At 52.6% G+C, this 113759-nt stretch carries 118 protein-coding genes, 3 tRNA genes, 4 pseudogenes and 1 riboswitch (2 of these 126 only partly in view); of the genes and pseudogenes, 43 read left to right on the top strand and 82 right to left on the bottom strand.

The annotated features are described in order from the left end of the window. On the top strand, positions 1–31 hold the 3' portion of the coding sequence (locus VCU37_RS01145) for a TrkH family potassium uptake protein (RefSeq protein ID WP_336248798.1). 1517 nt of this gene lie to the left of the window's left edge; the window shows 31 of its 1548 coding nt (coding positions 1518–1548); its start codon lies off the left edge, out of view; the stop codon is at positions 29–31. A gap of 18 nt (positions 32–49) precedes the next feature. After that, the gene (locus VCU37_RS01150) at positions 50–1546 is read left to right on the top strand and encodes a TrkH family potassium uptake protein (protein WP_336248799.1); all 1497 of its coding nucleotides are present in this window, start codon (positions 50–52) and stop codon (positions 1544–1546) included. Positions 1547–1586: 40 nt separating this feature from the next. Here VCU37_RS01150 and nth read toward each other — a convergent pair whose 3' ends face one another. Genes nth through VCU37_RS01170 form a run of 4 tightly spaced genes read right to left on the bottom strand, consistent with a single transcriptional unit; the run spans position 1587 to position 4928 of the window. Further along, the gene (gene nth, locus VCU37_RS01155; protein ID WP_336248800.1) at positions 1587–2336 is read right to left on the bottom strand and encodes an endonuclease III; all 750 of its coding nucleotides are present in this window, start codon (positions 2334–2336) and stop codon (positions 1587–1589) included. Beyond that, entirely contained in the window at positions 2333–3349 is a 1017-nt protein-coding gene (locus tag VCU37_RS01160) for a sensor histidine kinase (protein WP_336248801.1), read from the bottom strand. Before VCU37_RS01160 ends, nth begins: the two co-directional genes overlap by 4 nt. Before the next feature lie 26 nt (positions 3350–3375). Next, positions 3376–4116, bottom strand: a complete 741-nt coding sequence (locus tag VCU37_RS01165; protein WP_336248802.1) for a response regulator transcription factor — start codon at positions 4114–4116, stop codon at positions 3376–3378. 8 nt (positions 4117–4124) lie between these two features. Then, positions 4125–4928 carry a phosphate signaling complex PhoU family protein gene (locus VCU37_RS01170; protein ID WP_336248803.1) on the bottom strand — a complete coding sequence of 268 codons (804 nt, stop codon included), beginning with the start codon at positions 4926–4928 and terminating at the stop codon, positions 4125–4127. Between the two features lie 187 nt (positions 4929–5115). On the opposite strand from VCU37_RS01170, the gene ppk1 reads away from it, so the two are divergent. Then, positions 5116–7182 carry a polyphosphate kinase 1 gene (ppk1, locus tag VCU37_RS01175; RefSeq protein WP_336248804.1) on the top strand — a complete coding sequence of 689 codons (2067 nt, stop codon included), beginning with the start codon at positions 5116–5118 and terminating at the stop codon, positions 7180–7182. 40 nt (positions 7183–7222) lie between these two features. On the opposite strand, the gene VCU37_RS01180 is transcribed toward ppk1, so the two are convergent. Together VCU37_RS01180 and uppS are read right to left on the bottom strand one after the other, a co-directional pair. Beyond that, positions 7223–7786 (bottom strand): dTDP-4-dehydrorhamnose 3,5-epimerase family protein, encoded by a 564-nt coding sequence (locus tag VCU37_RS01180; RefSeq protein WP_336248805.1) that lies wholly within the window; start codon positions 7784–7786, stop codon positions 7223–7225. Positions 7787–7874: 88 nt separating this feature from the next. Then, positions 7875–8648, bottom strand: a complete 774-nt coding sequence (gene uppS, locus VCU37_RS01185; protein WP_336248806.1) for a polyprenyl diphosphate synthase — start codon at positions 8646–8648, stop codon at positions 7875–7877. A 107-nt stretch (positions 8649–8755) separates the two neighbouring features. Here uppS and pfkA point away from each other — a divergent pair, with 107 nt between their 5' ends. The 5 genes and pseudogenes from pfkA to VCU37_RS01210 all read left to right on the top strand — a co-directional run bounded on the left by pfkA (position 8756) and on the right by VCU37_RS01210 (position 12143). Next, positions 8756–9745, top strand: a complete 990-nt coding sequence (gene pfkA / locus VCU37_RS01190; protein WP_336248807.1) for a 6-phosphofructokinase — start codon at positions 8756–8758, stop codon at positions 9743–9745. A gap of 24 nt (positions 9746–9769) precedes the next feature. Further along, positions 9770–10234 carry a transcription elongation factor GreA gene (greA, locus tag VCU37_RS01195; protein ID WP_336248808.1) on the top strand — a complete coding sequence of 155 codons (465 nt, stop codon included), beginning with the start codon at positions 9770–9772 and terminating at the stop codon, positions 10232–10234. 715 nt (positions 10235–10949) lie between these two features. Further along, positions 10950–11108 carry a hypothetical protein gene (locus VCU37_RS01200; RefSeq protein WP_336248809.1) on the top strand — a complete coding sequence of 53 codons (159 nt, stop codon included), beginning with the start codon at positions 10950–10952 and terminating at the stop codon, positions 11106–11108. 193 nt (positions 11109–11301) lie between these two features. Next, a pseudogene (locus VCU37_RS01205) lies at positions 11302–11499 on the top strand (6-phosphofructokinase); the annotation flags it as partial. Positions 11500–11984: 485 nt separating this feature from the next. Then, positions 11985–12143 (top strand): hypothetical protein, encoded by a 159-nt coding sequence (locus tag VCU37_RS01210; protein ID WP_336248809.1) that lies wholly within the window; start codon positions 11985–11987, stop codon positions 12141–12143. Positions 12144–12222: 79 nt separating this feature from the next. Here VCU37_RS01210 and VCU37_RS01215 read toward each other — a convergent pair whose 3' ends face one another. The 4 genes from VCU37_RS01215 to tpx all read right to left on the bottom strand — a co-directional run bounded on the left by VCU37_RS01215 (position 12223) and on the right by tpx (position 16204). Further along, positions 12223–13395 (bottom strand): ABC transporter substrate-binding protein, encoded by a 1173-nt coding sequence (locus VCU37_RS01215; protein ID WP_336248810.1) that lies wholly within the window; start codon positions 13393–13395, stop codon positions 12223–12225. Positions 13396–13405: 10 nt separating this feature from the next. Next, a complete protein-coding gene (locus tag VCU37_RS01220) occupies positions 13406–14203 on the bottom strand; it encodes an ABC transporter ATP-binding protein (RefSeq protein WP_336248811.1) in 798 nt (265 codons plus the stop codon). Then, positions 14200–15189 (bottom strand): FecCD family ABC transporter permease, encoded by a 990-nt coding sequence (locus VCU37_RS01225; protein WP_336249534.1) that lies wholly within the window; start codon positions 15187–15189, stop codon positions 14200–14202. The genes VCU37_RS01220 and VCU37_RS01225 overlap by 4 nt, the downstream gene beginning before the upstream one ends. A 116-nt stretch (positions 15190–15305) precedes the next feature. Beyond that, a riboswitch (cobalamin riboswitch) is annotated at positions 15306–15482 on the bottom strand. 224 nt (positions 15483–15706) lie between these two features. Continuing rightward, positions 15707–16204, bottom strand: a complete 498-nt coding sequence (tpx, locus tag VCU37_RS01230; RefSeq protein WP_336248812.1) for a thiol peroxidase — start codon at positions 16202–16204, stop codon at positions 15707–15709. Positions 16205–16359: 155 nt separating this feature from the next. On the opposite strand from tpx, the gene VCU37_RS01235 reads away from it, so the two are divergent. Continuing rightward, entirely contained in the window at positions 16360–18510 is a 2151-nt protein-coding gene (locus VCU37_RS01235) for an RNB domain-containing ribonuclease (RefSeq protein ID WP_336248813.1), read from the top strand. 49 nt (positions 18511–18559) lie between these two features. Here the strand turns inward: VCU37_RS01235 and VCU37_RS01240 are convergent, their stop codons facing one another. Both VCU37_RS01240 and VCU37_RS01245 read right to left on the bottom strand, forming a co-directional pair. Then, entirely contained in the window at positions 18560–19102 is a 543-nt protein-coding gene (locus VCU37_RS01240) for a hypothetical protein (protein ID WP_336248814.1), read from the bottom strand. Positions 19103–19913: 811 nt separating this feature from the next. Beyond that, complete coding sequence (locus VCU37_RS01245; RefSeq protein WP_336248815.1) at positions 19914–21314, bottom strand: class II fumarate hydratase; 1401 nt, start codon at positions 21312–21314, stop codon at positions 19914–19916. Positions 21315–21485: 171 nt separating this feature from the next. Between VCU37_RS01245 and VCU37_RS01250 the strand changes: the two genes are divergently transcribed. Beyond that, on the top strand, positions 21486–22250 hold the full coding sequence (locus VCU37_RS01250; RefSeq protein ID WP_336248816.1) for a trimeric intracellular cation channel family protein: 765 nt from the start codon (positions 21486–21488) through the stop codon (positions 22248–22250). Positions 22251–22279: 29 nt separating this feature from the next. Beyond that, positions 22280–22915: a trimeric intracellular cation channel family protein gene (locus VCU37_RS01255; protein WP_336248817.1), complete on the top strand. Its 636-nt coding sequence runs from the start codon at positions 22280–22282 to the stop codon at positions 22913–22915. Between the two features lie 36 nt (positions 22916–22951). Here the strand turns inward: VCU37_RS01255 and VCU37_RS01260 are convergent, their stop codons facing one another. Then, positions 22952–23656: a hypothetical protein gene (locus VCU37_RS01260; RefSeq protein WP_336248818.1), complete on the bottom strand. Its 705-nt coding sequence runs from the start codon at positions 23654–23656 to the stop codon at positions 22952–22954. A gap of 248 nt (positions 23657–23904) precedes the next feature. Here VCU37_RS01260 and VCU37_RS01265 point away from each other — a divergent pair, with 248 nt between their 5' ends. Continuing rightward, positions 23905–24147 (top strand): hypothetical protein, encoded by a 243-nt coding sequence (locus VCU37_RS01265; protein WP_336248819.1) that lies wholly within the window; start codon positions 23905–23907, stop codon positions 24145–24147. 130 nt (positions 24148–24277) lie between these two features. Further along, on the top strand, positions 24278–25468 hold the full coding sequence (locus tag VCU37_RS01270; protein WP_336248820.1) for an ABC transporter substrate-binding protein: 1191 nt from the start codon (positions 24278–24280) through the stop codon (positions 25466–25468). Between the two features lie 22 nt (positions 25469–25490). Here VCU37_RS01270 and VCU37_RS01275 read toward each other — a convergent pair whose 3' ends face one another. Continuing rightward, positions 25491–26063 carry a hypothetical protein gene (locus VCU37_RS01275; protein WP_336248821.1) on the bottom strand — a complete coding sequence of 191 codons (573 nt, stop codon included), beginning with the start codon at positions 26061–26063 and terminating at the stop codon, positions 25491–25493. A 187-nt stretch (positions 26064–26250) separates the two neighbouring features. On the opposite strand from VCU37_RS01275, the gene VCU37_RS01280 reads away from it, so the two are divergent. Beyond that, positions 26251–27075 carry an exodeoxyribonuclease III gene (locus VCU37_RS01280; protein WP_336248822.1) on the top strand — a complete coding sequence of 275 codons (825 nt, stop codon included), beginning with the start codon at positions 26251–26253 and terminating at the stop codon, positions 27073–27075. A gap of 92 nt (positions 27076–27167) precedes the next feature. On the opposite strand, the gene VCU37_RS01285 is transcribed toward VCU37_RS01280, so the two are convergent. From VCU37_RS01285 to ftsH, 4 genes are read right to left on the bottom strand one after another with little or no spacing between them, the layout of a single operon-like run. Beyond that, positions 27168–28328, bottom strand: coding sequence for a cell wall-binding repeat-containing protein (locus VCU37_RS01285; RefSeq protein WP_336248823.1), 1161 nt, complete (start codon positions 28326–28328; stop codon positions 27168–27170). Between the two features lie 40 nt (positions 28329–28368). Further along, positions 28369–29127, bottom strand: a complete 759-nt coding sequence (locus tag VCU37_RS01290; RefSeq protein WP_336248824.1) for a response regulator transcription factor — start codon at positions 29125–29127, stop codon at positions 28369–28371. After that, positions 29124–30245 (bottom strand): NYN domain-containing protein, encoded by a 1122-nt coding sequence (locus tag VCU37_RS01295; RefSeq protein WP_336249535.1) that lies wholly within the window; start codon positions 30243–30245, stop codon positions 29124–29126. The genes VCU37_RS01290 and VCU37_RS01295 overlap by 4 nt, the downstream gene beginning before the upstream one ends. Continuing rightward, positions 30245–32389 carry an ATP-dependent zinc metalloprotease FtsH gene (gene ftsH, locus VCU37_RS01300; protein WP_336248825.1) on the bottom strand — a complete coding sequence of 715 codons (2145 nt, stop codon included), beginning with the start codon at positions 32387–32389 and terminating at the stop codon, positions 30245–30247. Before ftsH ends, VCU37_RS01295 begins: the two co-directional genes overlap by 1 nt. Positions 32390–32535: 146 nt before the next feature. Here ftsH and VCU37_RS01305 point away from each other — a divergent pair. Continuing rightward, positions 32536–32617, top strand: a tRNA-Leu gene (locus tag VCU37_RS01305). A gap of 55 nt (positions 32618–32672) precedes the next feature. On the opposite strand, the gene VCU37_RS01310 is transcribed toward VCU37_RS01305, so the two are convergent. The 11 genes from VCU37_RS01310 to VCU37_RS01360 form a co-directional block, all read right to left on the bottom strand. After that, complete coding sequence (locus VCU37_RS01310; protein ID WP_336248826.1) at positions 32673–33221, bottom strand: DUF1707 SHOCT-like domain-containing protein; 549 nt, start codon at positions 33219–33221, stop codon at positions 32673–32675. A 121-nt stretch (positions 33222–33342) separates the two neighbouring features. After that, on the bottom strand, positions 33343–33858 hold the full coding sequence (locus tag VCU37_RS01315; protein WP_336248827.1) for a DUF1707 SHOCT-like domain-containing protein: 516 nt from the start codon (positions 33856–33858) through the stop codon (positions 33343–33345). An 83-nt stretch (positions 33859–33941) separates the two neighbouring features. Further along, the gene (locus VCU37_RS01320; RefSeq protein WP_336248828.1) at positions 33942–34460 is read right to left on the bottom strand and encodes a DUF1707 SHOCT-like domain-containing protein; all 519 of its coding nucleotides are present in this window, start codon (positions 34458–34460) and stop codon (positions 33942–33944) included. Between the two features lie 81 nt (positions 34461–34541). Then, positions 34542–35039: a DUF1707 domain-containing protein gene (locus VCU37_RS01325; protein ID WP_336248829.1), complete on the bottom strand. Its 498-nt coding sequence runs from the start codon at positions 35037–35039 to the stop codon at positions 34542–34544. Between the two features lie 133 nt (positions 35040–35172). After that, positions 35173–37392, bottom strand: a complete 2220-nt coding sequence (locus VCU37_RS01330) for an NADP-dependent isocitrate dehydrogenase (protein WP_336248830.1) — start codon at positions 37390–37392, stop codon at positions 35173–35175. 74 nt (positions 37393–37466) lie between these two features. Further along, positions 37467–38429: a Ppx/GppA phosphatase family protein gene (locus VCU37_RS01335; RefSeq protein ID WP_336248831.1), complete on the bottom strand. Its 963-nt coding sequence runs from the start codon at positions 38427–38429 to the stop codon at positions 37467–37469. A 44-nt stretch (positions 38430–38473) separates the two neighbouring features. Next, positions 38474–39082: a DUF501 domain-containing protein gene (locus tag VCU37_RS01340; RefSeq protein ID WP_336248832.1), complete on the bottom strand. Its 609-nt coding sequence runs from the start codon at positions 39080–39082 to the stop codon at positions 38474–38476. Then, positions 39075–39479 carry an FtsB family cell division protein gene (locus tag VCU37_RS01345; RefSeq protein WP_336248833.1) on the bottom strand — a complete coding sequence of 135 codons (405 nt, stop codon included), beginning with the start codon at positions 39477–39479 and terminating at the stop codon, positions 39075–39077. Before VCU37_RS01345 ends, VCU37_RS01340 begins: the two co-directional genes overlap by 8 nt. Positions 39480–39568: 89 nt before the next feature. Next, positions 39569–40849 (bottom strand): phosphopyruvate hydratase, encoded by a 1281-nt coding sequence (eno, locus tag VCU37_RS01350; protein WP_336248834.1) that lies wholly within the window; start codon positions 40847–40849, stop codon positions 39569–39571. Positions 40850–40924: 75 nt separating this feature from the next. Next, a complete protein-coding gene (locus VCU37_RS01355) occupies positions 40925–41605 on the bottom strand; it encodes a MazG family protein (protein WP_336248835.1) in 681 nt (226 codons plus the stop codon). A gap of 17 nt (positions 41606–41622) precedes the next feature. Beyond that, a complete protein-coding gene (locus tag VCU37_RS01360; protein ID WP_336248836.1) occupies positions 41623–42447 on the bottom strand; it encodes a SurA N-terminal domain-containing protein in 825 nt (274 codons plus the stop codon). Positions 42448–42652: 205 nt separating this feature from the next. Here VCU37_RS01360 and mmsA point away from each other — a divergent pair, with 205 nt between their 5' ends. The 4 genes from mmsA to rarD all read left to right on the top strand — a co-directional run bounded on the left by mmsA (position 42653) and on the right by rarD (position 47721). After that, the gene (mmsA, locus tag VCU37_RS01365; protein ID WP_336249536.1) at positions 42653–44167 is read left to right on the top strand and encodes a multiple monosaccharide ABC transporter ATP-binding protein; all 1515 of its coding nucleotides are present in this window, start codon (positions 42653–42655) and stop codon (positions 44165–44167) included. Positions 44168–44192: 25 nt separating this feature from the next. Then, positions 44193–45446, top strand: a complete 1254-nt coding sequence (locus VCU37_RS01370; protein WP_336248837.1) for an ABC transporter permease subunit — start codon at positions 44193–44195, stop codon at positions 45444–45446. After that, the gene (locus VCU37_RS01375) at positions 45447–46571 is read left to right on the top strand and encodes a sugar-binding protein (protein WP_336248838.1); all 1125 of its coding nucleotides are present in this window, start codon (positions 45447–45449) and stop codon (positions 46569–46571) included. Between the two features lie 184 nt (positions 46572–46755). Beyond that, positions 46756–47721 carry an EamA family transporter RarD gene (gene rarD / locus VCU37_RS01380; protein ID WP_336248839.1) on the top strand — a complete coding sequence of 322 codons (966 nt, stop codon included), beginning with the start codon at positions 46756–46758 and terminating at the stop codon, positions 47719–47721. A 41-nt stretch (positions 47722–47762) separates the two neighbouring features. Here rarD and mfd read toward each other — a convergent pair whose 3' ends face one another. Then, complete coding sequence (gene mfd, locus VCU37_RS01385; protein WP_336248840.1) at positions 47763–51233, bottom strand: transcription-repair coupling factor; 3471 nt, start codon at positions 51231–51233, stop codon at positions 47763–47765. Positions 51234–51426: 193 nt separating this feature from the next. On the opposite strand from mfd, the gene VCU37_RS01390 reads away from it, so the two are divergent. Further along, complete coding sequence (locus VCU37_RS01390; protein WP_336248841.1) at positions 51427–52476, top strand: ABC transporter ATP-binding protein; 1050 nt, start codon at positions 51427–51429, stop codon at positions 52474–52476. A 9-nt stretch (positions 52477–52485) separates the two neighbouring features. Then, positions 52486–54975, top strand: a complete 2490-nt coding sequence (locus VCU37_RS01395; RefSeq protein WP_336248842.1) for an ABC transporter permease — start codon at positions 52486–52488, stop codon at positions 54973–54975. An 87-nt stretch (positions 54976–55062) separates the two neighbouring features. Here the strand turns inward: VCU37_RS01395 and VCU37_RS01400 are convergent, their stop codons facing one another. The 10 genes from VCU37_RS01400 to VCU37_RS01445 all read right to left on the bottom strand — a co-directional run bounded on the left by VCU37_RS01400 (position 55063) and on the right by VCU37_RS01445 (position 64438). Then, the gene (locus VCU37_RS01400; RefSeq protein ID WP_336248843.1) at positions 55063–56328 is read right to left on the bottom strand and encodes a DUF445 domain-containing protein; all 1266 of its coding nucleotides are present in this window, start codon (positions 56326–56328) and stop codon (positions 55063–55065) included. Positions 56329–56380: 52 nt separating this feature from the next. Then, the gene (locus VCU37_RS01405; RefSeq protein ID WP_336248844.1) at positions 56381–57622 is read right to left on the bottom strand and encodes an EAL and HDOD domain-containing protein; all 1242 of its coding nucleotides are present in this window, start codon (positions 57620–57622) and stop codon (positions 56381–56383) included. 25 nt (positions 57623–57647) lie between these two features. Further along, complete coding sequence (gene pth, locus VCU37_RS01410; RefSeq protein WP_336248845.1) at positions 57648–58223, bottom strand: aminoacyl-tRNA hydrolase; 576 nt, start codon at positions 58221–58223, stop codon at positions 57648–57650. Between the two features lie 125 nt (positions 58224–58348). Beyond that, positions 58349–59002 (bottom strand): 50S ribosomal protein L25, encoded by a 654-nt coding sequence (locus tag VCU37_RS01415; RefSeq protein ID WP_336248846.1) that lies wholly within the window; start codon positions 59000–59002, stop codon positions 58349–58351. An 89-nt stretch (positions 59003–59091) separates the two neighbouring features. Next, on the bottom strand, positions 59092–60045 hold the full coding sequence (locus tag VCU37_RS01420; protein ID WP_418896432.1) for a ribose-phosphate diphosphokinase: 954 nt from the start codon (positions 60043–60045) through the stop codon (positions 59092–59094). A gap of 95 nt (positions 60046–60140) precedes the next feature. After that, complete coding sequence (glmU, locus tag VCU37_RS01425) at positions 60141–61589, bottom strand: bifunctional UDP-N-acetylglucosamine diphosphorylase/glucosamine-1-phosphate N-acetyltransferase GlmU (RefSeq protein WP_336248848.1); 1449 nt, start codon at positions 61587–61589, stop codon at positions 60141–60143. Beyond that, positions 61560–61633, bottom strand: a tRNA-Gln gene (locus tag VCU37_RS01430). Before VCU37_RS01430 ends, glmU begins: the two co-directional genes overlap by 30 nt. Positions 61634–61654: 21 nt before the next feature. Next, the gene (locus VCU37_RS01435) at positions 61655–62629 is read right to left on the bottom strand and encodes a 4-(cytidine 5'-diphospho)-2-C-methyl-D-erythritol kinase (RefSeq protein ID WP_336248849.1); all 975 of its coding nucleotides are present in this window, start codon (positions 62627–62629) and stop codon (positions 61655–61657) included. After that, positions 62623–63582, bottom strand: coding sequence for a 16S rRNA (adenine(1518)-N(6)/adenine(1519)-N(6))-dimethyltransferase RsmA (gene rsmA, locus VCU37_RS01440; protein ID WP_336248850.1), 960 nt, complete (start codon positions 63580–63582; stop codon positions 62623–62625). The genes VCU37_RS01435 and rsmA overlap by 7 nt, the downstream gene beginning before the upstream one ends. Then, on the bottom strand, positions 63575–64438 hold the full coding sequence (locus VCU37_RS01445; protein ID WP_336248851.1) for a TatD family hydrolase: 864 nt from the start codon (positions 64436–64438) through the stop codon (positions 63575–63577). Before VCU37_RS01445 ends, rsmA begins: the two co-directional genes overlap by 8 nt. Positions 64439–64606: 168 nt before the next feature. Here VCU37_RS01445 and VCU37_RS01450 point away from each other — a divergent pair, with 168 nt between their 5' ends. Continuing rightward, positions 64607–66430: a cell wall-binding repeat-containing protein gene (locus VCU37_RS01450; RefSeq protein ID WP_336248852.1), complete on the top strand. Its 1824-nt coding sequence runs from the start codon at positions 64607–64609 to the stop codon at positions 66428–66430. 42 nt (positions 66431–66472) lie between these two features. Here VCU37_RS01450 and VCU37_RS01455 read toward each other — a convergent pair whose 3' ends face one another. Both VCU37_RS01455 and VCU37_RS01460 read right to left on the bottom strand, forming a co-directional pair. Next, positions 66473–67291 carry a putative RNA methyltransferase gene (locus tag VCU37_RS01455; RefSeq protein WP_336248853.1) on the bottom strand — a complete coding sequence of 273 codons (819 nt, stop codon included), beginning with the start codon at positions 67289–67291 and terminating at the stop codon, positions 66473–66475. 21 nt (positions 67292–67312) lie between these two features. Next, on the bottom strand, positions 67313–68134 hold the full coding sequence (locus VCU37_RS01460) for a Bax inhibitor-1/YccA family protein (RefSeq protein WP_336248854.1): 822 nt from the start codon (positions 68132–68134) through the stop codon (positions 67313–67315). A gap of 62 nt (positions 68135–68196) precedes the next feature. On the opposite strand from VCU37_RS01460, the gene metG reads away from it, so the two are divergent. Beyond that, positions 68197–69921: a methionine--tRNA ligase gene (gene metG, locus VCU37_RS01465; protein WP_336248855.1), complete on the top strand. Its 1725-nt coding sequence runs from the start codon at positions 68197–68199 to the stop codon at positions 69919–69921. A 42-nt stretch (positions 69922–69963) separates the two neighbouring features. On the opposite strand, the gene rsmI is transcribed toward metG, so the two are convergent. Next, the gene (gene rsmI / locus VCU37_RS01470; protein WP_336248856.1) at positions 69964–70896 is read right to left on the bottom strand and encodes a 16S rRNA (cytidine(1402)-2'-O)-methyltransferase; all 933 of its coding nucleotides are present in this window, start codon (positions 70894–70896) and stop codon (positions 69964–69966) included. Positions 70897–70925: 29 nt separating this feature from the next. Here rsmI and VCU37_RS01475 point away from each other — a divergent pair, with 29 nt between their 5' ends. Beyond that, positions 70926–72503 carry a phospholipid carrier-dependent glycosyltransferase gene (locus tag VCU37_RS01475; RefSeq protein ID WP_336248857.1) on the top strand — a complete coding sequence of 526 codons (1578 nt, stop codon included), beginning with the start codon at positions 70926–70928 and terminating at the stop codon, positions 72501–72503. 81 nt (positions 72504–72584) lie between these two features. Here the strand turns inward: VCU37_RS01475 and VCU37_RS01480 are convergent, their stop codons facing one another. Then, the gene (locus VCU37_RS01480; RefSeq protein WP_336248858.1) at positions 72585–73391 is read right to left on the bottom strand and encodes an HAD family hydrolase; all 807 of its coding nucleotides are present in this window, start codon (positions 73389–73391) and stop codon (positions 72585–72587) included. 175 nt (positions 73392–73566) lie between these two features. On the opposite strand from VCU37_RS01480, the gene VCU37_RS01485 reads away from it, so the two are divergent. From VCU37_RS01485 to VCU37_RS01505, 5 genes are all read left to right on the top strand, one after another. Beyond that, positions 73567–73965, top strand: a complete 399-nt coding sequence (locus VCU37_RS01485; RefSeq protein WP_336248859.1) for a YccF domain-containing protein — start codon at positions 73567–73569, stop codon at positions 73963–73965. 53 nt (positions 73966–74018) lie between these two features. Next, the gene (locus tag VCU37_RS01490) at positions 74019–75554 is read left to right on the top strand and encodes a sialidase family protein (protein ID WP_336248860.1); all 1536 of its coding nucleotides are present in this window, start codon (positions 74019–74021) and stop codon (positions 75552–75554) included. Positions 75555–75573: 19 nt separating this feature from the next. Next, on the top strand, positions 75574–76788 hold the full coding sequence (locus tag VCU37_RS01495) for an MFS transporter (RefSeq protein ID WP_336248861.1): 1215 nt from the start codon (positions 75574–75576) through the stop codon (positions 76786–76788). Positions 76789–76852: 64 nt separating this feature from the next. Further along, on the top strand, positions 76853–77887 hold the full coding sequence (locus VCU37_RS01500) for a YeiH family protein (protein ID WP_336248862.1): 1035 nt from the start codon (positions 76853–76855) through the stop codon (positions 77885–77887). Positions 77888–78151: 264 nt separating this feature from the next. Then, on the top strand, positions 78152–78682 hold the full coding sequence (locus VCU37_RS01505; RefSeq protein ID WP_336248863.1) for a hypothetical protein: 531 nt from the start codon (positions 78152–78154) through the stop codon (positions 78680–78682). Between the two features lie 78 nt (positions 78683–78760). Here VCU37_RS01505 and VCU37_RS01510 read toward each other — a convergent pair whose 3' ends face one another. Beyond that, positions 78761–79195, bottom strand: a complete 435-nt coding sequence (locus VCU37_RS01510; protein WP_336248864.1) for a pyrimidine dimer DNA glycosylase/endonuclease V — start codon at positions 79193–79195, stop codon at positions 78761–78763. 193 nt (positions 79196–79388) lie between these two features. Beyond that, positions 79389–79922 carry a DUF1697 domain-containing protein gene (locus VCU37_RS01515; protein WP_336248865.1) on the bottom strand — a complete coding sequence of 178 codons (534 nt, stop codon included), beginning with the start codon at positions 79920–79922 and terminating at the stop codon, positions 79389–79391. Positions 79923–80205: 283 nt separating this feature from the next. Between VCU37_RS01515 and VCU37_RS01520 the strand changes: the two genes are divergently transcribed. The 10 genes and pseudogenes from VCU37_RS01520 to VCU37_RS01555 all read left to right on the top strand — a co-directional run. Next, a complete protein-coding gene (locus VCU37_RS01520) occupies positions 80206–80517 on the top strand; it encodes a hypothetical protein (RefSeq protein ID WP_336248866.1) in 312 nt (103 codons plus the stop codon). An 85-nt stretch (positions 80518–80602) separates the two neighbouring features. After that, complete coding sequence (locus tag VCU37_RS01525; RefSeq protein WP_336248867.1) at positions 80603–80752, top strand: hypothetical protein; 150 nt, start codon at positions 80603–80605, stop codon at positions 80750–80752. Positions 80753–81170: 418 nt separating this feature from the next. Further along, positions 81171–82052, top strand: a complete 882-nt coding sequence (locus tag VCU37_RS01530; protein ID WP_336248868.1) for an ABC transporter ATP-binding protein — start codon at positions 81171–81173, stop codon at positions 82050–82052. A 3-nt stretch (positions 82053–82055) separates the two neighbouring features. Continuing rightward, complete coding sequence (locus tag VCU37_RS01535; protein WP_336248869.1) at positions 82056–82814, top strand: ABC transporter permease; 759 nt, start codon at positions 82056–82058, stop codon at positions 82812–82814. A 434-nt stretch (positions 82815–83248) separates the two neighbouring features. Beyond that, positions 83249–83458 (top strand): annotated as a pseudogene (locus tag VCU37_RS09325) (hypothetical protein); the annotation flags it as partial. Positions 83459–83582: 124 nt separating this feature from the next. Next, positions 83583–84026, top strand: coding sequence for a hypothetical protein (locus VCU37_RS01540; protein ID WP_336248870.1), 444 nt, complete (start codon positions 83583–83585; stop codon positions 84024–84026). 695 nt (positions 84027–84721) lie between these two features. After that, entirely contained in the window at positions 84722–85615 is an 894-nt protein-coding gene (locus tag VCU37_RS01545) for an alpha/beta fold hydrolase (RefSeq protein WP_336248871.1), read from the top strand. Continuing rightward, positions 85616–85843: pseudogene (locus VCU37_RS09330) on the top strand (KilA-N domain-containing protein); the annotation flags it as partial. A gap of 165 nt (positions 85844–86008) precedes the next feature. After that, on the top strand, positions 86009–86551 hold the full coding sequence (locus tag VCU37_RS01550) for a ClbS/DfsB family four-helix bundle protein (protein ID WP_336249537.1): 543 nt from the start codon (positions 86009–86011) through the stop codon (positions 86549–86551). A gap of 15 nt (positions 86552–86566) precedes the next feature. After that, positions 86567–87038 (top strand): annotated as a pseudogene (locus VCU37_RS01555) (type I restriction enzyme endonuclease domain-containing protein); the annotation flags it as partial. A gap of 143 nt (positions 87039–87181) precedes the next feature. Here the strand turns inward: VCU37_RS01555 and VCU37_RS01560 are convergent. Then, positions 87182–87254 (bottom strand) — tRNA-Ala (locus VCU37_RS01560). 15 nt (positions 87255–87269) lie between these two features. Continuing rightward, a complete protein-coding gene (galU, locus tag VCU37_RS01565) occupies positions 87270–88160 on the bottom strand; it encodes a UTP--glucose-1-phosphate uridylyltransferase GalU (RefSeq protein WP_336248872.1) in 891 nt (296 codons plus the stop codon). A 52-nt stretch (positions 88161–88212) separates the two neighbouring features. On the opposite strand from galU, the gene VCU37_RS01570 reads away from it, so the two are divergent. The 3 genes from VCU37_RS01570 (at position 88213) to VCU37_RS01580 (ending at position 90161) form a co-directional block, all read left to right on the top strand. After that, the gene (locus tag VCU37_RS01570) at positions 88213–88812 is read left to right on the top strand and encodes a 5-formyltetrahydrofolate cyclo-ligase (protein ID WP_336248873.1); all 600 of its coding nucleotides are present in this window, start codon (positions 88213–88215) and stop codon (positions 88810–88812) included. A 51-nt stretch (positions 88813–88863) separates the two neighbouring features. Next, positions 88864–89130 (top strand): FmdB family zinc ribbon protein, encoded by a 267-nt coding sequence (locus tag VCU37_RS01575; RefSeq protein WP_336248874.1) that lies wholly within the window; start codon positions 88864–88866, stop codon positions 89128–89130. Positions 89131–89297: 167 nt separating this feature from the next. Further along, positions 89298–90161 (top strand): CpaB family protein, encoded by an 864-nt coding sequence (locus VCU37_RS01580; protein WP_336248875.1) that lies wholly within the window; start codon positions 89298–89300, stop codon positions 90159–90161. Here VCU37_RS01580 and glpX read toward each other — a convergent pair. The 16 genes from glpX to rpsM all read right to left on the bottom strand — a co-directional run bounded on the left by glpX (position 90158) and on the right by rpsM (position 102880). Further along, complete coding sequence (glpX, locus tag VCU37_RS01585) at positions 90158–91138, bottom strand: class II fructose-bisphosphatase (protein ID WP_336248876.1); 981 nt, start codon at positions 91136–91138, stop codon at positions 90158–90160. The genes VCU37_RS01580 and glpX overlap by 4 nt on opposite strands. A gap of 182 nt (positions 91139–91320) precedes the next feature. Beyond that, positions 91321–91566 (bottom strand): hypothetical protein, encoded by a 246-nt coding sequence (locus VCU37_RS01590; protein ID WP_336248877.1) that lies wholly within the window; start codon positions 91564–91566, stop codon positions 91321–91323. Positions 91567–91982: 416 nt separating this feature from the next. Beyond that, complete coding sequence (locus VCU37_RS01595) at positions 91983–94583, bottom strand: cell wall-binding repeat-containing protein (protein WP_336248878.1); 2601 nt, start codon at positions 94581–94583, stop codon at positions 91983–91985. Between the two features lie 216 nt (positions 94584–94799). Continuing rightward, positions 94800–95279: a 30S ribosomal protein S9 gene (rpsI, locus tag VCU37_RS01600; protein ID WP_336248879.1), complete on the bottom strand. Its 480-nt coding sequence runs from the start codon at positions 95277–95279 to the stop codon at positions 94800–94802. An 8-nt stretch (positions 95280–95287) separates the two neighbouring features. After that, complete coding sequence (gene rplM / locus VCU37_RS01605) at positions 95288–95719, bottom strand: 50S ribosomal protein L13 (RefSeq protein ID WP_336248880.1); 432 nt, start codon at positions 95717–95719, stop codon at positions 95288–95290. A gap of 305 nt (positions 95720–96024) precedes the next feature. Next, positions 96025–96513, bottom strand: a complete 489-nt coding sequence (locus VCU37_RS01610) for a GNAT family N-acetyltransferase (RefSeq protein WP_336248881.1) — start codon at positions 96511–96513, stop codon at positions 96025–96027. A gap of 76 nt (positions 96514–96589) precedes the next feature. Then, the gene (locus tag VCU37_RS01615) at positions 96590–96760 is read right to left on the bottom strand and encodes a hypothetical protein (RefSeq protein ID WP_336248882.1); all 171 of its coding nucleotides are present in this window, start codon (positions 96758–96760) and stop codon (positions 96590–96592) included. A 137-nt stretch (positions 96761–96897) separates the two neighbouring features. After that, on the bottom strand, positions 96898–97614 hold the full coding sequence (locus VCU37_RS01620; protein WP_336248883.1) for a hypothetical protein: 717 nt from the start codon (positions 97612–97614) through the stop codon (positions 96898–96900). A gap of 36 nt (positions 97615–97650) precedes the next feature. Continuing rightward, the gene (locus tag VCU37_RS01625) at positions 97651–97884 is read right to left on the bottom strand and encodes a hypothetical protein (RefSeq protein ID WP_336248884.1); all 234 of its coding nucleotides are present in this window, start codon (positions 97882–97884) and stop codon (positions 97651–97653) included. Next, positions 97881–98081, bottom strand: a complete 201-nt coding sequence (locus VCU37_RS01630; protein ID WP_336248885.1) for a hypothetical protein — start codon at positions 98079–98081, stop codon at positions 97881–97883. The genes VCU37_RS01625 and VCU37_RS01630 overlap by 4 nt, the downstream gene beginning before the upstream one ends. Before the next feature lie 845 nt (positions 98082–98926). Continuing rightward, on the bottom strand, positions 98927–99790 hold the full coding sequence (gene truA, locus VCU37_RS01635; protein WP_336248886.1) for a tRNA pseudouridine(38-40) synthase TruA: 864 nt from the start codon (positions 99788–99790) through the stop codon (positions 98927–98929). Beyond that, positions 99791–100324: a 50S ribosomal protein L17 gene (gene rplQ / locus VCU37_RS01640; RefSeq protein ID WP_336248887.1), complete on the bottom strand. Its 534-nt coding sequence runs from the start codon at positions 100322–100324 to the stop codon at positions 99791–99793. Between the two features lie 22 nt (positions 100325–100346). After that, the gene (locus tag VCU37_RS01645; RefSeq protein ID WP_336248888.1) at positions 100347–101309 is read right to left on the bottom strand and encodes a DNA-directed RNA polymerase subunit alpha; all 963 of its coding nucleotides are present in this window, start codon (positions 101307–101309) and stop codon (positions 100347–100349) included. A gap of 20 nt (positions 101310–101329) precedes the next feature. Next, on the bottom strand, positions 101330–101944 hold the full coding sequence (rpsD, locus tag VCU37_RS01650) for a 30S ribosomal protein S4 (RefSeq protein ID WP_336248889.1): 615 nt from the start codon (positions 101942–101944) through the stop codon (positions 101330–101332). Between the two features lie 33 nt (positions 101945–101977). Next, positions 101978–102376, bottom strand: coding sequence for a 30S ribosomal protein S11 (rpsK, locus tag VCU37_RS01655; RefSeq protein WP_336249538.1), 399 nt, complete (start codon positions 102374–102376; stop codon positions 101978–101980). A gap of 132 nt (positions 102377–102508) precedes the next feature. Continuing rightward, positions 102509–102880 carry a 30S ribosomal protein S13 gene (gene rpsM, locus VCU37_RS01660; protein ID WP_336248890.1) on the bottom strand — a complete coding sequence of 124 codons (372 nt, stop codon included), beginning with the start codon at positions 102878–102880 and terminating at the stop codon, positions 102509–102511. Positions 102881–103097: 217 nt separating this feature from the next. Between rpsM and VCU37_RS01665 the strand changes: the two genes are divergently transcribed. Then, positions 103098–103604 (top strand): hypothetical protein, encoded by a 507-nt coding sequence (locus VCU37_RS01665; protein ID WP_336248891.1) that lies wholly within the window; start codon positions 103098–103100, stop codon positions 103602–103604. Between the two features lie 65 nt (positions 103605–103669). On the opposite strand, the gene map is transcribed toward VCU37_RS01665, so the two are convergent. The 18 genes from map to rplV form a co-directional block, all read right to left on the bottom strand. Beyond that, positions 103670–104506 (bottom strand): type I methionyl aminopeptidase, encoded by an 837-nt coding sequence (map, locus tag VCU37_RS01670; RefSeq protein ID WP_336248892.1) that lies wholly within the window; start codon positions 104504–104506, stop codon positions 103670–103672. Between the two features lie 21 nt (positions 104507–104527). After that, complete coding sequence (locus VCU37_RS01675) at positions 104528–105097, bottom strand: adenylate kinase (RefSeq protein WP_336248893.1); 570 nt, start codon at positions 105095–105097, stop codon at positions 104528–104530. Between the two features lies 1 nt (position 105098). Next, positions 105099–106400 (bottom strand): preprotein translocase subunit SecY, encoded by a 1302-nt coding sequence (gene secY / locus VCU37_RS01680; protein ID WP_336248894.1) that lies wholly within the window; start codon positions 106398–106400, stop codon positions 105099–105101. 433 nt (positions 106401–106833) lie between these two features. Then, positions 106834–107424 carry a hypothetical protein gene (locus tag VCU37_RS01685; protein ID WP_336248895.1) on the bottom strand — a complete coding sequence of 197 codons (591 nt, stop codon included), beginning with the start codon at positions 107422–107424 and terminating at the stop codon, positions 106834–106836. Between the two features lie 204 nt (positions 107425–107628). Continuing rightward, positions 107629–108069, bottom strand: coding sequence for a 50S ribosomal protein L15 (rplO, locus tag VCU37_RS01690; RefSeq protein ID WP_336248896.1), 441 nt, complete (start codon positions 108067–108069; stop codon positions 107629–107631). Positions 108070–108077: 8 nt separating this feature from the next. Next, positions 108078–108287: a 50S ribosomal protein L30 gene (gene rpmD / locus VCU37_RS01695; RefSeq protein WP_336248897.1), complete on the bottom strand. Its 210-nt coding sequence runs from the start codon at positions 108285–108287 to the stop codon at positions 108078–108080. A 2-nt stretch (positions 108288–108289) separates the two neighbouring features. Further along, the gene (gene rpsE / locus VCU37_RS01700) at positions 108290–108919 is read right to left on the bottom strand and encodes a 30S ribosomal protein S5 (RefSeq protein WP_336248898.1); all 630 of its coding nucleotides are present in this window, start codon (positions 108917–108919) and stop codon (positions 108290–108292) included. 9 nt (positions 108920–108928) lie between these two features. Continuing rightward, on the bottom strand, positions 108929–109291 hold the full coding sequence (gene rplR / locus VCU37_RS01705) for a 50S ribosomal protein L18 (protein ID WP_336248899.1): 363 nt from the start codon (positions 109289–109291) through the stop codon (positions 108929–108931). Positions 109292–109294: 3 nt separating this feature from the next. After that, on the bottom strand, positions 109295–109831 hold the full coding sequence (gene rplF, locus VCU37_RS01710) for a 50S ribosomal protein L6 (protein WP_336248900.1): 537 nt from the start codon (positions 109829–109831) through the stop codon (positions 109295–109297). Positions 109832–109839: 8 nt separating this feature from the next. After that, entirely contained in the window at positions 109840–110238 is a 399-nt protein-coding gene (rpsH, locus tag VCU37_RS01715; RefSeq protein WP_336248901.1) for a 30S ribosomal protein S8, read from the bottom strand. Between the two features lie 129 nt (positions 110239–110367). Further along, positions 110368–110982, bottom strand: a complete 615-nt coding sequence (rplE, locus tag VCU37_RS01720) for a 50S ribosomal protein L5 (RefSeq protein WP_336248902.1) — start codon at positions 110980–110982, stop codon at positions 110368–110370. Further along, a complete protein-coding gene (gene rplX / locus VCU37_RS01725) occupies positions 110982–111290 on the bottom strand; it encodes a 50S ribosomal protein L24 (protein ID WP_336248903.1) in 309 nt (102 codons plus the stop codon). Before rplX ends, rplE begins: the two co-directional genes overlap by 1 nt. Positions 111291–111292: 2 nt before the next feature. After that, complete coding sequence (gene rplN / locus VCU37_RS01730; protein WP_336248904.1) at positions 111293–111661, bottom strand: 50S ribosomal protein L14; 369 nt, start codon at positions 111659–111661, stop codon at positions 111293–111295. Positions 111662–111675: 14 nt separating this feature from the next. Then, on the bottom strand, positions 111676–111954 hold the full coding sequence (gene rpsQ, locus VCU37_RS01735) for a 30S ribosomal protein S17 (protein WP_336248905.1): 279 nt from the start codon (positions 111952–111954) through the stop codon (positions 111676–111678). Next, the gene (rpmC, locus tag VCU37_RS01740; protein ID WP_336248906.1) at positions 111954–112157 is read right to left on the bottom strand and encodes a 50S ribosomal protein L29; all 204 of its coding nucleotides are present in this window, start codon (positions 112155–112157) and stop codon (positions 111954–111956) included. The genes rpsQ and rpmC overlap by 1 nt, the downstream gene beginning before the upstream one ends. Before the next feature lie 3 nt (positions 112158–112160). Further along, entirely contained in the window at positions 112161–112574 is a 414-nt protein-coding gene (gene rplP, locus VCU37_RS01745) for a 50S ribosomal protein L16 (protein ID WP_336248907.1), read from the bottom strand. Between the two features lie 2 nt (positions 112575–112576). Continuing rightward, the gene (rpsC, locus tag VCU37_RS01750; RefSeq protein ID WP_336248908.1) at positions 112577–113446 is read right to left on the bottom strand and encodes a 30S ribosomal protein S3; all 870 of its coding nucleotides are present in this window, start codon (positions 113444–113446) and stop codon (positions 112577–112579) included. 3 nt (positions 113447–113449) lie between these two features. Beyond that, on the bottom strand, positions 113450–113759 hold the 3' portion of the coding sequence (gene rplV / locus VCU37_RS01755) for a 50S ribosomal protein L22 (RefSeq protein ID WP_336248909.1). Its footprint extends 92 nt past the window's final position; only the last 310 of its 402 coding nucleotides appear in the window; the start codon falls outside the window, past its right edge; it ends in the stop codon at positions 113450–113452.

Here is a 113759-nt window from a genome sequence, read left to right on the forward strand (position 1 = left end):
CGCCAGCCCCTTTTCATCAAATATGCGCTAATCTCTGTCCCACTCTTCTATGAAACGTCGTCTCCCACTTCTTGCTGGACTCCTCATTGGATGGTCCTCAGCAGTTACCTCGACTTCACTTGCCATCGCGAGTGCCCTTGAGTTTCTCACCCATGGACCCCACGGCGTACCCCTCGTGATTTCAACGTTCATCATGGTCGCGGTAGCTGCACTAGGTATATACGGATGTGCTGCCCCTGCACATATTCATCGCCGTCACGTCTATACCGCAGTAACCATTACCTGGATCGTTATTACGCTACTGGGTGCCATTCCCTACGTGCTTACCGGGGTGATTAGCAACCCCCTTCAGGCATGGTTTGAATCAACGAGTGGGTTCACAACCGTTGGTTCATCAACGCTTTCTGGTGAGTATCTAGATCACATCGGCTATGGCGTTGGGTTCTGGCGGGCATCAACGCAATGGATTGGCGGTATTGGTGTCGTTGTCCTTGCGGTGATGGCCTTGCCGGTACTAGGCGTTGGTGGTCTTGAACTGGTTGGTGCAGAAGCACCGGGACCAACGACGGATAAGTTCACCCCGCGGGCCAATACAAATGCGTGGCGTCTCGCTGGGGTTTATTTAACGCTAACCGTGTGCTGCGCCTTGTTTTTGTATAGCCGTGGTTTAACCCCGTTTGAAGCCGTCACGAGTTCCTTTACGACGGTAGCAACTGGGGGGTTCTCCGTTAAGTCCACAAGCTTTGCAACCTTCAGTAATGACCCCATATTGCTGATTGGACTCACTTTCTTTATGGCGTTTGGGGCAACGGATATGGGCGTCTTTTGGCGGGCCTGGCGCGGGCAATGGCCGTCCATATGGGTGCACGGGGAACTTCGGGCCTATCTCGGTTGGATCGCAGTTGCGTGCGCCATTGTGGCTGGTGCAAACGCCTTTGCTGGAGTTGCCGACCCCATTAACTCGATCTTCACAACCGTTTCCTTCCTTACCACAACAGGGTTTGCGTCAGTGTCGTGGGATGATTGGCCAGCCATCAGCCTCTTCATATTGCTCGTTACGATGTTTACGGGCGGGATGACCGGGTCAACAACGGGCGGTCTTAAAATCCTGCGCTGTCAAATTTCATGGCAAGTCATGAAAAATGAACTGATGCTTGAACAGCGAGAGCACCAGATTGTGGCTGTCCGCATTGGGCCTGGCCAAGCGCGTATTCCTCGTAATGTGGTGCGCAGTGTATTGGCCTTCCATATTGCCTTTATCGTGCTCTGGCTCTTTAGCGTAGTAGGAACCACGATGTATGGATTTGACCCGTGGACATCTATTGCAGCGGTCACCTGTTCAATGAGCACCATCGGTATCACCCTGGGTGGACTCAGTCACGGTGACTGGAGTGTGTTGCCTCCAGGTGCCCAGTTCATTCACATTATTGACATGCTGGCTGGACGCCTTGAAATCCTCCCGATGGCCGTAACAATCCGAACCCTTGCTGAGTGGATTCGTTATCGATCAATGGGTTGGAATACGAGCTACTTTGCCGATGCCTAAGCCGATAGCGATGACAACTCCTCGGGTTTGGGCGTCATACCTACTCCCCCATACCGCGAGCCTGCCGTGCTTTATCTGTTCGACCCGCAGCCAAACTTGATGGGCAAAGCGTTTCAACGGGGCATCGGTAACAAGCAGGTTTCAGGGCATCACAGCAACGCCGACCATGCAAAATCGTTACTAATGAGGCATTTGACCACTGGTCTCGCGGATACATGCGTTTGAGGTCTTGTTCGATTTTCACGGCATCACTATGCCGGGTATAGCCCAAGCGTTTACTCAATCGAATGACGTGGGTATCAACCGCAATTCCTGCGTCTGGGTCAGTAGCCATAGCCTCAGGGAAGGCACCCGATTGGACTACATTGGCTGTTTTTCTCGCAACCCCTGGCAACGTAATCAGCTCAGCAATCGTTTGCGGGACGTCACCGTCAAAGCGTTCGAGAATCCCTGCGCACAGACCACGAATACTCTTGGCTTTTTGCCGGTAGAACCCCGAGGACTTAATGTCTTGTTCTAATTCCTCTTGGGGAACAGCTAGGTAGTCTTCCGGCTCGTGGTATTTCTGAAAGAGTGACGCCGTGATCTTGTTAACCATCACATCAGTTGACTGAGCACTGAGTACGGTGGCAATCAATAACTCCAGCGGGGTTGTCCAGTTCAATTCAATAACCCCGTCACCATACGTTTCAACAAGGCGTTGATGAATAATCGGTAGCCGTAGGGTTTTACCACTATCACGATCAATCGGTCGTCCAGATGGCCCAGTCAAAACAGGCGGTGCGGTCATACATCATTCCCTTCTACGGGGATATGCACACTAAACCTGGTCCCCTGCCCCAGCGCTGATTCCACGGTAATCGTTCCACCCATCTGTTCAACGGCGTGACGGACAATGCTCAGCCCTAATCCGGTTCCTCCTGCTTCACGACTTCGTGCCTGGTCAACGCGATAAAAACGTTCAAAGATACGATCTAGATGTTCCTCGGCAATCCCTAGCCCTGTGTCACGTACCACGATTTCGATGCGGGTCGGCTGACGGCACGCTGTAATCACAACTTCCCCGCCAGGCTTATTGTATTTCACGGCATTTGTCAGCAAATTGCTCACAATGGTCTTCATATTCTCGCGGCTGCCTACGACGATGATTGGATCAGGAATATCCGCACGAACCGTCACGTGCAAACTCTCTGCTAGTGTTCCGATGCGGGCTACTTGGTCTAGGCAGATAAACCGCAGATCAAACCCCTCACCTTCGCGACGTTCCCCTTCCTCTATTCGGTTGAGGTCAAGGAGTTCACGAACAAGCTGAGATAACCGAACCGCTTCCTTTCGAATGCGGTGGACCATCTGTTTGGCACGAACAGGGTCACGTTCCATCGCAAGTTCTAGGCTTTCGGCCAACGCCAAGATGCCAGTAACCGGCGTTTTTAATTCATGGCTGGCATTTGCCACAAAGTCACGGCGCATAGCCTGGACACGTTCAACACTTGTAATATCCGTCGCCACGAGTGTTACAACGGCCTTACCTGGCACTTGGCTTGTAGCACATTGGACCACGCTATCGTGCACCTCCACGGTTACTTCTTGGAGCGTGCCTGTGGTTGTGGTTGTTTCAAGCGCATGAACCAATGCGGCATTGCCAAGCGCAGCGACAGGATTATCGGGATCCCAGCGGTCAAGTGAAAAGAGGCGCCGAGCCGCTTGGTTTGCATACACCAGGGAACCGTGGTCAAACTCAATAACCGCTGTCGGAATCGTATCTAAGATGGACCCCAGGCTAGGCACATTCGCGCTGTTCATTGCCTCCCCCTACCCGATATAGATCGTTAGTCGATGAACTTATAACCAACACCACGAATCGTTTGAATGAGCTCTGGCTGTTTGGGGTCCCGTTCTATACGCGCACGAATCCGTTTGATATGGACGTCGAGGGTTTTGGTGTCCCCGACATAATCTGCCCCCCAAATATGTTCAATAATCATGTCCCGTCCCAGGACATGCCCGGCATGACGGACCAATAATTCCAATAGGGCAAATTCCTTCGGACGCAGGTCTACCGATTTGCCACGCACCTGCACCTCATGGCGTTGTGTATCAATGTGCACATTATGCATAGACAGACTTACCGCAGAGTCTTCGTGCCCTTGGTCCCCTACCCGACGAAGAACAGCACGTACCCGTGCAATCAGTTCCCGCATTGAAAATGGTTTCGTTATGTAATCGTCCGCGCCAATCTCAAGCCCTACAACCTTGTCAATCTCTGAGTCTTTTGCACTGAGCATGATGACTGGAACGGTTGACTGTGCACGGATCATCCGGCAAATATCGGTACCTGAACGACCGGGGAGCATCACATCAAGAATAACTAAATCCGGCCTATCCTGTTCAAAGGCAGCCCAGCCAGACACACCATCAAAGGTTGTAACAACGTCAAACCCTTCGGCTTCTAGCCCGAACGCCAATGCTTCATTAATGGCGGCTTCGTCCTCAACGATGAGGATGCGTTGAGTGGGGTCCTGACCTGGCAAACCACCTCCTGGATGAAGGCGATGCGCACTGCCTGCCATTGCTCTCGTTATCCCTGTTCATGACCAGAAGATGGTGTGTCCTCTGGTGGTTGTTGGGATGATGTTTCGTCGGATACCGGCCTTCCTGGTCCAGCATTACCAAGTCCACGACCTTCAGCATGACGGCCAGTAACGACATAGGCGACCTGCTTTGCCAGGTCAACGCCATGGTCACCGATGCGCTCGTAATAGCGCGCAATAAGGGCAAGACTCACACTTTCTTCAACGCTTTGAGAGCCGGTATACAGCTCAGTAAGTAACACCTTGTGTAAGAGGTCTACCTGGTCATCACGGTCTTCAAGATTCTCAGCGGCGTTGGCATCACGTTCTTCCCACGCTTTAATACCCCCGAGATAAATCTGCTGCGAGACTTCAGCCAACTGGGCAATCGTTTCACGAAGCTTTTCAGACATGGATGGGGGATGGACCCAGGCCAACGACTCACCAACGTGGCGTAAGAGGGCCCATGACCGTTCAAGACTTGACGTTACCCGCAACGTGGCGACCACACGACGGAGATCTCCAGCTACTGGCGCCTGTAAGGCTAGCAATCTGATAATGGCATCTTCAAGATTGGCACACTCGGCACTCACTGTGGCGTCAAAGCCGCAGAGTTCATCTGCGGCGGGAGCGTCACCGTCTAAGAATGCTTCTGTCATGGGGTGCACGAGGTTGCCTATCTGTGAGCCGATGGTCACCACGGCTTCTTCGGCAGCGCGCAACTCCATTTCAAAGCCACGGCGGTGCCGTGTTGGGCGGTTTTGATGCAAGAGCAACATACGCTTTACGGGATTTGGTTCTAAGCTGCTCACATCAGGTCCTTTCATCCGGATGGGAACGAGGGTGAAGGCAACCGGCCTCACATCCATATTCACCATATCCGAGGGGCATTCAGGGGTACAGGTACGCTCATGTACGAGAAATACTGCATGTTCTGCTCAAAATACTACTGGTCGACATACCCTATCCCTTCGAAGATATACGCAAGATCGGAAGGTTATGATCAACCCACTCGCTCCATTTCCAGGAGCACCAACCGATGCCCGCTACGGGGACCGTGAATTCTCGCAGCTCAGTTTTAATGCGCGTTTACTGTGTAATGCCCTTGATGAACGTGAACCCCTACTAGAGCGGGTGAAATACCTCGCTATTTTTGCGAGCAATACAGATGAGTGGGTCCAAAAACGCCTTGAACGGTTGGCTACTAGCCCGGACCATGTCACCGACACGCCCAAGTGGATGCGCCATGATCGCCACTTGAGCATTATCCATCATTTGCTCCAGCAAAATGCGACCGATTTAGCCAATATTTTTCACACTATTTTGATTCCGCGTTTACGTGATGAAGGAATCATCATTTCCAATTATGGAGATTTAACTGCAGAGCAACGCGCCGAAATTAAACAAGTTTTCGGTGACACGATGTTCCCCTTGCTCACCCCTTTGGCTATTGACCCTGGTCGGCCATTCCCGCACATCAGCACCCTGAGCACCAATATTGCCATTGAGGTTGAGCCAACCCCAGGGCAACGAGCCCGAGCACGGTTGAAAGTACCGGGTAATTTGCCTCGGTTTGTGGCGGTGAAACCAACAAACCCGGATATAACTGCCGTCTTCGTGCCTATTGAACAGGTCATTATTGCCCACCTGAACTTGCTCTTTCCCAATGTGCCAGTGTTACGCACCGCAGTCTTTCGGGTTACCCGTCATGCCCTGGGTGAATTTGATGAGGGGAGGTCAACAGACCTCCTTGAAACGATTGAGAGTGGCATCTTGCAACGGCGATTTGGTCGAGTCGTCCGAATCGAAATTGAAGATAATCCCGAAGACGAAGCCATGCTTGCTCCATTCTTTGATGACCTTGGTGGTGATGAACACACCGTCATTCGGGTACCGGGGTTACTTGACCTGAGTGGATTATGGCAAATCGTTGGACTCCGCCGTCAAGATCTCAAACATCCTGACTGGACACCGATACGTTCCCGGGCTATTGGTGGACGTGAAGAAATGTGGTCACGCATGCGCGCCGGCGACGTGCTGGTGCACCATCCCTATGAGGACTTTGACTCATCGACACTCCAGTTCATCGAACAGGCTGCGCGTGACCCGAAGGTTGTGGCGATCAAACTAACGATCTATCGCACTACGGCTAAGAATAGTCCGATCGTCAATGCGCTTATTGATGCGGCTGAGGCTGGCAAACAGGTTGTGGCACTGGTGGAGCTGAAGGCTCGGTTTGATGAAGAGGCAAATATTCGTCGTGCCAGGGACCTGGAATCAGCTGGTGTGCACGTGGTCTATGGGTTAATTGGCCTCAAGACGCATACGAAGACGACCCTTGTTGTGCGTGAAGAAAAAGGCATCTTGCGCCGTTATGTGCATATTGGCACAGGGAATTACAACCCCTCAACGGCGGGCATCTATGAGGACCTCGGTATTTTCACGACACGTCCTGACGTGTGCAGCGACCTTTCCCAGCTATTCAATAAATTAACCGGCTATGTGGCAGAAGATACCTATAAAGCCCTGCTTGTTGCGCCAAACCGTATGCGCGATGAGATCGTGGAACGCATCCGTGCCCAAGCAAGTCTGGGTACCAGTGGCCACATCATCATGAAGTGCAACAACTTCGTTGATACCCAGCTCATCAATGAACTCTATGCCGCTAGCCAACAAGGGGTGACCGTACAACTCATCGTACGCACAATGTGTGCAATATTGCCTGGCCGACCTGGCCTGAGCGACAACATTACGGTGCGGTCCATTATTGGACGGTTCTTGGAGCACAGCCGCATCTTCCGGTTTGGTACCCCAGAGACGGGTATGGAATATCTCATGGGGTCTGCCGATATGATGACCCGCAACTTGGATCGCCGAGTTGAGGCAATTATCCCTGTAGTTGATGCGGTAAATCGTGCCCGTTTACAAGAAATCCTTGATGTGGTGCTCCAGCCAGACGTCAAAGCCTGGACGATGGATCCCGACGGATTGTGGCGTGCTCCTACCCCGGATATGACCGAAGATGCCCATGAAATCTTCCAGCGCCTCGCGTTAGCGCGCGCCTAGGACAAATCCTTTACCGTCACCCCATCGGGGCAGATGGGGTTCACGATGAGAACGATGGGTGGTCACCAATCAATTCCCGCAAGGTGGGGTTAGCTTGGTCCTTTTCACTGAGGATTGGGTTCTGCAATGGCCAGTCCACGGCTAAGTCAGGGTCATCCCATGCCACTGCGGGCTGGACAACACCGGCCTGGTAATAGTCAGTTACGTCATAGAGGTAGTCAACATTTTTTACGCCGAGGGTTAGAAAGCTGTTGGCTAATCCCTTGGAGATATACAAGCGGATACGCTCACCATTTGGTTCTTCACCCAGCATGAAGGTTTCAACCTTGCCGAAGGTGGGCGAGTCTGGTCGGATATCGGCGATAGCTGCGAAGGCATAGCCACTGACGACATACACACATTTATCCCACGGTTCAGCGTGGAAACCCCGCAATACTCCAGGCACTGAATGGCTATGGTTTCCCTGCTTGAATTTCACCTCACGCCCAAGGGCTTCTTCTAATTCCTTGACTTGATAGGTCTGGCGAAAAAACCCACGATCATCGCCGAAGGTGTCCCACCGGACGACGAATAACCCGTCAATAGCTGTTGCTTCAACACTCATAGCCTTGGCCCTCTCATTTGTACCGCCACGTTACTGATATTGGAAATAATTGTATTACTTTGTATTTAATTGGATTATGTAAGCTAGATTAGCGCCCAAACCGGCGATTACGTTGTCCGAATTCACGGAGGGCACGCAGGAAGTCAATCCGTCTGAACTCCGGCCAGTAGGGGTCACAAAAATAGAATTCTGAGTGCACACTCTGCCAAAGTAAGAATCCAGACAGGCGAATTTCTCCTGAGGTCCGGATAATTAAATCGGGGTCTGGACTCGTGGCCGTCCAAACATGTTTGCCAATCATCTCTGGTGTTAAATCGGCAATAACATCATCAATGGAATCGCCTTGTTCGGCTCGCTCACGCAATAAGCGACGGAAGGCTTCCGTAATTTCCTCACGACCGCCATAGCCCACAGCTACTTGGAGATGCATACCAGATTCATGTTTGGGCATTGCTGCGACGCGTTGCAATGTTGACCGGAGCGGATCTGGCAAATCCATCTCTGCACCAATGGAGTCAATAGACAAATCTGGCCAACGTTCAGGAGCCTGGTCACAAATACCGTTTACCGCTTCGTCAATAATAGAAACGAGGGCTGACAGTTCTTTAGGATCTCGGTTCAAATTATCGGTACTTAATAGCCACAATGTGACCCATTCAATCCCGAGGTCTTGGCACCAATCGAGAAACTCAAAGATTTTCTCAGCTCCCATCCGGTGCCCCGCTTCTGCACTAGCTAATCCGCGTTCTTGGGCAAATCGACGGTTGCCGTCCAAAATGACGGCCACGTGGCGAGGAAGTACTCCGGCCGTGACTTCTTGTTCTAACTTTCGTGCGTACAACCGGTACAAGAAGCTTGACATATTCCACAGTTTATTAAGCTGTTGGCATAAACGTAATGTTGTTGGCGCCGATTAAGGCTCCAACCTTTATTGTTTAGGTACATACACGCGGATAAGGAAGGCTTCTAATGTCAGATATTTCTCGGATCGCACTGCTTACCAGCGGTGGCGATGCCCCTGGTATGAACGCAGCGGTTCGAGCGGTCGTTCGTTCCGCGGATGCCAAAGGTATTGAGACGATTGCCGTGTCAAACGGCTACCAAGGCATGATTGAAAACAATATGCGACTGATGGATGCCCGAGAAGTATCGGGCATTCTCCATCTCGGCGGCACGATACTTGGAACGGCACGTTCTGATGCGTTCCGAACACCCGAAGGACGAGCCAAAGCAGCCGACAATCTTAACGCACAAGGGGTTGACGGTATCGTCATTATCGGTGGCGATGGCTCACTGACCGGTGGGCAGAAATTAGCCGAAGAACACAACTTCCACGTCATCGGTATTCCGGGCACCATCGACAACGATTTGTCAGGCACTGACTTCACCATTGGATTTGACACTGCGGTCAATACCGCGATGGAGGCGATTGATAAAATCCGCGACACTGCATCTAGCCACCATCGCACCTTCTTTGTTGAGGTCATGGGGCGCCACGCAGGATGGTTGGCCCTGTATGCGGGGATTTCAACCGGCGCAACTGCCGCACTGATTCCTGAGCGAGAAGACGATATTGCTCATATCCGAGAGCGTATCTTTGAGAGTTTCAAACTCAATAAACGCTTTAGCATTATTGTGGTGGCTGAGGGTGAAAACCTCGGTGGAGCAGAAGCCATTGCGGAGATGGTTAAAAACGGCGAAGGCACCGAGAACCTTGACATACGTGTTGCCAATCTTGGGCATATGCAACGCGGTGGGAGCCCATCCATGCGCGACCGTGTACTTGGTGCCCGACTCGGTGACGCTGCCGTTCAGGCTCTGGTTGATGGTAAAACCGGTGTGATGGTCGGTGAGCGCTATCACCAAATCGTCCATACCCCCTTTACCCGATTAAAGACAACCGAGCGGAATGCAGACATGTTTGACCTTGTCGAGATGATGGACCGACTCGCCCGCTAATCTGGCTGACGAACGGAGGATGTTATGGAACAAATGACCCAAGAAACCTTTGACCGTCTTACAGCCGAGTTGGAGGAACTTACCACAACGGTTCGTGATGAAATCACCGAACGTATTGAAATAGCGCGTGACCATGGCGACTTAAAAGAAAACGCTGAGTACCATGCCGCCAAAGATGAGCAGGGTATGAACGAAGACCGTATTCGTGTCATCCAGGCTCGCTTGGATAACGCTGAAATCGTTGAAGACTCAGCCGATACCAGCCTTGCGCGCGTTGGTATGGCCGTCACGATCAAGGAAGATGGTGAAACCTACGACATCTTCCTCGGTTCGCTCGAAGATGCGGCTGATACTGACCTCGAAATCGTCAGTGTAACCAGCCCGATGGGGCGCGCCATCAATGGTTCAAAAGAGGGTGCCAAGGTGACATGGGCTGGCCCCACGGGAACCAAATTTGAAGCTGAGGTTATGAGCTTCCGACAGGTCTAACCCACGCTCAAACGATCTCCACACAGGCTCGCAATGGCGAGCCTGTTATGTTGCTATGACCGCTAGCTAGCAGCCTGTGAACGCGTTGAGCCAATCCGGTTTAGGTCCAAAGCAAAGGACAAGCCTCGGTGAATACACCATCTCATCGGCAATACGTTACCCTGGGGTAGTAGATTTAAGCACAGGCATACTTTATATTGCACATTATTTAGATAATGCCGTAGGAACTGTAAAGAAACGCTATTCAGTGTTTTTATATTCTTCTTTATACGAACTCATCAAAAGTTATCTATATCTTGAGATGATTTAGCGTCCTGTTCTCCCAGGTGGTTTAATTCAACCAGGCAACAGTCAGGAGTTAACATTGTCACACACTAATCACCAGCCCCCCCCTGAAAAGACTAAGATACTGAACCTTAAGACACTGAACCTTAAGACACTGTTTGGAGAGCTCTTCTTTCTTATCCCAATGGGGATGGGACTGTTTGCTTGCAAGGTGTTCAGTTTGTATTTATCTGAATTCAACATTTACAGCTGGCCAGGGAGATATATCTGCCCGTGGTAACGACTACCTGGATTTGTGCATGCATATTTTCTTCAAACGACTTGTACCACGCACGATTGCCGCAATTATTGATGGGGCTTTACTTTATGTGATCGTTCCACATCTTTTGGATTGGTTTCTTAACCCCATCTTCTACTGGACGTGTCACCCATGAACAAGAACAGGTTTCAACATGTAACCAAAGAACGCATCATCGGTTTGGTTATCGCTATCGTTGTCCTGCTGATCATTATCTGGTTCATTGTCCCCCGAGGTGGTCCTGTCCCAGATATTCTCCCCCCGAGCGATCCCGTCCCAGCGTCCTCATAACACCAGAGTGCAACAACAACGGACCAACCGATTGGTTGGTCCGTATTTGATTCACCTTTGTGGCAAGTGAATAGGCAACTTACTTCTTGGGCAGCTTATCCAGGCCCGGCATATCAGCAGGCATATCGAGCTGCGTTTACACATCCGATGCGGGAGCCAAGTTGTATCGCTCCAATGCTTTGCGAACGCACAAGGGGTTGAGGGCATCGTCATTATCGGTGGTGATGGCTCACAGACCGGTGGGCAGAAATTAGCCGAAGAACACAACTTCCACGTCATCGGTATTCCGGGCACCATCGACAACGATTTGTCAGGCACTGACTTCACTATTGGATTTGACACTGCGGTCAATACCGCGATGGAGGCGATCAATACAATCCGCGACTTTTCTTTGCCATCAAAAGTTAGCCCTACCCTTAAACCGTTTGACGCTCCTGCGATACGAGTGGCTTAATAGTGCTGTTTCTGTTTGATGCAGGTTGATGAGTGCATCATGAAGTCACATTTCTCATTACGTTGAACGACCGTTAGGAACGAGCGTTGTCACACACTAATCACCAGCCCCCCCCCGAAAAGACTAAGATACTGAACCTTAAGGCACTGTTTGGAGAGCTCTTCTTTCTTATCCCAATGGGGATGGGACTGTTTGCTTGCAAGGTGTTCAGTTCGCATTTGCTTGAATTCAACATTTACACCTGGCCAGGGAGATTTATCTGCCCGTCGTAATGACTACCTGGGTTTGCGCATGCATATTTTCTTCAAACGACTTGTACCACGCACGATTGCCGCAATTGTTGATGGGGCTTTACTTTATGTAATCGTTCCACATCTTTTGGATTGGTTTCTTAACCCCATCTTCTTCTGGATGTGTTACCCATGAACAAGAACAGGTTTCAACATGTAACCAAAGAACGCATCATCGGTTTGGTTATCGCTATCGTTGTCCTGCTGATCATTATCTGGTTCATTGTCCCCCGAGGTGGTCCTGTCCCAGATATTCTCCCCCCGAGCGATCCCGTCCCAGCGTCCTCATAACACCAGAGTGCAACAACAACGGACCAACCGATTGGTTGGTCCGTTATTGATTCACCTTTGTGGCAAGTGAATAGGCAACTTACTTCTTGGGCAGCTTATCCAGGCCCGGCATATCAGCAGGCATATCAAGTTGAGGCGTAATATCCGATGCGGGTGCCAAGTTGTATTGCTCCAATGCTTTGCGCAGGTATTCAGCCGCATCGATATTCATTGGACTTTCCGTCCATAGGGCATAGGGCAGGTTAACAAACCGTTCTTCCTTTACCGCGGCCATATCCTTGGTAATCGGGTGCGTCTTGAGAATCTGGATTTTTTCGTCGTAGGTCTGGCCCGGGTATTCAACGAATGCAAAAACATCAGGCTCATTCGCGGCCAGCTTTTCCCAGGTCACCGTTGTCCAGGTGTCCTCAACATCCTCAGTCGCATTAACACCACCAGCCGTCTTGATAATGGCATTGGGTGCGCCAAAGGAACCACTCGAAAAGATCGTGTCTTTGGCTGAGTCAAAGAGGAATACCACGGGGGTTTTTTCAGGCTTTGCGGCATCATCAAGTTTCTTGAGCCGCATATCTAAATCGTCAACCACCGTCTTAGCGGTATCGCTATGGCCCGTGATCGTACCCAAGTTATTCAAGTCAACACGAACCGCTTCCCACGGGTCGATAATACCCCGCTTGGTGGTGCCTTCTTGACGGCAAGATTCGGTGAGGATATAGGACGGGATGTCTTTCTCCTTGAGAATATCGGGCGTTAAGTTATTCCCCTCTGAGAAGCCATAATTCCACCCAGCAACCATCAGGTCAGGATCGGCGGCAATAATGGATTCCAGCGTCGGGTATTTCTCGGCTACCACGTTAAGCCCGTCGACGACATCGCCAAACTTTTGCTTCAATACGGCCTTATCACGTTGGAGGCTACTCACTGCAGTGATTTCATCGGCAGCCCCTACCGCTAGTGCCAACGAGATGATGTTGCCATCATTGACATACATCTTTGTCGCCTGTTTTGGCAACATCAGTTCCTCACCACAGTTGGTAACCGTAACCGGACCATCGCTCTGTGATGCGTTGGCGACATCGGTTGACGCTGAAGGTGAAGCGTCGTCCGCTGCAGCCGTTGATTCAGCGGCACTGGCCGTAGATGAGGTATCAGCTGGTGCAGATGGTGAGTCGGACGGGGTAGTACAAGCACTCAAGGCCAGTACTGACATGCTCAGCAAGGCAGCGACCTTAATAGATGGCGAGGTAATCATTGTTTTTCCTTTAGTTGTCTTCAGTGTGTACAGTTCGTTCGGTGAGCCCATCAATAACGAGGTGGGAAACCCCATGTTCATTGGGCGGTATTTGCCGTGAGATGACATCGAATGCGGCATCAAGATTGTGGGTGGTCATCGTTGATTCGGGCGAGCCAGCTGAAAGGGTTTTGCCATCAGAAAGAATCACAATGCGGTCAAACCACCCCATCGCCAGGTCAAGGTCATGAATCGTGGCGATGATCGTGCGCCCACTTTCTCGCATCGTTTGCAGGAGATGAATTTGATGGTGCACATCCAAGTGATTGGTCGGCTCGTCAAGCAAGAGCAGATCGGTGCCTTGTGCGAATCCTTTGGCCAGCATGGCCCGTCGCCGTTCACCGCCGGAGAGCTGCCTGCACTCACGATCAGCGAGGTGTGTCAACCCCACAAGTTCTAGGCATGTCGCAATAATCTTTTTCTCTTCTTTGCCACCCACCTGCCAGGGCATCATATGAGGCAACCGACCGAGAGAAATCATCTCGGTGAGGGTCAAATCTTCAGGGGCAGCTTCTTCCTGGGCGACAAAGGCCAACATGCGCGCCCGAGCACGGGGGGACACGGTGGCAATATCAACATCGTCGATAAGGACCCGACCGCTTGTTGCCGGGTTAATGCCGGCCAGCACCCGCATCAGGGTGGACTTGCCAACCCCGTTGACCCCAACGATGGCCGTCATCGTATGTGGTTCGACGTGGAGATTGATATCGGTGACAATCTCTCGTTGCCCAATACTGCACGTGAGTGATTCAGCTACAAGGTGGGTCATGATGCGCCTCCAAATCCATAGCTTCGCCTACCCATCACAAATAAGAAGACAGGTGCACCGATAATCCCGGTGACCACCCCGAGCGGTACTTCTGCGGGTGCGGCAACGACACGTGAAACGACATCCACCCACAACAGGAAGAATCCACCGAAGGCGGCGGCCAGAGGAAGTAACCGTCGGTGTAAAGATCCGACCACCATGCGACAGAGGTGAGGAATGACGAGTCCAACGAACCCGATCCCACCTGAAACGGCGACGAGGACCCCAACAAGGACTGCGAGCAAAATAAAGAGGCCTTGTCGAAGCCGGTTGACCGGGATACCGAGGGAGGCTGCAGCGTCAGGCCCCCAAGCCAGTGCGTCGAGCCAGTTGTGACCGAGGATGAAGAGCAAGAAACAGAGGATCACCGTTGCGGTAGGGATAGCCAATTTGTCCCATTGAGCTCCAGAAACGCTCCCAAGGAGCCAAAAAAGTACGGATTGGGCTGCCCGAGGGTCAGGGCCTTTGAACACAAGAAAACTTGCGATCGCCGAAAACGCAGCGGATAGGACAACGCCTGAGAGCACCAATCGAATGGGCGTGAGACCGCCTTGGGCAAGCGCAACCATATATACGGAAAGGGCTGCAGCTATAGACCCAAGGAGTGCACCCACTGAAATAGCCCACAATCCAAAGCCCGAGAAAATGCCGAACGTAATCACTGCCGTTGCCCCGACCGAAGCGCCGGCAGAGACACCGAGGAGATAGGGGTCAGCAAGGGGGTTGCGGACCAGGGTTTGCATGCCACAGCCAGCCAAGCCTAGGCCTGCACCGACAACCACAGAAAGAATGGCACGCGGGAACCGCAGTTCCCACACGATTGATTCAACTGTTTTGTCTTGACTCTCTACCCCTGTTAGGTGACTACGGACTACATCCCATACGGCATCACTATCAAGTGGTTCAGATCCGATATTGACGGAGTAAACGACGCTGACCGCAGTCATTGCAAGAATAATGAGGGCAAGCACCAACGCGTATCGCTTTGCTGCTCCCTGAATTGCCTTCCTTGGGTTCAAGGGAATGCTCCAAATGCCTCGAGCCTGTACGCGAGGCTCTGGGTTGATATGTCAATGAAGTTGTGGTGTCCGGACTCCGGCTTTTGCGTATTTGCGACCTTCCCAGGGTTTCCCAGTGGCATTTCACAAATATGTAACCGTTACCGTTGCGCGCCAGTCCCGGATTTGCACCGGGTTCCCGTACCCAACGAATGGGTAGCTCAACTTCGGTGAAGAACATTAGCACCTTTGCGGGTCCAACTCACATTACTGCAACCCAAAGCAATCCAGCCCATTAGAACCAAGCTCTATTGCTACCTATGGTTCACCTTGATGGATTGGTCGTTACGATGTTTGGCATCCTGCTGAATCGGTTTGATTGTGCCAGACCTCGGCCCGTCCAAGGAGAACGCAATGAAGGCAAACCGAACAGTTTGCCTTCATGAATGATGAGTTATCCGTACAGTTAGGCCGTTGCGGCGGCGATGGCCGCGTCATAATCAGGTTCTTGAGCGATTTCTTCGACAAGCTGGCTGTACACAACCTTGCCGTCTTTAACAACGACAACGCTACGGGCCGCAAAATTTTCGAGCGGACCATCAACCATCAATGCACCCAGGTTGGCAAGGCCGTCACGATTACGGGCAAATGACCCAAACGTGACCCCTTCAATATTGTTGTCTGCTGCAAACCGTTCTTGCGCAAATGGTGTATCTACACTCAAATTGATAACACTTAAATCTTCTTCTTTGGCACGGCTAGAAAAGGTCTCAACGCTTGTTGCACACACTCCGGTGTCGATGGACGGAAAAATATTCAAAATGACGGTGCCAGAAGAAACTTCATTTGCCTGGATTTCATCCAGCGTGCCCGTAACCACCTTGACTTCTGGCATTACTGCACCTGCGGCAATAAAGTCAGCATTCGTATTGACGGGTGTTCCCCGGAACGTAAGTGAAGCCATGTGCATTCCTTTCTGAATGACGAATAGAGCCGTTATGCTCAATTGGTAGCTTAATCTGTTTTCTCTTAGGCGTTTAAGTGGACAAGAATCGTTCACTACGGGTAGCTTTTCCTACCTAACCATGAGCAAGAGGCATACAACAGATTGGTGGCATAGTGCAGGTAACGGGGCGATACACGCCGCATAGCCGCGGCTTTGGGTTCGTAGATGTTGAAGGCGGTCATGCCGTCGTTGTAGATGACACCGGCCAGCGCCATGAGCTGACGAGTGTCTTTGTTCCTCCCGCTGTTGGGAGTGGCTGGATTGACGGCGATGTGGTTACCGCTCGTCTTGAAGTCGACGATCAAGACCGATTAACGGCAAACGAACTGAGCCTTGTTAAACGCCCACGCCGCTTTGTCGTTGGGGTTATTCGTCCATTTGCCGGCAAGATGGTACTCGAACTCGATTCACGCCTCGGTAACGGTGAGATTCCCATGACCGACGCGATGAGTGATGCACTCCGCCATGCCGAAGGCCGTCAAGTTGTCGCAATGGTCAGCAATGACGGGCGGGCTACCTGCACCGCTCAGGTAACCCAACCAGCTCCGGTTGAAGCACCATCTGCGATTCGGGCAAGTGCGATTGTGATTGCACATGGTGCCGCCAACGCTTCTGATTTCCCCCTTGGGGTTGAAGCTGTTGACCTTGATTCCAAGTTGGCGGTGCGCTGGTCGTTAGTAACGCTGGGTCGTATGACGAATGGTCAAGAAGGCCTAGCCGGTGAAATGAGCGCCCTAGAGGGGCCAGTGCCCGGTCCGGCAGCGGAACTGATTGATCGTCGCCACGAAACCTGTGTCACGATTGATGATGATTCGACCCAAGACCTTGATGATGCCATCAGTGCCGCGTGGAGTGGAGATGATACTGATCCAGTCCTGCTCACGGTGCATATCGCTGATGCGGCAGGCACTGTAGGGATCGGTTCAACAGCCGACCAATACGCACGCACGATGGCCACCACGTCGTATTTTGCCAGTGGCGCCAATATGTCCATGCTGGACCCCAAACTCAGCGAGGACGAGCTGAGTTTGCATGCCCAGAAAGACCGTCGTGCCGTAACCGTTCGTATGCTGGTCTACCCTGATGGAACCGTCACCGGGGCTGAGGTGAGCCTGTCGTGGATAAGCCCGACTGTCCGCCTGAGCTATGAGGGTGTTGAAAAGTGGCTGCGCACGGGTGACTTAGCGCCGCTCTTGCGACCAGGGAATACCCATAGCGCTCCCACAGGTAAAGCAGGCGCAATCAAGGTGTGTATGGATGCCCTTGAGGAAGTCAGTAAGCGCCTCACAAAAAACCGTGAACGGCGCATCACGATTGATGACTTATTCACCCGCGAAGAAGTGGAGCTTCGCGTTGAAGATGGGCGCATCGTGCTCAAGAAGGCGAATAAGTACCCCGGCGCCCAACAAATGGTTGAAACCGCAATGGTGGCCGCCAATGAGGCAGTAGCTTCATGGGCTATCGAACGCCGTATCCCCTTGTTGTATCGGTCACACACCGGGTTTGATCCTGAACGCTTGGAGACTCTCACCAAGTTGGTGAAGACCCTTAAGGTCGATGTGGCGGACCCAGACAGTCCATCAGTGGAAGAAATTATGCAGGCGGTGGCTGATCTCCGAGCTGCTGGCAACACCGATGATGCCGATATGCTCGCCGTGGTTGCCGGTTCTTCAGTTGGTCGAGCCACCTATGTGGTTGAGCCTGATGGTCACGTCGCCATGGGGTCTACTGCGTACACCCATTTCACGAGCCCACTGCGACGCTACGCTGACCTCATCGTGCATCGCCAGGTACGTGCTCATCTCGCAAACGAAGCACTGCCGTACACGACCGATGATTTGGAAAAGTTGGCGGCATGGCTTGACTACCGAACCGGAGGAGCCAACCGCACCCAAGCCTTAGAGCGTGCGGGATTGTGGGCGGTGTTCTTGCCGCGAAAGACCGGCGGGTTGCATTGGCCGACACCAGCACAGATTACGGAGCTCACCGCCTCTGGTGCCCGTGTCCGGTTGACCCGTGCCGGGATCGGGGCGTTCTTGCCTGCGGCGCGCATGTTGGGGCTACCCCCACGTGAAAAGGTCAGCCTTGAGCTTGTCGAACACGGCATGGCAACCACGGATGGCAAGTGGCACGTCGGTCAAGTCGTAGACGTTCGCATGGACCGCCTTGACCCGCGTGGTCGCCCGGAAGTTCGCCCCTCCAACAAACCCGCCCCCGCCATTGCGGACCAGGGGAGGCGCTCCCCCACCCATAACCCCAGCTAAAAACGCTTAAATCCTGTTCAGGTGTTGGCTGCGACGTGTTGTTATGCGTCTAATCCAACACCTGAACCATTTTAAACAGATAATTTGTGCTGTTATGATAGGGCACATCTCCATCAGGGTTCTCGTAAAAATTATAATTAAGATAAATAGGCGTTACGGTAAAATACTTCTTTCCCGGCTTAGGATCAATAGTGAAAGAAATAGCCTGATTATGTCTAGTTATTCGACTTTGACTTTCTAGTGGTGAGAAGTCTTCATAAAATGGTTCGATAGCAACATCTCCACTAATATCTACATCCTTAAACTGTTGAATATAGATATGGAATGGCATAATATCGCTTTGGATAGTTATAGTTATTGCCTTATCAGTATTTGGTATATTTGAAAATAAATCTGGAAAGGCTTCAGGTGGCGGTTCTTGAATAGTAGTTTTATCGATTTCATGGTTATACCACTCATAAATATGACTAGTTACTTGTATCCCATTTACTAACATGACTGGTGGCTCTATCGGGGCCGTTGAAGATTCATCCACAGCAAACCATGGTTGGTCATCGGGAATCGGCATATTCATTGGCGTCTTTCTTTTCATGTTAAGGATAGGATGACGCCAATCTAGAAAAGCAGATGAGTAAATAACAACTATCTTTTAATAACTAAAGTCACCCATAGATTACCTATCTGATGAAATAGGGGTTTAATCAGGTGTAACGAACACTACAGATCTGGGTCGATGAAGGTGACCAATGCTTCTCGTTGTATGAGTCGGTTACGTTGCTCACGCACACGCACCACACGCTGTAGCACCAAACGCAAGCACCCGACCGTATCGGTCGGGTGCTTGCGTTTGGTTCTCTCTCTTCGCCTAGGCAGCTACCGGAGCTTCTACCTCAATCACTGCACCTGCAAGCATGGCGGCCATTAAACCGAGAACGCTGAGGGTGTTGATGTTCATAAAAACTCCTTGAAGGATTAGTGTCTGCCTTGTTGAATAACACTCTGCCAGCCTCCACCCCAAACCAACCAACAAATCACTTTGTGTGGAAAGCCAATTACAAATCGTAATCTAGGATGGCCTAGGGGATACCTAGCGATGAAGTATGCGTATTCCTTCCGTCTTTGGACCTTGGTCGGCTTGGCTGGCAATCAAGCTGGTCACGCGGCATCGGGGAGGTCTTCACCTCATGCGAGATAGACCAGCCGCACCTCATTGTCTGCAACAAGTTACTTGGTTACTGCTACTAGCCGTGCCGTAACGGTCGGCCCCAGATACCCGCTTAAGCTCAACCACGTGCTTAGGTGATGCCACCTAAGGCTTCGTGGCCGTAGACAAAGGCCAATGGGCAAACAAAAGCAACGCGAGCCAAAGCTCGCGCTGCATCATCTCACCAAAGGGCAGGAGCTTAAAGTACGCCGCCTTCGGTCATCTTCTTCATGTCCAACAGCTTGTCCACTTCTTCCTTTGACAAGCCAGAGTCTTCGTAGCAAACCTCGCGGAGTGGCCGGTCTTCTTTGAGCGCACGCTTCGCCATCTTGGCAGACAAGTCGTACCCCACGGCGGGCACCATGGCCGTCACTGTGGAGAGGTTCTTTTCAACAAGTTCGGTGCACCGTTCGGCGTTGGCTTCAATGCCGTCAACCATCTTGTCAACCATGTTGGTGCAGCTTGCTGCCAGGAGGGTGATGGATTCAAGCACATTACGGGCGATCACCGGAATAAACACATTCAGTTCAAAGTGGCCTTGTAACCCACCGACGGTGATGGCCGCATCGTTCCCAATCACCTGTGCGCACACCATAGATACTGATTCAGGAATAACCGGATTCACCTTTGCAGGCATGATGGATGATCCAGGCTGGATTTCTGGGAGGCGGATTTCCATAAACCCAGTGCGTGGGCCAGATCCCATCCAGCGTAGGTCATTCACAATCTTGGTCAGGCTGACCGCAATGACCTTCAGCTCACCAGACAGTTCCACAATGGCGTCACGGGCAGCTTGGGCTTCAAAGTGGTTTACCGCTTCAATCAGTCCATCATGCCCCGTCAACGTGCGCAGTTGCTTGATTACCCCGTCAGTCATCCCTTCTGGTGCATTCAAGCCGGTGCCGACCGCGGTTCCACCAATGGGTAATTCAGCAACACGGGTGAGAGCGTCCTTGACCCGATCCATACCCAGTTCAACCTGGCGGGCATAGCCGCTGAACTCTTGACCCAAGGTGATTGGCACCGCATCCATCAAGTGGGTACGCCCACTCTTCACCACATCAGCAAATTCCTTGGCTTTCTTATCAAGCGCCTTGTGGAGGTATTCCATTGCAGGCAGCAACTTGGTTACCGTCGCGTCATAGGTAGCTAAATGAACTGCTGTGGGGAACACATCGTTTGATGACTGTCCAGCATTCACGTGGTCATTGGGGTGCACAAGTTTTGACCCCATCGCGCCACCAAGAATCTCAGTAGCACGGTTTGCGACGACCTCATTCGTATTCATATTTGAACTCGTCCCAGAACCGGTCTGGAACACATCCACAACAAAATGGTCATCCAGTTTGTTATCAGCAACTTCTTGGGCAGCTTTCGCAATCGCATCATGCTGTTCAGCGGTGATAACACCCTTTTCGGCGTTCACGTGGGCTGCCGCGAGCTTAATCAACCCAAGGGCACGAATCAGCGCTGGCGGAATCCCCTGGCCACTGATCGGGAAGTTAGCAAGAGCACGGGCCGTGGAGGCCCCATAGTAGGCAGATACAGGAACCTGCATCTCACCCATCGAATCGGCTTCGGTGCGGAATTCAGTAGTCATAGCAAGCACCGTAGACCAGGAGAAGGTACCTTTTCCACCTCATAAGTCCCTTTATGGCTAGGTCTCCTGCGTGTACAAGTCCCTAAGCCTCTAGCATTGTCTCCTTTGGACTTGGCAATCCTGCATCATGATGGGTTGTGAGATCGTGAACCCCCTCGAGAGGAACCCCTGTTGACCACTGCTGAACTAATATTTTTTGGGGTTGAGTGCTTCGGCCTCGCCTTTTTCGCTATCTCCGGTGTCGTACTCGCCGGACGTGCACAACTTGACGGGTTCGGGGTTTTTGTTATCGCATTTATCACCGCAGCCGGTGGTGGCACGGTACGCGATGTCATCTTGAATGTCCCGCCATTCTGGACCACCAATATGGGGTACTTCTGGTCTATCGCCATTGCCGGAGTTCTTGGTCAAATCATGGTTCGCGTATCCAAAAACCGGCTCCCAGGCTGGGTAGCGCTGAGCCTTGATGCCGCCGGGCTCTGTGTGTTCAGCGTGACTGGTTGCCTTAAAACGCTCGATCTTGGCTGGCGATGGGAGATTGCCATTTTGATGGCTATTTTGACTGGTGTTGGCGGTGGGCTTGTACGCGACACGCTGTTACAAGTTAAGCCCTATGTCTTTCGTGGCGAGCTATACGCCATCATTTCAGCATTTGCCGCTGCCCTTCTTGTTGCCCAATTAGCGCTGGATATTCCTCGGTTTACAGCCGGTGCTATTGCCAGTTTCTCAGCATTCATCTTGCGGATGCTGGCTTGGAAGAAAGGGTGGAGCCTGCCAGTCTTTGACATTGATAAACCGGTACGCCCCATCGCTAAGGCCCAACCACTACCGGTACCGCCACCGGTACCGGTTCGCCCCTATGGTCGTAAACGTACGAGCTCACTCGTACCCATTGTTCCTTCTCGCCGGTTAGGGCTTAGGATGAATCACAAATAGCTGCCGAAATTATACGGTGAGAACGCCCCATGGACCTTTACGCTTCATTTTCTTCACTGTTCACCCTTGCTGATCTTGTAGGAACAATCGCCTTTGCGATGTCTGGGGTGATGTTGGCCAGCCGGCTCAAAATGGACATGGTAGGCGTTGTAGTCCTCGCTTTTTTACCAGCATGTGGCGGTGGTACGGTTCGTGACTTGCTCTTGGGCGCGACACCGTTTTGGATGGAACAGCCGTACTATCTGTATGCAGTTTTTTTCACCGCAATGGTGGGGCAATTCACCGTGGTTCACTATCACGAGAGTTTGCCGCGTTGGGTACTGCCCACCTTTGATGCTATCGGTCTCGCAGTATTCACCGTAGCTGGAATAGACAAAGCGCTGCTGTATGGATTCGGTTGGGAAGTGTCCGTAACCATGGGCGTACTCACCGGATGCGGTGGGGGTCTATTGCGTGATGTCGTTGCGACCGAGCGTGCAGGGCTTTTAAGCACCGAAGTCTACGCAACGGTCTCACTAGCAGGTGGATTGTTGCTCTTTGTGATGCGCAAGCTTGAATTATTCAACCTCGGCACAATGAGTTTTATCGCCTGCGTTTTTATCTTCGTATTCAGGATGATTGCCTGGCATCGTAACTGGCATCTTCCCCGAGTGGTGTTGAAATAGGCCTCAACACAATTCTCACCAGGTCTTGCCCCAGGACTAGCGAGTGATTTGGGGAACGATTTCGTCCCTGGAGTCCAATACCTTCAACGCTTCACCAGGACTATAGATAAGTCGTTGCGGGCCAGGGACGATAAACGGTCCAGATGTAGGAAGTGGACCTGCTTGAATCTTGGTGGGGTCCTCCATATCGACACACCCGATCCAAGCAGCATCGGATTCAGCCCAGACATACCAAGCAAAGGCAGGTGTCGCCGCAAGGAGCACCACCCCGCGTGGCCCGTTACTGGCTAGTGCTTTTCGTGTTTCACGGGGTAGCCATTCAATAGGGATACCTTGTTTGCCCGATGCCTTGGGTTTAAAGGCTGCCGCCAGTGCTTCAACTTGCATTTGAGCGGCTTGACCCATCTCTAATCGACTGAGACGGTGATAACCACGACCGAGTGGGGAAAGCGCAACGACGCTCCCAGATACCGACCTAGCCAAAGCCGATTTTGGATCTGACTGGATATCTGGTGTATCAGCACGTGGTATCTCAGTATTTGATGCCCCCTCACTCATCGTTGGTCCAAATGTGGCATGCGCAAGCTCTTCACTCAGTCGTTCCACCGGAGACACGGTGGCGCTTACCTGAGGGATTGGCGCTTTGGGGAAAGGGGTTTGATCTGGCGCTGTCTGGATACTTTCAGGGGAAAATAGTCCCAAGAGGGCCAGAATGAGCGCGGATGACGGACGATGAGCCATGGGCGTAGTGTGCCCCAATAATTACCTTGAGTGGCGTAACTACAACCTGGTCATTGGTTCACGCGTAAAGAACACATAAGACCGTTCTTTGGCGTATTAGTATTCCTCACTATCTGGAATGCCACGCTGGTTCTTATTGCGGGGTAATCTAGCCCACTCAGCACCGCCTGTGCGACTGCAATACCCTCGCTAGAGCGCCGTGGTGATTGCCCACATCATTCTCACCACGGGTTTTACAAGGAGGTACTATGCGATCCCTACTCCCCCTGAGTGCAACCGTTATGTGTTTGAGCCTGAGCGCCTGTTCGGTTCTTGCCCCGGTCCCTGGCCAATCTGGCACCGATTCGGTTAGCGAACCCCTACCGCCGTCTCCAACCGTAGGTGCCGATATTCGTACCGCTGATGCTAACCAGACGAACCTGTTTTGGGGCAACCCGTTCGAGGAAGACCACAGCCGCCACGCCGCTCCGGTTGTGCACCCCGTTGACTAAACCTCAGTGGCCTGTATCCAACGGTATTGGTGAATTTCATGGACTGGGGAGGCCTCAAGTGGCATACGCTCAACACGAGAGCAGTTACACACTCTGCGTACTTGTTATCTTCGTTTTCTAAGGAATAAACATGAGACCCGTATCCATCGCGTTTTCCACACTGTTGTGTTTGAGCTTGGCGGGCTGTTCTGGCAGCGCACCGAACACGAGCGAATCGGACCACCTTTCACCTCGTCCTTCCTCTTCGGCCACAGCGAACCAATCCAGCCCAGCCGTCGCTTCGGATGCTCCGAGCAACTCCAATCAAAATACTGTCTTAGAGGGGCTGCCTGAGTCTGGTATCACGGCAGATGGACAATATAAAGGCCCGCAAGGGTTTGCGTTTTTTGATGACCCTGAGCAGGTATTTCCCGCAGAAATCAAGCACATCTACGGGACCACCACGATTCCAAAACAACCCAAAACTATTGTCACCCTCGGTGACGGGGCGACCGATGCGGTCTTGATGCTTGCCCGTGTACCCAACGCCATGCCAACGGTAACGGGTGGGGAGCATAATGGCATGCTTGAGGATTGGGCGTCGGTAATCCAGGGCTTTGGAATAGAACCGGGCAGCCCGGATATGCCCGTGATGTTGGACACCACACATGGGGTACCAGTGGATGAGATCAAACGCATCAAACCCGACGTGATTTTAGCCCTAGAAAACGGCATAACGAAAGCCGAATATGAACAGCTCAGTGCGTTTGCCCCTGTTGTAGCGCCGCTTCACGAACCTGGCACCACACGATGGGAGGATCTTGTCCTCGTGACCGGCCAAGCCCTTGGACAAGGTATCCATGCCAAGGAGCTCACTAGGCAAATCAATGAAACCACTGAATATGAGAGTCAGAATCTCACAGGCCTAGCCGGTAAGACCATCCATGTTGGTATTTTGCGGCTCTCCCCTACCCCTACGCTGGAGGTATACACACCTGATAATCCACGCTTGATGTTCTATGCGTCCTATGGGTTCAAGGCCGCTCCCCTTCCCAGTGGGCTTGAGGCAGCAGGTGATGACCGGCTTGTTTCCGTACCCGCAGAAAAGGTCGCTGAGCTGACGAGTGATGTGATGGTGGTCTTTGTTGACGGCAATAAATCGCCTGATGCCATATTGACCGATCCGCTTGTGCAGCAAGTACCAGCAGCAAAACGTGGCAATCTCATGGTCATTACCAATGAGAAGGAACGCTTAGCAACCGAGCATCTCGGCCTGGTCTGGTATACCTCAGCCTTTGATGACCATATCAATCACATCAGCACACAGTTGAACGCCAACTAGCTGGTAATACGCGACTGGCTTGTTATGGGCGCAAATGGTTGGCCCACCTGGGTTTAGGCGTACCCGGGCGAGGGTTTTTAATATCGATCGTGCCACGTCCATCTGGGCGGTAGGTATTCCATGCTTCCTTACCTGAGGGCAACGTCAGTAAGGGGCGTTCGGTGGGGGTGAAGGTACGGGCCAACCCCTTGCCACCACCGGTACGAGCTGCTGCCGGTGGGCGTGGGTGCCGTTCATTCCCCCAAGCAAGCTTAGGTTCAACGGGTTGAATCGTTGGCCGTGCCGGGTGAACCGGCTTACGAAATGCTGGTAACCCTGGACCGCTAGGCGCACCTGCCGGGGCACCACCACCGGAGAAAGACACACGGTTGGGTCTTGCCGTGCCTGAGAGTGAGCCCTCTTGAACCGTTACACCCATTCCTGGTCCGGTGATACCGCCGGTTTTTCCTTCCAGGGGGTCAACCTGGGCTGGTTGGGGTGCAAACCATTCCAACCAAAGCGGCAGTTGCCAATGTGGTGACGCCATCGCTGGGGTGGTGGGTAGTACCAACAAGCCGGCTACAGCTCCAGCAATCAGCGTCTGACGTCCACTCATAGCCACGTTATCGGCAGCTCAGCCCCATTCTGGAGTCAGAGATCTCTGCTACCTTCTGATGCTTGGACGGATGGTTTCGGTTCGGTTTACAGCGCGTGGTCGGAGACGGCTTTGGTAGATCATTTGCTGCTAGCCCTTACCTCATGGCACCTTCAACGGGTACTGGCAGGTCAAGTAGGCTGTTTTCATGCTACGAATTGCAAGCCATAACGTGAACGGAATCCGAGCAACGCATCAACGCGGTTGGGTGCCTTGGGTGAATGCCCGCGGCATTGATGTGATTGGCCTTCAAGAAGTTCGGGCAACACCCAACCAATATCCTGACGGGGTCTTTGATGGTTGGGATGTACACGTGGATACGGGCGAAATGAAGGGGCGAAATGGTGTTGCCCTGTTATCCAAAACGCCTGTTGCCGCTTCTCGAACGGGGATTGGGTTGGAGGAGTTTGCTGGTGATGGTCGGTACGTAGAAATTGATCTGGCTGACTATCCGCTGACCATTGCCAGTTTGTATTTACCCAAAGGTGATGTGCCTGACGGTGAAAGTGAAGCCAAACAAGCTAAATATGACCGTAAATTCCGGTTCTTGGCACGCTTGGCGGCGCTGTTGGCCGAAAAAGCTGATGAAGCTGCTAATGGTGGCCGAGAATTCCTGATTATCGGCGACTTCAACATTGCCCGCAGTGAATTAGACATTAAGAACTGGAAAGGCAATCTTAATAGTGAGGGGTTCTTACCAGAAGAACGCCAGTGGTTTGCTGACATGTTAGAAACCACAGGACTCGTTGATATTGTGCGCACAATGCATCCCGACCAACCGGGTCCTTATAGCTGGTGGAGCTGGCGCGGCCAAGCCTTTGCAAACGATGCTGGGTGGCGGATTGACTATCACTTGGCTACCCCAGGGCTAGCGGCCACGGCGGTAACAAGCGGTGTGGACCGTGAACCGAGCAGAGATGAGCGCCTCAGTGATCATGCTCCGGTAGTCGTTGATTACGACTTCCCCGCATAGGTGCTTCATTGCGGTCCGTCCTGACTGCTCATCGAAGCAAGAACGGCACATATACAAGCGAGCCCTCGAAAGGGCTCGCTTTTCCATTGAGGCTACTTACCTTCAGCGATTTTACTTGCATTCGATGCAGTGAAGGCTTGATTACCTCCATAGAAGATGTCGCCACCCTTCTTGCTAATGGATGTGAAGGGGCGAACGGTGTCTAGGAACTCTTTTGGGACCGCCTTTGCTTTTCCGTCGGTCATAACAAGGGCGCGCTTCCTTTGAGCGGCGTGAGCCGCGCCTACAAGCGCATCAGGAAAGTCTTTGTCGGTTGCAAAGGCCAGCTGATTAGTTGAACCAAGATCGACATACAGAGACATCACATCAGGGTCTACAGCGGCTGGTGACTCATCAGGCACAACACTGGACGGCCATGTGTTCTGATTCCACGTCCCGAGGCGAACTAAACGGAACCCACTCAAGTTCTGCCGTGCCCACGCAACCCCTTGGGAACCATACACAACCATGCCGTTATTGCGCGCGGCAATATTGCCAGCGACCAACGCGGTAGCCCAGTTGGCATCTGACGGGTCAACGGCATAGACCTTTGACGGGTTGATTGAGGCGGTGACTACGTTGTAGGTATCAAGTGCCTTCAAAGGATTCGTCAGCATTGAATTTGTTTCGTTGCGTTCAGCAGTCGTATCTGACACTCGCTGGCTAGTAAGTGCACGAGTGTCACCACCGAGACGACGAACACTGAAATTCAGTGGCTGTTTCCGATCACCGACCATCTTCTTGATCTGGTCTTCAGCTTCCAAGCTGACTGCATCTACACCACCGATGATAGTGACCATCCCACCAGGCCGGAGTACTCGCTCAATCTCCTCACGAGTGTACGGATGTAGGGATGCACTGTTATGCAAATTGGTCTTGGTGATGTTGTTATACGTCAACAGAATGGGGGCACCCGTCTGTACTGCCAACGGAATAGCCGTTGCAGAGTCGGCAGGGTTATCAGCACCTGCCACGATGACATGGGTGACTTGGGTCTTGGGTTTGCCGGTTGCCTCTTTTGTGGCTGAGGGATACATGTCGCGGCTGGCGAAGATGGCCGTGCTGACACGGTCAGAACCCCAGATGCGATGAACCTCACTCGAATCACCCTTGATGCTCACCGGAACAGATTTCGCCTGAGCGATACCCGCCGTGGGCACCAGACCTACGGTCAGGGCAATGGATGCACTAAGCGCAAGTACTCGTAATGACATAACTGCTCCTCAAAACGTTGGATAAGGTGAATATACCGCACTAGTACCGAAGGCCAACCCCGCGACGGCGAGCAAATGCAATCATTTCATCACGGTTAGATACATCGCACTTGCGGTACATGTTAGTTAAATGTTTTTGTACTGTTCGAATACTGATACTCAAAACTTGAGCAATCTGTGCATCACTCATGTTCTTTTCAAGCAGGTCAAGGACCTGTAACTCCCGTCTGGTAAGGGTTTCGCCGCTTCCAGAAGGATGAATGGTATCTACTAACAAACCAATTAAAGGATTACTTACAACAACTTCTCCTTGACGAACTTTGTCGATTGCAAGGAGAATCTCATCACCGGTAGTAGTTTTTAATAAGTAACCTTTGACACCTGCGGCGAGAGCATCTCTCAGGTCATTACTTGAATCAGTATCAGCTAATAACACGATGGGTAACTCACTATGTTCAAGTAAGAGCCCACGAACAATGGTAACGGGGTCCTCATCGGGGTAGGTACCGTCCAAGAGCACGAGCGATGGTCGGGTATCGGCAACGAGGATACGAAGCTCACCTGGGGTATGAGCCTCAGCGATCACATCAATATCGTCGCGTAAGCCCTCAAGCATCCACGCCATTGCCTCGGTAACAATGGGATGGGGTGATGCAAGGAGAAGCCGAATACGCCCGTCCGACTGTGGTTCGTCTTCCCCCCACGCATCGTCAGCACCTTCGCCCCATTGAATCGGTGGGAGATCATCAAGGTCGACGATAGGAATATCGTCGGACCCAAGTGGCTCCCATCCACTCAATTGATACTCCGCAGCAAGTAGTCTTCCGCATCTTCATCCCACTCCATCTTGATGATGTTTGTGCGACGGGCAGCTTTACAGAACTGCAAAAACCCGGAATATCCAAAGCGTTTTTCACTAAAGTCAGGTTCGACAGTCCGTATGAGTGATTTCAGCCCATCCAAGGGCGCTGGTTCGTGCTGGCGAACGACTCGAGCTAATAGGGCGAATGCGTCAGCTTCAGTGTTGCTTTGGGTTGGGAGACCGACTTGCGGGTCGCCCTGGCTTGGCCCATCAGAAAGCTCAATATCACCTCGTGACGCTAAATCCTGGAGTGCCTCACCAAAGCCACGGAACCCATATTCTGCCTCAGTAAAGGTCGGATCTTTTCGCAGCATCGCCCGCTTTAACTGGCTGGCGGTGACTGGCCCATGGGCGGTACGAATCAAGCCGCCCAATGTGCTGGTAACAATTTTGGTGAGATTCTCAATCGTGTGCTCGGTAACCTCAAGTGTGTCATCGCCATCATCTACATCGTCGATATCTTCAACAACGGCGACCTTACTCACCGGCACCGTCTTGGCGGCCTTCGTTGGTGCGGGAACCGTACCCTTGTGACGATCGTTTTGTTTCTTCCGGTTTTTCTTTGGCCGGGTAGGTAAATCCACCCCCTCAAGTAATTCATAGAAGATGAATTCATCGCATGCTGGCGGCAATAATTTTGATGTAGATGCCTTGAGCCCTACCCCAATGACGCGCTTATTCAGTTCTCGGAGCTTGTTAACCAGCGGTGTGAAATCACTATCCCCAGTACAAATCACAAACGTTGAAATGTAATCACGCTCAAAGACGAGTTCAATGGCATCAACAGCCATCTTGATATCAGCCGCATTCTTACGAACAGCACCAAGACGCTGTGGAATCTCAATGAGTTCCACCTGTTCTTTGGTCAGCATCCGCCGATCTTCGTCAAAACTTGTCCAATCGGCATACGCCTTGCGTACGACGACGCGACCCCGTTCAGCCAACGCATCAGCCAGGGGACGGAGATCAAACTGCATGCCGCGGAGGTCCTCTCGCGCGCCGATGGCGAGATTCTCATAATCAAGGAATAGCGCTATACGTTCTTCTTCGGCCATCATCGGTCTCCATGACTGTAGGGGCCGCTACTGTCGTCTTGAATGTCAGGCAAAGGCATACGCGGTGCGGGGTGTTCTTGTGCACCTTTAGGTTTCTGAGCGACTGCCTCACCTGCTTCTTGAGTAGTTTGCTCAGATTCTTCTGGCTTGGCAGCACCAACCATCGTTGTTTCACCACGGTTTGCTGCTTTATGTGCCTCTAAGTCAATACCCGCTGCTTTGTAGATATCAGGTTCGTCGAGAGTTTCATGTACAAGCAGTTCGTCGACGATGCCTTGAAGTTTGTCTCGATGTTCTGTGAGCAAGCTAATAGCGCGTGCATAGCACTCCTCGATGATTGTTCGGACTTCATCATCAACGAGGTTCAACTGCTGTTCACTGATACCCATGGTTCGTGGATCTAGTTCATCATCGAGGACTTGAACAGGGCCTACTGCCTCACTCATACCCCAACGCCCAACCATTGAACGAGCAATGCCGGTAGCTGTTTTCAAGTCGCTGGCCGCGCCGGTTGTAACCACATTAAAGATGATGTGTTCAGCAGCCATCCCGCCTAGAGCACCCACAATGCGCCCAAGAAGGTAGTCACGGTCGTACCCATACCGATCCCCCTCTGGGGCACTAAACGTTACCCCTAAGGCACGGCCACGTGGGATGATTGAAACCTTACGAACCGGGTCAGCCCCTGGTTGCAACATCCCTAGTAAGGCGTGTCCTGCTTCATGCCAGGCAGTGCGTTGACGTTCATCTTCGGGCATGATGACTTTACGAGCCGCCCCAAGCTGGACCTTTTCTAGTGCGTCCATGAGGTTGCGTTGGCTTACCTGTTTTGCGTTCTGCTTCGCTGCAATCAGCGCCGCTTCATTAACGAGGTTGGATAGTTCAGCACCAGTCATCCCCGGTGTTGATGCGGCAATCGCATCTAAATCAACACTCGTTTCCAAAGGCACCTTGCGCGTGTGCACATCTAAAATCTGACGACGGCCATCCTTGTCGGGAGCATGAACGGTGATGGTCCTATCAAAACGTCCAGGACGTAATAACGCAGGATCAAGCACGTCCGGTCGGTTTGTTGCCGCAATCACAACCACCCCGGACGAATCCTCGAAGCCATCCATTTCAGTGAGGACCTGGTTCAAGGTTTGTTCACGCTCATCATGACCGCCAATGGACCGTGAACCACCACGACGACGGCCAATCGTGTCAATTTCATCAATAAAGATGATGGATGGTGCTACCTTACGGGCTTCGTTGAAGAGTTCGCGAACGCGTTGCGCACCGACACCAACGATCATTTCAATGAACTCTGAACCACTTGACGAAAAGTACGGCACTCCAGCTTCGCCTGCGGTTGCTCGAGCCAACAGGGTTTTACCGGTGCCAGGAGCCCCACTGAGGAGTACCCCCTTAGGCGCCCGTGCGCCCAATTGCTCATATTTACTTGGGTTTTTCAAGTAATCGACAATTTCACTAATCTCATCTTCGACTTCGTCAATACCTGCAACATCTTCAAACGTAACGCGTACGGTTTCAGGATCGACGGGCTTTTTCTTGTCCTTGCCGCCGAACATCCCACCCATCATTCGTGTGGAGCGACGAAGCATCCAAAAGTACAGCCCAACAAGCAGCAGAATCGGCCCAAAACTCAGCAATATGTTGGTAAGCAACGATCGTTGTTGGATGATCGGTGTTGAACGAACTTCTACCCCTTTGTTCTTCAACAGAGCTAGAAGGTCATCTTGGGCAAAGGATGGACGCTCCGTTTCGAACTGGGTGTACGTCGTTTGTTTGGTACCCCATAATGACAACGCCCCGTTTGCCTCAGTTGGGTCGGCTTTGGGGACATCTACCGGCTTGATCAATTCACCTTGAATTGAATCACCACGGGTAAAGACTTTTTTCACATTTCCATCACTCACTTGTTGGGTGAACTCCGGATAGGGAATGGTCTGTGGTGTGCCTTGAAAAGGAAAGAATGAGAGTGCAAGGAAAACAATGGCATAGCCAATGAGGACAATACGCGCAAGCCGCCACCAATTCGATGGTTCTTTATCGCCGTCACTATTCTTAGGTAGTCCTTCAGTCTTCCAAGGTCGAGCAGGTTGACCACTTTTCTGCCCGCCAGATTGCGTGGGTACATTCATTCGTACATCCTTTTCAATGAATTGATAGGCAAAGTGTAGATAGCCGCAACACATCCTTGGCATAAATCACGGAAACTGTGGATAAAGCTCTGCTTTTCACAGGGCGGCGGACAGATCTTTCATAACTAGGTACACTGACCAGCGCTGGCCGCGTGGTGGAATTGGTATACACGAAGGTCTTAAACACCTTTGCCTTCGGGCTTGCGGGTTCGAGTCCCGCCGCGGCTACGGTAAACCAGCGTGAGCTGGTTTTTCTTGTCGAGAAATCGGCCAACCGAGCCGGTTATGATGAACGATGAGACGGGTCCTCATCAACCCGACGGTATGTCTTAGACTCAGATGGTCGTATCACGACATGGATAATGCCCATCACCACGATCGGTGAAAAAAACACCAAATCTGCTAATGATTCCGGGAATAATTTGCTCAGTGGTTCGAATGTAAACAACGTCGTTCCGATAGCAACAATCCAACCCATCGTGCGAACCTTGCGCAATGTGAGTGGAGATGAACCAAGCGGTTTATCCCACGGATCAATAACTTCACACATGACTTGTTGTGTAGGCAAATACGACGGTGTCAGCGGGGCAACCGTTGGCTGGGGCACTACCTCCCGATCATCGGGATTGGGCATTACCTCCCGATCGTAGTGAGGAAGGGGTAGATCAATGAAGAGCGCATCCAAATCTTCTGATGTTTGGCTTGTGGCCACTAATGCTGAACGACGTTCATACCGCTCCGAATCTAGGTTTCCCTCTGCTCGGTGGTATTCCAAGGCGTGTTGTGCGCTCGCCCGTTCTGATTCACCAATGCGGTTATGTGAAGAAGTCATGAGACGAGCCCTATGGCGTTGCAGTGATTTGGTTTGGCACGGTCATGTAAAGAAACCTCGTGAATACTGCGGGTATCCAACGAGGTTTGCATACGAGTAAATACTTGAGCAAATGACGTCACTAGTACGGGTAACTCCGTGAGCCATCTCCACGATGAAAACGGTATCGTGGCCGATTGGGTGCTAGGGCGATACTCGCAATAATCATAAAGACTACCGGTGTGACCACGACGATCGGTGCCAATGCAGCCGGCAAAATTGCATCCGCCAATCGTGAGCCAAAGAGTAGCCACGCAAAGGCCAACACCCAGCCGATTTTTCGTACCTTACGTAATGTCAGCGGCGATTGGCCGATTGGCGTATCCCAAGGGTCAAGCTCTTTTACAACCCACCCTTCATCCGGCGTCACCGGTGAATATGACGATTCTCGACGAACAGCCAGTCCTCGGTTGTAGTGAGGTAGTGGCAAATCCATAAACAGCGTCTCAAGTTGGGCTGAGGTAACACTCCCCATCGCGCTTTCAGATCGAGATTCATATTCGTCCATATCCAAACGCCCTTGGGTGAAATGCACACCAAGGGCTTCAACCGCACGATGGCGGTCAGTGTCACTAATACGATCGTTCATGATAGCCATGCCCAGAGTATAAAAAATAAGGCGTATGATCACCTCTTGGGATAATCACCCAATGGGTAAGGGGATATCCCTATCGTAGATCATCAGTCATCATCATAGTGACGTCGCCTGCGGTGTCGACGTTTGGCACGCTTTAATTGGCGGCGCCTTCGATCATCGTCGTCATCCCAATCATCGTCTGGCGACCCAAAAATGGCTTTGGACAGGGGAACCAGGAGGTACGCGAATGCGAATAGGGCATACCAGGCGTACGAGATGCCTAACATATAAAAGGAGAGCAAGAGCACTACCCAGCCCAGCAAGAGAAACAGTGCCCGCTGCCGAGACAAGGACGGTGTTCGTGATTTCGTGGGGTGAGATGCCTGCCGTGGATTAGAAGGCGGCTGAGCTGGGGTATAGCGCTCGATGGCGCTGTCATATTTTGGTAAGGGAAGATCGGCAAACACGTCATCAAGTTCTTTATACGTATAGGACTGAATCACTTGTTCCGTTCGCGCTTCGAACTCATCAAGACGTAACCGGCCTTGGGCAAAATGCTCACTGAGTGCTTGTAGCGCACTATCACGCTCTTGATCACCAATTCTTGCATTTGGGTCAGCCATGCCCAACAGGGTATGCAGAGCTATCTCTATGATTCAACCTCTTCTGCAGTGTTGTTTACGAATCCCTCATAATCACTGGTATTACTCGCCCTCGTCATTGACCATGGCAACCGGTAGGACACGGTATTTCGGTCGTACTGGTCTCAGTGCCACCGTGTAGAGCAAGGCAAGAAGAGCAGGCATAAACACCACACCGAGTTCTAGCGCCTCGGGGACAATACCGTCAATAGTGGCGTACCCAAGTGTCATCCATAAAATGGCGAGCACCCAGGCGATAATCCTCATCTTCCGATGTGTCAGCGATGTATTTCCAATACGGTCATCCAGAATGTCCCGAGGGCGAAGTCGTGTCGTGGGTAGAACTGGTGCCAGCTCCGGTGCGGTGAGGTCGGTATCGTGATGAGGAAATGGAAGGTCGACGAATAGGCTCGCCAACCCTTTACTCGTCATACTTTCCCGTGCAAGGTCACAGCGGCGAGTGTAGGTCTGTCGATCGATGGTGCCTTGTTCATAATGAATACCCAAGGCACGCACCGCCTGCGCACGTTCGTCGTCATTAATTGGCTCAAAACCTGTCACTGAAGCGCCTTCCAAAGCGTAGCGAAGCAGCATACCCACTACGTAGCATACGCCAAGAAGACTGGCCAGAACAACCATGTGGGAGCATTATCGACTGGCCAAACTTGGCCACCCACCCCACGTTGGGTACGGTTCATTCAAGGGTGTCGATCAACGCGTTAAACCGCCGACTCGGACGCATCACCGAATCTAGGACAACAGGATCAGGACGGTAGTACCCACCAAGATCCACTGGCTTACCTTCGTTGGCAGTGAGTTCATCAAGGATAAGCGCCTCGTCCGCTTTTAAGTCGTGGGCTAAGGAGGCAAATCCCGTTGCCAGGTCAGGGTCATCGGTTTGCTCAGCCAGTGCTTGTGCCCAATAGCGTGCAATCCAATAGCCTGCGGTTCGCGTATCCGCATCACCGACTGCCGGCCCTGGCGTATGACCGCCTTCAAGGTACCCCGAAATGGCATCATCTAGTGTGCGTGCAAGGATACGAGCAGCTGGTTGTTGATGATCATCTGCCAGTTGCTCAAGTGCAGGCCCCAACGCCATATATTCACCGAGTGAATCCCATTGGAAATGGTTTTCATTCAAGACTTGTTGGACCAGTAGCGGAGCTGTTCCTCCCGCACCAGTTTCATATAACCCCCCACCAGCCATCAAAGGCACAATGCTGAGCATCCGTGAACTCGTACCAAGCTCAATGATGGGGAACATGTCGGTGAGATAGTCACGCAACACGTTTCCACTCACGCTGAGAGTATTTTCACCACGTCGGAGCCGTGCAACCGTAAATGCGGTCGCTTTGGCAATATCCATGACATAAATCTGGGCTGTATCTGTATCGTTTTGATCTAATTCATCAGAGACGATAGCCATGAGTTCACGGTCATGGGCGCGCGTCTGGTCTAGCCAAAAGACGGCCGGCCAGCCAGTAGCTAGGGCTCGACGAATTGCAAGGCGAACCCAGTCACGAATTGCCGCGTTCTTCGTGAGGCAGGCACGCCAAATATCACCAGATCTCACGGCATGTTCGATCAGGACAGTCCCATCAGGGGTGCGTACCTGAACCGTTCCGGTCTGGTCAATAATGAAGGTCTTATCATGGCTGCCATATTCTTCGGCTTTATTGGCCATCAAACCCACATTTGGCACCGTTCCCATGGTGGCCGGATCATAGGCACCGTGGGCTTTACAGTCATCGATAATGGCCTGGTACAAGTCGGCATACGACGAATCAGGTATCACCGCAATCGTGTCACGCATCGTCCCATCGGGATCAGCCATTTTGCCTCCCGCACGAATCATGGCAGGCATGGAGGCATCAATGATGGTGGTGTTTGGTGCGTGGAGTGTGCTTAGCCCTGTGGGGCTATCAGCCATCGCAATCACCGGCCCTGCAGCCAGTGCGTCCTTGATGAGGCCAGGCCCGTCATCACCAAGCAATGCAGCGAGTGAACCGAGCCCTTGGTCTGGTGTCCAACCAGACTGCTCAATAGGACTCATGTGGCTTCGTAAGAACGGTGCCATCCAAGTCGCAACAACACGTCCAAAGATGACGGGATCACTGACCTTCATCATCGTTGCTTTCAGATGGGCACTGAGCACAACATCATCAGATTGAGCAGCCTTCTCATAGGCGTCTTCAAGGAACGCTTGGAGAGCATCAGCGCGTAAACACGCACCATCAAGGACATCGCCCGCTTCTACTGCTAATTGGTCATGGAGGATGGTCTCGTTTCCTTGCGTGTCAACCAAGACGATGGTTGCCAGTGATGCGTGGTCTAACGTCACGGATTGTTCGGTATGACGAAAATCACCGTCAGCCATCGTCATAACCTCGGTTTGACTGGTAGGCGCCCATGCTCCCATCCAGTGCGGGTTTGCTTTGGCCTGGGCTTTCACTGACTCCGGTGCACGTCGGTCAGAATTGCCTTGACGAAGCACGGGATTAACCGCAGAACCCTTCACCGGCTCATACCTAGCGGAAATTGCACTTTCTTGGCTATTGTTGGTTTTATCTGGATATTGTGGAAGATTCTCACCTTGGGCATTGAGCTCATTGATGCACGCCACTATCTGACCAGCAGAGGCGCTGATATTCGGCGTTTTAACGATATTGGCCTGTCCACTCGCCACAAGTTCACCAAGGTGGACAAGCATGTCGGGGCCCTTCTGCTGGGCGGCAAGGATACGAGCGGCTAACGAGATATCCGCAGTGGCTACCTGTACCCCTATACGCTTCAGGAACGCCGTAAGGATAGGGATAAAAATAGCTCCGGCCAAGCTGGGGGATTCATCCGTAACCGTCCAAGTCAGGGTAGGGCCCATCATGTTGTCCTTTCCATCGGCGTATTGACTTTGCATCAGGATGGTTGCATGCCTTGCCCACTCTGGGGCCTATTGCGAGAGGATACAACCCTCTATGCCTACCGATGTGTTCAACGTATTGCTGCGGGCCTATTTCCTGTCAGCAGCTTAAAACACATGCCGTCCAAGGAATCATGCTCACTCGCGATCACTTCATCGAACCCAAAGACATCCATAATTTCATCCAGGATGATTGCCCCGATAGGCATAACGTCTCCACGGTTTCCTTCAACCGGGCCAAGCGCTTCGATACGGGTTGCATCCATGGCAGCCAATACCGATACCCAATGCGCAACCGCGGCTTTGGATACCGCTGTGCCGTGGATGCGGTCCGCTTCATATTGGTCCAGGTCAAGGTCCAGAGCAGCCAAAGTTGAGACCGTGCCGGCAACACCAATCAGTCTGGTTGCAGGGTCAATGGGTGTTGGTAATACGGATGCAGCCTCATTGATAACGGCGCGCGCCCCTGCACGCGCCCGGGTAATGGTCCCATCGGCATAGGGTGGTTGGCCGGTACGTTCAGTGAGTCGTACACAGCCCAATTGCTCGCTTGTTGAGGCAATTATCTCCCCTGAGGCATCCCCAAGCACAAACTCTGTTGACCCGCCACCAATATCAATCACCAAGATAGGAATGGGCGGCTGGTCAGCAGTTGCGCCCAGGAACGCAATTTCACCTTCAAGAGAACCACTGATGACCTGTGGAGCTATTCCACAAGCATCAACCGCGGCTTGGGTAAATACATCAGCGTTGACGGCGTCACGTACTGCACTTGTGGCCATGAGCACGACCATCTGCTCTGGAACAGAAAATCCGTCCCAAATGGCACGATAGTCTGCCAGCACGGCGACTGTTCTTGCGATGGCATCTGGATGGAGACACTTTGTGTCATCAACACCTTGTCCGAGCCTGGTGACTCGGATGTGACGTTCAATCGGTTGTAAGGCACCCTCAGCATCCAAGGTGGCAACAAGAAGGCGCACCGAGTTGGTTCCGATGTCTACAACTGCACAAGTAGGGCTCGTTCGATTCACGTCACCACAATATGTGCCCCTGCCATCTATGCCTTGGGAATGCGTCAGGTACGGTCTTGGGCCTCGTCAGGGATTGGTGCGCAGGGTGCAGGACAGGTGAACGGTTCTATCTGCTCAGCAACCCACGCGCCAATAGGGTTATCGTCCGTAGCCAGATGATGCCCGTAGAGTGCATGGAGACACTTCACTCGGTCCGGCATACCACCGGCGCTCATACCGCTGGGAACTGGAGGCCCAAGTTGGTCACGAAATGCCACATATCGTGTATCAGCACCAACGTAGGCAGCCCGAAGCTCGGGGTCTTCTTGGACTTTCAGGGTCAGGTCTGCCATCACACCCGAAGCCTCTAACGTGCCAATGGCCGCGTTGGCAATGGGACAGGCAAGCCAAAACGTTGTTGGAAATGGTGTTCCGCCTGGCAACTGTGGCCCGACTCGTTGGACGGCTGGGAGACCCCATGCACACGTCACCGCTACCGCCGTGTCGTCGCCACGAACCGAACGACCAATCATCTGTTCGGCACTCGCGCGCTGAGATTCAGTCATCGGGGGGCGCGCTAACTGTGCAGCATAAGACGCGTCTGGTGCCTTGGTTAGGGCATGAGGACGAGGAGTATAGGCGCTACCTGATGTATGTGGCGTTTGTTCAGCCAAAGGGCAACCATTCACGAAGCTGATCAATAAGACTCTTGGGTTGTTCCTCAGGTGCTGCTGACGGTTCCTCAATCGGGACGGCCCGAACCTCTGGCGGGTTGCCAACTGCATATGGTGTTTCACCCGGGCGAATCATGCCGAGTTCACGGCGAGCTTCTAATTCGATGAAGGTAGGGTTCGCGCTGTTAGCTAAGTCGGTTTGGGCACGCGCAAGATCTGACTGGGCTTGGTGCTGTGCAGAGACAGCAGCCGTTAACCGCTGATGACTCGATGTGACGGTGTGGTAGGTGTTCCACAACCCAATGAGGGAATACAAGGTCACACAGAACACCACCGCAGACCAGAGATAATCAGACGGTGTTCCATCACCAAAAAGCAAGATACGTGCGCGCTCCATTTGTACCACTATGTATGAAACGACCAAAGATAGCCAGAAATGATTGAACCCCAGAGAAAAAATCCGCTGGGGTTCAGTGCTAGCCCTGTCTACTTGGCCAAGTGTTTAAAGGCATTACGACCGGCGTAAACGGCACTGTCGCCGAGTTCTTGCTCGATACGTAAGAGCTGGTTGTACTTGGCAACACGGTCAGAACGTGCCGGTGCACCAGACTTAATTTGACCCGCATTCGTGGCTACAGCGAGGTCAGCAATCGTCACATCTTCCGTTTCACCAGAACGGTGGCTGACCATACAGGTCCAACCGGTGCGGTGGGCCATATCCATCGTGTCAAGGGTTTCGGTCAGTGACCCAATCTGGTTTACCTTGACTAACACGCTGTTGCCCGTGCGCTCAACAATGCCGCGGCTGACGCGCTCCACATTTGTGACGAATAGGTCGTCGCCAACAAGCTGCACCTTATCGCCAAGACGTTCGGTGAGTTTCTTCCAACCGTCCCAGTCTTCTTCATCCAGCCCATCTTCGATACTGATGATCGGGTAGGTGTCAACGAGTTTGGCGTACAGGTCAATCATCTCATCGGTGCTTAAGACCTTGCCTTCACCCTTGAGGTTGTAGGAGTCGCCATCGCGCAATTCACTTGCCGCAACGTCCATCGCAAGTGCAATATCCTCGCCTGGTTTGTACCCCGCCTTTTCAATGGCTTCGACGATGAGGCCGAGAGCGGCCTCATTATTTGACAGATTCGGGGCAAAGCCACCTTCGTCACCTAAACCGGTAGACAGCCCCTTTTCACTAAGAACCTTCTTCAAATTGTGGTACACCTCAGCACCCCAACGCAGTGCTTCAGCAAAGGAAGACGCACCGATAGGTGCGATCATGAACTCCTGGAAATCAACGTCACTTTCAGCATGTTCACCGCCGTTAATGATATTCATCATCGGCACAGGGAGGACATGAGCGTTTGGCCCGCCAAGGTACGCATACAAGGGAAGCTCACGGCTAATAGCTGCAGCCTTGGCAACGGCAAGGCTGGCCCCAAGAATGGCGTTGGCCCCTAGCTTGCCTTTGTTTTCGGTACCATCAAGATCAATAAGTTCAGCATCAATCGCGCGTTGTTCGGTAGCATCCCAACCAATGAGCAGCGGGCGAATCTCGTTGTTCACCGCGTCAACAGCTTGCTTAACACCCTTACCAAGGTAACGATCGTCACCATCGCGTAACTCTACGGCTTCAAACTGACCAGTAGACGCGCCAGAGGGAACGGCAGCGCGACCGAGCGCACCATTTTCGAGGAGAACCTCAACTTCAACCGTGGGGTTGCCACGACTGTCGAGAATCTCGCGACCAAATACATCGATAATTTCCATTGCTTCTCCCTTGTTGGAGCGATCGGATAGAAAAGGTGAAAGGTGTGGGTACGCCACGTGGAGGCCAAGCCTATGTCAACTTGAATGTTGTGCTTTATAGCGCTCGCGTACCTCTTGCTGGTAGGTGGCAGTGTGTTTCCGTAATGCCATATCAGGGTCAATGTCCGCACTCACCCCCAAGGTGACCAAGGCTCCAAGGGCTTGGCCTAAGCATTCTGGTGTGAGCATTTCAGGATCTTGAGCCAGCTTGTTGACAACATCAACGAGCTCAGCAACGGCGACGCTGACTGGGGGAATTGGTTTCTGGTCACGCCCACGCCAGCGAGTCTTTGCCGCCATCAATAACGGCGGAAGCTTGGGACTAACGCCTTCAAAGGGGTCAGTCCGGGAAGACTTTTCCTCTGCTTTAATCTGATCCCACGCATCTGCAACCTCAGCGGCGTCCTGAACGGTTGTTTGCCCAAACACATGGGGATGGCGACGAATGAGCTTCTCATTCAGTGTGTGGGCTACATCATTGCTATCAAAATCCTCAGCGATAGCGGAGTGATAGGCCACTTGGAGCCAAAGGTCACCAAGTTCTTCTCTGATATCGTCGCTGTTCCCACTGGCAATGGCTTCGGCCAGTTCGTAGGCTTCTTCAACTGCATACTGGGCAAGCGATTCATGGGTCTGCGCTTTTGTCCACGGGCATCCCTGGTCACCCAGAAGCTCAGCCAGAATTACGTTTGTTCGTGCTAATTCGTGATCACTCATTTCCAACCGATACCGGATTAGTTCCCAGGCGCATCGCTGGGGGTTGGTAACGGCTGGCCATCTTGGGGTTGAGCCTCTTGAGGTTGAGGCGGTTCAGGCTGGTTTGGAATTGGCTGGCCGCCTTGGGGTGGTGCAACGGGCGCACCGCCACCTGGTTGGGACCCATTTGGTGACTGAATAGTCTGACCGAGTACCCCTTGCCCCGCCGCATTCAAGCGTGGATTGATTTTGATATTCAGCGTGCTGAGCTCTTCTTCAAATCGCTGTTGCCGCAGTTGCTGCCGAGCCTGGTCGCGTATCTCCTCGGTAATATTCTCAGCGGGAAGACCCGACTTGGTAAGCAATGCATCTGCTTCGGCATCCGGAATATCAATGGCTTCTGCAACAGCCTGGATACTCAGTTGTGACCGCATTTGATCACGCAACTGTTCAAGAGAAATCAACCCCTGAGCCATCCCCGACTGTTGTGCCGTCTGCACGATTTGTTTCTGGAGTTCCTCAAGACCGCCCACTTCGCTAACCTGCTGGGCCAGGGTTTCCTCGACTTTGGCATCATCGGGCAGCGTCACATCGTATTTATCAGCCATCAGCGTGATAATTGCGCGGTTTGCAGCTGTTTGTTGCGCCGCCTCACGACCAACGCTATCGACTGATTCTTTACCAACTGCCTTAACGAGTTCGTTATACAACGGGTCGTTTTGCCACCCGGCAAGGACGTTTTCGACTTGATCCTGCCCAATTTTTTTGCCACCAATTACCGCCACATCGGTTGGCCCTCCAGTTGCACACCCGGCAAGCAGTAACGCTGAAGCCAGAACTACAGGTAGGACACGGTATTTCATAGCATAACTCCTGGGGACGTTATAGGTCGTTCTCCAGCCTAGCGGTACTCCACTCAGCGGTTCTTTAAGTAAAAGAAAGGTCTAAAATTCGCAAACCTTAAATTGCTAATTCTTGCTTTTCGGTCCATTCTGTTCCTAATGACCAATTGCGAGGCCTCCCTCGCACCTAAAAGGAGATTCGGTGTCTGACGAGAATATTCTCGAGATGCGTTCCATCGTCAAACTATTCCCAGGTGTACGCGCCCTGGACGATGTGAATTTAGAGGTACGTAAGGGCGAAATACACGCCATATGCGGTGAGAATGGAGCCGGAAAGTCAACTCTAATGAAGGTGCTCAGTGGGGTTTGGCCCTACGGAACCTATGAAGGTGATATCTACTTTGACGGCAAGATTTGCCGGTTCTCAACTATCAACCAAAGTGAAGACGCCGGTATTGTTATCATCCATCAAGAGCTCGCCCTCATTCCCGAGCTAAGCATCGCAGAAAATATTTTCTTGGGTAACGAACGGGCTGACAAGGGAGTCATTAACTGGGTATCTACCCACGCCCGTGCTCAAGACTTATTAACCAAAGTTGGGCTGCACGAAGATTCAAATACCCCGGTGAAAGACCTTGGGGTAGGCAAGCAACAACTGGTTGAGATTGCAAAAGCACTGAGCAAAGACGTTCGATTGCTGATCTTGGATGAACCAACAGCTGCGCTCAATGAGGCTGAAAGTGCTCACCTGCTCGATTTGATGCGTGCCCAACGCGATGCCGGTGTAAGCCAGATCATCATTAGTCACAAGCTCAATGAGATTAGCGAAATCGCTGACCGTGTGACCGTCATTCGTGACGGTAAAACGATTGAAACGATGGATGTCACTGATGGCCACGCCGACGAGGCCCGCATTATCCGTGCCATGGTCGGGCGCCCAATGGACAGTCGGTTCCCTCCGCGCGAATCAAACCCCGGCGATGTGCTCTTTGAAATGAAGGACTGGTGGGTTCGTCACCCAATCAATCCGAACCGTTGGGTTTGCAAAGGGTCATCCTTTAATGTGCGAGCCGGTGAGGTCATTGGCCTTGCAGGATTGATGGGGGCCGGACGCACCGAGTTAGCTCGTTCTTTATTTGGGCATACCTACGGCATCTATGAGTCCGGGCAACTGTATAAGAACGGTGAACCAATCACGATCAACACCGTTCAACAGGCCATCGACCACGGGATCGCCTATGTAAGTGAGGACCGGAAGGCGCTCGGCCTCAATCTGCTCGACGATGTGAAATATTCAACTGTCATGGCCAAACTCAGCAAAGCTGCTGACCATGGCGTGCTAAAGCGCGAATATATCCAGCGCACGGCGGAAGACTATCGACGAGATCTTCGTATTAAAGCACACGACGTTGGCGTCAATGTGGGCACCCTATCGGGTGGCAACCAGCAAAAGGTTGTCTTAGCCAAATGGATGTTTACCGACCCTGACGTGCTCATCCTTGATGAGCCCACCCGGGGTATCGACGTCGGTGCCAAATATGAGATCTACCAGGTGATTAATGATCTTGTTGCAGCAGGCAAGGCGGTCATTCTGATTAGTTCAGAACTCCCAGAATTGCTCGGGGTTTCGGATCGTATCTACACCATTTTTGAAGGCAATGTGACCGGTGAAGTCCTCGCAAAGGACGCAGACCAAGAATCCTTGATGCGTTTGATGACAGACACCAGCAACGTCGCGTAACCCCTGCATGTGTTAAGAGGAAATAATGGATCAAATTAAGCAATTGCTGGGCAGTAACGCCCGCCAATTCGCCCTACTGGGCGTCTTCATTCTCATGTGTGCCCTATTTCAGTGGCTCACCGGCGGACGACTACTCGAAACCGCCAACCTAATCAATATCGTCAACGGGAACTCCTACGTACTGATTCTTGCGATTGGCATGGTGCTTGTCATCATCGCCGGCCATATCGACTTATCGGTGGGATCAGTAGCAGCGGTTGTGGGCATTATCGTTGCAATCGCCATGCGGGACTACGGGGTGCCTTGGTACCTGGGCTTAGTGCTCGGCATCGTTGTTGGTGCCCTTATCGGGGCGTGGCAGGGGTTCTGGGTTGCGTATGTCGGCATCCCTGCGTTCATTGTTACTTTGAGTGGCATGTTGTTATTCCGCGGGATGAACCAATGGATTGGTAAGAGTCTCACCGTTCCGGTTGGCCCTGAATTTCAATATATTGGTGGTGGCTTCTTACCGGATCTCTTACCGGGTAGTCCACCCCCATTCAACCTGCCGACCGTTGTACTTGCTGGCCTAGCAATAGCCGGGCTCGTCTTTAGTGAATACCGAAAACGGGTCAACACCATTGCATTTGGTGGCGATGTGAAACCTATCTGGCACAGCGTTGTTCGTGTCGTAATTATGGGCGTTGCTATTGCCGCAATTGGATGGGCCTATGCAACCGGTCGTCCAGGCACTTCATTCCCGGTTCCTGGCGTCATCCTCGTTATACTCGCCTTAATTTATGCCTTTATTGCTAACCGAACGGTATTAGGTCGTCACATCTATGCGGTAGGTGGCAACAAAGCTGCGGCTGCTTTGAGTGGAATTAGCCCCACGCGTACAAATTTCTTCGTCATGATGAATATGTCCGTCCTAGCCGCAGTAGCCGGCATGATTTTCATTGGCCGCTCAACCGCATCTGGTCCCTTCGATGGGAATATGTGGGAACTTGACGCGATTGCTGCTGTGTTTATCGGTGGTGCCGCCGTCACCGGTGGTGTTGGCACTGTCGGCGCCACAATGATTGGTGGCTTGGTTATGGCAGTTCTAAATAATGGGCTTGCACTCCTCAGTCAAGGAACCGAGCGAGTGCAGATGATTAAGGGCCTTGTGCTCCTAGCGGCAGTCGCCTTTGACGTGTGGAGTAAGAAACAAGGTCGCCCCTCCATCATCGGCATGATTTTTAAAAATAATTCTAAGAAAGAAACGTCAACACCAACACAGACAAAGGAAGGTAATTGAATGAAAAATCTCCGAAAGACAGGCTTATTAGCCTTACTAGCCACACTGGTGATGGTCCTTGCGGCCTGCTCAGGTGGTGGCCGTAGCGGTGATAGTGGCTCTAGCTCAGGCGCTGACGTATCTGAGGGTGCGAGTACTGCTGCCGGGGGTGGCGAGGTCGGCAAAATTGGGGTGTCGCTGCCGCAGAAGACCTCTGAGAACTGGGTACGTGCCGAACAGTACTTTAACGAAGCAATCAAAGAAATGGGCCTTGAAGGCACTGTTTTATTCGCTAATGGTGGTGTAACCGAACAGCAGAACCAGCTTGACACCCTTATCTCTGGTGGGGCAAAAGTCATTGTTGTTGGTGCTATTGATGGATCTCAGCTCGGTGGTCAGTTAAAGTCCGCACACGATCAGGGCATCAAAGTTATTGCCTATGACCGTATGTTGACAAACACGGACGCCGTTGACTATTACGTCGCATTTGATGCCTTCAAGGTTGGTGAATTGCAGGGTAAAAGTTTGCTCGAAGGCCTCGAAGCCAAGAAGCCCGGTGGACCATGGACTGTTGAAATCTTTGCCGGTTCTCCCGATGACGCGAACTCCTTACAGTTCTTTAATGGTGCAATGAGCGTATTGGACCCTGAGATCGAAGCTGGAAAAATCGAAGTCAAGAGTGGCCAGCGGACATTTGAGCAAGCTGCTACTCAAGGCTGGAAGGGTGAGAATGCCCAAAAGCGTATGGATACCTTACTTAGCGGGTTCTACTCCGGAAGCCAGCCTGATGGTGTATTGAGCCCGAACGACAATTTGGCCCAATACATCCTTCAGTCCTTCACCTCAGCAGGTAAGACCGGTCCAGTCATCACTGGGCAGGACTCTGAGGAAAACGCAGTGAAGCGTTTGATGGATGGTAGCCAGTACTCCTCCATCTACAAGGACACTCGTCTGTTGGTTAATGAAGCCGTGAAGATGGCCAAGGAAATCCAGGAAAAGGGCACCCTTGATGTGAACGACCCTGAAGGTATTGATAACGGTACCAAGATGGTCCCAACCCAGGCTCTTGAACCAATCATCACGACGAAGGACAATGCGGCTGAGGTCTACAAGGACGATCCTGTTCTTGCACCCTTGACACAGTAATCCTTAGTTGGAACGAAGACCCGACGTGCTGTCGGGTCTTCTTGGTTTCTGGTGGGGTTACCTGCCTTCTCGTGAACAGGCTAACGGGAAAGGCCGATGATGACGTATAGCGCACATACATGAAGCATGACAGGTTCATTAAAAACTACAGCCCAACCATCCAAGAAACGGCTATCCTGCCCGAGTGCAAACAATTGATAGAAAAGCGCTTAGCCTCGTCATCCTCACCTATTTCCTGTGGGGTTTATTTCCGCTGTACTTTTATCAGCTCAGCCCGGCAAATCCTTTTGAGGTCATTACCTATCGTGCTGTATTTGGGTTGATTTGCTGTGTGCTTTGGCTGGGCATTCGTGGACGCCTCCATGAACTCCGAGAGCTATCTCGCCGAGATATCGGGTGGCTATTGGCGTCTGGTCTCCTCATTGGAGTGAACTGGACAACCTACATCTACACCGTCTTGACTCACAACACGATTGATGCCTCCATCGGCTATTTCATCAATCCACTCATCACGGTATTGCTAGGCGTAGTAGTCCTCAGAGAGAAATTGCGGTCGGCTTATATCGTCGCACTTGTGCTAGGCATTGCGGCCGTAGCCGTTCTTGTCATCGCCCATGGCCGATTACCCTGGACGAGTTTGGTACTTGCCACGTCCTTTGGGCTCTATGGGCTCGTCAAAAAGCAGATTGCTGGCCGAGTGCGTCCGGTGAGTGGCATGCTCGTTGAAACAGTTACCCTCGTGCCGTTTGCACTGGCCTATTACATCCCCCTCCTCATGCGTCAAGGCAGTTCTGTTCAACTCCTTTGGGCGCAAGATCAGCAAACCGCTATTGTGCACTTCATGCTGCTTGCGGGATCTGGATTAATCACGATGATCCCCCTCATTATGTTTGCGATGGCATCTGGGAATCTGCCGTTATCAGTCATTGGACTGGTGCAATATTTGGCTCCCACCATGTCCTTTGTGATTGGGCTTCTTGTGTTCCATGAAGCAATGCCTCTCGCACGCTGGATAGGCGTCATAATCATTTGGGTAGCAGTCTTCATCCTCATCTATGACGGATTGAAGGGCGGGAACCGTCCCAAGTTCTTTCCTACCAACCCTTCTGGATTGGCTACGCGCCCGTGGTGGGGTCGTACGGCTCGCTAACGGCACCCGTTCACCCAATCGGGGTGAAGATGATGACAAGTCTAGTTTTCTGGTTTGCCAAGAATGTCTGCCAACCGTTTCGCCAACCAGCCGACCGGGTCTTGGGAGAATCCTTTAGTCTGTGGGAGTTCAAGCACTTCACCTGAGGGATTCCATTGCGCTTGGGGATATTTACGGGTGAGACGAACCTGTTTTGAATCGGCGAGCAGCACGGGATACATCCGAACGGTATGCCGAGGGGTTGTAGAAACTTCAGTGATACCCCACATACGAAGCATCGACTTGAAGGCCGCCAGCATGATTAGCCGTTCAGCCGCTGCGGGTGGCTTCCCGTAGCGGTCAGTCAGCTCAGCACGTACATCATTCACATCGTGGACATTCCGGATCCCCGCAACAAGACGATACGCCTGCAAACGCAGCCCTTCATCTGTAATCCAGTCGTGCGGAAGGTGCGCATCCACTGGTAGATCAACCTTGATTTCAATTTCTGGTTCAGGGCTGGGCATCCCACCAAGTTCGGCAACCGCTTCTCGCATGAGCTGGGTATAGGTATCAAACCCCACACCACTGACTGTTCCCGATTGGTCAGCTCCAAGCATCGAACCAGCCCCACGAATTTCAAGGTCCTTTAACGCGACGCTCATCCCGGCACCAAGATGGGAATGTGTTGCAATGCTTTCCAAACGTTTCCACGCTTCAGGGGTTGGCTTACCGGTATAAAACAAATGGGCATACCCACGGGTTGCTGAACGGCCTACCCGGCCACGCAACTGGTAGAGCTGCGACATGCCAAGCCGGTCAGCATCCTCAACGACGAGCGTGTTGGCGTTGGGGATATCAATGCCATTCTCAATGATCGTCGTGGCAACCAATACGTCGATATCACGGGTCCAAAAATCGAGCATGACCTGTTCGAGTTCTTCTTCAGGCATTTGTCCGTGACCAACGGCCACACGTGCGCCGGGGACGAGTTCACGAATCCGGTCAGCCGCCGCATGAATTGTGTCAACTTTGTTGTGCAGCCAAAAAACCTGGCCCTCACGCAAGAGCTCGCGCCGCAAGGCAAGGACGGCGAGGTCTTCGTCCCACTCGGTAACTTGAGTAATCACGGGCTGGCGGTCAACGGGTGGGGTTTCAATGGTGGACATATCGCGGATACCCGTGATCGCCATTTCCATTGTTCGAGGAATCGGGGTGGCACTCATGGTGAGCACATCCACACTTGTTTTGAGCTGCTTCAAACGTTCTTTATGGCCAACCCCAAAGCGCTGCTCTTCATCAACTACCAGTAGTCCGAGGTTTTTGAAAGAGACATCGGTACTTAATAACCGATGGGTACCCACCACGATGTCTACTGACCCGTCTTTCAAACCCTCCAAGGTGGCATTCATTTCCTTTTGGGTAGAAAAACGGCTGAGTACCTTCACGGTGATGCCGGTGTTTGCAAAGCGTTCAATGAAGGTTTCACCGTGTTGTTGGGCTAACAGCGTGGTGGGCACTAATACAGCAGCTTGATGATTATCAAAGACTGCCATAGCCGCTGCCCGAACGGCTACTTCAGTTTTACCAAAGCCCACATCACCGCAAATAAGTCGGTCCATCGGTAAGGGTGTGCCCATATCTTCTTTAACCGCTTGAATGGCTTCAAGCTGGTCAGCAGTCTCTACCCAAGGAAAGGACTCTTCTAATTTCGCTAACATTTCAACGTCGGGTTGGAAGGCATGGCCTGTCGCCGTCATACGAGCCGAATATAAGCGCATCAAATCAGCAGCCATTTCTTTGACTGCCGTCTTCACCTTTAACTTGGCACGTTCCCAGTCAGCTCCACCCATACGCATAATGCGGGGGTGTTCACCACCGGTGTACACCGCGAGGGCATCAACCTGGTCACTGGGCACGTACAGCTTGTCACCACCGGCATATTCAACGACCACATAGTCACGAGTGACGGTACCACTCCCCCCTTTAAGCGTGCGTGTCTGCATCCCTACATAGGTGCCAATACCGTGAACGGCGTGCACCAGTGCACCACCAATTTCAAGGTCGAGGACCGTTTGTTCAGCACTTTTACGTGAGCCTATCCGGCGTTTTCCTGCGGTTCGGCGTGCACCAAACACATCGAACTCGCCAATAAGGGCGATACCGAGTTCACGGGAATTAAATCCAGTACGTAACGGACTTTCAACGAGTTGAATACGGCCATTTGGTTTGCGTGGCAAGGGTTGTCCATCATCAAGATGGTCAACCGCAAGCCCCCCGTCACGCAGCACCTGAGCAATACGCAATGCATTGCCGTGGTCACGCACGCTAATGACAACAAGTTGCTCATCTTTGGCCAGGATGCGAGCGGTCTGTCCCACTTCAGGGATATTGCCTCGCCAGGTATCAAAAACACGAGCATGTAAGGTGATTACCGCATCTGATGACTGGAAGGCTGTGGTTCGCCACACCTTTGCGCCGCGAGTTGCCCGCTGGGCAAAGCGGTCAACCAAATCGGTTAATTCAGCGAATCCTGCCCGCTCATCTTCAAGTGGAATGCCGGCATCATCTTGATGCGGTGCTACCCGTTGTGCTAATGCTCCCCAATCAGCGACAATGAGTTGTTTGGCCTGTTCAATCAGTTGTTCTGCTCGGTCATGAACTTGTTCATGGTCGATGACAACCAAACCCGTCTCATCATGCACAATATCGGTCAAATAGACCGGTTGATCTATAAGTGCGAGTACAAGCCCCTCCGCCCCCTCAACGGCGACGCCGTCGGCAAGTTCATTCAGCTGAGGTGCAAGGGCCTGCACTTCCTTGGCCTTTGCACGCGCTAATGTGCGGGTTTCTTCATCAAGGACAAGTTCACGTGCCGCATGAATTGTGACCGTCTCAACCTTGGCAACCGTGCGCTGGTCAATGGGGTCAAAGGTGCGCATATCATCAACATCGTCACCAAAAAACTCAATGCGAACCGGCTCCTCAGCGCCGGCACCATAGACATCAACTATTCCACCGCGTACCGCGAACTCACCTGTTGTGGTTACCAAGCTTGTTCGGGTATACCCCAGTTGGGCCAGACCAGTGACAAGCCCTTCTAACCCCTCGGCAAACTGTGAACTAATAATGAGTGGGGTACGTTCAGCTACACGGGGATCAATCGGCTGTAAGGCGGCACGAACAGGGGCGATCACGACACGTGCCTCTCCCGACCGTAACGCATTGAGGGTGGCCAAGCGTGACCCAACTGTGGCCGGTTGTGGGCTCAACCGCTCGTGCGGCAATGTCTCCCACGCATCAAATACCCGCACGGCATTAAGCCCAACATAGGCAGCGATATCATCTCGCAAGGTTTCTGCTTCAGTGCGTGTGGGCACAATCAGAACGAGGGGACGGCGTTGTGCCAGTTTGGCCGCAACCAAGGCTCGCAGTGGCGGCGGGCATGAAATCAACCCACCAACCCCAAGGTCATCAAATTCGTCTATATGGCGGCTGGCGACGCCCGCGAGTGGTCCGGTGAGGGTGTACATAGAGGCCAAGATTAGCCTTACTTACCCATGATGAACGAACCGTTATCAGAAGCAATTGCATTCATCCAACTCCCCGGTCTATCCATGTATTTCCCTCATACGCACGTGAGGGGTTTCCTTGACGTTCTCAACCTTGATTCGTTCTATGGTCGACCGCAACACTAAACCGAATGTGCTCAACGAGGAGGTTGATATGTCGTCCACGCCCGTGCATGATGCCGTTCGTGCCATCGGGATTTCCAAACGGTACGGAACTGGCAATGCTCAAGTCCAAGCACTCAATAACGTGTCAATCAGAGTGCAATCTGGCACCTTCGTTGCGGTGATGGGACCGTCCGGCTCGGGGAAATCCACATTGATGCAAACATTGGCCGGGCTGGATGCCATTGATAGCGGGGAAATCTGGCTTGATAACACCCCGATCAATCAACTCAGCGACAATAACCTCACCTTGCTTCGCCGTGACCGCGTAGGGTTCATTTTTCAAGCATTCAATCTGTTACCCATGTTGACGGCTGAACAGAACATCGTGTTACCCCTCACCATCGCCAAGAGAACCGTCGATCCGGCTTGGTTCGATACGGTCGTCAATGGCCTCGGACTCAGGGACCGTTTAGACCACAAACCCGGTGAACTGTCTGGTGGGCAACAACAACGCGTTGCAATTGCACGTGCATTAATCACGAAACCCGCCGTCATTTTTGCTGATGAGCCAACCGGCAACCTCGATTCGAGTTCAAGTACCACCATCTTGAACATGTTGCGCCAAAGTGTGGATCACCTGCGCCAAACTGTCATCATGGTCACCCATGATCCGAAAGCGGCAACCTACGCAGACCAGGTGGTGCTATTAGCTGACGGTATGATTCGTCAAGTCTTGAATCGACCGAGTTCCGAGCAGCTTCTCGCAGCATTCGCGCACTTGGAAAGTCGCTCACCAGCCACGTCCACTTCAGGGGCACCGGGCTCGGGTACTTCCACCCCCCACCAATCAACTCAAGGCGTTCCATCCCAGGGAGTATCCGCGCCAGGGCACCCCGATCAGAGGCAACCATCCCCAAGAACCCCACCCCAACATGGGCAACCGCGGGGGGTCCCTACGCAGGGTACCCCTAGCCAAGATTCCCCTAGCCAAGGCCAATCTGGCCATGGGTTCCCACCTCGGCCTCAGCATCAAGGGGCACCAACCCCCCAGCCACCAGCCCAGGGAACACCACCACAAGGCATGTCCCCTCAGGGTTAGGAGCGGTTGATGAATACAATCATTCTGGCGTCTATACGCCAGCATCGAGGCCGTTTTATCGCAACCGGCATTGCGATTGTGCTTGCCGTTGCATTCGTGGTTACTGGTTTTGTAGTGACCAGCAGTTACGCAGCTTCATTTGCAAACGCATTCAACGCCGATATGACCCATGCTGATATTCGTATCGGGCTTGACGATGGACCTTCTGGTTCTATGGAAGATGAGGTAGCGCAAACCAAGGCCATCACCCAACGCCTTTCCCAACATCAAGACGTTGAATCGGTCTACAGTGAACTCTCAAACTTTGCTTCATTTTCTGCCAACGGGTCAGAAGACTCCGCGACGATTTTTGCCCTGCCACCCGAACCGTTACGGTGGCAAGAACTTGTCTCGGGAAGTTGGCCATCTCAACCTGGGCAGGCCGTCATCAGTACCAACGTTGCTGAGCGGCACGCCTTAAGCACCGGGTCGCGGATCAGTCTTCGCCCCTTCGGAGAAGAAACCGCTAAAACTACAGATCTCACCATTGTTGGTACGTACGCCTTGCAAAACGGCGCCCCGGCAAGTGAGTTTTATGTCAGCCAAGAAACCTTTGATCAATTGCCTGGGACTCCACTCGTTCATGGAACCTTGGTCAAGGGTGTTGCCGGAACATCACCCGATCAACTGGCTACAACCCTAACGCCGACCATCACTGAGCCTGGTTTTGTCGTTAAAACAAAAGAGGCCGTTGCCAATGAGCAGGTTGAAGAACTCTCTGGTTCCACGATCACCATTCAAGCAATCGTTCTTGCCTTTGGCGCTATTTCAATAATCGTTGCTGGCTTTGTCATTGCGAATACCTTCCGCCTCATTGTCGCCCAGCGCACCAAGGAACTTGCCTTAATGCGCTGTGTGGGTGCTACGAAAGGTCAGATACGAAAACTCATCCTTGGCGAATCAGCCGTGATCGGGTTGAGCTTCTCGGTTCTCGGTGCGTTAATTGGGATTGGTGTTGCCTACCTGATCAAAATGATTGCGGGTGCAGGCGAGTTACAGATTAGTGAGTTTGTCGTCAGTCCCACAATGGTGATCATCAGTTTGCTCCTTGGCACCGCCAGCACGGTGCTCTTTGCCATGGGACCGGCTCGCAACGCCCTACGGGTTCACCCAATTGCCGCATTGCGGCCGCAAACACAAGAAGAGGAACGTCGATCTTCGGTGGTTATTGGCATTATTGGCACCATCCTTGCCGTAATCGGAACCGGTGCGATGGTTGCATTCTCCTTCACCGAATTACTCCCTGTGGCAATTCTTGCGGGGATGGTCAGTGCGATCGGGGTGCTGATGGTGAGCCGGTTGTGCCTTCCACCGATGATCCATGGCATCGGGCGACTGATCGCCCCACTGAATGCCACCACTGAACTGGCGGTTGCCAATACGACTCGGAACAGACAACGAACGGCGGCTACCGGAACCGCACTGCTTATTGGTGCTGTATTACTCACCATGCTGAGTACGGGGATTACCTCAACGCGTGAATCAGTCCTCAAAACGATTGACCAAAAACGTCCCTTAGACCTCGTTGTGCAGACGCGAGAAGATGTGCAGCTCACTCCGGCTAATATCCAGGCGGTCGGGGCGGTTAATCGGGTTGAAAAGACGGCCACGATGTATTCAGCAACGGCGAAATATGACTTCGACCAATTCGTACAGCTCGAGAGTAAGTTCTACGCAACCGACCCGGCTGAACTCAACGCAGTACTCCATGATCCTGTGCCACCCTTAGCACCGGACACGGTGTACACCAATGATGCTGAACTCAACAATCTGGAGAATAACGGACAACTAGTGGTTACCACCGAGCGTGGCGAGAAAACACTCACTGTCCGTGAAGATCCGTCAATAGATCCGGGGATACTGGTGGTGAGCTATCAGACGTTGCAGTCCTTTGGGAGTCCGCTTGTACCTGAAAGAATCTTGGTTCGCCTCCCTCGTGGATTGAATTTTCAAGAGATTGAGGAGGTCCAGCGCGACATCAGCAAGGCTATTCCCAATGCACACGCCTATGGCGGTGCAATGGACCGGGCTATGCTCAACCAAGTCCTCGACATCATTTTGTATGTCTTACTTGCCTTATTGGCGGTATCCGTCCTGATTGCCATCGTGGGGGTGGGCAATACTGCTGCCCTGTCCATTCTTGAGCGGCGCCGCGAATCAGCGATGTTGCGTGCGGTTGGCGTCACGCGCAGTCAACTGGTCAGCATGATCACAACTGAAGCGGTGCTCGCAGCGGTTGTGTCGGTTGTACTTGGGATTGTGCTTGGGATTGGCTACGCGTGGTCGGGCGTGATCGCCATTGACCATGCCGCTGACAAGCTTGGGTTAGCGTTGCATATCCCGTGGTTATCCGTCGTGCTGATTATTGTTGGTACGTTGTTGGCTGGGTTGCTGGCATCGTATATACCCGCTTTACGTGCGGCGAAGCGATCAATCGTCACCGACCTCGCCTCAACATAGGCACCCTTGATAGCCACAAACGTCTCCACGGGGGCTTGCATCTATAAGTAAGCCCCCGTGAAACATTAAGGACGCGATGGCACGTGTCTACAGGGCTAATTCGATCAGGGTAATGACCAAACCTGCCATCGCCCCCACAACAGTTCCGTTAATACGGATGAACTGCAGGTCCGGACCAATCAAGCTCTCAAGGTTCGTTGCGGCCTCTTCGCCATCCCATGCCCGGATTCGGTCGGCCACAATAGCCACCACTCGTTCAGCATTATTCTCTACAACCCGACGAACAACCTCAGCGGCAGCGTTATCAAGTTCCCTACATATCACCGCATCTTCTCGTAAATCACGGGCGGTATTGGCCAAAATCTGCCCTACTTCACGCGCGGTGCCATCAGCATGGGCATTGCGGAGCCCTTCACTGAGCGCCGTAATGAATGTTGGCCAAGCCGCTTGGGCAGCCTCTTGCACCGCTGGGTGGTCAATTACCGCTGCTTTAATCTCAGCAACACGCTTATTGGCTCGCCGGTCTGTCTCAAGACGTTTGCCGAGTTTGCCGGCTTGGACAATCAGATCGGCTCGCATCCCGTTGGGGTCATCCGTGCTGAGTTTACGCAGGTAGTCGTCACCTTGGCTGACGAGCACTTCGGCAACAATCTGGTTGATTTGGCTGGGTATCCAACTCGGCCCATTGGCCATTATCCGCTGGATAAGGCCGTCACGATTACGCCGACCGAGCCGACGAAGGGCAACTGCGCCGTGGATAATCAGTGGTTCAAGCTGGCCACGTTCAGCAAGCTGGGTGAGGCCTTTACCAACCATGGGTCCGGCATCATAGGCCAATACCTGGTCACGCACCCGAGAGAGGGCACGGTCACGGACCGACTCATCGGCAAGCCCATGGACCACCCCTGCCGACGCATTTGCTAGGCGAGTAACCACATCGGTGGCGTTATCTGCATCACTGAGCCATCCAAGTACCGCGCGTGCCCCGTTGGCTTCTCGCACCCGTTCGGCTAGGAGCTCTGGGCTCAAGAACGCTTCAGCAGAAAAAGTTCCCACATGGTCGGCCATGTCATCTTTACGACGCGGCACAATCGCGGTGTGTGGGATTGGAATACCCATCGGATATCGAAAAAGTGCGGTAACGGCAAACCAGTCGGCTAACCCACCGACCATGCCGGCCTCTAAGGTTCGTTTAAGGACAAACGTAACCGTGTTCTCTGGACCAAAAAGGACAAGGATCAGCCAGGTCAACGCAACGGCGGCAAGGAGTCCGGTTGCAAAGCCACGTGTTTTCTTTAAGCGAGCAGCACGAGCCTGAGCTTTCGGGGAAGTGAGATCAACGATGGTCGCCATATGCGCCATCTTGGGGCGTTAACTCAATTCTGTCTATCAGGAGTCTCCAGGGCTAGGCCGGATCCTGTTCCCCACCGCTGAAGAACCCACGGCTCCACTCGAGGGCGTCAATATAGTCAGCCAAGAGTTCATCTTGGTCCCAGCCATTTTGGTTACAGATGCGCTCGACGATTTCCCATTCGCCTTGTTCGTAGGCGATCGCGAGCCGGTTAATTTCAGCCATCGGGCCTTCACCGGTTAACAAGGCCGTACGCGCGCGTTCGCTCATCGGAACATCGATTAGCGCTTCTTCCATCGGCTGGCCCAGCATGACGTCTAGCAAACTAAACATCCCCACCGTGAAGCTGTCATGACTCATCGTAGGCCGTTTACGATCAGCAACCGCCTCACAGAAGCGAGCACGCACAACACACAGTCGGGCCAGTTCATCCGGACGGTCACCAACAAGTCCAGTCACGGTGGCAGCGATAGCCCAACGGCGGATTTGGTTAATACCCATTAGAGCAAGCGCCTGGGTGACACTTTCCACTTCACCCCGAAGACCAACCGCAGATGAGTTTACGTACCGAAGCAGCTTGTAGCTCAAGGCCACATCATGCTTGATAATGTCAGCTAATTCACGGAAATCAATCTCATCGTTCTGGCTTGCCCGAAGCAAGCTCATATAGGACACCTTGAAGCCAGGGAGGTCCCGTCCTTGAACGATGGAGGGCTTGGCGAAGTAGTACCCCTGTACGTACTGCACGCCAGCGGAACGTGCAATATCACGCTCAGTTTCATCATTGACCTGAGTTGCGATCACATGGACAAAATGAGGGCCAAGGATTTTGGCGATCTGTTCACGATGTTCCTCGGTCTCTTCAGCCAAGTGCATCTTCACGAAACTAACCAGGTCTAGGAGCGGGCCAAGGCGTTCAATATCTGTATCTAGGGTGAACTCATCGAGTGCCATCCGATACCCGTCACGCCGGTAATCCCGACACACCGGAAGAAGCTCTTTAATGTCTGTATCGCGCCAACAGTCTGGCCCAAGCTGCATAACCACGCTTTCAGCGGGCAGCAGCAATACCGATTTATCAAAGACCATCTCTTTTTCAAATCGGATAAAGGCTCGGGCATCACCCACGATCCTTCCTAACCCAAGGGTTAATAAGGACCGGCTAATCACCTCATTGGCTACGTTATCCGACGTGGTCTGGTCACCAGCGAAGCATAGTTCATAGCCCAGGAGCGTGTGCCCACGGTTGGTCCCCAATATGGGGCTACGCGATAATTTAACGGTATCAGTACGCATCTTCGTTGAACTCTATCGGTAGGTGTTAGCTCGAATGTAGCCGTTGTTGGGCGAATTCATAGGGGCCTTCTGTAATGTCCAACAGTGCATCAACGGCTTCTTGCACCGCAACATCCACAATAGATTCACGTTCTTTAGCGCTAAACCTTGCCAACACGTACTTTGCCGGGTCCATACGCCCTGGTGGTCGCCCAATGCCAAACCGTAATCGAATAAATTGATCACTGCCAATATGGCGATACACACTTTTTAATCCGTTATGGCCACCAGACCCACCCCGTTTGGTGCGCAATACACCGACAGGTAAATCGAGTTCATCATGGACCACAATTAATCGTTCTGGCGGAACGTTAGCCCATTTGATCAGTTGGCCTATCGGGTTCCCTTGACGGTTCATGTAGCCAGCGCCAATACCTAGCGTCAATGGAGTCCCCCCTGGCCTGCTCCAGCCTTCGGCCACATCATTTGGAGTCCGGTGACGGCGAAATGAAAGCCCGAGTTTGGTGGCAAGTGCCCGGACAACATCTGCACCGATATTGTGCCGAGTACCCCGATATTCAGCTTCTGGGTTGGTGAGCCCTGCAATGACAAACCGTTCCATAGACACCGACCTTCCTTATGGTTGCCTCATTACGCTCGCCTGTTATGTATCATCGCGGGTGTAGCCAGATAGCAAAACGCTGACCCACCATCCGGCAGGTCAGCGTAACTCATTCAATGTATGAATTAGCCTTCTTCGCCATCGGCAGCGTCACTGTCTTCGGCAGCGTCACCTTCTTCACCCTCGGCAGCTTCGCTCTCTTCGCCCTCAACAGGTTCTTCTTCAAGCACCATATCTGCAACGATACTCAAGACCGGCTGTTCTTCGTCAAGGAGTACGTCTACGCCTTCAGGCACCACGATGTCAGCAACGCGGATAACGTCACCAACTTCCATGCCAGTGACATCAACGGTCACTTCATCAATCATTTCCATCGGAAGCACGTCAACAAGCAATGTGACCAATTCCTGTGTGACGTTACCGTCTTCAACTTCACCCAAAACGGTAATTGGTACTTCAGCATTGACCTTCGACTTGCGGTCGAATGTAATGAAATCAAGGTGTAACACATCACGGCGCACGGGGTGACGCTGGATTTCACGCGGCAAGGCAACGTAATCCTCACCCTCGGCTAATACGTGAACAACCACGTTCATACCAGCTGACGTGTTCAGCGCGGCATTTAATTCCAAACGGTCAACGTGAAGGGCAACCGCATGATCCAAGCCGTGACCATACACATTGATTGGAACACGACCCTTGGCGCGCAGCTTACGAGCTTCGCTCTTACCTGCGCCTTGGCGTGGTTGGGCTTCTAACGTTACTTTTTCATGTGCCATGAGAGGTTCCTCTGGGTTCCCGGTGTACAGGCGTACAGAAGTGAATAAAACAAGGCGCAATAATGCGCAGCGCTACAGGGTAGCCGCTTTTACTTCTCGCTACCGAATAACTCTGAAATTGAGTGGTCTTCAAAGATGGCACGCAACGTTTCACCGATAGCGGCCGCGATAGACAACTGCACAATTTTGTCCGTTTGGAAGGCCTCATGGGGTAAGGGCAATGTGTCGGTCACAACGACCTGTTTGATGGGACTGTTTTTGATGCGTTCAATAGCCGGTCCACTGAGTACCGGGTGGGTGGCTACGGCATAGACCTCTACCGCGCCTTGGTCCATAAGGGCTTCGGCTGCACCGCAAAGGGTTCCGGCGGTATCAATCATGTCGTCACACAGCACAACGGTTTTGCCTTTCACTTCACCGACAACCGCCAGTGTTTTGGCCACATTGTGCGCCGTACGGGTCTTAGCTAAGAACGCCATTCCCGGCGAACCTAACCGACTCACGAACTTTTCAGCCATGCGGACACGGCCCGCGTCTGGACTAGCAATCACGAGATCACGATCACCGAGGTTTTCCTCAATCCAATCGCTCAGCAATGGTAATGCCGTCAAATGGTCCAACGGCTGTGAGAAGTAGCCCTGAATCTGCCCGGTGTGTAAATCCATACTGACGATACGATCCGCACCGGCCACGGTCAGCAGGTCAGCGAGTAGCCGCGCTGAGATCGGTTCACGACTCCGAGCTTTCTTATCCTGGCGGGCGTACCCATAAAACGGAATCACTGCTGTAATCCGCTTGGCTGATGCCCGACGTGCCGCATCGATCATGACGAGTAATTCCATGATGTTGTCATTTACCGGTGCTGAGTGTGTTTGAAGCAAGAACACATCAGAACCACGAACACTCTCGTCATACCGGCAATATGTTTCGCCGTTAGAGAACTGATGAATATCGATCTTTCCAAGTTCGATATTCAAATAGGCTGCGATTTTCTGGGCAAGTTCACGGCTTGAAGTACCTGCAAATAACTGCAGATGCTTCATCGTATTTATCTCGAAATCTCCACTCACCGGTGGCCTCCGTCAATGGGTGTTTGGGTTCGGAAATCAGGGCGATCAGACTGTGCTCGACCAACACCTTATTGGTCTGTGTCCGGCTTCGCGTAGCGAGCATGAAATTTACTGGCCCAACCATCTTTCACGACAGGTTGTGCACGTTCGATATACAGCGCCCCATCAGGCACATCAGTAGCTACCGCACTACCCGCACCAACATAGGCACCATTGCCGATCGTAACGGGGGCGATCAACATCGAGTCGGAACCAATAAAGGTTCCCTCACCAACGGTGGTACGGAATTTTTTATAGCCGTTGTAGTTACAGGTAATGGTCCCGGCCCCAATATTTGAACCCGCACCAATAGATGCATCGCCGATATACGACAGGTGCGGAACTTTCGAGCCTTCGCCAATCGTCGCATTCTTTGTCTCGACAAAGCCACCAGCCTTGGCCTTGGGAGCCAAAACAGTCCCAGGACGCAAATGTGCAAACGGACCGACTGTGGCATCTGCGCCAATGGTTGCTCCCGTTACTACGGAGTAGGTAATGGTGGCACCATCTTCAACCGTCGTATCCGTGAGATCAGCATTTGGCCCAATTCTCGCCGCACCAATACGTGTGGTCCCACGTAAATGACATCCCGGCTCAATCACGGCACCTGGCTCAATACTCACCCCGTGTTCAATATATGTCGTGGCCGGGTCAATAATGGCGACCCCGTTCTCCTGGTATGCCCTAATAATGCGCGTTCTCAACACTGCTGCACTTTCAGCCAACTGGATTTGATCATTAATACCCATCACCTCATCTGGTGCAACAACAACAGCCCCGACGCGGGGAGCGAGGATACCAACCACATCGGTGATGTACTCCTCACCTTGGCTGTTGTCTGTGGTCAATTGCCCCAAGGCTTTAACAAGCGGTTCACGTTCAAAACAATAGATACCAGTATTGATCTCTCGAATACTCGCTTGGGTTTCATTGGTATCTCGCTGCTCAACAATTTCAGTCACCATGCCCGATGTATTGCGAATAATCCGCCCATAACCGGTTGGATCATCAAGCATCGTGGTCAATACGGTGGCTTCGTTCCCTTGCCCCCCTTCAACGAGCTCAACGAGGGTATGCGGGCTCAAGGTGGGACCATCGCCGTAGACCAATAAGATGCGCTCGGCATCGGCTAACAGCGACGGATCGTTATCTGGGTGTTCACCGTTGGTAAGCCCCAGGGCGCAGCGCATGGCATGTCCGGTACCCAGTTGTTCCACCTGAGTAACACAAACCGTGTTATCAACCTGGGCAGATTCTACAAGGTCGCGCACCTGGTCGCCTTCGTGACCGACAACAACCACAATCTTGTCCAGATTGAGTGCCGCTAACGCATCAAGTACCCAATGCAACATTGGACGACCTGCCACAATGTGCGCAACTTTAGGGATAGGGCTCTTAAGACGGCTGCCCTTTCCTGCGGCAAGCACTACAGCTGCCGTATGTATTTCTGGCTGGGGGAGAAGGTATCGAACCCTCAACTTCGACTCCAAAGGACGACGTGATGCCATTTCACCATCCCCCAAGGGGGAGACCAGAATAGCGGCTATAACTGATTTGGCCAGTATGGGCCGCTAAGTGTGCTAGAAATCACGTGGGTGGACTTAAATAACGGGGCACATTCTTGTGCAATAGTTTGGGCATGACCAGCATCTTCTGCTAATCCAAGAATGGTTGGACCCGACCCGCTCACCATAGCGCGTAATGCGCCCGCGCGTTCCATGGCCTTTAATTGGTGGGCAATTTCGGGTCGCAGCGCGATGGCTGCAGGTTCGAGATCATTGGACATCGCCTCGGCAAGCCGAGCGACATCACCTGCGGTAACGGCTTGTAGCACCTCATCAACCGGATGCGGTTGAGGTGGCGGCAATTGGTCAAAGGCGGCATACACCGCTGGGGTGGCCAAGGACAAATTGCTTGTTCCAGCAACAAAGTGAAAGACCGACCGTGTGGCCACAGGAACAACATCAGATCCGGTTCCAGTTCCTAACGCAGTTCCGCCATATAAACAAAATGGCACATCAGCACCAAGGGTCGCGCCGATACTGGCAAGCGTGTCAAGCGACAGATGCAAATCCCAGTGCCGATTCAATGCGAGGAGTGTCCCAGCCGCATCAGCAGACCCTCCAGCCATACCTGCAGCGACAGGGATTTGCTTACAGACGCCCAAATCTAAGAGCGGCCAATCCTCTTGCTCGCCAACTGCCAGACTGTCCGGCACAGCGGTGTAGCCAACATGTGCGATCAAGGCTGTGGCGGCTCGAACCATAAGGTTTGACCCATCACCTGGAACCTCAGGGCCGGCATTATGCGATAAGCGAACCCGAGAATGACGCGCACCGGCTGGGTGCCCCAAACGGCCATTCTCATCCGTCGTTACGACGGTTACGTCATCGAATAGGCTGACGGTATGGAAAATGGTGGTGATCTCGTGGTAGCGGTCATCTCGCAACGGACCAACCGCCAAATGTAGGTTGATCTTCGCGGGTACGCGTACGTGCGTTTCCAATGTGATCAGCACCAAGACTCACGGTAAAACATATTGGCCAGGTCTACCCAATTCTGAGGGGAAAGAAGCTCTGCACGAATGCCAATTGGGAGTGACACAGCCTCTAACATATGGTCTATTTGGGCAGGTTTGCGCTGCTTATTAGCCAATGCGTTACGCAATGTCTTTCGTCGTTGGGCATAGCCCAAATCAATGACGTCACAGGTGCGCAATAGCAGATCACGGTGCACGGCTTGACCAGCTGGACCAATTACCGGTTGGTGTGGCAAATCGACAACGTGATGGGTCAGTGATTCTTGGTATGGGGTGATTGAAACCGTGACGCTGTCAACATTGGGAACCGGGTAGAACGCTTGACGTGCGACAGTTCCCGCAATATTGGTTTGACCAAAAAGCGCCATTTTCATGCTGACCGCACCGAGTTCTGGATCACCGACTGTCGCACACCAACGCCGCCCCACTTCTTTTTGAACCATCACGTGGTAGCCGCTCAGATGCCCTCCCTTAAGGGCTTGCATAACGATGGGAGTCGCAACGTTATAGGGCAAATTGGCAACCATCTTGGCGGGAGTTCCACGGGTTAGTTCAGCCCAATCAACGTTGGTTGCGTCAGCACAGACCACTTCGATAGCGGCACCCTTAGTCAACTCGGATACTACGTCAGCCAAACCATGATCTAACTCAACTGCGATCACACGGGCACCGGCGTGGAGCAACGCCAAGGTCAAACTCCCCAGGCCAGGGCCAACTTCAACAATAAGGTCACCAGGCTTCACCTTTGCGTCACGCACAATGCGCGCCACCGTATTAGGGTCTGTCACAAAGTTCTGACCACGTTTTTTCGTTGGTGCAAGGCCGTGCGACGCTAACAGTTGCTTAATGTCTGAGCCGCCAAGTAACCCGTGAAGGCCGCCCTGAGTCGCTTCAGACGCAACTGGGCCAGGAAAGTTGGGATGGTTATCCATGAATATCCATGGCGCAGTTTGCGTTGAGGATCAGTTGCTCACCAAAGGCAACTGGATCAGTTTCTCGCACCATCGCCATGTAATTGACCGTATGGATGACCTTTGCCGGTGTATTCGATTGACCACGATGTGGCACAGGCGCCATAAACGGGGCATCCGTTTCACTCAGAATCAGCTCTGGGCGGGCGGCCAATAAGCCTCGGCGTAAACTATCGGCGCTCGGGAAGGTCACATTCCCAGCAAAGCTCATATACCAGCCATGCGTATTGCAAATCTCTGCGAGATGTTCATCACCACTGAAGCAATGGAAAATAACCGCCTTAGGTAATGATGGCTGATCGCACAAGATACGCACGATGTCCTCGTGGGCATCACGGTCATGGATAACCAAGGCGGTATCCGTTTCGCGTGCCAATGAAATATGGCGGCGGAAACTCTCCTCCTGCGTTTCCTTCGATGCGCCCATGCGGTACCAGTCCAAACCGGTTTCCCCGATCGCCACAATATTTGGGTCTAGGGCTAGGTCGTGTAATTCATTCACCGCAGCGTCATCAGTCCCGTCGCTGTCATTGGGGTGGATACCAATGACACCATACACATTGGCATGGCGACGCGATTGGTCCACAACCACGCGCGCACTTGGCATATCCGTGCTCACCGTTGCCAACCAAACAAGCCCTGCCTGCTCCGCCTCAGCAACAACCGCATCTGCCTGCATATTCCATGCACGAGGATCGTCATAGCTCCAATCAGGTTGGCGCTCGGGCACCCCATCCTCTTTCGTCAAATGGATATGAGAATGGGTATCAACCGCACGTAGCGATGGCGGGGGTGGTGGAGGAACAGGGTGAGCCATGGGAATACGGTACCTGCGCCGCCCAAATACTCCACTCACCTCCAGGACACGATTTTGCATTGTTTAACATGAGATGAACAGTCATAGAACTTCTTCTTAACACGCTGCAATTCATACATTACAGTGCCATTACTTGTAATCGCTTCAAATAGTTTTGAAAGGTCTCTTATGTTGCGATTACCTCCCCTCTCCCCGTTTACACCTCCGCGGCTCACCCCAGCCCAATTCCGTTCTGCGATCATCACCGGCAGTTTTTTAACCCTCCTTGGCGCACAACTGGCCATGGCCGCCCCATCAACTGCTGATGCGTTCCGGTCAGCCGATCTCGCAGTCCAAGCACAAGTCGTCAACGACGATCATGAGGAACAATTCATTCAGGCCACGTTGACCAATAGAGGGCCGAACGACTCAGCCTACCCACTCCTGGCTATCCATACGGGCGATGCCCACATTGTCAGTCACGATGGCGACCCCACCCCACAAAGTATTAGCGACGGCGTTGCCTGCGAATCAGGCCCACAAACGATCCAATGCTCCTACACAAACCTTGGGGTTGGTCAGGCTGTAACCGTTCGAATCAAGGTGAAGGTACCCACGGCTACAACCGCCATCGTTGTGGCACGAGCACAACAAACCCCTGACAACAACCCTGTGGTCAATAACCGAACCGAATTGGCTCTACAGCCATCCCATGTGACCGTGACAGAAACCGGGCAGACGGCAACGGAGTCAGCTACTGCGAGACGTGAACGGGTGACGTGGACACTGCGACATACCGATGGTCGGCCAGCCCCTATTCAATTGCGCGTAGAGGCTGACCGGCCAACCATGATTTATCCTCCCACCTGCCCCATCGAACCAACCGAACACACCACAGCCCAACCGGCCGGACGGGACGGAAGTTCTACTCCTCCGTCGAACTCCCATGGTGTCCGTATTGGGCCTGGAAAACCTTGGACCTGCACGATCACTACGATGAAACCAGGTCAGAGTGCAGCGCTTGTGTTTGACGTTGACCGCCCAGGCCCTAAGGACCCGACACTGACGATTCGTGCTGATGCCAAAGCGGATTTACCTACTGCCCAGGCGGTGAACACCTCATTCACGATTAATCCACGAACCGGCGTTCCAGGGCGAGTACAACGGCTCAGTGGGGCTGAACGTGCCGAAACAGCGGCCAATGTCAGCCAACAGCGGTTTGCACAAGGGAGTGCGCAGGCGATTGTGCTTGCTCGTGGTGATGAACCTGCAGATGCGCTAACTGGTGCACCCTTGGCGGTGAATATGCATGCTCCGGTGCTCTTAACAAGCCCAACGGCTATACCCGCGGTGACCCAGGCTGAAATCGAACGTGCTGGGGGAACAAAGGTGCCGATCGTGCTTCTTGGTGGTCCCGTCGCAATCAGCCCACGCATTGAACAAGCCCTCCAGCGCGCTGGGCACCCTGTCACCCGTGTGGCCGGGCCAACCCGGACAGAAACTGCAGCCGCGATTGCCCGACGACTCGGCTCGGGCCCTCGCCTCGTAGCCAATGGTTTTAATCCTGATGATGCGGTGGTTGCCGCATCGGCAATGGCGGCTAATGGTGGGGCGGTCCTGCTCACGGCAGGTTCTGTTATCCCACCCTCGGTTGAACGAGATATTCGTAGCGCTGACGGGGCCGTTGGCGCCGTAGCTGGTCAGGCTACCAAGTTGAAAACCTATGCAGGAACAACCCCGTCAGATACGGCACTTGTTGTCGCAAACACCTTTTTCCCAGGTGCCACCCAAGCGGTGATTGCTCGTTCTGGATTACCTGCTGATGCCCTTTCAGGCGGTGCACTCGCCGGAGAGCGTCGTGCCCCGTTACTGCTCGTTGATTCAAATCACGTTTCAAGTTCGACGCTCCAATGGTTGGCAGATAGTCGCGTCACCGAGCTAACCATTCTGGGTGGCACCAACGCAATCAGTGAACAGGTCGTCACACAACTCACTGACACCATCGCTCGCTAGCTATTACGTTCCTCACCCCGATCCCAGAAAGCTATCGGTGCACTACCTTGCACCATGCTCAAAGGTGAATACGTCCATGGCAATCGTCACGGGTATGGGGTGAGGACCAAGACCAGCTTCAATGTCGTCAACACCCATATGAAAGGCGGTTGGTCCCATGCCCACAAGATCCGTGGCAGTCTCAGGTAGAACCACTTGGGTTCGTTCTATCTTGCCTTGGGTAACGAGGTGGAGTCCTTGGGCACTGGCCTGGGTAATGACACGGGTTGCTTTACCCGTGGGAACCTTCAACATTGCTGGAAGTTTCTCCCGCAACTCTCCAAGGTGGTTTGCACGGGGAATGATCATCAGGGCGATTCCGCCAGGTTTCAAAATACGCACCACTTCACGCATTGGGCGAGGCGCAAATACACTCCAAACGGTGTCAGCGGCTGCCGTTGCGATAGGAAGTGGCCGCATCAGGTCTCCCCCATAGGCCTGAACTCCGGATTGTTTGGCACATACTCTAAGCGCAGCGGTAGACGAATCTAGGGCGATACGCCAGTCTGCATGCGTCGCTGAACCGAGGTACTCCCCCGGTCCGGCACCAATATCCACGATTCCTCCACGGCTCTGTGCGTTTAACCATGTATGGACTGGTTCAAACACACCGGCTTGGTGAACCCGGCACCTTGCCTGCACCATGGCTGGCGTATCACCCGGATGCGGATTCGATCCCACAATCAGATTGACATACCCCTGTTTAGCTCGGTCAAAATGATGGCCACGGGCACAACCAAGCCCCCCATTGTGGTCAACGAGGGGCTGCTCTGGCTGCTCAGCGGTGCCCGTGCGGGCACACACCGGACAAATCAACACCATGCAGGCTAGTTGCGTTAAGAGCTAGTCACGGCTTTGCAGTTTGGCCAATAGCCGCAAGATTTCGATATACAGCCACACCAGGGTCACCATCAATCCGAATGCGGCATACCACTCGTAATATTTGGCCACCTGCTGGTTCTTCATGCGTTCAATCAGGTCAAAGTCAACCGCAAGGTTCAACGCAGCCACACCAATAACCAGAATGCTGATCCCGATACTGAGCCAGCTATTGCCAAATAGGAAGGCCATTTCGGCACCAAAGGCCAGTCGCCCGATGATGCCGATCATGTACATGACGAAAATACCGAGTGTGGCACCGTACACAATCGTGCGGAACTTATCGGTCACTTTAATGATGTGCGTAGCGTACAAGAACAGCATGGACACCGTCACGGCAACCGTTCCCAGCAAGGCTTGGGCAATGATTCCCAGCCCAAAGGATTGGGCCAAAATCAACGAAAACATGCCGACGGTGACACCTTCGATAGCCGCATACAGCGTACTGATGATGCGTGCCTGCTTAGGATTCTTCGCAATCCAAAATGCCAGGCCCAACGTGATGACCAGTGAGGCGATAAAAATCGGAATGTAGAGCGATAGGGGGATAAGTAGGGCGCTTGCGATCGCACTAACGGTGACAACAGCCAGCAAGAAGGCTGTCTTGACCAATGCACCATTCACACTAAAGACCTGTGGGGTGGTCACATGGATATTGAACGGCTGAGCCCCTTGGGTATTACCCCATTGCTCGTCTACAACCGGATTACCGTGTTCGTCGTAGCGGAACGACCCACCACGTTCCATCGCACGTAAGGTGTTCTCATTAAAAACTGGAGATGACATTCACATAGTTTAAGTGACCTTTCAAAGACCACCTTGGGGAACACCCTGTAAATTGGCCAGATATGGCTCGTCATCTCGTTACTTCCGCCCTGCCCTATATCAATGGTGTAAAGCATCTTGGCAATTTAGTTGGCTCGATGCTTCCCGCCGACGTTGTAGCCAGATATTTACGTGCCCGAGGTCATGAGGTGCTGTTTATCTGCGCAACCGATGAGCACGGCACACCAGCCGAGTTGGCTGCCGCAGAGGCTGGCCTTGATGTGCAAGTATTTTGTGATCAGGCCCATGCGGTTCAAGCTGATTTGAATGCCCGCTATGGGTTGAGTTTTGATTTCTTTGGGCGTACATCCGACCAACACAACCATGTGCTTACCCAGCATTTTGCACGCCAACTTGCTCAGGCAGGGTTATTGGAGAAACGCACCATCGAGATGATTTATTCGCCTACCGATGGACGTTTCCTTCCTGATCGATATGTAACGGGCACATGCCCCTATTGCGGATATGACAAAGCCCGTGGTGACCAGTGCGATGGGTGCGGTCGCTTATTGGATCCGACGATGCTCATTAACCCCCGAAGTACAGTCAGTGGGGCAACCGATTTAGAGGTTCGAGCCTCAGCAAGTTTGTTCTTGCGGCAGTCTCAGATGGTTGACACCGTGGCCAATTGGGTTGACCAGACCACCGGACTTGGGGACCTACCGCGTTCAATTGCTCGGAAATGGTTGGATGAAGGGCTCGAAGACCGTGACATCACCCGAGACCTAAAGTGGGGCATTCCCGTTCCCAGCGACTTACCAGGCATTGACCCTGAGGGGTTAGCAAACAAGGTTTGGTATGTGTGGTTTGACGCCCCGATTGGCTATATCGGCGCAACCGCCCAGTGGGCCGACGCCAATGGAGCGGATTATCGAGATTGGTGGTTCGGTGAGGCAGCCAGTGACGTGACTTACACCCAAATCATGGGCAAAGATAACGTTGCCTTCCACACGGTTAGTTTCCCCATCACTCAGCTTGGGAGTGGCGAGCCCTGGAAAATGGTTGACCGCCTCAAAGCCTTCAACTGGTTGACCTATTACGGCGGCAAGTTCTCAACGAGTCAAGGTGTCGGGGTCTTTATGGACCAGGCCCTTGAAGTTGCCAGCGCCGATGCGTGGCGGTGGTATCTGATCTCCAACGCCCCAGAATCATCAGATACTTCATTTACCTGGGATGCCTTTGCTCGGGCGATGAACACGGAGTTGGCCGGCAATTTGGGCAACTATGTAAACCGTTGTCTTGCGTTCACGGCAAAGAAATTCGCAGGAGAAGATGGGCCAGTTGTACCTAGCGAAGGAACGCCAGGAGAGATCGAATACGAGCTTGGCCGTGATGTTGCCGCCAAAGTTGATGACATTGCGCTTCACTTCGATGCCATGGAGATGCGTAAGGCAACGCGGGCTATCCGAGAGTTGTGGTCCTTAGGTAATCAATACCTTGAAACCCGTGAACCATGGCGAATGGTCAAAACTGACCCTGATATGGCCCAAATGGTGTTGCGTACGGCCATCCAGCTCATTCCTATTTTTGCCAGTGTGGCATCACCGGTGATCCCTAATACGGCGACCACGCTTGGCAACGCGGTAGATGTATCGGTGGATGCTTGGCCGGAGCAGGTTGCTGACCTCATCCCTTCGGCAGGAATTGTTCCAGCAGGCCAACCCTTTACCGTGCCACCAATCCTGTTTGCCAAAGTTGATGATCAACAGATTGAAGAATGGTCAGCACGGTTCGGTGGACAACGGTAATACAACTCTGACCGGGTACCTTTCATGTCCTACGCCATAGGGTCAGAGCTTTGGTGTCTCGTTCATCATGGCGTAGAGTTCACGGGCTGATCGACCTGTTTTGGCGGCAATTTGCTTCGTAGCATCTTTGAGCCGAACACCTGCGTCAACAAGGTCGGCAACCATTGTTCTGAGTGTTGTGTCATCGAGCGGTTCTTGCTGCCCGTTGGGGGCACCACCTACCACAACAACGACTTCGCCCTTAGGTGGGGCGTCGTGGTACCGCTGGGCAAGCTCCCCGAGGGGAAGCCGTACAAACTCTTCAAAAACCTTCGTCAGCTCCCTTGCTAAGCAAGCCGGTCGGTTATCACCGAACGCACTTGCCATCGCTTCTAACTCACTACTCACCCGATGGGGCGCAACATAAAACACCATTGTCCGTTCTTCGTGCATCAACGCGGCAAGGCGTTCATTTCGCTGCCCTGCTTTTCGCGGCAAGAATCCTTCAAAGGTGAACCGATCTGTGGGGAGCCCACTCAAGGTGAGGGCCATAATTGCGGCTACCGGCCCTGGAATAGCGGTCACCGGTAGCTGTGCATCTAGAACCGCGTTGATCACATGATGTCCTGGGTCACTGATACCTGGTGTACCGGCATCGGATACAAGGGCAACGGTTTCACCTCGACGGATACGTTCAACGATCTGGCTTGCTTGGTCACGTTCGTTGTGGTCATGAACCACCATGCGCCCTGTTGAAATATCTAACTTATGGCAGAGGGCACCGGTGCGCCTTGTGTCTTCACACGCAATCACGTCAGCCGTTGCCAATGCTTGGTGAGCACGCGGACTGAGGTCACCAAGGTTGCCAATTGGTGTTGCGACGACCACAAGCCCTGAACTTGGTGGCGGTATGGCCGATGAACTCCGGTCATCGTCAAGTACGGTATCAGACGCACCCGATACTGAGGTATGTTCTTCGTGTTTGGTGTTTATCATCACTAGCCCTATCGTGACCCTAACCACTTATGACTGCCGCGATTGATCTTCCAACACCCCCAGAATCCATCATTCCACCACCTCAATCCGAACCTGACCCAAAACGCAGGTGGATGATGGCTGGTGTACTCATCATCTTGTTAGCGACCTTCCTTCGTTTTTGGGATGTAGGTTCGCCAACACGGTGTTACTTCGATGAGACGTACTACTACTACGACGCTCGTGACGTTCAAGTCAACGGTGTTGAGTCTGCGTTTGTCGTGCACCCTCCTGTCGGAAAGTTTCTTATTTCGTTAGGACTCCAGGCGGCTGGTGTTGACCGCAACGGACCGATCGAAAAAGCCGTGATTGACGATCCACACTCTTGTGTTGAAAGCGATGACCATCCGGCGAACCCGGAAGCACGGGCACGCGAGGCGGCTGATTCGTGGGGAAGGCGACTGCCTTCAGCATTATTTGGTTCCCTTGCGGTATTGATGACGTGGCTTGCTGGGCTTCAGCTCTTTCGGTTGAAACCAACCGCAGCACTCGGGACGGCGTTGCTGGCAATAGATGGTCTTGCGCTCACGATGAGCCGCATTTCGATGCTCGATATTTTCCTCCAGTTCTTTGTAATGGCCGGTTTCTTTGCACTCTTGAGGGACCAACACCTGCTCTGGAAGGATGTGCCCGATGAGATGGCCCATCTTGACCCTAAGGACGTGAAGAAAACACCGCGGCATTGGCTGTTGATTTGTGGGCTTTGTATGGGGTTGGCCTTTGCGACGAAATGGTCCGCAGCAATGCCTTGGGGTCTTGCATGCTTGTGGATCTGGGGTAGTGAGATGCTCCGTATGCGCCGACTCACGGGCAAGTGGTACGCCAAGTTCTTCCCTATCTTGGGGCGCGGCCTCTTTGCCTTGTTGTTCATCCCACTTTTTATTTACGTGTTTTCATACATCGGATGGTTCGCCAACTGGGAGAAGAGTTCTTGGGCTGAACGACACCCTGGAACGGTCTGCATGGTGCAAGGGGCAGAACCTTGCTCAACAGGCGAGTTATTGAAAGCGAAGGCAGGCGCATGGGCGGAAGAACAAAAAGCGATCTATGAATTTCACCGTGACTTAGAGGCTGACCATACGTATCGAGCACCTGCTTGGTCCTGGTTTGTGATGAGTCGTCCCGTTGCGTTCTATTACGAAGCTTGTGACCCTGAAGACACTGAGTGTGTCGTTGCCCAAGGCAACGTTTCTGAGGTCCTCGGTATGGGGAATCCAATGATTTGGTGGATGGCACTCCTGTCGTACCCCATATTGGCCTACTTGATTATTCGCCGTAAAGACTGGCGAGCCGGCCTCTTACTGCTGTTTATCATGGGCCAGATTCTGCCCTATTTCGCAAGTCCACGAACTGTCTTTATCTTTTACATGACGCCAGTTGTTCCGTTCATGTGCTTGGGATTAGCCCTCATCGGTGAGCACTTTGCGCTACTGCGACGCCCTTGGGTTGGCCGGACAATCATGCTGCTAGCCGGTGCTGGGTTCCTCTTTTGGGCACCCGTCTATTACGGTTGGGAAATCTCCAAAGCCTGGTGGCAACTTCTGATCTGGATGCCTTCTTGGGTTTAACCTTTCACTCATACCGTGTGGCCCTGACCGTTGTCAGGGCCACACGGTTGTTATGGGAGCTCCGTGGTATGTGTACCGTTTCTAGTGTTGAGCAAGGAGCTTCTCAAGATAGCGGGCAACCCCATTTTCATAATGCGCCTCAGTAACCGCATCAGCAATAGCGAGCACATCGGGCGTTGCATTCCCCATCGCCACACCCGTTCCGGCCCATTCAAGCATTTCAATATCGTTAGGCATATCCCCAAATGCGAGTACATCGTTTGCCTCAATACCCCATTGGGCACAGACCCGTTCAACGGCAGTAGCCTTATTCACACCTAAAGACGACATTTCAACCCAATGTTCGCCACTCCAGGTGAGGTAGACCTTTCCAGCCACAGCTTGAGCCAGTTCAGGACCACGGCTAGCAAGCGGTTCATTCTTGGCATGCCATCCAATCAACTTGAATGCCGGATGCGCAAAGAGCGCCTCAATCGAGGGTGCACAGTTCGCAATCGGCCAGGCCTTAGCGTTACCGTCATCTGCAGCCATTGGTTCGTACCACAAGCCAGATGATGTGGCCGTTCCAAACAGGAGTTGTGGCTCGACAGCCCGGAGGATATTGATAACTTCGAGCCCAACCGATTGGTCGATATTGTCGTGCTGGGTAACTGAATCCTGTTCAATGTCATAGGTGATCGCACCATTGGCACAAATCGCGATGCCGCTATGTGGGATCTGCTCAATGATCACTTTCGCCGTCACCGGCGGACGTCCCGTTGCCAAGATGACCTTGATACCAGCATCGATGCATCGGCCGAGCACATCGCGAGTGCGTCTATTTACCTCATTGAATCCAGTCAATAAGGTACCGTCTACGTCACTTACAATCAGTTTTGGAAGAGCCATAGGTGCATCTTATGCCGCTTGTATATCCCTAGCGTGGGCAGGGCCACAGATAAGACGATCGTGGAGTGTGCCCTCACCTGATCCCCGTTTTTTCATGTGGTTCAACACGAAAAGAAGCGGAACGACGGGGGATTCCCTGAGAGATGAATGCCGCACCTCCGGTACGCTTGCTCTCATGCGCACGGTTCTTAACATCATCTGGGTTGTTCTTGGCGGTTGGTTCACCGCACTTGGCTGGCTCGTCGCCGCTCTGTTCTCTGTAGTACTCATCGTGACCATTCCAGCCGCACCAGTATGTTTACGAATGGCCTCATACAGTTTCTGGCCGTTCGGACGCACCGTCGTAGATGATCCACACGCCAGCGCAGTCGGATCTGGCCTCTTTAATCTCGTGTGGGTGGTCTTTATCGGCTGGTGGCTTGCGCTCCTCCATATCCTCGCGGCACTAGGGCAAGCGATTTCCATCGTGGGGTTAATCAATGCAGTTGCGATGCTCAAAATGGTTCCGCTCGCATTTATGCCCTACGGGAAGCGAATCATCGACGTCGATAGCCCCACGGGCTACGAGTTCTGACCTTAACCGCGTATTGCCGTTGTAGTCAGGGACTGCAATCTATTCTGTTGGCTATGAATCCACTGGTTGTTGCCGCCGCTGACTACTTTTCTGGCTGGGATACTCAACGGGTGGGACAGCTCACCCAAGGCACCTTGACCTTTGCCATGCGTATGCGAGGGGCAGGACGAACTGGCATTGCCATTGAGGGTGGTCTGGCCGGTGAGCCCCGATGGCAGCTTTGGGTTACCGCGCAAGGACTAGCTGTGTGTGCAGCCTGGCACAACGGATGGCGACGCCATGACGTGCCGGTTTCGGGTCTTGATGATGGGGCCTGGCACACCGTTATTGTGACATCCGGTTCAGGGCGAGTACGGGTGTGGGTTGACCATGATTTGATCTATCAAGCCCCCGGAGAAGCATGGTTTGCCGACAGCGCAGCCAAACCTGGAGGGTTAGACACCCTTGTTGTTGGTCGTAGCCTTGATGGCGAACGGCTGATGGGTGAGATTGCTGACGCCACGTTTTACCGCGAAGTATTCATCCATGACCAGGCACTCAAGGTACTGGAACAGCCCATTCCTTTTAGTACGTCTGCCCTAGTCAACCATGACGGGATCAGTTACCGTATCCCAGCGTTAGCGAGCGTTGAGGGCACTCTCGTGTTGGTTGCTGACCGGCGCCATAACGGGCCAGGGGATGCTCCGAATGTGATTGACTTGGTTTGTCAGCGAAGCACTGATGGTGGCCGAACTTGGGGGGATGCGTCAGTTATCGTGCCTCCGTTTGAGGGTGGGGCCAGTACCGATGCGTGCCTACTGTACGACCAGTCAACGGGCACGCTGTGGGCACTCTTTAGTGCCTATGCACCTGGGAGCAGCCAGCCTGCGGTTTTGCGCGGCGATCCTGGGGCCGAAGCCTTGATTCAAGCCGTGGCCAGTACTGACGCGGGGCAAACTTGGCAGACACCCGTCACAGTAACTCCAACAAATGCCAATCCCGCCGTCCGTTGTCTTGGGGTGAGCCCTGGTGCTGGAGCTGTGATGCACGATGGCACCCTCGTTATCCCGGCCTATCACGAAGTTGATGACGGTGAAGGCGGGTTAGATTTTGCAGCCACGGTGCTCACGAGTCGTGACCATGGGCAAAGCTGGCAGGTTGGCCAACCAATCTGGGCTGATGGGCACCCCACCTACGAATCAACGGTATTTGAAGGTAATCCCGGAGACATTGTGTTGATGGCACGGAATCAGCATCCATCGGGGAAGGTATTACGCGCCACAAGCAATGACTATGGAAATGCATGGGATAACGTGGATTTCCTTGCCGATGTACCTGAGATATTTAGCCAGCCAGCAAGTACGCCACTGCCTGATGGACGAATCGCGTTTTGTAATCCATCGGCAATGCTGCCCTATCGTGGCTGGGGTGTGGTTCGTGCCAGTTCTGACGGGGGTGTTACCTGGCCGTATCACCGCACGTTGAATGCTGACCGGCACGGCTATCAAAGTATGGCCGTCCTTCCAGATGGACAGCTCGTTGTGGCCTGGGAACATGAGTGGGATTCCATTGATGTGACCGTTTGCCCACCTGATTGGTTACATCCCTAGTCCGGTGCATTGACCTGGCATGCGATACAGTCCTCTCCGTATGCAGGTGGGTCAGGCAAGAATCAACCAAGCCAGATGGGCTGTTGCCGCCTTGTTCTTTACCAATGGGGCACTCTATGCGAATGTTGCGCCGCGTTTCCCCGAGATAAAAACTGCACTTGGGTTGAGTGACGCGGTTTATGGACTGAGTATTGCGGCATTTGCGGCTGGGGCACTGATCGCCGGATTGGGGGCTGGGGCCTTAAACCAACGCTGGGGAGCACCACTGGTGGCCACAGTGAGTACCGCCCTGAGTGGGCTGGCCCTATTGTTTGTTGGCATTGCCTCCGTGCCCTGGGCGTTTGCTGGCGGGTTATTCCTTGCCGGCGCCATGGATGCGATTACCGATGTGGCCCAAAATGACCACGGGTTGCGGGTTCAAGATGCTGCCGGTCGCTCAATCCTGAACAGCTTCCACGCCACCTGGTCAATTGGGGCAGTGTCCGGTGGGGCTATGGCCGGGGCGGCGATAGCGTTAGGACTACCGCTTCATCTGCATTTAACACTTTCTTTCCTGGTATTCACTGGCATAGCAATAATCGCGAAACACTTCTGCCTACCCCCAGCACTCATTGCGGCTGCGAAACAACCTACCGATGAGCCGGCAACCCGAATCGGTGGACTGTCTGCTCCACGGATTGCCCTTCTCATTGCGATTTCAGCTATCACGGTGGGGAGCACGGTGGTTGAAGATCTGGGATCTTCGTGGGCAAGTCTGTATCTGCATGAATCGTTGGGGCTTCCTGGTTCGATTGCCGCATTTGGGTTGGTGGCTGTGGCTGGGGCGCAGTTTGTGGGGCGGTTGCTCGGTGACAGGATGACCGACCGATTAGGTCCAGTCTTGATGGCACGGATAGGTGGTGGTCTCGTTGCACTCGGGTTGGGTAGTGCATTGCTCTTGCCCTCAGCTCCATTGACATTTTTAGGGTTTATGGCCGCAGGTTTTGGGATTGCAACCCTCGTGCCCTCTGCCTTCCATGCCGCTGACCAGATCCCAGGTCTCACCCCTGGTACGGGCTTAACTATTGTGGCCTGGCTGATGCGGGTTACGTTCCTACTCACCCCACCTGTCGTCGGGGCTATTGCCGATACCACGACACTCCGATTAGCTCTTGGGTTAATTCCTATTATCGGCGTATTGACAGTATTGATAGCGCCGGTTCTTTCACCTTCTCAGGGGCAGAACTTAACTTGAGCAATGATTCAACAACCTGTTATGAGGTACCCAACACAGTGCTCAGACCAGGCATAATAGCTGGGTGATTGATCAAGCCAAAGATAAGTTACCTGGTTTAGCACTCGCCGCTGTCTGTGCAGCCCTCGCCTATGCCATCTCCCTCGCGGTACCACTGCTTTCGGCCATGTTGATTGCTATTTTCATCGGCATCTTCATCCGAAATATCGGCTGGATTCCACAAGTAGCCGAACCGGGCATGGCTGTTGCCGGTAAAACGGTGCTACGTGCTGGTGTGGTGTTATTGGGGTTACGCCTCTCTATTCCCCAAGTATTGGAGCTGGGATGGGGGGTTGTTGCGGTCATTACCCTCACCGTTGCTGGTACCTATGTGGCCTCCTTAGCGTTGGGTCGCTTGATGCGGCTGCCTCACGCAGTAACAGTCCTCACCGCTACGGGAACCGCGATTTGTGGAGCTGCGGCCGTGGCAGCCATGAGTGCTGTCGTTAAAGGTGATGATAATGAATCAGTAGAAGAAGCCGCCGCTACCGCCATTGCCTCAGTCACCCTGTTTGGCACGATTGGATTGATTGTGGTGCCTTGGCTTGGCCAAGCCATTGGCCTTGAACCAAACCAGATTGGGGTTTGGATTGGTGCAGCCGTCCATGAGGTTGGTCAGGTGGTTGCCGGTGCAGGGATTGCCCAAAACGCCCAGCCTGACAGCCAGGTAGGGGCCATGCTGGTAGACACCGCCTTGGTCACCAAACTGGGCCGGGTTGTGCTGTTAGCTCCCCTTGTTGCCATCATCGGTGCTATCGAAGCAAGTCGGCATCTTCATCGCACCCACCCAGACGGAAGTAAAACCCCAGTTGTTCCCTATTTTGTACTTGGCTTTTTGGCGATGGTCATCGTGCGGTCTGTCACCAATCTCCCCGAATCGGTGACAGATGGGGTCAATACCATCGCAACCATCCTGTTCACCATGGCAATGGTGGCTATGGGTTCTGGTGTTCGCTTAAAGAAGTTGGCCAGCACGGGTGGGCGTGCACTGCTGATGGGTGGCATCACCGGCATTGTGTCGGCGCTGATTTCCTTGGTAGGTCTCTATGTCCTTGTGTGAGCGCATCTGAATGGTGAGGTAGATAAGCACAACCAATACGCTGTGGGATAGCCATTGGATAGCCATATTGAGGGAGCCAAGAAGGTCCAGGCCCATGGCAAATGGTTGGCGTAGCAGGACCAGCGGTTTTGTTGGCGCTACTCGGGAGAGACGACAAGGTTGTCACCGTAAGGTGAATACTGGCTAGAGCTGTTTGGTCAAATACCAGAATCTAATTCAACCCTGTAGTTGAGGTGCAGGTAGGTACCTGCTTACAATCACTGTGTGAGCCGTCACACGATGCTTAGGCCACCACAACGGTGGGCACGCAATGCCGCTTGGATCTCAGCCCTCGCGGGTCTTGGGCCGGTGTTGTGGCGTATTCATATGCTCATCTGGGGTGCAGGGTGGGACCTGGCCCCGCAGTATCGATCGTCCCCTACCCTGGTGGGGTACGTCAGTTTGCTCATCATTGGGGAGGCTGCCGCAAGTATTGCGCCATTGGGGCTTGTGCAGTGGTGGGGTGAGGTGTGGCCAAGCTGGATACCCCGCCTTGGGGGAAAACGTATCTCACCGCGATTTGTGGTAACTGTCGCAACGTCAGGTACGGCATTGGTCACCTTGTTGGTTTTCCCACTTCTGGGGAGGCTCTTCTGGGCTACTTCGGCTGGGATCGACAACCCCATCCTTCAAGTGCACGGTCGGCACCGAACCTTCCTACTTGCCCATTATCTCTTCTGGCCACTTTGGCCGATCGGCCTGTGGGTTGCGCTGTTCGGCTTCTATAAACGCTGGTTCGGAAACAAGCCAAGCTGAGTGAGGGATTCTCACACCTTGGCTGGGAGCATGGGTTGGCTAAGTGCGGTTGGCGGGGTTGTTTTTGTGCGGCATAGGTCACCGATGCTCAACCGCTCGCTCCCACGGTTCAACCGGCCCTGGAGTAAGCCTGAATAACGAGTGTGGTGCGGGGGTGTCGAGGTGGTGCAGCCATTCGGGGGCGCGCTTGGTCACTTTGGCGTGGAGATGGGCAAACTCAAGCTCAAGTTGGCCTTGGGTGACACTCAACGAACCAGCTGGGGACGGAGTTGCCACGATAAGTTCCCGATTAAACTGATAGCCCCGTGCGGTGGCTTCTTCGGCCAAGGGCAATAACCACCCGGCGATTAGCGCGGCCGGGTCACCATCAGCACGAAAGCGATCTAGCTGGGGGTGGTTGCGATACCCTTTGGTGTTGCCTTGTAGCACCTTTTGAGCTAACAACCCCTCACGCCACCCTGCAACCAAGGCGGCTCGGTCCAACAACTTTGGGTGCAAACTCCACAACCGCATATGTGCCCTCCTCAGGTTCAAACCAGACACCCACACCCTACCCGAGGCCAGGTAAACACCATTCAAGTGTTGGGCTGGAAGCGCAAAAACGTTTCTCCCCCAACACTTAAACGTGATTCACCGCTTGGGTATTGCTCTGTCTGCTCTTTTGGCTAATACGTGACTCCGGGCCGCTGGCGAAGTGGTTAATGGCTCACCAGGTAGCGGCAGTTTTTAAGAGGCGTTGGATAGTGCCCAAGGTGCGGGTTGTGGCAACACCTTGAGTTGCCTGTTCTAACACTGCCGTGGGACTACCTGCCGTATTGCGAGGTTTACGCGTGAGGCTGAGCGCTACCCCATCGTTGAGATACAAGATGTCTACATCATCTTTCGGGTTTGTCCATGGCAGCTCCCATTCGGGAGTTCGAGGCCCTCGAAAAAAGGTGACACACTCGCGATAGGTCTTGGGTGATGCGTGTGCCTCAAAGATGTCCAGTGCCACGAGGGCTTCAAGCTGAGCAACTGACTGAATAAATACCGCATCGTCATACCCGCAGCATGCTCGAAGTACTGGGGCAGCGAGTTGGACAATCTCTAGTGGTGTTTCAGTGTCAAGTAAGACCGTGCCATTGGTCTGAAACGACTTCACCCGATGAGCACCGCCACGTGCCAGCGCATCTTCAAGCTGTTCACGATTGGGCGAACCACGATGTCCTAAATTGAGATTGCGATACAACGCGACGTACAACGGTGTGCCTTTACTTAGGGGTGTTGGCCTCTCACCATAATGCAAACGTACCGATGGTCTGCGCACTGCAGATTTTGGCGTTGGAGGGGGGGGAGGCTTTGTGGATGAACATTTATTCCTACTCGATCGAGAAGGCTAAGTAGGGAGACCTCAATCGCAAAGAAAGAAGAACTTCGGGAGAACCGCTACGGTACTGTAACCAACACGACTTCCAAAAAAAACAGGAGCTGCAGCTTGATAAAGCTCTTGTATACAGAAACTTCGTCGTGTAGAAGGGCTGGTAATGCAATGGGATGATCATGCCAGCAGAGAGGCGTATTTTCGTACCCCACAAGGTGATTCACTACGTGACATCATGCGTGATGTACTCGCCATGGAACAGGCTGCGGGTGTTAGAGCCAGGCGCCGACTAGGGTTGTCATTGGCGGCGTATCTTCTCCTGCGAGAACAAGGTGACAAAGCCCAATGGGGTAGCGAGTGGAACGAATCCCAGACTCAAGGTCCTCAGGGATGGTTGCCTGCATCCATGTGTAACCAATCGCTCTTTGAATCACTGGCAAGCCAAGGTGCGATGGGCGTGCATAGGCAGCAGTAGTGGTACACAGGCAGAGCGACTTTGTACAGCCAGTTTCCAAGCAGGCTTATCTGTCGATTTACGTCCCAGTCCTGCTGCTTTAGAAGTGATCGAACGACACGGACCGGATCATTTTACGTTGGAATTGCTACCCCAAGTGATGGATGCGCACATCTTCAGAGATCCCCCTGAAGACTGTCCCCACGATGCAGGTGAAGCGATACGTCGGCTTGGTGATGCTAAGGACGCACAGTAGTTGACTGCAGCTGTCGAATGGATTATCTCCTCCAAGGTGCCACTCATCACCATGGCTGAGCGCCAGACATCGCTACGTGCATTGATACGAGCACCACATTTGGAGCAGGTGGCGCGAATTCTCCCTTATCATGCTCGTATAGCATCTCCACGTGCACCAGGCGCGCTGCGCCTAGGTGGTAAAGAAGCGTCAACACACCTGGGTATTCCAATCTTGGATAGCCGTGCTCAACGACAGGCGACGGTGGGAATTGAGCACTGTCGCACAGCTCTCCTTCACCTGATCAATGCCAAACACCCACTACTTATGGGTTCCGGAGCGCCGGGAACAGGACTAGCCCCGGGCTTGGCATGGCATGATGAAATCGCTACATTCAAAACAATAGGATGGTCGTAATTCAAAGAAATGGGATGGTCGTATGCAGCATGAGACCGTTTTGGCTGTCTCGAACCTTAAGAAACGGTATGGACTTATCGAAGCCGTTGCCGAAGCAAACATTACGGTACACGCTTCGGAGGTCGTTTGTCTTGTAGGGCCCAATGGGTCAGGGAAGACAACCCTCATTGAGTGCATCGAGGGACTGCGCAATGCCGATGCGGGGCAGATCACCCTGTTCGGACGCTCTTCAGGAAGCCGAAGACAGCGGGCACATCTCATCGGTGTGCAACTCCAAGAAGAGGGACTTCCTGCGCGTATTCGTGTCGGTGAAGCAGTGCGCCTATTCGCAGCTATTTATGGGGTCCAAACACCTGACGATGAACTCATCGAACAACTGGGCCTAACCGAACTTGTACGACGGCCTTTCGAGATGCTCAGTGGTGGGCAAAAGCGGCGTACTGCGCTGGCTCTGGCGTTTATTCATGATCCACGCCTGGCTATCTTGGACGAACCATCATCTGGTCTAGATCCCCAAGGTCAGCGCGAGATCATTTCGATCATCAAGCAGCGTGCGAATGCCGGTACTGGCCTGTTAATCACAACCCATAATATGCAATTTGCAGCCGAAGTTGCCGACCGGGTAGTAACCATTCGGAATGGTCGCACGATTGCAAACGACACCCCAGACAAACTTTTGGCTTCCTTGCCATACACCTGGTGCCTTTCTGGCCCGGTGGATCTGAAACTTCCTGAGGGTCATCCCGGCTACCTACTCTGCGAGCACAACAACTACAGGCTTTATGGAGACCGCCCCGAGCTAGAGAGAATCCTTGACACGCTTAACCCAACCGACCAAGTCCGCATGAACCTACGCCGTGTAGACCTAAGTGACGCCCTCTTTTTGTATGAGAGTAAGGACTGACCAATGCCAAGTACTATGCGCCAGTTCCAAGCATTATTAGCAACGGAAGTTCGCCTCTTCCTCAGAGAACCTACCGCACTCTTTTTCTCTCTAGCTTTTCCCCTCATACTGTTGCTATTCGTCGGATCAATCGGTGCAAGCGAAGAGGTAGCAACCGGGGTACGCTTCGTCGACACCTATATGGCATCAATGATTGCTGTAACAGCAGCCAATGTTGGCATTATGGGTCTTTCGATCCATGTAGCAGAGAACCGCTCTAGAGGTGCACTAAAACGCTACCACCTCTCACCCATGCACCCCGCCGTGTTCTTTGCCGCGCAACTCGCAACGGCACTTGTTACCGTTGCGATTTCACTCCTCGGACTCATTGCAGTCACGATAGTACTGTACGGATTGTCCAACACTGCCAACTGGTTGTTACTCTTTTTCTACACTTTGTTGGCATTATGGACCACCGTTTCATGGGGCCTCTTTTTGGGAGGGTTACGACTACCACTACGCAGCGTTCAAGTTATCTCAGCTGCAGTTTTCTTCCTCATGTTCTTCTCAAGTGGCGCCGCGTTACCAAGACAAGCATTCCCAGAATGGCTCCAAGGTATTACCGCTTGGAATCCAATCGCCGTCTTAAACGACACACTTGTGCAGGCCTACACCGGCTACGGCGAGGTCACAGCAGTGCGTATTGCTGCACTGGTGCTAAGCACATTATGTGTCAATTTCATCACATCAAAAGCATTCGACTGGGAGGGACATAGCTCATGACTCAGAGATCTCAAAGTCTCCTCGAAGAACGGTATTAGAATCGCACAAGACCTACTGTTAAGGCAACATTGTCCCGTGATGAGAAGCTGTCCTACGACAAAATCGAAGAGCTTCACTCGCCCGTTGGATTCATCCGTTTAGTAGGTACGTACTTCCGTGCGACGTCTGGGGCACACTCGCATACTGCCCACGGACAATATTTTGATTACGACCACATCATGAGCCGTACCCTTGGTGTTGCCGCTCTGCATTCTGGCTACAGTTCTCGGGTTTATGGGGGTGGTAAGGGGCTGGATCTTCCGAATGCCTATATCTCATCAATGGGTGAAGGGGTCGAAAGAGTCCTCGGATCATTCGCGTTCCTTTTGTGGCAAGATCGCATCCAGTTCGGAACACGAGTCGAGCTTTAACGACAGGATAAAACCTGCTTAGGTCCAAGTGATGTTCCCCCGTTCTCGGATGAACGGTATGCCGACCCTCATTTCATGTTTTCACACTGGGAGGACTCTGACTTACTGGGTTGGATCCCAGGAAAACGTTTGTTCTCCGAGGAAGAAATCTGGGTTCCCACTCAACTTATGTTCGATTTTACGCATCCCGATCTATCCGCAATTACATTTGGAAGAGTTATAGTCCTCAACTAGCACAACCTTACCCACCTCAAAACCCCGCTCTCGGCCATCCGCATTACCAAACAGTTCCTGTTGAAGCTGGCTTTCATTCAGAGCCGATTGGCGCCAACCTTTTGGGCGATCCGCTCCCGTACCCATGAACAACAACCAAGCATTAAGCAACCCGGCCACACCAGCTCTTGTTACTTCGATCAGTTTTATCCTTGGGTCTCTTCGTACTGGAGTACTTATGGGCATGTGGTTTATCGTGTCCACCCCTCAAGGGTTGGTTACCGAGAATCTTTTGCCCTTTTTGTTGCATGTGGGAGGCGCCATTGCCACCACGGCAGCTCAAGTCCGTTACCAAGTGGTCATGCAACTTTGCGCAATCGCATTCACGGGATACAGCACGATTAGTTTGGCGTTGTCAGCCCCGACTGTGCTAGCCATCATTTTTTGGGTTACTGGTTTGACCACCTTAGTTGCACTCATCATTGTTGCGCTGCGGCCCCCAAGTACCACACACCGCTGGGCATGGTGGATCGGGTTTGCCTTTTTCATAGCCGGATGTGCGATCACTACTTGGGCAAGAACGTTGTGATACCCCCATCGCCTGCCAAAGCGTTGTATCGGAGAAACGCTGGCGATCGTAGATGAAAAGCATCGCTATGGCCTGGTTAGCTCCAATGATATGAGGCCTATTCGTTTGCCTTTGCCTTTTCAAGTTACACGCTCACAAAACAGGAATGATAACCACACCCCAAAGGGAGATGCGGGGGGATGAGTTCAACACATGCGCTCTGGGCTTCACTATTTGTGCTTACCTTCGGATTAAGTGTTGAATCAGAAGTCTTTTGCGCTTCCAGCTCAACACTTAAATAGCATTCATCCGGCCTCAACGAAGGTGTTGGGCCAGATGCGCCATCATTCTTCTGGTTCAATACAGACATGGCGTTCACGATGTGAGGGGCAGTGATTCTGACCAGATTGATGACAAGGCCGCGGCTTGTTAGGTCACCATTTGTAGCGCGGAGTAGCGGTTCTATTTTATTATATAAAGAGATTTTCTTATAACAAGAGACCTAATATACACAAAGAATAACTAATTATTTTAAATAATAGGAAAAAATATTAGTCGCTACATTAAAGGAATGAAAGATAGCTGTATTGACTTGCCATATAGTAAATATTATACTATATTAGGACTGCGAATAATTATGATTCCAAGTATCTAGGCAAGCATCTAATACCTTCTCAATAGACTTAATTTAATATTAAGAAAAGGAATGATGAAGAATGGTCTCTAAGAAAATTGGAAAATGGATATCTGCAGAAAAGTATAAAGAATACCTAAGTGCCTATCGTGAAGCAATGAAGAAAATCCCTGAGTCTGAGTCATTGCAAATAAAAACATCCTACGGGACTGTACAGACTTATTGCTGGGAAAATAATAATGCAAATCAGAAATTTCCTATACTGCTTTTGCCGGGCAAATCATCCGGAACACCGATGTGGTATGCCAATCTTCCTGATTTATATCAAAATAGAACAGTGTATGCTTTTGACGCATTAGGGGATGCAGGATTGAGTGAGCAAGATAGGCCTATAAACAATAGTTTTGATCAGGCAAAATGGATAGACGAAACAATAGAAAAGCTTAATTTAAGCAAGGTGCATGTGATGGGGCACTCATTTGGCGGATGGTTGTCAGCTAATTATGCTTCTCTATTTCCGCAAAAAATAGCATCACTAATACTAATTGAGCCTGTTTTTACATTTCAGATGATAAAACTTGTCATTATACTAAAGTCTATTCCCTACAATATGCGTTTCTTGCCGAAAAAATGGAGGCAGGGGCTTTTGAGGGAAATAAGTGGCTCTCAAGACATTGATACAAGTGATCCTGTAGCCAAAATGATTGATGATGGGGCAAACTATTATATTTCGAATTTACCTTCTCCGAAGTTGATTACTCGTAAGCAAATGCAAAGTTGGAAGTTTCCTTTATATGTTGCATTTTCCGATAATAGTGGAGTTCACAATTCTTCTAAAGCACTAAGAGAGGCAGAGATAAATGTTAGAGATATTACTGCTAAAATATGGAAAAATGCCACCCATTCATTACCTATGGAATATCCCGAAGAATTAGATAAGGATATTATCCTATTTATTGAAAGGTATGATAATTGACTGAGAAGCAAAGATAACATTCAATTTTTAGGTTTATTGAAATCAATGCATAATCCTGATTTTAAACCTATTGAATTCAATATATTTAGAAATAAAGCCGACAACAATACATTTACACTATCACCACCAAAATAGATTGAAAAGACAAATGCAATAGGTATTGTTTCTAAGTCAGGACGATATGGAGGCACATTTACCCATAGTGATATAGCAATGGAATTCGTTTCATGAATTTCACCAAAATTTAAGCATTACATTATTTAACAAAAGAGCAAAACATAGTCTTTTAAAAAATTTGACTATCATACAGAAGTACATTTGAGCAACAAGAATAGAATATCAGAAGAAAACTTAAAACAATACTAAAATATAGCGTAAAGCAGGAGGAATATCATACCAAGACCAAGAACAAAAGAAGATTTAATAATTACAGCAAAAGAAAACTACGATAAGTTGAACGTATTGATTACCAAGTTGTCTGACGAAGAATTAAGCACACCTTTTGACTTTTCGAATGATGAAAAAAAGAAAGAGGCCCATTGGAAAAGAGACAAAAATCTAAGAGATATCTTGATACATTTATATGAATGGCACCAACTTCTTTTAAATTGGGTAGATACAAATATAAAAGGAGTGGCGAAACCTTTTATTCCAGCTCCATATAATTGGAAAACTTATGGAGATATGAATGTAGAGTTTTGGAAAAAACATCAAGAAACTTCTCTTACAGATGCAAAAGAAATGATCCACAAATCCCATAAAGACATTTTAGAATTAGCTCAAAGATTTACAAATGAAGAATTGTTTTCAAAAGATGTCTATAAGTGGGTAGGAGGAAGTGTACTTGGTTCGTATTTTGTAAGTACTACTTCAAGTCATTATGATTGGGCGATAAAGAAGTTAAAAGCACATCAAAAGAATTGTAAGAGAAAATAGGCAGATATGTAGATGCTTGATGAGAAAGAAGCTATCAAAGTACTAATTGAAGAATACGAAATCGTGCGTGACATATATCACGGTTTCGGCTATCTCAGCGCGTTTGATGGCACACCACAAGATCGTCTAAGAGTGTTAGCTGGCGCAATCGAGTGGATATTAGAGCGCCAACAACAATGGGCGGCAAAAGAAGAAGACAAACAGGAAAAAGAAAGCCCATCGCCGGTATCAAAATGCCGTAGCCGCCTTGTCATAAGCCTTTGCCCTCGCGTCAACCTCAGATAAAGCCCGCAGTATCCGAGACGAAGTCGGGTTTTTCCAGACCGTTCGTGAAGCATTAATTAAAAGCAAAACGGACTCGGTCAGGTCTGTCCAAGACCACGATCTTGAGATCCAACAAATCGTTAGCCGTGCGGTGATTTCGACGAATATTGTCGACATTCTTGCTGCTGCGGGACTTAAGAGCCCGGACATCTCTATCCTTTCAACAGTGCTCCAGCAAGCCGAGGCGTTGTCATCAATCTGGTCAGAATTACAAAGGCCTGCATCGTGAACGCTATTCAAGTGTTGGGCTGGGAGCCTAAAAACGCTTCTGGCCCAACACTTAGTCGGAAGTTACGCACAAAAAAGTGGAGCTGAGGGGAATTGAACCCCTGGCCTCCTCGATGCGACCGAGGCGCTCTACCAACTGAGCTACAGCCCCAAAGGTTCGCCCAGCTTAGAGCGTTTCGTCGTTCATTGCCGCAACGAAATCACGCAAAAACGATTTAAATTCGGCACCCAGGTCTGCTCGGCTTGCGGCAAGTTCCACGCTGGCGCGCAACGCGTCGGCCTTTGCGCCAACGTCATAGCGTCGTCCAGTGAAGCGAATGGCACGCATCGGGGCATCGTGGGCTTGGGCATTGAGCGCATCGGTGAGTTGAATCTCACCCCCGCGCCCAGGCTTGGTTGCGGCGATGTAGTCAAATATGCTCGGACTGAGCACGTAGCGCCCAATAATGCCAAGATGAGAACGCGCCTTAGCCTTTCCTGGTTTTTCGGCTAGATCACGCACAATCAGGCTCTCAGGGTCGTTCGGGTCAGCAACCGCGTCCACAATCCCGTAGCGGTCGAGATCGTCGTCACTCACTTCTTGGACGGCAACCACACTCGTTTCATGGCGTTCACTCGTGGTAATCATACGTGCGAGGAGGTGATTATCGTGCACGACGATGTCATCACCGAGCAGTACTGCAAAAAAGTTGTCGCCAATATGGTGATGGGCATGCCCAACCGCGTGCCCCAATCCGAGGGCCTGGCCTTGGCGCACAAAATGTACATGCGCAAGCGTGGTGATGGCTTGAACTTGTTGCAACAACTCCGTTTTGCCGGTTCTCGCAAGTTCGGCTTCTAGCTCAAAGGCCCGGTCAAAGTGGTCTTCAAGGGCACGTTTATTTCGACCAGTCACAATTAGCACATCGGTCAGCCCTGCCGCCACCGCCTCTTCAACCACATACTGAATGGCTGGCTTATCAACGATGGGAATCATCTCTTTGGGTTGTGCTTTTGTGGCCGGAAGAAATCGAGTTCCTAAACCTGCCGCTGGAATGACCGCTTTATTGGTGAACATGATTATGCCTATTATCTGACGATACGTACCTATCTAGGCAGGATAGTTGGAGATGAACGCCGAAGCCCCCAAACCCCCGCAGCCGCAAAATAGCAAACAGCTCAAACACCTGGTGCGTGCCAAAGTGCTTGTACGTCGCGCGGAACTGAGCAATGAATTGCGTATTCACGCCTCAAGTGTTGTTTGCCAGCGCCTTTGGGAAATGCGGGAGGTACAAAGCGCCGAAGTCGTGATGGGCTACTCCAGTTTGATTGAAGAGCTGAATATCAATCCCCTCCTCGAACGGTTAATTGGACGCAATACCCATGTGTGGTTACCGCGTATCACCGGACCAGGCGAAATGGAAGCTGCACCGATCAAGAGCCTTGATGACACCCGTATTGGCCCCATGGGCATTAACGAACCTAAAGGGGCGGTGAGTGATCTGCACAAGGCCCCGCACGTGGTTCTGGTTCCGGGCGTGTCATTTGACCCTGAAGGTAACCGGTTGGGGGTCGGTCAGGGCTACTATGACCGCTTCTTAGCGAACTTGAGCCGCCGCCCCTACCTCATTGGAGTTGCCTTTGATGAGCAAATGGTCCGCGCAATACCCTATGAAGATCACGATATTCAAATGGATGTCGTCGTAACGCCTTCGCACATATATCGTTAGACGGTCCCAAACGGCGAGTACGCCACACGATCTATCTGAACTGTGATTTGAATGCCCACTTACGATTACGCATGCCTTGACAATGGCCACGTATTTGAAGCCCGCCAATCGTTTTCTGAACCTGCCCTCACGGCCTGCGTGATATGCGGTGGCCCGGTACGAAAGAAGTTCAGTGCGGCTGGCATCGTCTTTAAAGGTTCCGGATATTACGTGAACGACACGCGCAAACCAGATAGTTCATCATCTGACTCATCATCGTCATCATCCACATCATCAAGTTCCGAAACCACCTCCAGCAGCTCATCTGCCGCTGACTAGTACACGCATACGTCTACGGCCTGGTCACATCCGGGTCGTTTTTCCCTGCTGTTCCTCGTACCCGTCAGACTCACGTACCTGACGGAGGTTGTGGATAAGGCACGCGTTATCCCCACCAGTAAGAAATAGGCGTAGGCACAACTGTGCACGAGCGGCAGGGTAACCCTATGCCTGCGCCTTCTCCCCCGCCGTTTGTTGGTCCTGCATTCCCGTTGCCAGCCCGTCTCGACCGACTGGCTGAGCGCTGGGCACGTTTGCCATGGCGTATGCAAGCCCTCATCACTGTCCTTGTGGTGTGTGCGCTTATCCTCGTCCATATCAACCGTGTTTCACAGGCGAGAGGAGAAGCTAAGGCCTTACATACCGCCTGGGTGGCGACTGAAACCTTAGCTCCTGGTGACCTGTCAGAAGGCAAATTTGTCCGTGTGCGTGTTCCTGAACAAGCCCTTCCCGCATTAGCCGTCACCGAAGCACCAACTGAGCCACCTGTGCTTCCTATTGTGGCGGGCACTGTTGCGACAACCGCACATTTTGATGGGGTAGACAAGGCACCAAACGTGCCCGTAGCGCATCGTGCGGTTGCCATCACCTCATCAGATGCCGACCTCTATGCGCCTGGCGCACAAGTAGACCTCTGGGAACTGGCTGACGAGCAACCATCCATTCTTGTCGAGCACTTGACTGTAGTAAGTGTGAAACAAAACCGGGTGGTTGTCGGTGTACCGGACGCACTCGCTGCACGAACCATCCGGTTGCAGGCCCTCGGACAACTCCAGCTCTCACTTGCAGGACCGGAGACGCACAGCACGCCAAACCCCGTAGCTGCGACACCAGAACAGATGTCCGAGCATCCTCTTGCTCCTCCAAGTCCATCAGGTATTCCTAGTGATGCAGCGGGCTCTCTGAGCCAGGACTCCTCAGACCGTACACATGCAGACCTTACATCGCGGTCAGTGTCACCCCCACCAAACGGAGTATCGGGAGCGTCACCGCCCCCGATACCTCAAAACAAACCAGGCGAGCCGCCTTAGGCCATCGTCTGAAGCTGTTGCAGCTTTTCCATGGAATGATCTGCCGTAATCTGGCGGATGGTGCCTGATTTCGATCGCATACTGAGCGAGGTTGTACGGATACCATGACCGGTGTACTCAACGCCATTCAGGAAATTACCGCCCGTAATGGATGTACAAACGAACACCGTGTCATCGCTATTGACCAAATCATCAGTGGTAAGGACCTTTTCAAGGTCATACCCCTGTTCGATTGCCGCTTTACGTTCTTGATCATTGCGTGGATAGAGCCGAGCCAACATGTGCCCACCGATTGCCTTCATCGCGCAGGCGGTAACCACCCCTTCGGGGGTTCCACCAATACCAATCAAGGCATCAGCACCTCCCGTTGGAAGCGACGCACTAAGGGCTCCGGCAATGTCACCATCACTAATCATGGATAGGCGGGCACCAGCTTCGCGCACCTCAGCAGCCATCTGGTCATGGCGGGGGCGGTCAAGCATCACGATGGTGAGGTCTCCAATATTTTTGCCCTCAGCGTCAGCGATCGCCTTGAGATTCTCCGCAATAGGGGCGTCAATGTCGACTCTGTCGACGGCATTAGGGCCAACGACCCACTTCATCATATACATCACGGGGCCTGGGTCGAACATCGTTCCCCTCGGAGCCATCGCGAGCACACTCAACGCGCCTGGACGGCCTTGCGCGAGCATTGTGGTGCCATCAATCGGATCCACGGCTATATCGGTTGGCGGCCCATAGCCAGAGCCAACCGTTTCCCCGTTAAAGAGCATAGGGGCTTCATCTTTCTCCCCTTCTCCGATAACAACAACACCTCGAATATCGACGGTAGTGAGCATTGAGCGCATCGCATCTACAGCGGCTTGGTCACCCGCTTCTTTGTCAGCACGCCCCATCCAACGTCCAGCAGCAATTGCCGCGGCCTCAGTGGCACGCACAAGTTCCATTGCAAGGTTTCGATCTGGTGAAAGATTCATAAGCGGACTTTACGCCCCCTCAATGACCAGATTCCAACTCGCTAAGGGAACTTTCACATCCCATTACATAATTGGCTGGCGCTCCTAACCGGCCCCTTGGTTGCTGACAAGATGCACATATGCGAAATGAGCAAATCGTTGGAGCGATGGTTGTCCTATTTCTACGGTGTGAATAGGTCCTTTTACCCCATCGGAGGTATGTCATTGGTAAGAACCAGATCAGGAGCATCCGACGTGATCGGCTGGCTCGGTTCTTGTGTGGCACCACGCCCACTAAAGGCCACGATATTCAGCGCATCAACCCAATCCAGGTGAGCGCGTGTACGAAGTTTATTTGCTGAGACACGGACACGATCTTGGGCACCACCAGGCATAGCCCCACCAACAAGCGATGAGGCTGTGAAAAGAACAAGGAGTTCCTTTTGCATGTGATTCCTTTTAGGTAGAGAACGATACGGACCGCGATCGGTTCACCGGCCGTTCTGGCTATCGTCTGAAAATGGCTGGTCACTTAGCCCAATTCGTAAAGAAAAAATGATTCATACGTGGCTACACACAACGTAATTTCATGCAATAAACCGCAGCCATAGCGGAGCAACACGATGTAGGCAACGGTCAGCCACCATGGCTATGAATGTACGCAATCGGTGGGTGATATCACGTTCTCGAACAACATGAAAGAACTACACCCAGCTATGCCGTTCATGAGCCCTACAGAGACAGGCGAGCTACCAAGTACCCGGCCTCTTCATCGCGTGATGACAATACACACGTTGTGGGCCTCAACGAGGCCCACAACTAATGATTCAAATAGTGTTATTCGCTCGCCCAGCGAGCCTGCTTCCTAGTAGTTGAATCGGTAGGTTGCTGGTCCGGACTCCATCGACCCATCCTTTGACACGATGGCTCGGGGTTCAAATGTTAAGACGTACTCAACATCCGGATCTGCGTCCTTGAGCGGGGTAAAGAGCTGCAGGTAAAAGACCTTAGATTCCCCAGCCCCAGCAGCACCAACCTTGTCGTAGCCAACTGGATTCAGTACCGATTGATCATTATTAAGAGAGTGGCTCGTACTATCTTGAGGACGTGGACGAACCACACCACCTGAAGTGGCCTTAACTGAGATCAGTTCTGGGTATATGGTGCCGCCATCGAACTTATCCGTGTCAAGGGTGATCTTAAACATCGCGTTGCCCGTCGCTTGCAGGGCATTTGGTGGCATATAACTTGTGCCGTCATTAATGGGGTCTTCCGTACGATCAACACGAGTGATACTCAGTGGCGTGTACTGTTTCGAGGTTTGCAACAAATCTGTACCAATGACGTTCTTATCAGGCGAACCAAAATCACCATAAACCGATGTCTCCTCACCAACAGTTTGAGCAACGGCAAAGTCATACAGTGAATCAGGTTCCAACCCGTCAATGACGAGATCAGCCCAGCCACCTTCTGCTGGCTTCACGGCAGTGAACGTCTTGGTTATCTTGAACTTGGTGGGATCAGTGTCATAGTCGACGCCCATGCCGTCAATCTTGGCAACCTTTATCGTCAAATCTGCACCATTCACAAATTGAGATACACGCAATTTGAGTGAGTGTGGTGTAGGAATATCTCCACGCAGTTGCGTTACCAGTGGGGGAACCGGCGCCAAGTTCTTAAATACAATCGTGGATGCCAAGAGCGGACTCTGATAGTAGAGCGTGTTGTAAATATCATCTGATCCAGATTTCGCACCGATAGTGTCGCCAGGACCGACACGCTTCAAAAAGGTCTCTAGATCAATACGGCGATCTTCCCGTACACTCCCAGCATAGAATAAGTCTCTAGCCTTAAAGACAAGGGTGCGTTGCATTCCCTCAGACTCGATAATCAAAAACTTCTCAGCTTTATTGACTGCAACAACATTCCAGTCAAGCTCTTTTTTAGTGATCGATTGGAGGAACTCCCCATTCGGTAGTTGTGGTGGGGTAACGATCACCGCACCACCTTGGCCAACAATTTTTTCTTGTTCACCATCTACGGTCGTGATGAGTGGGAGTACGTAGCCGTAATTCGCCATCCCATTCACTTCAACGGAGAATACGATGCGCTCCCCGACTGGCTGTACTTTCACATTATTGGCTGATGGCGATGTAGCCCCATTAACGACACTAACTGCGGCCTGGGTCATGGTGTCCTGCGGCTTGCCATCCGTACCTAAATCAAGGACAACATTGCCCTTTTCATCCCGCTTTGCTTTGGCGAGTTTGATGGTGTATTGCTTGCCAGCTTCAACACCGTCAACCTGGTATTGACGGTTGGCAGCCGTCTTCCCATCACTGATCAGATTCGCCACGTTTTCCGGTGAGACTTGAATACGCTTAGAGGCTTCAGCGTTATTCAATACCGACTGCGTTACCTTCGCCCCCTGCTTTTCAGCAACAGCATTGCAAATACTGGCATTCACATAGGTGCCGCAGTAGCCCGTCACACCAGTTGCAGCCGGACCGATCAGCGCTTGCTCACCTTCGCTCAGTTGCTGTTCCTTGTTGGCAAGTACGATTGGGGCACCAAGGTTGGCTGCACTCAAGGCTGCGGCAAAGCCATTATGGAATCCATTCGTGGTCGCAAACCCGTCAACCACAGTCACCTTGCCAGTGCTATTCCACAACTTTGCAAGTGCAACTGCCGTCTCGCGGCGAGTTTCACCGGCTACACGGGTTGTGTCACTCACAATCGTGGAAATTGCTTTAACTGTGTCCTCAGCCACAACGCTGGGGCCACCGGCCACGATAACCTTCTTGATCTTTGCGTTCTTTAAATAGGCTTCGAGCGCCGGATGCAAGTTCACCATGTCACCGTTAGCACCCTTATACGGATTGACGCTCAGCAGCACCGGATAGTTGGTGCGTGCTGCCAAGGCACCAGCGGCTAGGGAATCCGCATAATCATCAGCACGAGCCACAATGACGGTGCCATCTTTGGCCCCAATTTTCTCTGCGATTGCTACCGATGTTTCAACCCGGCTTTCACCACTTACCCGGTCAACGGTCTTGACCCCAGGAATCTTCTGCAACGCCTGGACAAGACCAGCGCTAATTGCCTGATCACCACCGAGCACCGTGACCTTGGATGCCCCCAGCGCGGTAATCGTTTTCATTGTCTGATTATCCAGGCCAGCCTTCGCATCCACAAACAGGAGCGGTGCTTTGAGCACACCTTGTAAAGCACCCGAGGCCAAACTGTCTGCAAATACAGCATCCGTTGTCACAAGAACGTGATCTGCCTTGCCAACGTTCTGAGCCCAAAGTGCACTAATCTCAACAGGATCCTTTACCTGTTCAGCAGATAGATCCAACTTTTGAAGTGTTTTCTCTGCTGGTGCTTGAGCAAACGCAAAACCAGGGACAAGACTCAACAACATTGAGCTTGCACCAAGTAACGCAAGCATTCGTTTTGATGACATAGAAGCAGGCCTCCTCAGGCAGAAGAATAAACGTACAAATGGGACACCATGGTGGCTGTTGGTAGCTAATCGCACTACTACCCAAAGACACCAACCGCATATCGCTGTTGGCCCACCTATAGCTATCGGCGGCACTCGCTCATAGTCAAACAATAACGATAAAGAAATAAAAAACGACACCGCCAAGGCGGTGCCGTAAAAGAATAGTAACGCAATTTAGCGCTTAGAGTATTGAGGAGCCTTACGAGCTTTCTTGAGGCCGTACTTCTTGCGCTCAACCTTACGATCGTCACGGGTCAACAACCCGGCCTTTTTCAGCGGTGGCCGCCATTCTTCGTCCTGAGCTTCCAGGGCACGAGCAATACCCAACCGGATAGCACCGGCCTGGCCGCTGATACCGCCACCATGGATTCGTGCAACAACATCCCAGACACCTATCTGGTCAAGGGCTGCGAACGGCTCGTTAACCGTCATCTGAAGAATCTCGGTGGGGAAATAATCTTCAAGCTCACGCCCGTTGATGTTGAACTTGCCCGTTCCCGGGACAAGACGAACACGAGCGATTGAACGCTTACGACGACCGGTGAAGATCGTGCGGTTGGTCTGTGGGCGAGCGGCTGGGGCAAGGGTCGTTTCTTCGCTGTCGCCAAGTTGCGCGCTCAGCTGCTCAAGGGCAGCCATGGATTCAGTGGTCATGTGTGCTCCTAGCCGAGAGTAAGCGGCTGCGGGTTGTTCTCTTCGTGGGGATGTTCAGCCCCAGCGTATACGCGCAGCTTCTTGAGCTGGGCGCGGCCGAGCTTGTTGTGTGGCAACATGCCCTTGACGGCGTCAGTGACAGTCTTACGTGGATCACTGGCCAAGGTCTCACCCAATGGGCGACCTTTAATCCCGCCAGGGAAGCCGGTGTGGGTCCACTTCCAACGATCTACAGCTTTGTTACCCGTTAAACGGATTTCACTAGCGTTGATGACAACGACATAATCGCCCATGTCCATGTGCGGGGCGAAGGTCGGCTTGTGCTTTCCACGAAGCACCTGAGCAACCTGAGTAGCGACGCGGCCAAGTACCTGGTCCTTGGCGTCGATAAGGACCCACTGGCGGTCGATGTCTTTAGGAGTTGGGCTAAACGTGCGCATGTTTCATGCCTTGGGGTTGAGCGACGTATTCGTCGCGGGATTTAGCTTGCGTATGGTCACGGCGTCCGCACCGTAGAAGGGTTACGGCTCCAAGCCGTTAGGCTCGCGCCGTGGCGCCGACGTCCTCGGCGCACGCTGGCACCGGGTGTGTGCAGCCAACAAGGCCGCCCCCGGTTCTAGAGCGAACGACAAGGGTAGCCCGACAATAGACCGATGCAACCTTGAATTATCTACCCGCGCACAAAAAATAACAGACGTGCACGCACGGCTGGAGCGCACCAAACCGTGGTTGCGAGGCCCATTATTCACAACACCAACCGGTAGGCCCATAACACGATACCTGGATGAGGAACCATATCGCGGTCAGGGATTCGCACGAACCCCTCCGATTCATAGATGTGGTGCGCGCGCACCATCCATTCACGCGTGAGCAATACGATCGCGCGAAGCTTGGCCTGGCGGCCACACGCAATACACGCCTGTACCAGTGCTCGCCCAACACCATGGCCTGCGGCATCAGGGTGTACACCCAAGAGGCGGATTTCTCCCTCGTGTTCGTGGGCGATGTCTTGGAGCGGTGAGGCCGGTGGACACCACGTGACCGTACCGACTACTTGGTCATCAATACTGGCAACAAGCAGTTCACCATCCTTGGCACGCCCTTGTACATCTTGTATCCACTCGTAATACATCGAGTTGCCGCCTTCTCGACCGGGGGCATAGGCCAATAGCAGCAACTGGGCAATATGATCGTACTCAGCGGGTTCCGCATGACGAATGATGAGCTCGCTCATACCAAGGCATTCCTTCTGTTGTCGACCATGAGGCAAAAAGTCTACGACTGCCTGAATGTTGACGACAATGCGTAGCTCAGAATCCTTTTTGCACCAGTTCTATCGCAGTACCTACATAGGGCAATGCTTTAGGTATCAGCCAGATAATCATCACCGGAATAACGATTTTCAGAAGCATTTTCAACGTATCTATTGCCACTGATGCAATGAAGGAATACGCATTCGCAGCTCGTGGTTGGCCTGCCATACGTTCCCCTCCTGTTACCAGCTCCTCGGACTCCCTTGGCTACATGAACGGCAAGACATCAGACAACTTGAGTGGGAACCTGTGGGTGTATGTTCCCAAACACGACCAGGCGAGAAACGCCCAGGTTAACCGGCCGATTAGAACGTTTGTTTACGCCCTTCAAACCGCACTTCGTCATCGCCCGGACGGGGATTGGGGTCAGTCATGACGATGTGGTGTCCTAGTATCGCAAGGAAAGCCAGGGCGATGATCACCGGATAGGCCCCCAGTCGGGTCCACAACCCCAAGAATGGTTCCCAGTGCTGGAGTTCAGCAAGAAGACCGACCGCCACGCACCCACTCACACACAGAAAACCGATACCAACTAAAGGCTTCCGAAAGAGCATCATGCCAACGCCAAAGAGGACATATCCGGCGCACGACAGCCCATAGAACAAGAAGAAACTCAATGCCGCAAACTGGTCAGCATTTATTGGATCGGTAAGCCAACCGGCCGTATGTTGAAGCAACAAAGCGTACGGGATATGGGCGACGGTGCCTAGACCGATCAGTTTCAACCCGTAGCGCATTGCAGTGTTTTGGACGCGATACAACAATGTGTTGGCCATACCCCAGGTGGCGTAGGTAAACATAGCTGAAAAGCCATAGCACACTGCGGCGTAGAACAGTTCTGGTGTACCGCTTGTGCGCAAGACGCTGAATGGCTGCTGGACGATATCACCCGGATAGGCCATGCTGGCTAGTAGGTCCGAAACTGCAAAGAGTGTGAACGTGACCAGGGCAAACAGCACGGCCTTCGGGGCGATAACTCGATTCCCGATTGTGCCTCGTACTTGATAGCGGGTTCCATGCATGTCAAGAGCTTAACAAGGGCACGAGGCCATACGGTGTTACGTTGTCGGCGACGGTGCCGATTCAAGTTGCCGGAGTTGTTCCTTGCCTAGGGCGATGTAGCGACCAAGGAGCACCCAGGCTCGCCAGCATAAGCCCACGGCAAGGAGTGAACCAAGAATGATGATCACGAGCCCAACCGTATGGATGAAGACCACGCCGGATGTTCTGGGCAATTCGATTGGTGCTTGAGCAATGAGCGCGTTTGGTACTTGAGCAATGAGCGCGTTCATGCGGCTACCTCCATGCGGCTAAGAGCCAAGCGTTTATTGGCGATTTTGATGTGCACCCCCAAGAGTTGAAAAATCCGAACAAGGATGAGTAACCCAAAGGAAGCGAGCGCAAGTAAGAACAAGATGTAGAGAAAGACAATATAAGGTGAGATATAGTCAGCAGGAGAGCCGATGGCCGCAAGTGTGGTCAGCAACATACGTGTGTCCTCTTATCATTCAGGGTAAAGGGAAATGAATGAGCTGATATAACCTTACGGCGGTTAGAACTGCGGATAATCAACCCTAATGAGGGTAAGTCCCTGGGGGGTGCAATCGCAGCATTCGTGGCACGGTCTTGGGCGGCCAGCACCTTCCTCGCCTATTCAGGTACTCACTAACCTTTGCCCACAAAGACTTAATGCCCGCAACCACATACACCCAAGCAAAGCCATTCTTGATGCCTACAAGCACGCATCAACAAATCAGAGTGGAGCACATTCCCCCAAGAATGCATACACGTTTAGCGAACTCAAATTCGTATAATCAAAACAAACCAGTACGTATAGCTTTAAAGCTTTCACCTTTTTACACTATGTTACTGGTTTGTATTTTGTACAATAACAGCCAGTCTTCAAGCTGTCAGCGTATTTACGTATAGCAGTAGGTTTGCCGAAGCGGGGTTATTGTGTTCTTATATATAAGTGGCTAGTTGACTAGCTTAGCCTTCTCTTTCTCTATCTTAACTAAGTTTACATCTTCACTACTCATTTTCGCACTCAGAAACGCATTAGCTAAACCCAATAGCCGATTCAATCGATACAGCACGACAACGAGTAGAGCCCCGAGAGAAAACTGGAAAAGCAGAACGACTACTGGAATAAGCTGTGCGAGGAATAGTGATCCATCTGGAGTGCTTGACATAACACACCTACTTTCATCTGAATTTGGTTGCCGTTAGGTTAGGAGATCATTACCTCCGGAACAAGTTCAGAATGAGCATTCTTTGCAATCGTTAGTCCGATCCGCGTGAGCAACATGTGCCACCTCGATGCGCTGATGTGTTCTAGTACTGAACCCCAATGAGGGTTAAGCCATGGGGTGGTGCAATGGATGCATTTACTGCCCGATCCTGAGCAGCAAGCACCTCCCTCACCCATTCAGGTGGTCGTTTACCTTTACCCACAAAGACCAAACAGCCAGCGATAGCACGAACCTGTTGATGACAAAACGCATTACCGTCTACCTCAATAGTGACCAACCCCGCATCTCCTACCCGTTGAACCTCAACACGTGACAGGTGCCGGGTCATAGGTGCGACCACCGCTTCACCACTGGCTAACGTAACCATCCGCTTGCGACAAAAACTCGTCCAATCATGTTCACCAACCAGATAGGTCGCCCCAGCTTGCATCGCACCCACGTCTAAGGGCTGACCAACCAACCACGTAGTAAACCGCCACAACGGATCAGCCGCCTGGGCATCACACAAGCGATAGCGGTAGTAGCGGGCTGTCGCGGAAAAGCGCGCATCAAACCGGTCGGGCACTACCTGCACACGCCAAATGGTGATCGCGGGGCCAACCATCTTGCGCAACGCCAGGGTCAGGCGGTCAAGCTCCTCCACCATTGGCCAGGACGCAGGTACATCCACGTGAAGGGTTTGGGCGAGAGCATGGACCCCCGCATCAGTACGCCCCGCCCCAACAGTGGCCAAGTCGCTCGGCTCGTCGCAGACAAACCAGTCGATCTGATTGAGGTGACGGCGCAATAACGTGAACAAGGCACCCTCAAGGGTGCCCTGCACAGTAGTTGCATCGCGTTGGCGTGCAAACCCATGGAAAGGGGCCCCGTCATAGGCCAAATCGATACGTAGTCGTATCGTCTGGCCTTGCCGTTTCAATTGATCCGGCGGGGCCCCATCCATCATTTATGCTTCTTCAGTTGATTCCGCTTCTGCGGCGGCATCGCTCGCATCATCCTTCACCTCAGCGGCTTCAGGTTCTGCTGCACCATCGGCTTTCTTGCGACGACCCCACACGCGACCACTTGAGCTGGTAGCCGTTTCAGCAGCGGCTGTGGCTTCGTCTTCGCGTTGGAATGGTTCAACCGCATCAGTGAACTCGATCAGCGCCATCATGGCGTTGTCACCCTTACGGGGACCAACCTTGACTACACGGGTGTATCCACCCTTGCGATCAGCATGTTTGGGACCAATCTCGCTAAACAGATGACCAACCAAGGCCACGTCATTCAAAGCAGAAATAGCACGGCGACGCGCGGGCAGACTGCCATCCTTGGCCCAGGTAACCATGCGTTCTACCTCAGGTTGCAAGGTCTTGGCCTTCTTCAAGGTGGTCTGAATCCGGCCATGACGGATCAATTCCTTGGCCAGGTTACGAATAATATGCTTCTGGTGGGCTGCAGAACCGCCAAGGCGGGGCCCACGCACAGGCTTAGGCATAGTAGTTCTTCCTCAATTCTCTTTAATTGCCGGCGTAGCCGTAGTCAGCGAGGGCCAGACCCATATCGGCTAACTTCACCTTGACTTCTTCAATGGACTTCTGCCCGAAGTTACGAATATCCAACAGGTCCTGCTCAGTGCGGGTGACCAGTTCACCAACGGTGCTCACACCTTCACGCTTCAAGCAGTTGTAGGACCGGACACTCAAGTCCATATCTTCGATCGGTAAGGATAGGTTCGGGCTCACCAATCCACTCGGTTCTTCTGCACTCTCACCGATGGTCAACCCGCCAGGGCCATCATCTTCAAAGTCACGGAATAAGCCAAGCAAGTCAGCAAGGGTGGCACCGGCACTGCTCAAGGCACCCGCAGGGGTAACCGCAGAGTTCGTTTCCACATCCAAGATCAGCCGGTCATAGTTCGTCATCTGACCTACACGGGTATCTTCCACACGGTAGGTCACACGCGTGACCGGGCTATAGATGCTGTCGACAGGGATCTCCCCAACAACTCGTTCACTGGTCTTATTTCGTTCAGCAGGTACATACCCACGGCCGCGTTGCACAGTGAGATACATTTCCACACGACCATTGCGGTTCAGCGTGGCGATATGTAAGTCGCGGTTCAAGATGTCTACATCACTGGGTGCAGTAATGAAGTCAGCGGTAATTTCACCGGGGCCTTCACCACCTAAGAAAATCTCAACAGGTTCATCACTCGTCGAGGTCAACACAAGTTGCTTTACATTCAAGATGATGTCGGTGACATCTTCTTTCACACCTTCAATGGTGCTGAATTCATGTAAAACCCCATCAATGCGCACACTGGTTACCGCCGCGCCGGGGATAGAGCTCAGCAAGGTACGACGAAGGCTGTTGCCTAATGTGTACCCAAAGCCGGGTTCTAACGGTTCGATGGTAAACAAGGAGCGAGTGCCCTCGTCGACAACTTCCTCAGTAATAGTTGGACGTTCAACGGTCAGCATGGCTCGCCTTTCTTCAACGATTACTTGGAGTAAAGTTCGACGATCAGTTGTTCAGTGACCGGTACGTCGATCTGGCTGCGCTCAGGCAGGCTCACGACAGTGATTTCGCGCTTTGCGTCATCAAGGGTGACCCACCCCGGCATTTCACGGCTGCCCTTAAGTTCCAAGGCACCAATGACGGGAACGATATTGCGGCTGCGGTCACGAAGGGTGATCACATCGCCGGCACGAACCTGGTAGGAAGGAATATTGACGGTCTTGCCATTCACACGGAAGTGCTTGTGGTTGACCAACTGGCGGGCTTCACGACGGGTGCGGGCTAAGCCACCACGGAAGACCACGTTGTCCAGACGGCGTTCGAGGGAGATCATCAGGTTTTCACCGGTCTGACCTTCACGACGCACGGCGTCTTTGTAGTAGTTACGGAACTGGCGTTCCAACACACCATAGATACGGCGTGCCTTTTGCTTTTCACGAAGCTGAAGCAGGTATTCGCTTTCCTTCATCCGCCCACGGCCATGTTCACCTGGAGGGTAAGGACGCTTTTCCATCGCACGCGCACTCTTGAGGTTCGCGTGCAATACCGTGCGTTCACGACGGCTCTGCTTAGCAATTGGACCGGTATAACGAGCCATAATTCATCGTCTCCTTAAACGAAATCCGGGCGATTAGCCGCGACGCTTCTTGGGCGGGCGGCAGCCGTTGTGCGGTACAGGGGTGACGTCTTTGATGGCGACAACCTCAAGACCGTTGGACTGAAGGGAACGGATGGCAGTTTCGCGGCCCGAACCAGGACCCTTAACGCGAACATCTACCTTACGCATACCGAATTGATCGGTGGCGGTACGCGCAACCTTCTCAGCAGCCTGCTGTGCCGCGAATGGGGTGGACTTACGAGAGCCTTTGAACCCCACGTTGCCAGCACTTGCCCAGCTCAGGACGTTACCTTCCTGGTCGGCAATTGAGACGATGGTGTTATTGAATGAGCTGACGATGTGGGCAACACCGTGCAGTACAGTGCGGCGCTCCTTTTTGGGGCCGCGACTTTGACGCTTATTTTGTGCCAAAATATCTCCAATCGAAGGGCGCACGAATGCGTGCGATTCCAACTCGGTCTCGCAAACCTTGATGGCAAGGTTTGGGTCTCTAAAGGCATAACCCGACCGACTGATTCTGCCTTGTTCCCTAGGGGGAACGACTTACTTCTTGTTCAACCCACCAACGGTCTTCTTTGGACCCTTACGGGTACGCGCGTTGGTGTGGGTGCGCTGACCGCGAACTGGCAGACCGCGACGATGGCGGATGCCTTGATAGCTCCCGATCTCGACTTTGCGCTTGATGTTGGTCGCAACTTCACGACGCAAGTCACCTTCGATTTTCCATTCATTCTCAATGAAACCACGAAGGGCAATTTCTTGTTCTTCCGTTAAGGCATGAACACGGGTATTGGGATCAATACCCGTGGCCTCAAGGGCGAGGGTGGCGCGGTGGGGGCCGACGCCGTAGATGTAGGTCAGACCGATGACCACACGCTTGTCGCGTGGCAGGTCGACACCAGCAATACGAGCCATACAGCACTTTCCTTGGTTCGGGCTTGGTTCGCACTGAGCGAACCTCGGGTCATCTGTGATGCCGAGGCATGACAGACGCCGCAATTGATGCGGACGCACCACAGTACTGTCCTTTGCAACACAAGCAACCTGCCTGTTCAAGGCCAAACAAATAGGTTGGCAAATGATTTCACAGTTTTACTTGACATAGTGAGATTAGTTTGTGCATGATAAGACCATGCAAACACATGAAAACAATCACCAAGCATTATCTAACCGTTCATTTGCACTTGCAGTAACTCAACTTTCATCACCACTACGTCTCAACGAAGAAATCCAATCCTTGATGGCACGGTGTGGAGATCACCCCATCATCGGCGGGCACTACGGTGCATGGATTCACGGGTTATTACCGGTTCCTGGGTCACTCGTCATCTTCCAAGATCCCAACCGAGCCATTCCCCTTTCGGTTCACCCAAGCATTCAAGTCCGCCATGATCGGCTCCATCGACGCGCACGAGTATCAGGGCAGCTTGTTTCACTCATAGATGTGACCGCGGATATGGTGACCTTTGCCCACTCTGACGATCAAGCTATTGCCGTTACCAAAACCTACCTCAGCAAAGGTGGTGATCCCCAAGCTCTCGCAAAGGCAATTGCACAACGCGAAGGGCGCGTACACGAAACCGCGATGTACACCGCCTTGGATACCTATGCTCGGCACCTAGCGAAAATGCCTTCATGAGCATACAACAACACCCGTCCATGGCCGGGTCCAGGTGCCTAATTATGGATGACCGCTACCAGTATTCAGTATTGCCAAACAAAATCTGGTTCAGGATGCTCAGGCTCATCGGAACGCGCGGTTAAGACCCACGGCCCATCGGGCGTAATCGCAACCGTGTGCTCCCAGTGCGCAGACCACTTGCCATCTGCGGTCACCACAGTCCAATCATCATCAAGGGTTTCCGTATCGTGGGTACCGAGGTTAAACATGGGTTCAATCGCTATGACCAAGCCAGCCATCAATTTGATCCCTCGTCCCGGACGCCCATAGTGGGGAACTTGGGGGTCCTCATGGAGGGCCCGACCAACCCCGTGCCCCACATAGTCGCGCACATTCCCCATCTGTTCGGCCTGAGCAATGGAATCGATAGCGTGGCCGATATCACCCAACCGGTTACCTTCACGGGCTTGGGCAATGCCTGCCCACAAGGACTGGCGACAAATAGCGACAAGCCGACCAGCATCTGTAGACCGATCCGGCGCCACCACTCCGTCACGACCAACAATCCAGGTGGCGGCTGAATCAGATACCCACCCGTTTAATGCGCATCCAGCATCAATTTTGATCAGATCGCCCTCTTCGAGAATGCGGTGGTCGCTGGGAATCCCATGCACAATTTCGTTATTAATAGATGTGCACAACGTGCCAGGGAACCCTGGCTGGCCACCCAGCGAACCCCCATAACCCTTAAAAATAGGAACAGCTCCGTGCTTGACGTAGAACGTTTCAGCCAACGTATCAATGTGCTTCGTACTCACGCCTGGCTTGATAGCCTCGCGCACATGTTCATGCATTGCGGCAGTTAATTTGCCACTTGCCGACATCGCAGCAAGTTGGTCTGCGTTCTTACGTTCAATCACGATGCCCTCCTCGTTGGGTGATTAACGGGCTGCGTTCACGGCGTCCATCAGTCGTGCATGCACAACCTCGACGGTGCCATCAGCATCAATGTCTCGGATTAGACCCGCATCGGTGTAGAAGGGAATAAGCGGCGCAGTCTGAGCTTGGTACTCACCCATACGGACTCGGAAGATCTCGGTGGTATCGTCCGTGCGGCCCTCTTCTTTGGCACGCTTGGCAATCCGAGTCAGTAATAACTCTTCGTCGATGTTGAAATTCAACACGACATTCAGTTCTACGCCCAATATGGCCAACATGCCATTCAAGGTATGCGCCTGTCCGACATTGCGCGGGTAGCCATCAAGCAAGAACCCATGTTGGGTATCGGGTTCATGTAGCCGTTGGGCAACCATACGGTTGGTAACCGAGTCGGGAACAAGCAGCCCCTGATCCATAAAGTGCTGAGCTTCTTGCCCGAGCGGAGTTTGTTCACCCACGTTATACCGAAATAAATCACCCGTAGCGATATGGGGGATATTCAACTCGGTGGCTAATGCTTTGGCTTGTGTACCCTTGCCCGCCCCAGGTGGGCCTAACAGTACGATGCGCATGCTAGTTCCTTAAATTCGTGCGGATGAAACCCTCGTAGTGGCGTTCCATCAGTTGAGCTTCCAATTCTTTCAGTGTTTGTAGTGCCACACCAACCACAATGAGCAATGTGGACCCACCCATCGGGAAGTACACATTTCGAGTTGCCAACACGATCAGTGGCATGACGGCAAGAATCGTCAAGTACCCAGCCCCTGCAGTCGTGATACGGGTCAACACGTAGTCGAGGTATTCAGCCGTCGGGCGCCCTGGACGGATACCGGGGATGTACCCGCCACTCTTTTTCATATTGTCTGCCACATCTTCGGGGTTAAAGGTGATCGCAGCATAAAAGAAACAGAAGAAAACGGTGAGAATGGCGTAGACCACGATGTACACCGGATGGGTGCCGCCAGTGAAGTACTGGGCGACAAAACGTTGGAACTCTGGGTTGGGCACAATCGAGGCAGCCAACACCGGTAGGTACAACAAGGAGGAGGCGAAAATCAACGGGATAACACCGGACTGGTTGACCTTCAACGGAAGATAGGTCGTTCCCCCACCGTAGGTACGACGGCCTACTTGGCGTTTTGCGTATTGCACGGGGATACGCCGCTGTCCTTGTTCAACGTACACAACCCCAACAATGAGCACGACACTGATGGCCATGAACCCCCAAAAGACCGGCTGGTTCGATTCATATAGGGATACGTACTGAGCGGGAAGGGCAGCGATAATTGCGGCGAAAATCAAGATCGACATCCCGTTCCCAATGCCGTGATCGGTAATAAGTTCGCCTAGCCACATGATGATTGCCGTTCCCGCGGTCAAGGTGAGCATCATAAGCAACCGCATGGGGAGGCTCTTATCAGGCAATAACGCCGATGTATCTAGCCCCGTCCCAAAGAGCTGACCGGTTTCAATCAGGACCAAAGTTCCGGCGGACTGTAATAGCGCCAAGGCAATGGTGACATAGCGCGTGATCTGCGTGATTTTGGCGTTGCCGGTAGGCCCTTCCTTTTGCCATTCCTCAAGTTTGGGGATCACCGCCACAAGAAGCTGCAAGACAATACTTGCGGTGATGTAGGGCATGATACCCAAGGCGAACAACGCCAAGCGGCTGAGCGCTCCACCGGAGAACACCCCGATGAGGGTAGCCAATCCCTGCTCTTGACCAGTCGTCAAAATCTGGTTCAATACCTGGTAGTCCACCCCTGGGATGGGGATGACTGAGCCAAAACGGTAGATGGCCAAAATGAACAGGGTAAAAAGAATCTTGTTCCGAAGCTCAGGCACTTGGAATGCCTGAAAGAACGATCTGAACATGTACGGGCTCTTTCCTTGATGAACGGACGGCGGCCCACTCTACCTGCCATGCAAGGACGTGTGTGAACTTGTCCTGTACCCCAGCACGCTGGACCATCGGTAACCTGATGCACTCATGCAACATATGACGAGATAACAGGGTAAGGGTAAGAATATACGGGTATTACAGATACCCTACTTTGAGAAAAAGGGGTCAACGCTTATTAGAGAACCCCCATATAGCGTATCGCATATAAGTTCCACGCTATATCACAGCTAAATAAGCTATCAGTTCATTGAAATAATGATTATAGTTACAATAGATAATTATATCCATAGTACCTATGAATCGTATTGTTTATTAGTAGCAAACTGCCATGAACCACAAAGCTACTTACAAATATCGAATTAAAATCAAATTGGCATTACTATGCCAATTACTCACAACGATGAGCTAATCTGCGATGGTTGAATCAGACGTACCAGAAGTGACGCCACCATCCTCTATATCAGATTGAGCATCATCACGAATAGCGTGCGCTTCATCCTCTGATATCCAATCAATCTCTTTTACGACTTGATGATCTGTGTCTATTACCATTACAAACTCAGGAGCTTCTTGCCAAGCATCCTCACCCTTTAAATCTTCAGTTTCTCGGGTAATAATATATTGATACTTGACAATAGTTGAATTGCTATCCTTTTTGAGGATATGGTGACCAACATACTGCACATCTGAAGATAGAATCTTCAGATGATCTCCAGGAACCGCTTCGGCTGACACACGCTCATCTGTCAATGCTTTGATATTGTTTTGAGCATCAGTCGTTAACTTTAATGCAGGTACATGACTGGTATCACCTGAGGGTAAGCCGTATGCAATTGATTCGATATGATTCAATTCACTACGAAATTGGTTACCAATTTGATCAACGACATTGTCTTGCTCGTTGGCTTGAGCTAAACCAGCCGCAGCTAGCGCCAATCCAACAGGTACCAGTGGAATACAATACATATGAGTTCTTGTCAGTTTGAGTGAAACCATGGCTAATCCACTTTTAAATGGGTATTTATACAGTAGGCTATGAACTCACCGTAACACCGTGCAGCCTAGTGAGCCGAAGAACATGCAATAAACTAACTTCTGGATTTCACTTATAAAACCATAATTCTATAATAAGTTATATAGCTAGTAGAATATATAAGATTGACCCCGGCGATGCCGGGGTCAATTATGAACCTGGAAACCTTATGCGGCTTCGATGGTGCCACCGGCAGCCTCGATGGCTTCCTTGGCACTGGCGCTGAACTTGTCGGCCACCACGGTTAACTTCTTGGTGAGTTCGCCACGGGCGAGCACCTTGTACGGTTCGTCGGCGTCCCGCAGGACACCAACGCTTGCTAAGGCGGCACCGTCAACCTTGTCGCCAGCAGCAAAGTGCTGTTCAAGCTGGGACAGATTCACGGGCTGATATTCAACCCGGTTGAGTGGGGTAAAGCCAGGCAACTTGGGCAGGCGACGCTGCAAGGGCATCTGGCCACCCTCGAATCCGATTGGCACATTCTTACGTGCACCCGTGCCCTTGGTACCACGACCAGCAGTCTTACCCTTACCGGCAGCTTCACCACGACCCTTACGGATCTTGCGGTGCTTTGAGCCCTCGGCGGGTTTTAAATCATGAAGCTTCATGGATCCTCCTAGGCCTTAAAGCGTTCCGGCAATAGATCGTCGGAAACTTCTTCCCATTCCACCAAGTGGCGGACATGAAAGATCATCCCACGAAACTCTGGACGATCAGGCATGACAACCGTGTGGCGGATGCGACGAAGCCCGAGGGAGCGAAGGCACGCGATTTGGTTCTTCTTCGCCCCGTTCTTGGACTTAACTTGCGTGATTTGTAACGCCATGATTAGGCCTCCTTCACGCCATAGTTAGCAAGCATCTTCTTAGGCATGAACTCGTTCATTGCCAGACCACGGGCCTCGGCAACATCTTCAGGCCGCTTCAGTTGCTTCAAGCCATCAACGGTGGCGTGCACCACATTGATGTGATTCGCCGTACCAAGGCTCTTGGCCAACACGTCACTGATGCCAGCACATTCAAGTACAGCACGAACCGCACCACCAGCAATCACACCGGTACCGGGTGCAGCAGGCTTTAACACAACCTGACCAGCGCCATCCTTACCAATCACCGGGTGGGTAATCGTGTTTTGGATGCGGGGCACCTCAAACATGTTCTTCTTGGCTTCGTCAATGCCCTTTTGAATTGCCTGAGGCACTTCTTTGGCCTTGCCGTAGCCAACACCAACCTGGCCTTCGCCGTCACCAATAACGACCAGTGCGGTGAAGCTAAAGCGACGACCACCCTTGACGACCTTGGCAACACGGTTGATAGCTACAACCTTTTCGTTGTACGGATTCTCTTCACGACCGCCACGCTGTTCGCGGCGTTCTCCGCGACCGCGACCACGGCCGCCTTCATTGTTGTTCCCTCGACCACCGCGGCGGTTGGGATCATTTGGGGGAGCGTATGCCATTGATATCTCCTAAAAGTCCAGGCCAGCTTCGCGAGCGGCATCGGCCAGGGCAGCAACACGCCCGGCGTAACGGTTACCACCGCGGTCAAACACGACCTGTTCGACCCCAGCGTCCTTGGCACGGGTAGCAATCAAGGTACCAACTGCCGTTGCAGCGCCTTTCTTGCCTTCCCCAGCAGGCTTGAAGCCAGCTTCAATGCTGGACGCACTTGCCAAGGTGACGCCCTTACGGTCGTCGATGATCTGAGCGTAAATATGCACATTGGAGCGGAATACAGCCAAACGTGGACGTTCAGCGGTGCCCCGAAGGTGCTTGCGGATACGAGCGTGCCGGCGATCGCGGCCAGCACGGCGTGGATCAGTCTTTGCCATGGATTACCCTGCTGCCTTCCCGGCCTTACGGCTGATGGTTTCATCGGCGTACTTGACGCCCTTACCCTTATACGGTTCGGGCGGACGGATGGCGCGGATATTCGCGGCAACCTGCCCAACCTTTTGCTTGTTGATGCCCTTGATGATGATCTTTGTGGCGCTTGGCACCTCAAACTCAATGCCATCAATGGCGGGGACGTCTACATCGTGGCTGAAACCAAGCTGGAGTTTCAGGCCTTTACCCGCGGCTTGGCAACGGTAACCGACACCAACGATGTCCAGTTCACGTGTGAAGCCTTCGGTAACCCCAATAATCATGTTTGCGATTAAGGAGCGATACAGACCATGCAGCTCGCGGCTTTGGCGCTGATCATTCGGACGTGTGACCACAACTTCGCTGTCACCAATGGCCACATTGATGACCGGGTTAATCTCTTGGGTCAGCTCACCCTTTGGACCTTTAACAACCAAGGTGGTGCCCTGGAATTTAAGTTCTACCCCTGAAGGGATAGTGACTGGGTTCTTACCAATACGACTCATAAGGCCTCCTACCAGACGTAGGCCAGGATTTCGCCACCAACGTTGTTGCGACGCGCGTCGCGGTCGGTGAGAAGACCCTGGGAGGTCGAGACGATGGCGATACCCAAACCACCCAACACGCGGGGCAAGTCAGACGCTGAGGAGTACACGCGCAACCCAGGCTTGGAGATGCGGCGGATACCCGTCAGGACGCGCTTGCGATCAGCCGTGAACTTCAAGGCGATCTTCAACGTGGGTTGGGGTTCAGTGGGTTCGACCAGGAAATCGCGGATATAGCCCTCTGCTTTGAGGACCTCTGCGATAGCCACCTTCAATTTCGAAGAGGGCATTTCGATGATTTCGGTGTGGTTCATGTTCGCGTTACGAATACGCGTCAACATGTCCGCGACCGGATCGGTCATGCTCATGTAATGATGCTCCTTAGTAGGGTTTCCGGGACCTGCCCGGTACTTCCGTTTCAGCGCGAGCCTGCTGCCCGTACTGAGATGAGTAGCCAGCCTGTTGCATGAGATGCTCAGGCTGGCTGCGCAAGTCTACTATGCGTCGCTGAGTTCCTTCAGGCGCTGCATAGGTGCGGGGGCTGAGGTGCCCTCGGGACGCTTGAAGGGGAAGCCGAAGGCGTCCAATAACGCACGGCCTTCTTCATCGTTCGTTGCACTGGTGACAAAGGAAATGTCCATGCCACGTACGGCGTCAATCTTGTCAAAATCGATTTCTGGGAAAATCGTTTGGTCGCTGATACCCATCGTGTAGTTGCCTTTACCGTCAAACTTCGTGGGCAACCCACGGAAGTCACGGATACGAGGCAAGGCGAGGGTCAATAACCGGTCCAAGAAGTCCCACATACGGTCACCACGTAAGGTGACTCGTGCACCGACGGCCATGCCTTCACGCAACTTGAATGTCGCAATGGACTTACGGGCACGACGAATCTGTGGCTGCTGACCGGTGATCAAACGAAGATCGTTTAAGACCTTTTCGATGACCTTTGAGTCGCCAACACTTTCACCAACACCAACGTTCACCACAATCTTTTCAAGTTTTGGCAACAGCATCGGGTTTTTAATCCCTAACTGTTCAGCCAATTCCTTGCGAATCGTGTCGTTGTACAGACCCTTCAAACGGGGGCTGTAGCTCTTCGCTTCGCTCATTAGAACGCCTCCCCGCTCTTTTTAGCAATACGAACCTTTTTCCCATCACGGATTTCAAACCCAACGCGGGTTGGTTCGTCACTCTTGGGATCAACCGGCATAACCTTGCTCATGTGCAAGGGGCGTTCGACCTTTTCGATGCCACCTTGGGGGTTTTGCATCGTTGGGCGCTGGTGACGGGTGACAATATTGACCCCTTCAACCAACACTTTGTCTTCACGCGGCCAGACCCGCAGCACGGTACCGCGCTTGCCCTTGTCCTTGCCGGCCATGACCTGGACGGTGTCGTCCTTCTTAATACGCTGCATGGCTACAGCACCTCCGGAGCTAGGGAAACGATACGCATGAATTTGTGGTCACGAAGTTCGCGGCCCACCGGCCCGAAGATACGGGTTCCACGCGGGTTGTTGTTGTTATCGATGATCACGCAAGCGTTGTCATCAAAGCGGATGTAGCTGCCATCGGGGCGGCGGCGTTCCTTTGCGGTGCGAACAACGACGGCTTTCACCACGTCGCCCTTTTTCACGCCAGCTTGGGGGATGGCATGCTTGACGGTGGCGACGATCACGTCACCCACACCGGCATAGCGACGCCGGGACCCGCCAAGTACGCGGATGCACAGCACTTCGCGGGCGCCGGAGTTGTCGGCTACACGAAGTCGCGTCTCCTGTTGAATCATGGCTTAGTCTCCTATTACTTAGCGCGCTCGATAATCTCGGATACACGCCAGCGCTTCAGCTTACTGAGCGGGCGGGTTTCGACGATCCGAACGCGGTCGCCAATGTGCACGTCGTTGTTCTCGCTGTGGGCGTGATACTTCTTCGTGCGGATCACGGTCTTGGAGTAGCGCGGGTGCTTCACACGGCGTTCGACCAGCACGACTACGGTCTTGTCCATCTTGTCGGACACGACCACGCCGGAGCGGGTCTTACGGGCAGCGCGCTCGGTGGTTTCAGTTGCTTTGTCAGCCATTAGCTGTTCTCCTGGTGACGGGCGCGCTCGCGCTGAATGGTCATCACCCGAGCAATGGACTTGCGGGTGGCGTTTAACTCACGCACGTTAGCGAGCTGGCCGGTGGCGTGCTCAAAGCGCAGGTTAAACAAATCGGTTTTGAATTCGTTGAGCTTTTCGGCAAGTTCCTTATCACTCAACTCGCGAAGTTCTTCAGCCTTCATGGCTTACACCCCATCTCGCTTAACGAACTTCCAGGCCACCGGCAATTTGTTACCGGCGAGGCGAATTGCTTCACGTGCAACCGCCTCTTCAACACCACTGATTTCAAACATGATGCGGCCTGGCTTAACAACGGCTACCCAGCCCTCGGGGCTACCCTTACCGCTACCCATGCGGGCTTCTGCGGGGTGACGGGTGAATGCCTTGTGGGGGAAGATTTGAATCCATACACGTCCACCACGCTTCATATAGCGGGTCATTGCGATACGTGCGGCTTCAATCTGACGGTTGGTTACCCAACCAGCGCTGGTGGCCTGGATGGCGTAATCACCGAAGTTGATTTCGGTGCCACCCTTGGCCAAACCGCGGCGATGGCCACGGTGCGGCTTGCGGTATTTAACACGCTTTGGGGAAAGCATCCTTATTCCTCCTCAAGGGCTGCAGACCAGTCGTCAGCCGCAGGTGCAGCAGCTTCTGGGGTTGGAGCAGCTTCGGTGACAGGGGCTTCCGCGGCTTGCTTGGCGATTTGTTGGCTCACCAATTCGGCAGCAGCAGCCTGTGCGGCAGCTTGTGCGGCGGCGGCTTCGGCTTCGATACGTTCGCGCTCGCGGCGGGCACGGGCACGTTCTAAGCGCTCGGTGCGGTCTTCGCCTTCTGGCAACACCTCACCGTGGTAAATCCAAACCTTGACGCCAATGCGGCCGTAGGTCGTGCGGGCTTCATCAAAGCCATAGTCGATATCTGCACGCAGAGTCTGCAAGGGCACTTGACCTTCGCGGTACCACTCGATACGGCTCATTTCTGCGCCACCGAGACGACCAGCGCACTGGATACGGACACCCTTGGCGCCACCTTTAAGGGCGTTCTGGGTTGCACGCTTCATAGCGCGGCGGAAGGACACGCGGCCCTTCAGCTGTTCGGCAACGCTGTGGGCCACAACCTGCGCGTCTAAATCAGCGTTCTTAATTTCGACAATATCGAGCTTGACTTGCTTGACGTGATCGCCGGTGCGCTTCATCAGTTCACCGCGGATGCGGTCTGCTTCGGTACCACGGCTACCGATCACGATGCCAGGGCGCGCCGCATGTACACGAACTAATAACCGGTCGCCGGTGCGTTCGATGTCGATACGGCTCACACCTGCGCGACGAACATCCTCACGGATGAACTCACGGATGGCATGATCCTCAGCAACAAACTTGGCGTAATCGCTTCCCTTGGCGAACCACTTGGATTTGTGGTCCTTAATGACGCCCAGGCGGAAGCCGTACGGGTGAATTTTTTGTCCCATGACTTACTTCTCCTTCGGGCGCAGGTCGGCGGGCAGCCCAACGGTGATCTTGATATGGCTCGTGCGTTTGCGAATGCGATAGGCACGACCCATCGCGCGCGGCTGGATGCGCTTCAAAGTGGGGCCTTCGTCTACCTCAGCCAAAATGACGATTAAATCCTCTGGATTCAAATCGTGGTTGTTCTCAGCATTTGCAACGGCAGAGTTCAGGCACTTCAGGATTGGCTCTGCCGCACCCTTTGGGCTGAAGCTCAGTTCAAGTGCAGCCAAACCAACCGGCTTGCCACGCAAGGTGCGGGCAACTTGGCGGGCC

Origin of the sequence: Stomatohabitans albus (genome assembly GCF_036336025.1) — a bacterium.
Classification (GTDB): Bacteria; Actinomycetota; Nitriliruptoria; order Euzebyales; family Euzebyaceae; genus Stomatohabitans; species Stomatohabitans albus.

What these genes read in the sequence shown, in the direction of transcription:
- VCU37_RS01150 (WP_336248799.1), top strand. Translation starts at nt 50, where the DNA reads ATGAAACGTCGTCTCCCACTTCTTGCTGGACTCCTCATTGGATGGTCC.
- nth (WP_336248800.1), bottom strand. Translation starts at nt 2,336, where the DNA reads ATGACCGCACCGCCTGTTTTGACTGGGCCATCTGGACGACCGATTGAT.
- VCU37_RS01160 (WP_336248801.1), bottom strand. Translation starts at nt 3,349, where the DNA reads ATGAACAGCGCGAATGTGCCTAGCCTGGGGTCCATCTTAGATACGATT.
- VCU37_RS01165 (WP_336248802.1), bottom strand. Translation starts at nt 4,116, where the DNA reads ATGGCAGGCAGTGCGCATCGCCTTCATCCAGGAGGTGGTTTGCCAGGT.
- ppk1 (WP_336248804.1), top strand. Translation starts at nt 5,116, where the DNA reads ATGATCAACCCACTCGCTCCATTTCCAGGAGCACCAACCGATGCCCGC.
- VCU37_RS01180 (WP_336248805.1), bottom strand. Translation starts at nt 7,786, where the DNA reads ATGAGTGTTGAAGCAACAGCTATTGACGGGTTATTCGTCGTCCGGTGG.
- uppS (WP_336248806.1), bottom strand. Translation starts at nt 8,648, where the DNA reads ATGTCAAGCTTCTTGTACCGGTTGTACGCACGAAAGTTAGAACAAGAA.
- pfkA (WP_336248807.1), top strand. Translation starts at nt 8,756, where the DNA reads ATGTCAGATATTTCTCGGATCGCACTGCTTACCAGCGGTGGCGATGCC.
- greA (WP_336248808.1), top strand. Translation starts at nt 9,770, where the DNA reads ATGGAACAAATGACCCAAGAAACCTTTGACCGTCTTACAGCCGAGTTG.
- VCU37_RS01200 (WP_336248809.1), top strand. Translation starts at nt 10,950, where the DNA reads ATGAACAAGAACAGGTTTCAACATGTAACCAAAGAACGCATCATCGGT.
- VCU37_RS01210 (WP_336248809.1), top strand. Translation starts at nt 11,985, where the DNA reads ATGAACAAGAACAGGTTTCAACATGTAACCAAAGAACGCATCATCGGT.
- VCU37_RS01215 (WP_336248810.1), bottom strand. Translation starts at nt 13,395, where the DNA reads ATGATTACCTCGCCATCTATTAAGGTCGCTGCCTTGCTGAGCATGTCA.
- VCU37_RS01220 (WP_336248811.1), bottom strand. Translation starts at nt 14,203, where the DNA reads ATGACCCACCTTGTAGCTGAATCACTCACGTGCAGTATTGGGCAACGA.
- VCU37_RS01225 (WP_336249534.1), bottom strand. Translation starts at nt 15,189, where the DNA reads ATGACTGCGGTCAGCGTCGTTTACTCCGTCAATATCGGATCTGAACCA.
- tpx (WP_336248812.1), bottom strand. Translation starts at nt 16,204, where the DNA reads ATGGCTTCACTTACGTTCCGGGGAACACCCGTCAATACGAATGCTGAC.
- VCU37_RS01240 (WP_336248814.1), bottom strand. Translation starts at nt 19,102, where the DNA reads ATGAAAAGAAAGACGCCAATGAATATGCCGATTCCCGATGACCAACCA.
- VCU37_RS01245 (WP_336248815.1), bottom strand. Translation starts at nt 21,314, where the DNA reads ATGACTACTGAATTCCGCACCGAAGCCGATTCGATGGGTGAGATGCAG.
- VCU37_RS01255 (WP_336248817.1), top strand. Translation starts at nt 22,280, where the DNA reads ATGGACCTTTACGCTTCATTTTCTTCACTGTTCACCCTTGCTGATCTT.
- VCU37_RS01260 (WP_336248818.1), bottom strand. Translation starts at nt 23,656, where the DNA reads ATGGCTCATCGTCCGTCATCCGCGCTCATTCTGGCCCTCTTGGGACTA.
- VCU37_RS01265 (WP_336248819.1), top strand. Translation starts at nt 23,905, where the DNA reads ATGCGATCCCTACTCCCCCTGAGTGCAACCGTTATGTGTTTGAGCCTG.
- VCU37_RS01270 (WP_336248820.1), top strand. Translation starts at nt 24,278, where the DNA reads ATGAGACCCGTATCCATCGCGTTTTCCACACTGTTGTGTTTGAGCTTG.
- VCU37_RS01275 (WP_336248821.1), bottom strand. Translation starts at nt 26,063, where the DNA reads ATGAGTGGACGTCAGACGCTGATTGCTGGAGCTGTAGCCGGCTTGTTG.
- VCU37_RS01280 (WP_336248822.1), top strand. Translation starts at nt 26,251, where the DNA reads ATGCTACGAATTGCAAGCCATAACGTGAACGGAATCCGAGCAACGCAT.
- VCU37_RS01285 (WP_336248823.1), bottom strand. Translation starts at nt 28,328, where the DNA reads ATGTCATTACGAGTACTTGCGCTTAGTGCATCCATTGCCCTGACCGTA.
- VCU37_RS01295 (WP_336249535.1), bottom strand. Translation starts at nt 30,245, where the DNA reads ATGGCCGAAGAAGAACGTATAGCGCTATTCCTTGATTATGAGAATCTC.
- ftsH (WP_336248825.1), bottom strand. Translation starts at nt 32,389, where the DNA reads ATGAATGTACCCACGCAATCTGGCGGGCAGAAAAGTGGTCAACCTGCT.
- VCU37_RS01310 (WP_336248826.1), bottom strand. Translation starts at nt 33,221, where the DNA reads ATGACTTCTTCACATAACCGCATTGGTGAATCAGAACGGGCGAGCGCA.
- VCU37_RS01315 (WP_336248827.1), bottom strand. Translation starts at nt 33,858, where the DNA reads ATGGCTATCATGAACGATCGTATTAGTGACACTGACCGCCATCGTGCG.
- VCU37_RS01320 (WP_336248828.1), bottom strand. Translation starts at nt 34,460, where the DNA reads ATGGCTGACCCAAATGCAAGAATTGGTGATCAAGAGCGTGATAGTGCG.
- VCU37_RS01330 (WP_336248830.1), bottom strand. Translation starts at nt 37,392, where the DNA reads ATGCAAAGTCAATACGCCGATGGAAAGGACAACATGATGGGCCCTACC.
- VCU37_RS01345 (WP_336248833.1), bottom strand. Translation starts at nt 39,479, where the DNA reads ATGGAGCGCGCACGTATCTTGCTTTTTGGTGATGGAACACCGTCTGAT.
- eno (WP_336248834.1), bottom strand. Translation starts at nt 40,849, where the DNA reads ATGGAAATTATCGATGTATTTGGTCGCGAGATTCTCGACAGTCGTGGC.
- VCU37_RS01355 (WP_336248835.1), bottom strand. Translation starts at nt 41,605, where the DNA reads ATGAGTGATCACGAATTAGCACGAACAAACGTAATTCTGGCTGAGCTT.
- VCU37_RS01360 (WP_336248836.1), bottom strand. Translation starts at nt 42,447, where the DNA reads ATGAAATACCGTGTCCTACCTGTAGTTCTGGCTTCAGCGTTACTGCTT.
- mmsA (WP_336249536.1), top strand. Translation starts at nt 42,653, where the DNA reads ATGCGTTCCATCGTCAAACTATTCCCAGGTGTACGCGCCCTGGACGAT.
- VCU37_RS01370 (WP_336248837.1), top strand. Translation starts at nt 44,193, where the DNA reads ATGGATCAAATTAAGCAATTGCTGGGCAGTAACGCCCGCCAATTCGCC.
- VCU37_RS01375 (WP_336248838.1), top strand. Translation starts at nt 45,447, where the DNA reads ATGAAAAATCTCCGAAAGACAGGCTTATTAGCCTTACTAGCCACACTG.
- mfd (WP_336248840.1), bottom strand. Translation starts at nt 51,233, where the DNA reads ATGTACACCCTCACCGGACCACTCGCGGGCGTCGCCAGCCGCCATATA.
- VCU37_RS01390 (WP_336248841.1), top strand. Translation starts at nt 51,427, where the DNA reads ATGTCGTCCACGCCCGTGCATGATGCCGTTCGTGCCATCGGGATTTCC.
- VCU37_RS01395 (WP_336248842.1), top strand. Translation starts at nt 52,486, where the DNA reads ATGAATACAATCATTCTGGCGTCTATACGCCAGCATCGAGGCCGTTTT.
- VCU37_RS01400 (WP_336248843.1), bottom strand. Translation starts at nt 56,328, where the DNA reads ATGGCGACCATCGTTGATCTCACTTCCCCGAAAGCTCAGGCTCGTGCT.
- VCU37_RS01405 (WP_336248844.1), bottom strand. Translation starts at nt 57,622, where the DNA reads ATGCGTACTGATACCGTTAAATTATCGCGTAGCCCCATATTGGGGACC.
- pth (WP_336248845.1), bottom strand. Translation starts at nt 58,223, where the DNA reads ATGGAACGGTTTGTCATTGCAGGGCTCACCAACCCAGAAGCTGAATAT.
- VCU37_RS01415 (WP_336248846.1), bottom strand. Translation starts at nt 59,002, where the DNA reads ATGGCACATGAAAAAGTAACGTTAGAAGCCCAACCACGCCAAGGCGCA.
- VCU37_RS01420 (WP_418896432.1), bottom strand. Translation starts at nt 60,045, where the DNA reads ATGAAGCATCTGCAGTTATTTGCAGGTACTTCAAGCCGTGAACTTGCC.
- rsmA (WP_336248850.1), bottom strand. Translation starts at nt 63,582, where the DNA reads ATGGATAACCATCCCAACTTTCCTGGCCCAGTTGCGTCTGAAGCGACT.
- VCU37_RS01445 (WP_336248851.1), bottom strand. Translation starts at nt 64,438, where the DNA reads ATGGCTCACCCTGTTCCTCCACCACCCCCGCCATCGCTACGTGCGGTT.
- VCU37_RS01450 (WP_336248852.1), top strand. Translation starts at nt 64,607, where the DNA reads ATGTTGCGATTACCTCCCCTCTCCCCGTTTACACCTCCGCGGCTCACC.
- VCU37_RS01455 (WP_336248853.1), bottom strand. Translation starts at nt 67,291, where the DNA reads ATGGTGTTGATTTGTCCGGTGTGTGCCCGCACGGGCACCGCTGAGCAG.
- VCU37_RS01460 (WP_336248854.1), bottom strand. Translation starts at nt 68,134, where the DNA reads ATGTCATCTCCAGTTTTTAATGAGAACACCTTACGTGCGATGGAACGT.
- metG (WP_336248855.1), top strand. Translation starts at nt 68,197, where the DNA reads ATGGCTCGTCATCTCGTTACTTCCGCCCTGCCCTATATCAATGGTGTA.
- rsmI (WP_336248856.1), bottom strand. Translation starts at nt 70,896, where the DNA reads ATGATAAACACCAAACACGAAGAACATACCTCAGTATCGGGTGCGTCT.
- VCU37_RS01475 (WP_336248857.1), top strand. Translation starts at nt 70,926, where the DNA reads ATGACTGCCGCGATTGATCTTCCAACACCCCCAGAATCCATCATTCCA.
- VCU37_RS01480 (WP_336248858.1), bottom strand. Translation starts at nt 73,391, where the DNA reads ATGGCTCTTCCAAAACTGATTGTAAGTGACGTAGACGGTACCTTATTG.
- VCU37_RS01485 (WP_336248859.1), top strand. Translation starts at nt 73,567, where the DNA reads ATGCGCACGGTTCTTAACATCATCTGGGTTGTTCTTGGCGGTTGGTTC.
- VCU37_RS01490 (WP_336248860.1), top strand. Translation starts at nt 74,019, where the DNA reads ATGAATCCACTGGTTGTTGCCGCCGCTGACTACTTTTCTGGCTGGGAT.
- VCU37_RS01495 (WP_336248861.1), top strand. Translation starts at nt 75,574, where the DNA reads ATGCGATACAGTCCTCTCCGTATGCAGGTGGGTCAGGCAAGAATCAAC.
- VCU37_RS01510 (WP_336248864.1), bottom strand. Translation starts at nt 79,195, where the DNA reads ATGCGGTTGTGGAGTTTGCACCCAAAGTTGTTGGACCGAGCCGCCTTG.
- VCU37_RS01520 (WP_336248866.1), top strand. Translation starts at nt 80,206, where the DNA reads ATGCAATGGGATGATCATGCCAGCAGAGAGGCGTATTTTCGTACCCCA.
- VCU37_RS01530 (WP_336248868.1), top strand. Translation starts at nt 81,171, where the DNA reads ATGCAGCATGAGACCGTTTTGGCTGTCTCGAACCTTAAGAAACGGTAT.
- VCU37_RS01535 (WP_336248869.1), top strand. Translation starts at nt 82,056, where the DNA reads ATGCCAAGTACTATGCGCCAGTTCCAAGCATTATTAGCAACGGAAGTT.
- VCU37_RS01540 (WP_336248870.1), top strand. Translation starts at nt 83,583, where the DNA reads ATGAACAACAACCAAGCATTAAGCAACCCGGCCACACCAGCTCTTGTT.
- VCU37_RS01545 (WP_336248871.1), top strand. Translation starts at nt 84,722, where the DNA reads ATGGTCTCTAAGAAAATTGGAAAATGGATATCTGCAGAAAAGTATAAA.
- galU (WP_336248872.1), bottom strand. Translation starts at nt 88,160, where the DNA reads ATGTTCACCAATAAAGCGGTCATTCCAGCGGCAGGTTTAGGAACTCGA.
- VCU37_RS01570 (WP_336248873.1), top strand. Translation starts at nt 88,213, where the DNA reads ATGAACGCCGAAGCCCCCAAACCCCCGCAGCCGCAAAATAGCAAACAG.
- VCU37_RS01575 (WP_336248874.1), top strand. Translation starts at nt 88,864, where the DNA reads ATGCCCACTTACGATTACGCATGCCTTGACAATGGCCACGTATTTGAA.
- VCU37_RS01580 (WP_336248875.1), top strand. Translation starts at nt 89,298, where the DNA reads ATGCCTGCGCCTTCTCCCCCGCCGTTTGTTGGTCCTGCATTCCCGTTG.
- glpX (WP_336248876.1), bottom strand. Translation starts at nt 91,138, where the DNA reads ATGAATCTTTCACCAGATCGAAACCTTGCAATGGAACTTGTGCGTGCC.
- VCU37_RS01590 (WP_336248877.1), bottom strand. Translation starts at nt 91,566, where the DNA reads ATGCAAAAGGAACTCCTTGTTCTTTTCACAGCCTCATCGCTTGTTGGT.
- VCU37_RS01595 (WP_336248878.1), bottom strand. Translation starts at nt 94,583, where the DNA reads ATGTCATCAAAACGAATGCTTGCGTTACTTGGTGCAAGCTCAATGTTG.
- rpsI (WP_336248879.1), bottom strand. Translation starts at nt 95,279, where the DNA reads ATGACCACTGAATCCATGGCTGCCCTTGAGCAGCTGAGCGCGCAACTT.
- rplM (WP_336248880.1), bottom strand. Translation starts at nt 95,719, where the DNA reads ATGCGCACGTTTAGCCCAACTCCTAAAGACATCGACCGCCAGTGGGTC.
- VCU37_RS01610 (WP_336248881.1), bottom strand. Translation starts at nt 96,513, where the DNA reads ATGAGCGAGCTCATCATTCGTCATGCGGAACCCGCTGAGTACGATCAT.
- VCU37_RS01615 (WP_336248882.1), bottom strand. Translation starts at nt 96,760, where the DNA reads ATGGCAGGCCAACCACGAGCTGCGAATGCGTATTCCTTCATTGCATCA.
- VCU37_RS01620 (WP_336248883.1), bottom strand. Translation starts at nt 97,614, where the DNA reads ATGCATGGAACCCGCTATCAAGTACGAGGCACAATCGGGAATCGAGTT.
- VCU37_RS01625 (WP_336248884.1), bottom strand. Translation starts at nt 97,884, where the DNA reads ATGAACGCGCTCATTGCTCAAGTACCAAACGCGCTCATTGCTCAAGCA.
- VCU37_RS01630 (WP_336248885.1), bottom strand. Translation starts at nt 98,081, where the DNA reads ATGTTGCTGACCACACTTGCGGCCATCGGCTCTCCTGCTGACTATATC.
- truA (WP_336248886.1), bottom strand. Translation starts at nt 99,790, where the DNA reads ATGATGGATGGGGCCCCGCCGGATCAATTGAAACGGCAAGGCCAGACG.
- rplQ (WP_336248887.1), bottom strand. Translation starts at nt 100,324, where the DNA reads ATGCCTAAGCCTGTGCGTGGGCCCCGCCTTGGCGGTTCTGCAGCCCAC.
- VCU37_RS01645 (WP_336248888.1), bottom strand. Translation starts at nt 101,309, where the DNA reads ATGCTGACCGTTGAACGTCCAACTATTACTGAGGAAGTTGTCGACGAG.
- rpsD (WP_336248889.1), bottom strand. Translation starts at nt 101,944, where the DNA reads ATGGCTCGTTATACCGGTCCAATTGCTAAGCAGAGCCGTCGTGAACGC.
- rpsM (WP_336248890.1), bottom strand. Translation starts at nt 102,880, where the DNA reads ATGGCTCGTATTGCTGGTGTCGACCTGCCACGCGACAAGCGTGTGGTC.
- VCU37_RS01665 (WP_336248891.1), top strand. Translation starts at nt 103,098, where the DNA reads ATGCAAACACATGAAAACAATCACCAAGCATTATCTAACCGTTCATTT.
- VCU37_RS01675 (WP_336248893.1), bottom strand. Translation starts at nt 105,097, where the DNA reads ATGCGCATCGTACTGTTAGGCCCACCTGGGGCGGGCAAGGGTACACAA.
- secY (WP_336248894.1), bottom strand. Translation starts at nt 106,400, where the DNA reads ATGTTCAGATCGTTCTTTCAGGCATTCCAAGTGCCTGAGCTTCGGAAC.
- VCU37_RS01685 (WP_336248895.1), bottom strand. Translation starts at nt 107,424, where the DNA reads ATGGTTTCACTCAAACTGACAAGAACTCATATGTATTGTATTCCACTG.
- rplO (WP_336248896.1), bottom strand. Translation starts at nt 108,069, where the DNA reads ATGAAGCTTCATGATTTAAAACCCGCCGAGGGCTCAAAGCACCGCAAG.
- rpmD (WP_336248897.1), bottom strand. Translation starts at nt 108,287, where the DNA reads ATGGCGTTACAAATCACGCAAGTTAAGTCCAAGAACGGGGCGAAGAAG.
- rpsE (WP_336248898.1), bottom strand. Translation starts at nt 108,919, where the DNA reads ATGGCATACGCTCCCCCAAATGATCCCAACCGCCGCGGTGGTCGAGGG.
- rplR (WP_336248899.1), bottom strand. Translation starts at nt 109,291, where the DNA reads ATGGCAAAGACTGATCCACGCCGTGCTGGCCGCGATCGCCGGCACGCT.
- rplF (WP_336248900.1), bottom strand. Translation starts at nt 109,831, where the DNA reads ATGAGTCGTATTGGTAAGAACCCAGTCACTATCCCTTCAGGGGTAGAA.
- rpsH (WP_336248901.1), bottom strand. Translation starts at nt 110,238, where the DNA reads ATGAGCATGACCGATCCGGTCGCGGACATGTTGACGCGTATTCGTAAC.
- rplE (WP_336248902.1), bottom strand. Translation starts at nt 110,982, where the DNA reads ATGAGCGAAGCGAAGAGCTACAGCCCCCGTTTGAAGGGTCTGTACAAC.
- rplX (WP_336248903.1), bottom strand. Translation starts at nt 111,290, where the DNA reads ATGCAGCGTATTAAGAAGGACGACACCGTCCAGGTCATGGCCGGCAAG.
- rplN (WP_336248904.1), bottom strand. Translation starts at nt 111,661, where the DNA reads ATGATTCAACAGGAGACGCGACTTCGTGTAGCCGACAACTCCGGCGCC.
- rpsQ (WP_336248905.1), bottom strand. Translation starts at nt 111,954, where the DNA reads ATGGCTGACAAAGCAACTGAAACCACCGAGCGCGCTGCCCGTAAGACC.
- rpmC (WP_336248906.1), bottom strand. Translation starts at nt 112,157, where the DNA reads ATGAAGGCTGAAGAACTTCGCGAGTTGAGTGATAAGGAACTTGCCGAA.
- rplP (WP_336248907.1), bottom strand. Translation starts at nt 112,574, where the DNA reads ATGCTTTCCCCAAAGCGTGTTAAATACCGCAAGCCGCACCGTGGCCAT.
- rpsC (WP_336248908.1), bottom strand. Translation starts at nt 113,446, where the DNA reads ATGGGACAAAAAATTCACCCGTACGGCTTCCGCCTGGGCGTCATTAAG.